General features: G+C 60.9%; 101 protein-coding genes, 4 tRNA genes and 1 other RNA gene (1 of these 106 running past the window's edge). 16 read left to right on the plus strand and 90 right to left on the minus strand.

The genetic code is table 11. The features are described 5' to 3' along the window. Positions 1-225: helix-turn-helix domain-containing protein (locus I1969_RS00005; RefSeq protein WP_195232013.1), on the plus strand; the 225-nt coding region annotated here is incomplete at its 5' end. A 233-nt stretch (positions 226-458) separates the two neighbouring features. On the opposite strand, the gene I1969_RS00010 is transcribed toward I1969_RS00005, so the two are convergent. The 29 genes from I1969_RS00010 to I1969_RS00150 all read right to left on the minus strand — a co-directional run bounded on the left by I1969_RS00010 (position 459) and on the right by I1969_RS00150 (position 36,945). Continuing rightward, the gene (locus tag I1969_RS00010; RefSeq protein WP_195232014.1) at positions 459-1,802 is read right to left on the minus strand and encodes a bifunctional folylpolyglutamate synthase/dihydrofolate synthase; all 1,344 of its coding nucleotides are present in this window, start codon (positions 1,800-1,802) and stop codon (positions 459-461) included. Between the two features lie 281 nt (positions 1,803-2,083). After that, entirely contained in the window at positions 2,084-4,780 is a 2,697-nt protein-coding gene (locus I1969_RS00015) for a valine--tRNA ligase (protein ID WP_195232015.1), read from the minus strand. Positions 4,781-5,066: 286 nt separating this feature from the next. After that, entirely contained in the window at positions 5,067-6,482 is a 1,416-nt protein-coding gene (gene clpX, locus I1969_RS00020; RefSeq protein WP_195232016.1) for an ATP-dependent Clp protease ATP-binding subunit ClpX, read from the minus strand. 1 nt (position 6,483) lies between these two features. Beyond that, entirely contained in the window at positions 6,484-7,104 is a 621-nt protein-coding gene (locus I1969_RS00025; protein WP_022095182.1) for an ATP-dependent Clp protease proteolytic subunit, read from the minus strand. 162 nt (positions 7,105-7,266) lie between these two features. After that, entirely contained in the window at positions 7,267-8,568 is a 1,302-nt protein-coding gene (gene tig, locus I1969_RS00030; RefSeq protein ID WP_233547269.1) for a trigger factor, read from the minus strand. An 88-nt stretch (positions 8,569-8,656) separates the two neighbouring features. Further along, positions 8,657-8,740 (minus strand) — tRNA-Leu (locus tag I1969_RS00035). A 140-nt stretch (positions 8,741-8,880) separates the two neighbouring features. Continuing rightward, a complete protein-coding gene (locus I1969_RS00040) occupies positions 8,881-11,712 on the minus strand; it encodes a molybdopterin-dependent oxidoreductase (RefSeq protein WP_195232017.1) in 2,832 nt (943 codons plus the stop codon). Continuing rightward, positions 11,712-12,626 (minus strand): FAD binding domain-containing protein, encoded by a 915-nt coding sequence (locus tag I1969_RS00045; RefSeq protein ID WP_195232018.1) that lies wholly within the window; start codon positions 12,624-12,626, stop codon positions 11,712-11,714. Before I1969_RS00045 ends, I1969_RS00040 begins: the two co-directional genes overlap by 1 nt. Positions 12,627-12,856: 230 nt before the next feature. Continuing rightward, positions 12,857-14,212 (minus strand): NADP-specific glutamate dehydrogenase, encoded by a 1,356-nt coding sequence (gene gdhA / locus I1969_RS00050; RefSeq protein ID WP_195232019.1) that lies wholly within the window; start codon positions 14,210-14,212, stop codon positions 12,857-12,859. A gap of 256 nt (positions 14,213-14,468) precedes the next feature. Continuing rightward, the gene (locus tag I1969_RS00055) at positions 14,469-14,864 is read right to left on the minus strand and encodes a DUF3343 domain-containing protein (protein WP_040358236.1); all 396 of its coding nucleotides are present in this window, start codon (positions 14,862-14,864) and stop codon (positions 14,469-14,471) included. Positions 14,865-14,879: 15 nt separating this feature from the next. Then, positions 14,880-15,512 (minus strand): molybdenum cofactor guanylyltransferase, encoded by a 633-nt coding sequence (mobA, locus tag I1969_RS00060; protein WP_195232020.1) that lies wholly within the window; start codon positions 15,510-15,512, stop codon positions 14,880-14,882. Between the two features lie 154 nt (positions 15,513-15,666). Then, positions 15,667-15,763 (minus strand) — tRNA-Sec (locus I1969_RS00065). 36 nt (positions 15,764-15,799) lie between these two features. Continuing rightward, positions 15,800-17,767, minus strand: coding sequence for a selenocysteine-specific translation elongation factor (selB, locus tag I1969_RS00070; protein WP_195232021.1), 1,968 nt, complete (start codon positions 17,765-17,767; stop codon positions 15,800-15,802). Then, a complete protein-coding gene (selA, locus tag I1969_RS00075) occupies positions 17,764-19,221 on the minus strand; it encodes an L-seryl-tRNA(Sec) selenium transferase (RefSeq protein WP_229028167.1) in 1,458 nt (485 codons plus the stop codon). The genes selB and selA overlap by 4 nt, the downstream gene beginning before the upstream one ends. A gap of 76 nt (positions 19,222-19,297) precedes the next feature. Next, the gene (locus tag I1969_RS00080) at positions 19,298-21,415 is read right to left on the minus strand and encodes a molybdopterin-containing oxidoreductase family protein (RefSeq protein ID WP_195232022.1); all 2,118 of its coding nucleotides are present in this window, start codon (positions 21,413-21,415) and stop codon (positions 19,298-19,300) included. Positions 21,416-21,537: 122 nt separating this feature from the next. Continuing rightward, positions 21,538-22,377 carry a formate/nitrite transporter family protein gene (locus tag I1969_RS00085; RefSeq protein ID WP_195232023.1) on the minus strand — a complete coding sequence of 280 codons (840 nt, stop codon included), beginning with the start codon at positions 22,375-22,377 and terminating at the stop codon, positions 21,538-21,540. 39 nt (positions 22,378-22,416) lie between these two features. Continuing rightward, a complete protein-coding gene (gene hycI, locus I1969_RS00090; RefSeq protein ID WP_195232024.1) occupies positions 22,417-22,920 on the minus strand; it encodes a hydrogenase maturation peptidase HycI in 504 nt (167 codons plus the stop codon). After that, entirely contained in the window at positions 22,920-23,501 is a 582-nt protein-coding gene (locus tag I1969_RS00095) for a formate hydrogenlyase maturation HycH family protein (protein WP_195232025.1), read from the minus strand. The genes hycI and I1969_RS00095 overlap by 1 nt, the downstream gene beginning before the upstream one ends. Continuing rightward, entirely contained in the window at positions 23,502-24,284 is a 783-nt protein-coding gene (locus I1969_RS00100; protein WP_006234107.1) for an NADH-quinone oxidoreductase subunit B family protein, read from the minus strand. A 2-nt stretch (positions 24,285-24,286) separates the two neighbouring features. Continuing rightward, entirely contained in the window at positions 24,287-25,003 is a 717-nt protein-coding gene (locus tag I1969_RS00105) for a formate hydrogenlyase complex iron-sulfur subunit (protein WP_195232026.1), read from the minus strand. A 1-nt stretch (position 25,004) separates the two neighbouring features. Beyond that, entirely contained in the window at positions 25,005-26,777 is a 1,773-nt protein-coding gene (locus tag I1969_RS00110) for a hydrogenase large subunit (protein WP_022095197.1), read from the minus strand. 3 nt (positions 26,778-26,780) lie between these two features. Continuing rightward, complete coding sequence (locus tag I1969_RS00115; RefSeq protein ID WP_195232027.1) at positions 26,781-28,340, minus strand: hydrogenase 4 subunit F; 1,560 nt, start codon at positions 28,338-28,340, stop codon at positions 26,781-26,783. Positions 28,341-28,343: 3 nt separating this feature from the next. After that, positions 28,344-28,997: a hydrogenase 4 membrane subunit gene (hyfE, locus tag I1969_RS00120; RefSeq protein WP_195232028.1), complete on the minus strand. Its 654-nt coding sequence runs from the start codon at positions 28,995-28,997 to the stop codon at positions 28,344-28,346. Between the two features lie 13 nt (positions 28,998-29,010). After that, entirely contained in the window at positions 29,011-30,468 is a 1,458-nt protein-coding gene (locus tag I1969_RS00125) for a hydrogenase 4 subunit D (RefSeq protein WP_195232029.1), read from the minus strand. Between the two features lie 15 nt (positions 30,469-30,483). Further along, a complete protein-coding gene (locus I1969_RS00130; protein ID WP_195232030.1) occupies positions 30,484-31,410 on the minus strand; it encodes a respiratory chain complex I subunit 1 family protein in 927 nt (308 codons plus the stop codon). 12 nt (positions 31,411-31,422) lie between these two features. Then, complete coding sequence (gene hyfB / locus I1969_RS00135; protein ID WP_195232031.1) at positions 31,423-33,441, minus strand: hydrogenase 4 subunit B; 2,019 nt, start codon at positions 33,439-33,441, stop codon at positions 31,423-31,425. Continuing rightward, on the minus strand, positions 33,434-34,051 hold the full coding sequence (locus I1969_RS00140; protein WP_022095203.1) for a 4Fe-4S dicluster domain-containing protein: 618 nt from the start codon (positions 34,049-34,051) through the stop codon (positions 33,434-33,436). The genes hyfB and I1969_RS00140 overlap by 8 nt, the downstream gene beginning before the upstream one ends. 78 nt (positions 34,052-34,129) lie before the next feature. Continuing rightward, positions 34,130-36,352 (minus strand): formate dehydrogenase subunit alpha, encoded by a 2,223-nt coding sequence (fdhF, locus tag I1969_RS00145; RefSeq protein WP_195232032.1) that lies wholly within the window; start codon positions 36,350-36,352, stop codon positions 34,130-34,132. Positions 36,353-36,426: 74 nt separating this feature from the next. Next, positions 36,427-36,945, minus strand: a complete 519-nt coding sequence (locus I1969_RS00150) for a 4Fe-4S dicluster domain-containing protein (protein ID WP_022095206.1) — start codon at positions 36,943-36,945, stop codon at positions 36,427-36,429. Positions 36,946-37,371: 426 nt separating this feature from the next. On the opposite strand from I1969_RS00150, the gene I1969_RS00155 reads away from it, so the two are divergent. Both I1969_RS00155 and I1969_RS00160 read left to right on the plus strand, forming a co-directional pair. Then, entirely contained in the window at positions 37,372-37,695 is a 324-nt protein-coding gene (locus I1969_RS00155) for a type II toxin-antitoxin system RelB/DinJ family antitoxin (RefSeq protein ID WP_117765829.1), read from the plus strand. Then, positions 37,688-38,140 (plus strand): PIN domain-containing protein, encoded by a 453-nt coding sequence (locus I1969_RS00160; protein WP_195232033.1) that lies wholly within the window; start codon positions 37,688-37,690, stop codon positions 38,138-38,140. The genes I1969_RS00155 and I1969_RS00160 overlap by 8 nt, the downstream gene beginning before the upstream one ends. Before the next feature lie 142 nt (positions 38,141-38,282). On the opposite strand, the gene I1969_RS00165 is transcribed toward I1969_RS00160, so the two are convergent. The 16 genes from I1969_RS00165 to I1969_RS00240 all read right to left on the minus strand — a co-directional run bounded on the left by I1969_RS00165 (position 38,283) and on the right by I1969_RS00240 (position 53,869). Continuing rightward, on the minus strand, positions 38,283-39,284 hold the full coding sequence (locus tag I1969_RS00165; protein WP_195232034.1) for a hypothetical protein: 1,002 nt from the start codon (positions 39,282-39,284) through the stop codon (positions 38,283-38,285). A 334-nt stretch (positions 39,285-39,618) separates the two neighbouring features. Beyond that, positions 39,619-39,692 (minus strand) — tRNA-Gly (locus I1969_RS00170). Positions 39,693-39,698: 6 nt separating this feature from the next. Then, positions 39,699-39,775, minus strand: a tRNA-Pro gene (locus I1969_RS00175). Positions 39,776-39,866: 91 nt separating this feature from the next. Further along, positions 39,867-41,225 (minus strand): branched-chain amino acid transport system II carrier protein, encoded by a 1,359-nt coding sequence (brnQ, locus tag I1969_RS00180; RefSeq protein ID WP_195232035.1) that lies wholly within the window; start codon positions 41,223-41,225, stop codon positions 39,867-39,869. A 67-nt stretch (positions 41,226-41,292) separates the two neighbouring features. Next, positions 41,293-42,432, minus strand: coding sequence for an aminotransferase class V-fold PLP-dependent enzyme (locus I1969_RS00185; protein WP_195232036.1), 1,140 nt, complete (start codon positions 42,430-42,432; stop codon positions 41,293-41,295). Continuing rightward, positions 42,429-42,680 carry a DUF3343 domain-containing protein gene (locus I1969_RS00190; RefSeq protein ID WP_117847551.1) on the minus strand — a complete coding sequence of 84 codons (252 nt, stop codon included), beginning with the start codon at positions 42,678-42,680 and terminating at the stop codon, positions 42,429-42,431. The genes I1969_RS00185 and I1969_RS00190 overlap by 4 nt, the downstream gene beginning before the upstream one ends. A gap of 19 nt (positions 42,681-42,699) precedes the next feature. Beyond that, positions 42,700-43,326 carry a sulfurtransferase-like selenium metabolism protein YedF gene (gene yedF, locus I1969_RS00195; RefSeq protein ID WP_195193037.1) on the minus strand — a complete coding sequence of 209 codons (627 nt, stop codon included), beginning with the start codon at positions 43,324-43,326 and terminating at the stop codon, positions 42,700-42,702. 57 nt (positions 43,327-43,383) lie between these two features. Then, positions 43,384-44,433: a selenide, water dikinase SelD gene (selD, locus tag I1969_RS00200; RefSeq protein WP_195232037.1), complete on the minus strand. Its 1,050-nt coding sequence runs from the start codon at positions 44,431-44,433 to the stop codon at positions 43,384-43,386. Between the two features lie 70 nt (positions 44,434-44,503). After that, positions 44,504-45,268, minus strand: a complete 765-nt coding sequence (locus I1969_RS00205) for an acyl-CoA dehydratase activase (protein WP_195232038.1) — start codon at positions 45,266-45,268, stop codon at positions 44,504-44,506. Positions 45,269-45,423: 155 nt separating this feature from the next. Beyond that, complete coding sequence (locus I1969_RS00210; RefSeq protein WP_055286141.1) at positions 45,424-46,587, minus strand: double-cubane-cluster-containing anaerobic reductase; 1,164 nt, start codon at positions 46,585-46,587, stop codon at positions 45,424-45,426. A gap of 154 nt (positions 46,588-46,741) precedes the next feature. Further along, the gene (locus I1969_RS00215) at positions 46,742-48,025 is read right to left on the minus strand and encodes a double-cubane-cluster-containing anaerobic reductase (RefSeq protein WP_055286139.1); all 1,284 of its coding nucleotides are present in this window, start codon (positions 48,023-48,025) and stop codon (positions 46,742-46,744) included. Positions 48,026-48,454: 429 nt separating this feature from the next. Then, positions 48,455-49,525, minus strand: coding sequence for a sulfate/molybdate ABC transporter ATP-binding protein (locus I1969_RS00220; protein WP_138112235.1), 1,071 nt, complete (start codon positions 49,523-49,525; stop codon positions 48,455-48,457). Between the two features lie 3 nt (positions 49,526-49,528). Then, positions 49,529-50,971, minus strand: coding sequence for a molybdate ABC transporter permease subunit (gene modB, locus I1969_RS00225; RefSeq protein ID WP_271747918.1), 1,443 nt, complete (start codon positions 50,969-50,971; stop codon positions 49,529-49,531). Positions 50,972-51,039: 68 nt separating this feature from the next. Further along, on the minus strand, positions 51,040-51,912 hold the full coding sequence (gene modA / locus I1969_RS00230; RefSeq protein WP_195232039.1) for a molybdate ABC transporter substrate-binding protein: 873 nt from the start codon (positions 51,910-51,912) through the stop codon (positions 51,040-51,042). A 204-nt stretch (positions 51,913-52,116) separates the two neighbouring features. Beyond that, positions 52,117-52,596, minus strand: coding sequence for a MogA/MoaB family molybdenum cofactor biosynthesis protein (locus tag I1969_RS00235; protein ID WP_195232040.1), 480 nt, complete (start codon positions 52,594-52,596; stop codon positions 52,117-52,119). Positions 52,597-52,606: 10 nt separating this feature from the next. Further along, positions 52,607-53,869, minus strand: coding sequence for a molybdopterin molybdotransferase MoeA (locus I1969_RS00240; protein WP_195232041.1), 1,263 nt, complete (start codon positions 53,867-53,869; stop codon positions 52,607-52,609). Positions 53,870-54,079: 210 nt separating this feature from the next. Between I1969_RS00240 and I1969_RS00245 the strand changes: the two genes are divergently transcribed. Both I1969_RS00245 and I1969_RS00250 read left to right on the plus strand, forming a co-directional pair. After that, on the plus strand, positions 54,080-55,501 hold the full coding sequence (locus tag I1969_RS00245) for a chloride channel protein (RefSeq protein ID WP_195232042.1): 1,422 nt from the start codon (positions 54,080-54,082) through the stop codon (positions 55,499-55,501). Between the two features lie 87 nt (positions 55,502-55,588). Further along, positions 55,589-56,551, plus strand: a complete 963-nt coding sequence (locus I1969_RS00250) for a diacylglycerol/lipid kinase family protein (protein ID WP_195232043.1) — start codon at positions 55,589-55,591, stop codon at positions 56,549-56,551. A gap of 87 nt (positions 56,552-56,638) precedes the next feature. On the opposite strand, the gene I1969_RS00255 is transcribed toward I1969_RS00250, so the two are convergent. The 4 genes from I1969_RS00255 to I1969_RS00270 all read right to left on the minus strand — a co-directional run bounded on the left by I1969_RS00255 (position 56,639) and on the right by I1969_RS00270 (position 60,570). Next, the gene (locus I1969_RS00255; RefSeq protein WP_195232044.1) at positions 56,639-57,019 is read right to left on the minus strand and encodes a peptide chain release factor family protein; all 381 of its coding nucleotides are present in this window, start codon (positions 57,017-57,019) and stop codon (positions 56,639-56,641) included. 83 nt (positions 57,020-57,102) lie between these two features. Next, positions 57,103-57,681, minus strand: coding sequence for a xanthine phosphoribosyltransferase (locus tag I1969_RS00260; RefSeq protein WP_089571612.1), 579 nt, complete (start codon positions 57,679-57,681; stop codon positions 57,103-57,105). Between the two features lie 159 nt (positions 57,682-57,840). Then, positions 57,841-59,145: an MFS transporter gene (locus I1969_RS00265; RefSeq protein WP_195232045.1), complete on the minus strand. Its 1,305-nt coding sequence runs from the start codon at positions 59,143-59,145 to the stop codon at positions 57,841-57,843. A gap of 141 nt (positions 59,146-59,286) precedes the next feature. Further along, a complete protein-coding gene (locus tag I1969_RS00270; RefSeq protein WP_195232046.1) occupies positions 59,287-60,570 on the minus strand; it encodes an O-acetylhomoserine aminocarboxypropyltransferase/cysteine synthase family protein in 1,284 nt (427 codons plus the stop codon). Positions 60,571-60,800: 230 nt separating this feature from the next. Between I1969_RS00270 and I1969_RS00275 the strand changes: the two genes are divergently transcribed. After that, positions 60,801-61,247, plus strand: a complete 447-nt coding sequence (locus I1969_RS00275; RefSeq protein WP_229028169.1) for a C-GCAxxG-C-C family protein — start codon at positions 60,801-60,803, stop codon at positions 61,245-61,247. 67 nt (positions 61,248-61,314) lie between these two features. Here I1969_RS00275 and I1969_RS00280 read toward each other — a convergent pair whose 3' ends face one another. From I1969_RS00280 to rpsA, 3 genes are all read right to left on the minus strand, one after another. Continuing rightward, entirely contained in the window at positions 61,315-61,953 is a 639-nt protein-coding gene (locus I1969_RS00280) for an IMPACT family protein (protein ID WP_195232048.1), read from the minus strand. 308 nt (positions 61,954-62,261) lie between these two features. Then, positions 62,262-62,623, minus strand: an RNA gene (rnpB, locus tag I1969_RS00285) — RNase P RNA component class A. Positions 62,624-62,966: 343 nt separating this feature from the next. Then, entirely contained in the window at positions 62,967-64,133 is a 1,167-nt protein-coding gene (gene rpsA, locus I1969_RS00290) for a 30S ribosomal protein S1 (RefSeq protein ID WP_022095232.1), read from the minus strand. A 316-nt stretch (positions 64,134-64,449) separates the two neighbouring features. Here rpsA and I1969_RS00295 point away from each other — a divergent pair, with 316 nt between their 5' ends. After that, a complete protein-coding gene (locus tag I1969_RS00295) occupies positions 64,450-65,208 on the plus strand; it encodes an HAD family hydrolase (protein WP_195232049.1) in 759 nt (252 codons plus the stop codon). Here the strand turns inward: I1969_RS00295 and I1969_RS00300 are convergent. Further along, positions 65,205-66,524, minus strand: coding sequence for an L-cysteine desulfidase family protein (locus tag I1969_RS00300; RefSeq protein WP_195232050.1), 1,320 nt, complete (start codon positions 66,522-66,524; stop codon positions 65,205-65,207). The two genes, I1969_RS00295 and I1969_RS00300, sit on opposite strands and share 4 nt — an antisense overlap. 270 nt (positions 66,525-66,794) lie before the next feature. Between I1969_RS00300 and rpiB the strand changes: the two genes are divergently transcribed. Next, positions 66,795-67,262 (plus strand): ribose 5-phosphate isomerase B, encoded by a 468-nt coding sequence (gene rpiB / locus I1969_RS00305; RefSeq protein ID WP_055251633.1) that lies wholly within the window; start codon positions 66,795-66,797, stop codon positions 67,260-67,262. A 153-nt stretch (positions 67,263-67,415) separates the two neighbouring features. Here rpiB and ndk read toward each other — a convergent pair whose 3' ends face one another. The 4 genes from ndk to I1969_RS00325 form a co-directional block, all read right to left on the minus strand. Then, positions 67,416-67,820: a nucleoside-diphosphate kinase gene (gene ndk, locus I1969_RS00310; protein WP_055251725.1), complete on the minus strand. Its 405-nt coding sequence runs from the start codon at positions 67,818-67,820 to the stop codon at positions 67,416-67,418. 377 nt (positions 67,821-68,197) lie between these two features. Then, positions 68,198-69,628, minus strand: coding sequence for an argininosuccinate lyase (argH, locus tag I1969_RS00315; RefSeq protein ID WP_195232051.1), 1,431 nt, complete (start codon positions 69,626-69,628; stop codon positions 68,198-68,200). 118 nt (positions 69,629-69,746) lie between these two features. Next, a complete protein-coding gene (locus I1969_RS00320) occupies positions 69,747-69,917 on the minus strand; it encodes a hypothetical protein (protein WP_161144721.1) in 171 nt (56 codons plus the stop codon). 233 nt (positions 69,918-70,150) lie between these two features. Further along, positions 70,151-71,377, minus strand: coding sequence for an argininosuccinate synthase (locus tag I1969_RS00325; protein ID WP_195232052.1), 1,227 nt, complete (start codon positions 71,375-71,377; stop codon positions 70,151-70,153). A gap of 554 nt (positions 71,378-71,931) precedes the next feature. On the opposite strand from I1969_RS00325, the gene I1969_RS00330 reads away from it, so the two are divergent. Continuing rightward, positions 71,932-72,759: a Cof-type HAD-IIB family hydrolase gene (locus I1969_RS00330; protein ID WP_117746767.1), complete on the plus strand. Its 828-nt coding sequence runs from the start codon at positions 71,932-71,934 to the stop codon at positions 72,757-72,759. Between the two features lie 275 nt (positions 72,760-73,034). On the opposite strand, the gene polA is transcribed toward I1969_RS00330, so the two are convergent. Further along, positions 73,035-75,785: a DNA polymerase I gene (polA, locus tag I1969_RS00335; protein ID WP_195232053.1), complete on the minus strand. Its 2,751-nt coding sequence runs from the start codon at positions 75,783-75,785 to the stop codon at positions 73,035-73,037. 166 nt (positions 75,786-75,951) lie between these two features. On the opposite strand from polA, the gene I1969_RS00340 reads away from it, so the two are divergent. Beyond that, positions 75,952-77,349 carry an aminopeptidase gene (locus tag I1969_RS00340; RefSeq protein WP_195232054.1) on the plus strand — a complete coding sequence of 466 codons (1,398 nt, stop codon included), beginning with the start codon at positions 75,952-75,954 and terminating at the stop codon, positions 77,347-77,349. A gap of 104 nt (positions 77,350-77,453) precedes the next feature. Further along, the gene (locus tag I1969_RS00345) at positions 77,454-78,263 is read left to right on the plus strand and encodes a YaaA family protein (RefSeq protein ID WP_195232055.1); all 810 of its coding nucleotides are present in this window, start codon (positions 77,454-77,456) and stop codon (positions 78,261-78,263) included. A 136-nt stretch (positions 78,264-78,399) separates the two neighbouring features. On the opposite strand, the gene I1969_RS00350 is transcribed toward I1969_RS00345, so the two are convergent. After that, positions 78,400-78,921, minus strand: coding sequence for a hypothetical protein (locus I1969_RS00350; RefSeq protein WP_195232056.1), 522 nt, complete (start codon positions 78,919-78,921; stop codon positions 78,400-78,402). A 171-nt stretch (positions 78,922-79,092) separates the two neighbouring features. Here I1969_RS00350 and thiC point away from each other — a divergent pair, with 171 nt between their 5' ends. Together thiC and thiD are read left to right on the plus strand one after the other, a co-directional pair. Next, on the plus strand, positions 79,093-80,427 hold the full coding sequence (gene thiC, locus I1969_RS00355) for a phosphomethylpyrimidine synthase ThiC (RefSeq protein ID WP_195232057.1): 1,335 nt from the start codon (positions 79,093-79,095) through the stop codon (positions 80,425-80,427). A gap of 181 nt (positions 80,428-80,608) precedes the next feature. After that, a complete protein-coding gene (gene thiD / locus I1969_RS00360) occupies positions 80,609-81,439 on the plus strand; it encodes a bifunctional hydroxymethylpyrimidine kinase/phosphomethylpyrimidine kinase (protein ID WP_195232058.1) in 831 nt (276 codons plus the stop codon). A 249-nt stretch (positions 81,440-81,688) separates the two neighbouring features. On the opposite strand, the gene I1969_RS00365 is transcribed toward thiD, so the two are convergent. The 4 genes from I1969_RS00365 to I1969_RS00380 all read right to left on the minus strand — a co-directional run bounded on the left by I1969_RS00365 (position 81,689) and on the right by I1969_RS00380 (position 84,836). Beyond that, a complete protein-coding gene (locus I1969_RS00365) occupies positions 81,689-82,348 on the minus strand; it encodes a GDSL-type esterase/lipase family protein (RefSeq protein WP_195232059.1) in 660 nt (219 codons plus the stop codon). Positions 82,349-82,427: 79 nt separating this feature from the next. After that, on the minus strand, positions 82,428-83,579 hold the full coding sequence (locus I1969_RS00370) for a TIGR02452 family protein (RefSeq protein ID WP_195232060.1): 1,152 nt from the start codon (positions 83,577-83,579) through the stop codon (positions 82,428-82,430). 138 nt (positions 83,580-83,717) lie between these two features. Continuing rightward, complete coding sequence (locus tag I1969_RS00375; protein ID WP_195232061.1) at positions 83,718-84,413, minus strand: Bax inhibitor-1 family protein; 696 nt, start codon at positions 84,411-84,413, stop codon at positions 83,718-83,720. A gap of 84 nt (positions 84,414-84,497) precedes the next feature. After that, positions 84,498-84,836 (minus strand): hypothetical protein, encoded by a 339-nt coding sequence (locus I1969_RS00380; RefSeq protein WP_195232062.1) that lies wholly within the window; start codon positions 84,834-84,836, stop codon positions 84,498-84,500. Positions 84,837-85,086: 250 nt separating this feature from the next. On the opposite strand from I1969_RS00380, the gene I1969_RS00385 reads away from it, so the two are divergent. Both I1969_RS00385 and I1969_RS00390 read left to right on the plus strand, forming a co-directional pair. Further along, positions 85,087-86,136, plus strand: coding sequence for an inorganic phosphate transporter (locus I1969_RS00385; RefSeq protein ID WP_195232063.1), 1,050 nt, complete (start codon positions 85,087-85,089; stop codon positions 86,134-86,136). A 67-nt stretch (positions 86,137-86,203) separates the two neighbouring features. Then, on the plus strand, positions 86,204-86,827 hold the full coding sequence (locus I1969_RS00390) for a DUF47 domain-containing protein (protein WP_138112201.1): 624 nt from the start codon (positions 86,204-86,206) through the stop codon (positions 86,825-86,827). 193 nt (positions 86,828-87,020) lie between these two features. Here I1969_RS00390 and I1969_RS00395 read toward each other — a convergent pair whose 3' ends face one another. Next, a complete protein-coding gene (locus tag I1969_RS00395; protein WP_195232064.1) occupies positions 87,021-87,359 on the minus strand; it encodes a GIY-YIG nuclease family protein in 339 nt (112 codons plus the stop codon). A gap of 207 nt (positions 87,360-87,566) precedes the next feature. Between I1969_RS00395 and I1969_RS00400 the strand changes: the two genes are divergently transcribed. Beyond that, positions 87,567-88,097, plus strand: a complete 531-nt coding sequence (locus tag I1969_RS00400; RefSeq protein ID WP_195232065.1) for a nitroreductase family protein — start codon at positions 87,567-87,569, stop codon at positions 88,095-88,097. 166 nt (positions 88,098-88,263) lie between these two features. On the opposite strand, the gene I1969_RS00405 is transcribed toward I1969_RS00400, so the two are convergent. The 26 genes from I1969_RS00405 to I1969_RS00530 form a co-directional block, all read right to left on the minus strand. Then, positions 88,264-88,938 carry a DivIVA domain-containing protein gene (locus tag I1969_RS00405; RefSeq protein WP_006234242.1) on the minus strand — a complete coding sequence of 225 codons (675 nt, stop codon included), beginning with the start codon at positions 88,936-88,938 and terminating at the stop codon, positions 88,264-88,266. Positions 88,939-88,999: 61 nt separating this feature from the next. Beyond that, positions 89,000-89,287: a YggT family protein gene (locus I1969_RS00410; RefSeq protein WP_324248644.1), complete on the minus strand. Its 288-nt coding sequence runs from the start codon at positions 89,285-89,287 to the stop codon at positions 89,000-89,002. Between the two features lie 15 nt (positions 89,288-89,302). Further along, complete coding sequence (locus I1969_RS00415; protein ID WP_022094497.1) at positions 89,303-90,025, minus strand: cell division protein SepF; 723 nt, start codon at positions 90,023-90,025, stop codon at positions 89,303-89,305. A 60-nt stretch (positions 90,026-90,085) separates the two neighbouring features. Next, the gene (locus tag I1969_RS00420) at positions 90,086-90,823 is read right to left on the minus strand and encodes a YggS family pyridoxal phosphate-dependent enzyme (protein WP_138112193.1); all 738 of its coding nucleotides are present in this window, start codon (positions 90,821-90,823) and stop codon (positions 90,086-90,088) included. Between the two features lie 119 nt (positions 90,824-90,942). Further along, a complete protein-coding gene (locus tag I1969_RS00425; RefSeq protein ID WP_161162099.1) occupies positions 90,943-91,800 on the minus strand; it encodes a phosphate signaling complex PhoU family protein in 858 nt (285 codons plus the stop codon). A gap of 92 nt (positions 91,801-91,892) precedes the next feature. Then, positions 91,893-92,696: a phosphate ABC transporter ATP-binding protein PstB gene (gene pstB / locus I1969_RS00430; protein ID WP_006234249.1), complete on the minus strand. Its 804-nt coding sequence runs from the start codon at positions 92,694-92,696 to the stop codon at positions 91,893-91,895. A gap of 12 nt (positions 92,697-92,708) precedes the next feature. After that, positions 92,709-93,614 carry a phosphate ABC transporter permease PstA gene (gene pstA / locus I1969_RS00435; RefSeq protein WP_006234250.1) on the minus strand — a complete coding sequence of 302 codons (906 nt, stop codon included), beginning with the start codon at positions 93,612-93,614 and terminating at the stop codon, positions 92,709-92,711. A 3-nt stretch (positions 93,615-93,617) separates the two neighbouring features. After that, positions 93,618-94,544 carry a phosphate ABC transporter permease subunit PstC gene (gene pstC, locus I1969_RS00440; RefSeq protein ID WP_006234251.1) on the minus strand — a complete coding sequence of 309 codons (927 nt, stop codon included), beginning with the start codon at positions 94,542-94,544 and terminating at the stop codon, positions 93,618-93,620. Between the two features lies 1 nt (position 94,545). Next, positions 94,546-95,382, minus strand: coding sequence for a phosphate ABC transporter substrate-binding protein (locus tag I1969_RS00445; RefSeq protein ID WP_195232066.1), 837 nt, complete (start codon positions 95,380-95,382; stop codon positions 94,546-94,548). Continuing rightward, positions 95,379-96,179 (minus strand): polyphenol oxidase family protein, encoded by an 801-nt coding sequence (locus tag I1969_RS00450; protein ID WP_138374476.1) that lies wholly within the window; start codon positions 96,177-96,179, stop codon positions 95,379-95,381. Before I1969_RS00450 ends, I1969_RS00445 begins: the two co-directional genes overlap by 4 nt. Positions 96,180-96,389: 210 nt before the next feature. Further along, the gene (gene ftsZ / locus I1969_RS00455; protein WP_022094491.1) at positions 96,390-97,544 is read right to left on the minus strand and encodes a cell division protein FtsZ; all 1,155 of its coding nucleotides are present in this window, start codon (positions 97,542-97,544) and stop codon (positions 96,390-96,392) included. Positions 97,545-97,743: 199 nt separating this feature from the next. Next, on the minus strand, positions 97,744-98,532 hold the full coding sequence (locus tag I1969_RS00460) for a cell division protein FtsQ/DivIB (RefSeq protein WP_271747921.1): 789 nt from the start codon (positions 98,530-98,532) through the stop codon (positions 97,744-97,746). 424 nt (positions 98,533-98,956) lie between these two features. After that, positions 98,957-99,868 (minus strand): UDP-N-acetylmuramate dehydrogenase, encoded by a 912-nt coding sequence (murB, locus tag I1969_RS00465; protein ID WP_006234257.1) that lies wholly within the window; start codon positions 99,866-99,868, stop codon positions 98,957-98,959. Between the two features lie 5 nt (positions 99,869-99,873). Further along, entirely contained in the window at positions 99,874-101,292 is a 1,419-nt protein-coding gene (gene murC / locus I1969_RS00470; RefSeq protein ID WP_055286074.1) for a UDP-N-acetylmuramate--L-alanine ligase, read from the minus strand. Positions 101,293-101,389: 97 nt separating this feature from the next. Beyond that, entirely contained in the window at positions 101,390-102,505 is a 1,116-nt protein-coding gene (gene murG / locus I1969_RS00475) for an undecaprenyldiphospho-muramoylpentapeptide beta-N-acetylglucosaminyltransferase (RefSeq protein ID WP_089571582.1), read from the minus strand. After that, positions 102,495-104,015 carry a putative lipid II flippase FtsW gene (gene ftsW, locus I1969_RS00480; protein WP_195232068.1) on the minus strand — a complete coding sequence of 507 codons (1,521 nt, stop codon included), beginning with the start codon at positions 104,013-104,015 and terminating at the stop codon, positions 102,495-102,497. The genes murG and ftsW overlap by 11 nt, the downstream gene beginning before the upstream one ends. 9 nt (positions 104,016-104,024) lie before the next feature. Then, on the minus strand, positions 104,025-105,431 hold the full coding sequence (gene murD, locus I1969_RS00485) for a UDP-N-acetylmuramoyl-L-alanine--D-glutamate ligase (protein ID WP_195232069.1): 1,407 nt from the start codon (positions 105,429-105,431) through the stop codon (positions 104,025-104,027). Between the two features lie 9 nt (positions 105,432-105,440). Then, entirely contained in the window at positions 105,441-106,460 is a 1,020-nt protein-coding gene (mraY, locus tag I1969_RS00490; protein ID WP_006234262.1) for a phospho-N-acetylmuramoyl-pentapeptide-transferase, read from the minus strand. Between the two features lie 3 nt (positions 106,461-106,463). Then, positions 106,464-107,888, minus strand: coding sequence for a UDP-N-acetylmuramoyl-tripeptide--D-alanyl-D-alanine ligase (locus tag I1969_RS00495; protein ID WP_195232070.1), 1,425 nt, complete (start codon positions 107,886-107,888; stop codon positions 106,464-106,466). Positions 107,889-108,015: 127 nt separating this feature from the next. Beyond that, a complete protein-coding gene (locus tag I1969_RS00500; RefSeq protein WP_324248640.1) occupies positions 108,016-109,716 on the minus strand; it encodes a peptidoglycan D,D-transpeptidase FtsI family protein in 1,701 nt (566 codons plus the stop codon). A 182-nt stretch (positions 109,717-109,898) separates the two neighbouring features. Then, the gene (locus I1969_RS00505) at positions 109,899-110,369 is read right to left on the minus strand and encodes a hypothetical protein (protein WP_195232071.1); all 471 of its coding nucleotides are present in this window, start codon (positions 110,367-110,369) and stop codon (positions 109,899-109,901) included. 90 nt (positions 110,370-110,459) lie between these two features. Further along, the gene (gene rsmH / locus I1969_RS00510) at positions 110,460-111,425 is read right to left on the minus strand and encodes a 16S rRNA (cytosine(1402)-N(4))-methyltransferase RsmH (protein WP_117584231.1); all 966 of its coding nucleotides are present in this window, start codon (positions 111,423-111,425) and stop codon (positions 110,460-110,462) included. Between the two features lie 20 nt (positions 111,426-111,445). Next, a complete protein-coding gene (locus I1969_RS00515) occupies positions 111,446-111,880 on the minus strand; it encodes a division/cell wall cluster transcriptional repressor MraZ (RefSeq protein ID WP_006234269.1) in 435 nt (144 codons plus the stop codon). Between the two features lie 462 nt (positions 111,881-112,342). Next, complete coding sequence (gene xerD / locus I1969_RS00520; RefSeq protein WP_195232072.1) at positions 112,343-113,284, minus strand: site-specific tyrosine recombinase XerD; 942 nt, start codon at positions 113,282-113,284, stop codon at positions 112,343-112,345. Between the two features lie 2 nt (positions 113,285-113,286). Next, entirely contained in the window at positions 113,287-114,948 is a 1,662-nt protein-coding gene (locus I1969_RS00525) for a CTP synthase (RefSeq protein WP_055286060.1), read from the minus strand. A gap of 178 nt (positions 114,949-115,126) precedes the next feature. Continuing rightward, a protein-coding gene (locus I1969_RS00530; protein ID WP_195232073.1) for a helix-turn-helix domain-containing protein crosses the window boundary here: on the minus strand, positions 115,127-115,343 show its 3' portion. It continues 122 nt past the right edge of the window; the window shows 217 of its 339 coding nt (coding positions 123-339); its start codon lies off the right edge, out of view — the gene reads right to left on this strand; its stop codon occupies positions 115,127-115,129.

Here is a 115,343-nt window from a genome sequence, read left to right on the forward strand (position 1 = left end):
CTCATGGACCCGAACCCCGACGGCGCCGCGCCGGAAGGCCCCGAGCTCGCGAAGATGCGCAAGGCGATGCGGGTGACTCAGAAGAAAGCCGCCGCGGAGCTCGGCCTGTCCGCAGCCACACTCGGGCACTTGGAACGGGGGAAACGGCGGTCGACGAAACTGGAGAGGAGGTATTACGAGCTCCTGTGCGAATTGGAGAGAGCGCTCCCGCAAACTGCCTCTTGACAACTTATAGGAGCGTCGGTTTCAATTTCGCAATGTTCCGTGTGGTCGAGGGTAACCGGTCAAACGTAGTAGATAGGCCAATTTCGTGGCAAGCGAGTCAACTCGGGGCACAGGGCAGCTAAAAAAGCCCCGTCCCAAATTGGCTGCTTTTGAGTTGCGGTGATATACGGACTGTTTGAGGCCTCTGGCTTGTAAAACAGTCCGTATTTCACCGCAACTGATGAGGGGATGGGTTAGCGGAGCAGACCGGCTACTTCGCCGGCTAGGGTGATGGTGCCGGCAGCTACGAAAGGCTCGTCTGCGGCATCGAAGGCCGCGAGGGCCTCGGACACGCTGGGGTACACGCCAACAAGCTTGTCAGCGTCCACAAGTGCGGCGAGCTCCTCCGCCGGCAGGGCGCGATCGGAATCGGTCTGGGTCACGACCACGCGCGGGAAAGCCGGGATCAGCACGTCGACGATGCCCGCCACGTCCTTGTCGGCCAGCGCGGCGCACAGCAGCGTGGGGCGATTCTCCACGCACGGATCAATCTCGTCCAGCGCGCTCACAAAGTTCTCGCAGCTCTGGGGGTTATGACAGGCGTCAATCAGCTTAAGCGGATCGGTCCCCAGCACGTCAAAACGACCCGGTGTGGGGCAACCCATAAGCGATGCATCCAGCGCATCGTGGTCGAGCTCGCGACCCAGATACCCCTCGCAAAGCATAATCGCGCACGCGGCATTCTGCGGCTGATAGGCCGGCTTGACCATGCTCGACGTATAGATCGCACGTGGCGTGGTGCAGCTAAACTCAACCGTGTCGCCCACATGCACCGGCACCTTAGTCGTGGCATGCCTCACCACGAGCGGCACAATGCCGCACTCTCGACAACGGGCATCCATCACGCGCTGAACGCTCGCCTCATGCGTGCCCTCGCCCAGCACAACCAGGCGTCCGGGCTTAATGACCGCAGCCTTCTCCCCCGCAATGGCCTCGAGCGTATCGCCCAAAATACGTGTGTGATCGAGCCCAATGCCTGTAATGGCCACGGCGACAGGATCGGTCGCACTCGTAGCATCCCAGCGTCCGCCCATGCCGACCTCAAGCACGGCCACGTCCACGCAAGCCTCGGCAAACACCACCAGTGCAGCAGCCGTCAGCAGGTCAAACGGCGTGATGGTATAGGCGCGCTCCCCCGCCGCCACACGACGGGCATTCACTCGATGCCCCGCCTCAACAGCGGCCGAAACGCCACGGGCAAACGCCTCATCGCTCACAACGCGCCCGTCAACCTCCATGCGCTCGGGATAGCGCACCAGCTGAGGCGACGTATACAGCGCGGTCTTGAGCCCCTCGCCGCGAAGAATAGCAGCCGAAAAACGCGTAGTCGAAGTCTTGCCATTGGTACCGGCAACCTGAATGCAATCGAAATACTCGTCCGGACGCCCCAACTCATCGAGCATATCGACAACCGTCTCGAGCAGAGGACCAGCATCCCCAGAAATCCGCCCCGTATCGGCAGCCAGCCCAACAGCCTCACCAAACGAAAGCAACTCAAACGAGAAAGGAACGACATACGACCCAGAACGCTTAGCCATAACCCAAAGTCCCCCAATAACAGAAAAAGAGGCCCACCAAAAAGAATGAGCCCCTCGCGTTGACAATATCAGACTTTATCCGCTTGCAGCAAGATCAAGGCCACAACCAGGTGGCCCTAACCTACCAGTTGCAAGCAGCCATGTAACCGCACTAGGAGCGGCCCGACGCTTTGCTCGATACAAGTTCCGCACGCAAAGGACAGCACTTAATGTGCTGTCCGTCTTGCGCAGGACTGTCCGCAGTAGCGAGCAAAGCGTCGGGACGCGCCCCTCAGTAAGAACTACGAGAAGTCTGCAACCTGAGCAGTCAGCGCCGCCAAGATCTCCTTGAGCTCAGCTGCACGGTCCCTCTTCTTCTGGACCACCGCGGGCGCGGCCTTAGCCACAAAGCCCTCGTTGGCGAGTGTCTTCTCGCAGCCGGCGAGCTCCTTCTGGGCCGCGGCGATCTCCTTCTCCAGGCGCGCCTTCTCGGCCGAAAGGTCAACCTTGCCCTCGAGCACCACAAAGACCTCGACGCCGCTGTCGACCACGGCAATGCTCGCAGCCGGCTTCTCGACGTCGGTACCCATGACCAGCGAGGCGGTGTTGGCCAGCGGCTCAATCGTGGAGCGCAGGCTCTCGAGCTTCTCGATGTCCTCGGCACCGGCGCGCACGACCACGTCGAGCTCGGCCTTGGGGCTCAAGCGATAACGCGAACGCGTGGCGCGGGCGGCGGAAACGACGGCGCGGCACAGCTCAAACGCGCGCTCGGCGTCCTCGTCAACATACTTAGCGTAGTCGGCGGGCTCGGGCCACTTGGCGATCATGAGCGCCTCGGCGCGGTTCACGTTGCCCTCGGCGTCCAGATCGAGCACACTCGCCGGCATGTTGTCCCAGATCTCCTCGGTGACAAACGGCATGAGCGGGTGCATCAGGCGAATGGAGGTGTCGAGTACAAAGATCAGGTTGCGCTGAGCCTGCAGACGGCCCTCGCCCTTCAGGCGGGCCTTGGTGACCTCGACGTACCAGTCGCAGACCTCGTTCCAGAAGAACTGCTGCGCGCCGCGGGCCATATCGCCAAAGGTATAGTTCTCAATCCCCTCGGTGACCATCTTCACGGCCTTGGCCAAGCGGCTGAACATCCAAGCGTCGGCCGGCGTCTCGACGACGGGCTCGCCGGGCGTGTAGCCCTCCATGTTCATGAGTAGGAAGCGGCTGGCGTTCCAGATCTTGGTCACAAACGACTTGGCCTGGTCGGTACGCGGGCTGTCGATGAGCTTCTTGGTCTTCTTATCGATGTTCGCATCGAACTTGACGTCCTGGTTGTTGGTGCACAGCGTGAGCAGGTTGTAGCGCATGGCATCGGCGCCGTACATGCCAATGAGGTCCATGGGGTCAACGCCGTTGCCCTTGGACTTGGACATGCGGCTGCCGTCCTTGGCCAGGATCGTCGGGTAGATGACGACGTCCTTAAACGGCACCTCGTCCAGGAAATACAGCGAGCTCATGACCATGCGGGCGACCCACAGCGCGATGATGTCGCGCGCGGTGACGAGCGCCGTCGTGGGATGATGTCCCTCGAGCAGCTCCGGCTTTTGCGGCCAGCCCTGCGTGGCGAAAGTCCACAGCTGAGAGCTGAACCAGGTGTCCAGCACGTTCTCGTCCTGATGCACATGATGGCCGCCGCACTTGGGGCACACGTCGGTGTCCTCGGTAAGGGCGTCCTCCCAGCCGCAGTCCTCACAGTAGAACACGGGGATGCGGTGGCCCCACCACAGCTGGCGGCTGATGCACCAGTCCTTGAGGTTCTCCATCCAGGTGGTGTAGGTCTGCGTCCAGCGCGCGGGGTGGAAGGTCACCTTGCCGGAGTTGACGGCGTCGAGCGCCGGCCCCTTGAGTTTGTCGACGGCGACGAACCACTGCTCGGACAGCCACGGCTCAAGCGCAGCGTCGCAGCGGTAGCAGTGCATGACGGAGTGGTCGTGATCCTCGACGTGATCGAGAAGGTCATGCTCCTCGAACCACTTAATGACGGCCTCGCGGCACTCCTCGCGGGTCATGCCGGTAAACTCGCCATAGCCCTCGACGACCACCGCGTGCTCGTCGAAAATGTTGATCTGCGGCAGGTCGTGGGCCTGACCCATGGCGTAATCGTTGGGGTCGTGAGCCGGGGTAACCTTGACGAAGCCGGAGCCAAAGTTGGCGTCGACATGCCAATCCTCAAAGATAGGAATCTCGCGGTCCACGATGGGGAGCTTGACGGTCTTACCCACAAAGGCAGCCTTCTCGGGGTCCTTCGGGGAGACGGCGACGCCCGTGTCGCCGAGCATGGTCTCGGGGCGCGTGGTGGCGACGACGATGTAGTCCTGGCCGTTAACCGGCTCGGTCAGCGGGTAGCGCAGGTGCCACAGGTGGCCCTTCTCGTCCTTGTACTCGGCCTCGTCGTCAGAAATGGCGGTGGTGCAGTTGGGGCACCAGTTGACGATGCGCTTGCCGCGGTAGATCAGGCCGTCGTGGTACCAGTCGCAAAAGACCTTACGCACAGCCTGCGCGTAGTCCTCGTCCATGGTAAAGCGCTCGTTATCGAAGTCGACGGAGCAGCCCATGCGCTTGATCTGCTCGACGATGATGCCGCCGTACTCGTGGGTCCAATCCCAGCAGGCGTCAACAAACTTGTCGCGACCGATCTCCAGGCGGCTGATGCCCTCGCTCTTGAGCTTCTTGTCGACCTTGGTCTGCGTGGCGATACCGGCGTGATCGGTTCCGAGCACCCAGCGCGTGGACTTGCCGCGCATGCGGGCCATACGAATGATGGCGTCCTGGATGGAGTCGTCGGTGGCGTGACCCATGTGAAGCTTGCCGGTAACGTTGGGAGGCGGAATGGTGACGGTGCAGTCGCCCACGCCCTCACGACGCTTGTAGTAGCCGCCGTCGAGCCACTTCTGCAGGATCGCCGGCTCGTTGGTCGACGGATCGTAATTCTTGGGCATTTCTTCCATATATCTCTCCCGTCCCGCCGGGGAGGAATGTAGGCCCGATTTTCGCTCGGTCAGGTCCTGGGCTCGCTCGAAGACCACATTAAGTGGTCTTCGGCTCGTGCGGAATCTACGAAAATCGGGCCTACATTCCTCCCCTTAGGTATCGATTACTTCAGTCTGATATGACTTCGCTGAGGCTTAAACAACCACACAGAATAACACAGGTAGTTGGGGTTATTGCGTATATATAAAATAGCCTCCGGCCGCGGGTGGTCGGAGGCTATTTGCAAACAGGTTTTAGGCAGGTCTAGCCGTAGATGCGTTGGGGCTGCTCTTCGCCCTTAACGGAGGCTTCGGTCACGATGACCTTGGCGACACCTTCCTCGCTGGGGAGGTCGAACATTGTCTGCTGCAGCACGTCCTCGCAAATGGATCGCAGGCCGCGGGCGCCGGTCTTGCGGGCAAGCGCCATGCGGGCGATCTCGTGCAGGGCGGCGTCCTCAAACTCAAGCTCAACGTCCTCGAGCTGGAACATCTTGCGGTACTGGCGCACCACGGCGTTCTTGGGCTCGGTCAGGATCGACACCAGGTCGTCCTCGTCGAGCGCCTGCGTCTGGGTGACGACAGGCGTACGGCCCACGAACTCGGGGATCATGCCAAAGGCGTTGAGGTCCTGCGGAAGCACCTGACGCAGCAGGTCGTTCTCGTCGACCGAGGTGGGGCCGGCGATCTCGGAGTTAAAGCCCACGCCCTTGTTGCCTACGCGGTCGGCAATGATCTTGTCCAGACCCACAAAGGCACCGCCGCAGATGAACAGGATGTTGGTCGTGTCGATCTGCAGCAGCTCCTGTTGGGGATGCTTGCGGCCGCCGGTGGGCGGAACGCTTGCCACCGTGCCCTCAAGGATCTTAAGCAGCGCCTGCTGAACTCCCTCGCCCGAAACGTCGCGGGTGATGGAGAGGTTCTCGGCCTTGCGGGCAATCTTGTCAATCTCATCGACATAGATGATGCCCACCTGCGCGCGCTCGATGTCGCCATCGGCGGCATTGATGAGCTTAAGCAGGATGTTCTCCACGTCCTCGCCCACGTAACCGGCCTCGGTGAGCGCGGTAGCGTCGGCAATGGCAAACGGCACCTCGAGGATGCGCGCGAGCGTCTGGGCCAGCAGGGTCTTACCGGTACCGGTGGGACCGAGCAGCAGAATATTGGACTTGGCGAGCTCCACCTCGTCCATATCATCGTCGAGCTGGCCGCCCATGCCGTCAGCCTCGTCAAAGGCAGACACCGCGGCGCCGCCCTCGATCACGCGACGATAGTGGTTGTACACGGCCACCGACATGGCGCGCTTGGCGTCCTCCTGGCCCATAACATAGGCCGAAAGCTCGTCATAGATCTCGTGCGGCGTCGGCACATGCGTAATGACCTGGCGGGCATCGTCCTCGAGCTCAAAGCCCTCGGCCTCGGGATCCACGGCAGGCTGCCCGGCAGCCTGGCCGTGGTCGTTGAGGAAGCCCGGCAGCTTGCCGTTGCGGGCAGCGTCCATAAAGTCCGAAGCCAGCGACTCCTCAAGGATCTCGGAGCAGGCGGCAACGCACTCGTCGCAGATAAAGATGTTGGTCGGACCCTTTACAAGGCGGCGAACCTGCCCCTGCTCTTTTCCGCAGAAGGAGCAGCGGATGGGGTTGCCATTCTCGTCAAAGTTGTCCTGCATGTTTCCTGCCATCCTAGGCGTCCTTCGCGGCGAGATCGCGCGAGGTGACGATACGGTCGATCAGGCCGTAGTCGAGGGCCTCGGCAGCGGTCAGGTAGTTGTCGCGCTCGGTGTCGGCCTGGACCTTCTCGATCGGCTGGCCCGAGGCATCGGACAGGATCTGGTTGAGCTCGCGGCGGGTCTTCTTGATCTCCTCGGCCACGATCTCGATCTCGGTCTGCTGACCCTGGGCACCGCCGCTGGGCTGGTGAATCATGACCTTGGAGTGCGGCAGGCAGAAGCGCTTGCCCTTGGCGCCGGCCGAAAGCAGCACGGCAGCCATAGACGCGGCCATACCGACGCAGATGGTGGAGACCTGCGGCTTGATGAAGTTCATGGTGTCAAGAATCGCCAGGCCGGAGTAAACCTCGCCACCGGGCGAATTGATGTAGAGCGAGATATCCTTCTCGGCATCCTGGCTCTCAAGATGCAGCAGCTGGGCAACGACCAGGTTGGCGCTGACGGAGTTGATCTCCTCGCCCAAGAAGATGATGCGGTCGTTGAGCAGGCGCGAATAGATATCGTAGCTGCGCTCGCCGCGCGGCGTCTGCTCGATAACGTATGGCACGAGGGCGGAATCGAACTTAGCGATCATACGCATCTCCATTTCTCTTACGGACCAATAGTGGCTCTAGACAAACGTACGGTGCCCGCATGCTATGCATTGGCTGGCACCGTACGAAGCAACCGGATAACCGGCTTATAACTTTACCCCATCACGGGCACATACATGCGCTCGCGTGCAAGGTGGCGAGAATTACTCGGCGTCCTTGGCGGTCTCGTCGACCTCAGTCACCTTGGCGTTCTCGACCAGGTGATCGACGGCCTTGGAGCGACGGATGGACTCGCGGACGGCAGGCATGCGGCCATCGGCGATGAACTCGGCCTTGGAAGCCTCGACGTCCTTGACGCCAGCCTTCTCGAACTCGGCGTTGATGTCGTCCTCGGTGACCTCAATCTTGAGCTCACGGGCGAGAGCGTCGAGCGCCAGGGACTCACGGGCAACGTCGTTGGCCTGCTTGTGCAGGTCGCCGATGAACTGCTCCATGGTCAGGCCGGAAGCGGGCAGCCAGGTGTCCAGCGTCATGCCGCGGGCAGCGAGGTTGGACAGGAAGTTCTGGCCAAGCTCCTCAAAGACGGACTGCTCGTAGTCGGCGTCCATCTCGTCGAGCTGCAGGCGCTCGGCGAGAGCGGAGACGCAACGGTTCTCCTTCTCGGCCGGGAGGCGGGAAGCCTTGTCCTGCTCGATCTCGATCTTGATGGCGTCGCGCATAGCGTCGATGCTGTCGAAGCCAAAGTCGGACTTGACGAGCTCGTCGGTGAGCTCGGGGGTGTTGCGGACCTTGATGCCCTTGACGGTGACCTCGACGGTGTGGGTCTCGGCCTCCTCGCCCTCCTCGGCCTCGTCGGTCCAGGTGACGGACTTGACGTCGTCAACGTTGGCGCCGATCAGAGCCTCGTTGAACTCGGCGGGGTTGCTGTCGCTACCGGCGATGAGCATACGGCCCTCGGCGGCAAAGTTGTCGGCGTTCTCGACGGCCTTGAGGTCGACGGTAACGTAGTCCTCGGCCTCGACGGCGCGGCCCTCGACGTCCTCGAAGGTGGCACGGTAGTTGAGGAGCATCTCGACCTGGTTGTTGATCTCGGACTCGGTGACCTCCGCAGGGGGCATCTCGATCTCGACGGCGTCGAAGGAGGAGAGCTCAGCGGCGGGACGCAGGGAGAACTCGACGGTGTAGGTGTAGTCCTCGTGATCCTTGGCGAGGTCGAGCTCCTTGTAGTCACCGCTCTTGGTGGGGACGATGTCCAGCTCGTTGAGGACGGCGGGCTCGTTGGCGGCGATCAGGTCGTTGGTGGCCTGAGCGAGGGTAGCCTCGGCGCCAAGAGCGGAGTCGATGACCGGACGGGGGGCCTTACCGGCGCGGAAGCCCGGGAAGCGGTACTTCTTGGCGGTGTCCTTGTAGGCCTTCTTGATCGCGGCGTCGACGTCGGCGGCCGGGATGGTGACCGTAGCGGTGAGCTTGGCGTCCTTGACGTCAGAAGCGGTGATGTTCAACACGTTCCTCCTCATACTGCCCAGCTTATCTGAGGTGCTGGTACCTTTATGCAACAAAGAGTCGCGAGGGCATAAGCCGACGCGGGTGCGTTGGTGCGGGCGAAAGGACTCGAACCTTCACGGGAATCCCACCAGAACCTAAATCTGGCGCGTCTACCAATTCCGCCACGCCCGCATGAGCGCACAGACTAGGAATGATAGCAGATACGAACGGCAAGCGCACGCACACCTTTTACAGGCTCACGACCTCACCACGAGTACAAAAGGCGGGGCGAGTTACCCCGCCCCGCCCATTACGACTTGTTCGCTGACCCGCTACTCCCCCAGCAGGGCCTTCTCGGGCGTGATCGGCAGCGAGCGAACCTGATGGCCGGTGGCGTGCGCCACGGCCGAGGCAACGGCGGCGAGCGGCGTGTTGATGACGACCTCGCCGATCGACTTGGCGCCAAACGGGCCCGTCGGCTCGTAGCTCGGCTCAAAGGCCACGCGGATGCTGCCGATATCCAGGCGCGTGGGCAGCTTGTAGCTCATAAAGTTGCCGGTGCGCAGGCGGCCGCGGTCGTCGTGCTCGACAATCTCGTAGAGCGCGTGACCGATGCCCTGGGCAATGCCGCCCTCGGCCTGGACGCGCGCGAGCGCCTCGTTGATCACAGTGCCGCAGTCGACGGCCGCCGCGTAGTCCACCACAGTCACCTTGCCGGTGGCCTTGTCGACCTCGACCTCGGCAATGCCGGCCATAAACGGCGGAGGCGAAACGGGCAGGCAGGCAGAGGCGTGCGAGGTCAGCGCGTCGCCGCCGGCGATGTTCTTGACACACAGGTTGGCAAAGTCGCGCAGCGTGAGGTAACGGTTCTGCTCGCGCGCGGCACGCTCGTCGGACAGGCGCACGTACTGGCCATCAAAGACCACATCGACGGCGTCAACGTCCCACATCCGGGCGGCCTTGGCGCAGATCTTCTCGCGCAGCTCAGTCGCGGCGTTCTTGGCGGCAAGGCCCGTCACATACGTGCCCGAGCTCGCGTACGAGCCGGCGTCGAACGGCGACACGTCGGTGTCCACGCCGCGCACCACGATCAGCGAGCTCTCCACGCCCAGCTCCTCGGCGGCAATCTGCGCCAGGATCGTGTCGACACCCATGCCGTTATCGGTGGCGCCGGTGCCGATGGTAATGAAGCCGTCCTCTTCCAGGCGCATGTCGATGCCGGCGATGTCCACGTTGGAGATGCCCGAGCCCTGCATGGTGAGCGCACAGCCCAGAGCACGCACGCGGTCGCCCAGGTCCACGGCCAGCGGCTTGTCGCGCCAGTCGATCATGTCCATCGCGCGCAGCAGGCAGCGGTCGAGCGCGCAGGCGTTGAGCTTCTCGTTGTAGTACTGCGGCATAATCTCGCCCTCGTGAACCATGTTCTTAAGACGCAGGTCGGCGGGATCCATGTGCAGCATGTCGGCGAGCTCGTTGACGGCACTCTCCACGGCAAACTGGCCCTGGGTGGCACCGTAGCCGCGATACGCACCGCCGCGATTGGTATTGGTGTAGACGGCGTCCCAGCTAAAGCGGCTCGCCTTCACGTGGTTGTAGATGGGCAGGCTCTTGTGGCCCGAAAGGCCGATCGTCGTGGTGGCATGCTCGCCATACGCACCAGCGTTGGACAGCGTATGCAGGTCGATGGCCGTGATGGTGCCGTCGTTCATGGCGCCCAGCTTAACAGTCATCTGCATCTGATGGCGCGAGTTGCCCGCGGTGATGGTCTCCTCGCGGGTATAGCAGCAGTAGCTCGGACGGCCGGTCTGCTGGGTGACGAACGCAACGAAGATTTCGCAGCAGCCCGTCTGCTTAGAGCCAAAGCCGCCACCGATGCGCGGCTTAATGACCTGCACCTGCGACTGCGGGATATCGAGCGACTGCGCGACCATGCGGCGCACGTGGAAGGGCACCTGCGTAGAGGTGGTCACCGAGATACGCCCGAACGCGTCGGTCGTCGCGAAGGCGCGGAAGGTTTCCATGGGTGCGGTCTGCGTGGCCTGGCTGGTGTAGGTGCGCTCAAAGACGATGTCGCTCTGGGCGAAGGCCTCGTCAAGGTCGCCAAAGTCGCTCGTGCCGCTGCACACCAGGTTGCGCGGAACGTCGCCGCCCTGCGGGAACATAAAGGTCACGTCGCCCTCGGGGTGAACCACGATGTCGTTATCGAGTGCCTTGGTAAAGTCGAGCAGCGGCTCGAGCACCTCATAGTCGACCTTAATGAGTTTGAGCGCCTTGTCGGCAGCCTCCTCAGTCTCGGCGGCGACGATCGCCACCTCCTCGTTTTGGTAACGGACGAGGTTCTCGAGAATCAGGCGGTCGTAGGGACTCGGCTGCGGATAGCTCTGGCCGGCGATGGTAAAGCGGCGCTTGGGCACGTCCTCGTAGGTGTAGACGCCCACGACGCCGGGCACCTTCAGCGCGCGCGACGTATCGATGGAGCGGATCTTGGCGCGGGCATAGGGGCTGCGCTTGAGTTTGACGATGAGCGCACCGGCGGGCACCATATCGCCCGTGTAGACGGGACGCCCCTCGAGCAGGGCCTTCGAGTCCTTCTTGGGCTGCTTGTGGGTGATCTGCTTGTAGGAAACACCGTCGCAGCTGGTGTCGTTGATGGGCAGCTCGGGCATCTCAAAGCCCACCTGCACGCCAGACTCGTTGAGGAAGCGGACGATGGCGCGCAGCTGGCTCTCATAGCCGCTGCAGCGGCAGAGGTTGCCGGCGAGCTGGCGCGAGAGCTCCTCGCGCGTGGCGACGAGGCTCGGGTCCTCCTTGGCGGCGCGGGCAAGCGCCAGCACGTTCATGATGAGGCCGGGGGCGCAAAAACCGCACTGCTCGGCGCCTTCGGCAGCCATCGCACGGGCCAGTGCCTCGGACTCGGCCTTGAGGCCCTCGAGCGTGGTGATGGTGTGGCCCTCAACACGGGCGGCGGGAACCGAACAGCTCAGCACCGGGTCGCCGTCAAGCCACACCGTGCACAGGCCGCAGTTGGTGGTTTCGCAAGCGCAGCGCACCGACGCGCAGCCCTGCTCGCGCAGCAGCGCAAAGAGCATGGTGTCGGGGGCAATCTGAACCTTGACCTTGCGACCGTTGAGCGTAAAGGAAAGAACGATGAGTTTGGCAGCCATTAGCGCACCTCGCTAGAATCGACGCCGGGCACGCGGCGGCAGGAATACTCGTCCGTGGCAAACTTAGGCACTTGCACGCCCTCGAGCTCGCGGGCAAGCGCGGCCGAAAGCTCGATGCCGGCGGAGCGGCGCACGGCCTGCACGGCAAGCGGGGCCGAGATGCGGCGGCGGTAGTCGGCCGAGCCCCACATGTTGGTGCCGTAGCTCAGCGCGCGCACGGACGCGGCCAGGGAGCGCAGCTCGTCCTCGGAAGGCCGCTCGTTCACCAGGCCGCATGCCTCGCCCTGCAGCAGGGTCGCACGCAGCGGGCGGGCGCCCACGGTGACATGCCAGCTGTTGTCCCACCAGGCGGCGGTGACATTGAGCGAGGGGAAGTCGGTCGCGGCCTTGCGCACAGCCTCATAGCTTGCGCGGTACTCGTGCTTAACGACCACCACGTGCTCGATCACGTCGCGCACGTAGCCCATGTCCACGAACTCGGCGAGCGGCACGCGACCGGCACCCGTCAGCTCAACATAGGAATCGAGCGCGAGAAAGGCGGAGAGAACGTCCGAGAAGCCAAAGCGGCCGTAGATGCTGCCGCCCACCGTGGCGGTATTGCGCAGCTGCACGCCCACGATGTCATGGACGGCGAACTCAAAGACATTGTTGACAAGCACGTTGAGCCCGGCATGACGCTCGAGCTGGCGCAGGGTGCACATGGCACCGATGCGAAACTCGGTCTCGGTCTCCTCGATCTGATCGAGTCCGCAGGCCGAAAGGTCAATCGCCGTCGCCACGCGACGCGAACCCAGGCGCATCCAGATGCCGCCGCCCACAATCTTGTTGTTGCGGTTCTTCTGTAAGAGCTCATAGGCTTCGGCCGCGTTTCCAACACGGACGTAGGTACCGAACTTGAGCACGTTCTCCCCCATCTCTTCACTTGTCCAGTACTTTTAAGTGTACCAAACGAGGAGCCGCACACCGTTTTAGGACAAAATCCACCCACCCATCCATAACTTGCGGTGATATACGGACTGATTAGCCGTTCTGGGACGCTAAACAGTCCGTATATCACCGCAAGTTATGAGGAGTCCTCCGGGATAGAAAAGGCTCCCAGCCAAGATGACTGGAAGCCTTCCTCGATGCTATGTCGAGCGAAGAATTAGCAGACGCCCTGAGCGAGCATGGCGTCGGCGACCTTCAGGAAGCCGGCGATGTTGGCGCCCATGACGAAGTTGCCCTCCTCGCCGTACTCCTTGGCGGTGTCGTCCACGTTGTGGAACATGCCGCGCATGAGCTGCTCGAGCTTGCCGTCGACCTCCTCGAAGGTCCAGGACAGGTGCTCGGCGTTCTGGCTCATCTCCAAGCCGGACACGAGCACGCCGCCGGCGTTGGCAGCCTTACCGGGCATAAAGGCGACGCCGTGCTCCTGGAAGTAGGTCGTGGCCTCGATGGTCGTGGGCATGTTCGCGCCCTCACCGACCACCTTGCAGCCGTTGGCGACGAGTGCCTGGGCGTCCTCGAGCAGCAGCGTGTTCTCGCGAGCGCAGGGCAGCGCGATATCGCAGGGAAGCTGCCACACGCCGCGGCCGTCGCCCTCGTGCCACGTGGCATTGGGCTTCTCGTCGACATACATAGCGAGCGTAACGCCCTTGTCGTGGCCGGAGCGCTTCTTGTTGTAGACATGCTCGAGCACGGTGTAGTCGATGCCGTCGGGATCCTCGACCCAGCCATGGGTGTCGGAGCAGGCCAGCACCTTGCCGCCGAGCTGGGAGACCTTCTGGACCGCGTAGATGGCGACGTTACCGGAGCCGTGAACGACGACGTTCTTGCCCTCGAAGGAGTCGCCGCGGCTCTTGAGGTACTCGTCCACAAAGTAGGCCAGGCCGTAGCCGGTGGCCTCGGTACGGGCGAGCGAGCCGCCAAAAGAGAGGCCCTTGCCGGTAAGGACGCCGGTCCACTCATTGGTCAGGCGCTTGTACTGACCGAACAGGTAGGCAACCTCGCGGCCGCCAACGCCCAGGTCGCCGGCGGGAACGTCGGTGTTGGGGCCGATGTGGCGATAGAGCTCGGTCATGAAGGACTGGCAGAAGTGCATGATCTCGTTGTTGGACTTGCCCTTGGGGTCAAAGTCGGAACCGCCCTTGCCGCCGCCCATGGGAAGGGTGGTCAGGCTGTTCTTGAGGATCTGCTCCAGGCCCAGGAACTTGAGCATGCCCAGGGTGACCGTCGGGTTAAAGCGCAGGCCGCCCTTGTAGGGTCCAATGGCAGAGTTGAACTCGACGCGGTAGCCGCGGTTGACCTGAACCTTGCCCTGGTCGTCGACCCAGGGAACACGGAACATGACGATGCGCTCGGGCTCGACGAGGCGCTCAAGCAGGGCGGCCTCCTCGTACTCGGGATGGGCGTCGAGCGCCGGCTGGATGGTGCCGAGAATCTCGGTCGCGGCCTGGATGAACTCAGGCTGCTCGGGATAGCGGGCCTTGAGCTCGTCGAGAACTTTCTGCGTGTAGCTCATGCTTCCTCCAATTGATGGAAAAGAAAAGTGTCGTTCGAGGCGCCCCATGCGCCGCGAGCTTTATCGAGTATGGATAATATCGCACTGTTGCAGCAAAGTTTCGCATAAGCCGACGAGCAGATGTTTCGTTTTGATTACGATGCAGGTAGAAGCGTTTTTGAGTGCCCAACGCGCAAATCGCGTGTTTCGAAGCTGTTTCGTCCACATGTTCCAAACCACCACATTGGGGACAGGCACCTTTGTGGTGGTGTGGTGGCTAGAGGACGAGCTGATGGTAGTCGGCAGGGGCTATGCGGCCCTCGGTGGCGGCTCGGAAGGCGGCGAGCGCATCGCCCGAGAATGGCATGGCCCAGCACAGCCCGCAGCCTGCGGTAATGGAGCCGGGCAGTGGCATGATGCGCCCGGGCACACCGGCGGCAAGACACAGCTGTTCGCATTCCATCACATCGAAGGTGCTATCGAACGACACGATAATCTTGCGCTCGTGGTCGAGGGCATCACCGGATGGGCCTTCGCGGTGTGCCTCACGATACGCCGCGGCGGCCGCTTCCTCTTCCGCAGTATGTCCACAGCCACCGCAGCCGCAGGTACAGGGCTCGGAACCATCGCAAGTGCAAGGCTCTCCCGTGTCGGGACAAATATCGTGAGACATGGTAACTCCAATCGTCTAGGCGAGTAACTCGGCCGCCGCAAACTCCTCGGGCGTATTGACGTTTTCGAAGCAGAGCGTCGAGCCCGCGGCCTTAACAATCTGCGGCTCATCCATATAACCGGCCTGAACGCGATTGATCAGGCAGCGAATGCGCTGGCGGTCGCAGGCAAGCAGCTCTTGGGCAACCGGCGCACAAGCGTCACGGCGCCAGACGGCGCAAAGCGGCTCAATCCCCCGCTCCTCGCGCGGCACGCACACGTCGAGCGCCTCGGCCTCAACACGATCGGCAAGCGCGCCGATGAGTTCCGGCGAGACAAACGGCATATCACAGGCGACGATCGCCACGAGCGGCAGCCGGGCCGCAGTCAGCGAACTCGCGATGCCGCGCATGGCACCCGCCGACCCCTCAAGGTCCGGCACTATTCGCGGCACCAGGCCGCCAAACGCGTGCTCCTCAAGATAGGCAAGCTCGCTGGGACGCGAAGTCGTCACGACCAACTCGCCGGCAACTGGCGCCAGCCGACCCAGCACGCGCTCGATGAGCGGTTCGCCGCAAAACGTCATGCGCGCCTTATCGCGGCCCATGCGTGAGGACAGCCCGCCCGCTTGGACGACGCAAGAAAGATCGATCCGTCTTACGGTAGTCATACGGCAAAACACCCCCATCGGCATGCTCGAAACCCGGTGCACGAAGCTAAATACCGCCGCCGAAATAGCGGCACTACGAAAAGCTCGTGCAAAAACAAAACAGCGCCTTTGCGGCACGCAGCAAGACCGCGAGCACAAAAGCGCTGGTAGCGTATGGCGGGAACGTATGTGAATCGAACACATCCAAGACGTTTTGCACGCCTCGCAACGGTTTTGAGGACCGCGGAGCCCACCGGAGCCCATCCGTTCCCAAGTGCGGCGGTATTTTACCAAACCGAGCAGCCAATCTAGCGCAGGGAGCGCAGGCCGCCGGCATCCTTGTCGAGCACCGTAAAGCGCACGGCATCTAGGTGCTCCAAGATGCTGATGGCGCGTTTGCGCGACACACCCAGGGCCTCGCGCAGCACGCTCGTGGTGGCAGCGCCGCCGGCTGCCTCTATGGCGGCGGCGACAAGCTCACGCGCATGGGACTCGGCGGCAGCGGACAGGGCAACGTCGCGCTCGACCTTAACGATCGAGCGGTTGAGCGAAAGCTCGCGCAGGGCACGCGTCATGGTGTCGCGACCGAGCTGCAGCTGTTCGCCCACCTCGGGAAGCGCCGGTGCATCCAGGCCAGCCTCGTCAAGCAGCGCGACGATGCGCTTGCAAGCCTCTCGCACCACGCGTGCCGCCGCGGCGGCCGAATGCGGATCGAATACCTCGGCGCCCTCGGCGGCGCACACGCCACGGGAGCAGCCCTCGGCAATCAGGGCCGCGGCAACGCCTTCATCAGCGGCAGGCCACGCAGCATGGGCAACGGCGCCGGGCGTAAAGCCCGTCTCCTTGGGAGCCGCCGCGTGCATGGCCGACAGGGTCGCCGCAAGGGCATCCATCGCGGCGTCGAGCACCGCGGCGTCCGCCAAGAGGTCCGCGTCACCCACGGCAAGCTTGCGAACGGAGCCCTGCGCCACCAATCCGCGCAGTGCGGCATCGACCTCGCCGACACCAAGATCCAAAGCCTCGGCAGCATTAACCGCCGTAACCGGCAGCGTCTGCAACGCCAGCCAAGCGCCCACACCGCCCGCGATATCGCCGGACTCGAGCGCCGCATACAGCGCACGCTCTCCTTCGGCAAGCTCGCGCGAGCGACGGCAGCGTGAAAGCAGCACGCGCCCGCCGCCAACAAGCATCACGGGCGAATAGGACAGCACCACGGCATGGTCCCCGGCACGTAGCGGCAGCGAGTTTTCCAAGCGCACCTGAACGATACGGGTCTCGCCCACCGCCATGGGGGCCTCACCCTCCATGAACATGATGCGACCGACAACCTCGGCCGTACCCGCCATCACGTGCACACGCGCACCCGACTCGAGCACACGCGGCTTGGCTCCCTCGCGACCCAAATACGTAAACGCCATCATAAAGCGCATCGTCTGGCCAAAGCGGCCCGTCACGCCGAGCATCTCACCGCGATCGAGCGCGGCGACACCATCGCCCACCAAGTTGAGCGCCACACGCTGACCGGGCAGTGCTCGCGGCGTATCGCCGTGCACCTGAATCCCGCGCACGCGACAGACCGTACGCGACGGCAAAGCCATCAACTCGTCGCCCACCGCAACCGGCGCATCGTGCAACGTTCCCGTCACGACAGTGCCGACGCCCTTGATCGTAAAGCAGCGGTCAATCGGCAGACGCGGCGCGGCATCAGTGAGCTCGGCACGGGCACGGCAGGCATCCCAGCAAGCGGCAACCTGCTCGTCGAGCACGGCGAGCAGCCTTTCAATCCCCTCGCCTGTCTTGGACGACACAGGCACGATCGGCGCGTCCGCAAACACGGTACCCGACAAAAAGTCATCGACATCGAGCTCGGCAAGCTCGGTCATCTCGGCATCGGCAAGGTCGCACATCGTCAGCGCGACCACCATATGCGTAACGCCCAGCAGCTCCAGCACGTGCACGTGCTCGCGCGTCTGCGGCATCACGCCCTCGACGGCAGAAACCACCAGCACGGCAACGTCGATGCCCGTGGCGCCCTGCACCATGGCGCGCAGGTAATGCGCGTGGCCCGGCACGTCGACCAGGCCGACGATCTTGCCACTCGGCAGCGCCAACTCGCCAAAGCCCAGCTCCACGGTCATACCGCGACGGCGCTCAACCTCCAGACGATCGGGATTCTTGCCGGTCAGTGCCTCGATCAATGCCGACTTACCATGGTCAACGTGACCCGCCGTGCCAACGATAACGGGACACTCCACCAGCGCCTGAACCTCACTCATCGAGCAATCGCCTTCTCAACGCACGCGACGAGCGTCGAAGCCGCCGTCTCGATATCGCGGTCGCCCACGAGTGTACGCATGTCAAACAGGACGCGATCGTGCGAGGCGCGTGTGACGACCGGCGTGTCGAAATCTTGGACGAGCGAGCGCTTGAGTGCGTCAACGGAAAGACGCTCATCGACGAGGCGCACGGCAACGCACATGGTAGGCAGCTCGACGGTAGGCAGCGAACCGCCGCCGGGAGTCGACGACTCCTCGACGATTTCCACCTGCACGGCGCGCGGGCAACCCACCTTATCGAGGCCCGCCACCATCAGCTCGCGCAGTTTGCGTGCGCGGCGCTCCAGATGAGCCTGCGGAAGCGTGAGCATGTTTAGCACCGGCACCTCGCGATGGGCCACATCCGCCCCATCCATGTAGATGCGCAGTGTAGCCTCGAGCGCCGCCAGTGCGAGCTTGCCCGGGCGTAGGGCACGCATAAGCGGATGCGACCCGCAGGCCTGGACCAGATCGCGACGGCCCATGATAATGCCCGCCTGTGCGGCACCGAGAAGCTTATCGCCCGAGCACGACACCAGATCGAGCCCTGCCGAAACCGAAGCCGGCGTGGTTTCTTCGCCGCCGCGCACCAAGATGTCGTCGGGCAACAGCGCGCCCGAACCCTGGTCCTCGTAGAACAGCAGACCATGCTTGTGGGCCAGGGCGGCAAGCTCCCGAGAGCCCACTTCCTCGTGAAAGCCCTCGATGCGATAGTTGGAAGGATGGACCTTGAGGATCATCGCCGTATCGGGCGTGATGGCTTGCTCATAATCAGCCAGGTGCGTGCGGTTGGTGGCGCCGACCTCGACGAGTTTGGCGCCCGAAGCCGCCATGACATCGGGGATGCGGAAGCTGCCGCCGATCTCGACAAGCTCGCCGCGGCTGACGATGACCTCCTTGCCTGCGGCATGGGTCGCCAGCACCAGCAGCACAGCGGCGGCGTTGTTGTTAACGACCAGCGCGTCCTCGGCACCGGTAAGCGAGCGGATGAGCTGCGCGGCGTGCTCCTTGCGCGACCCGCGCGAGCAGGTGTCCACGCTGTACTCGAGCGTGCTGTAGCCACGCGCGACCTCGGCCACGGCCTTTGCCGCCGACTCCGCGAGCGGGGCGCGACCCAAGTTGGTATGGATGACCACACCCGTGGCGTTGACGGCAGGGCGCAGGCTCGGCAGTGCGGATCGATGCGCACGCCACTCGATGGCCGAGGCCAGGTCGCGCTTGGAACGCGGGGCGGCACCGGCACGAATCGCGGCGCGCTCCTCGTCGAGCTCGGCCGTGACGGCGGCATGCACCACCGCGTCGCAGGTCTCCCCCGCCGCCTTCACAACCGGCCACTCTGCGAGCAGCTCGTTGACGGAAGGAATAGCGCGAAGGCGGGCGCGTACCTCATCGGACATGTTCTGGCTATCGCTCATGTGCGACCTTTCAAAACCAAAGGTGAATCAATCGTTCGAACGTCAAACTATCAGCCAATTCGATCGGCTGAGTCAATCAATCGCTATTATCCTCGCGTGCCGCGATCTTTTCCACGCGAACGGCGTTTTCCTGGGTGAGCGCAGCGCCCGTCAACGGGTCCCAACGCAACGGCGTATGGTCGAGCGGACCCACGCCCAAGGCTTGAGCGCCACCGACATCGGCGCCAAACGAACGCCCGCCGGGAGCGGCCGAGGTGAAGATGCACGCCGGATGCAGATACGGCGTCGTCTCCACGCGCACGCGATCGCGGCCCATATCGCTCACGAGTTCGACGACCTCGCCGTCGGCGATGCCCATGTGCGCAGCAGCATCGGCATTCATCTGCACGGCATCCAGATCCGAGCCCGCCTCGGCGGCACCCGCCGCAGCAAGTCTGCGCGAAGTGTGCGACTCAAAGGGTCGGTTGCCGCTAATGAGGCGAAACATCCCCGGCCCTGGCTCCACCATCGGGGCAATCCAGCCGGGCACACGACCCAGGCCGGCGCGCTCCCATACATCGCTTACCAGCGCAATCTTGCCGCCGTCGAGCGGAATCACAGGCTCGCCCGTACGCGGCGGCAGTTGCACGCCCGTGTCAGCCCAACCGCGCTCCTTGAGCGCAGTGAGGTCGATCCCAAACGGAGCCACCTGGGCAGCCGCCAGATCGTCAGACGTAAACTGGAAGTACTCGCCCACGCCGCAGGCCGCAGCCAACCCGGCAAAGATCTCCCGACCGGGACGCGTGTCGCCATGCAACACGGGCAGCACGGCGTTGCGGTAGAACACGCGCGCGTCGTTGCGGCCCACGACCGTTCCCACACCGCGGTCGGCCTCCAGATGCGTCACGTCGGGCAGCACGAAATCAGAAGCACGCGCCGTCTCGGACCAGCGAATATCAATCGTCACGAGCAAGTCGAGCTGCTGCAAAATACTCAACCAAGCCTGTGCATTGCCATAGCCCGCACCGGGGTTACTGGCATAGACGATGAGCCCACGCAAATCGCCGGCAAGAATCGACTGGCCGATGGTCGTGCACAGGCCGCGCACCGGATCGACCAGTGGATAGCGCTCGGACCCCAGCTTGGGTCCGCGAGGCACCGGCGGCGTCGCAAAGCGTGCGGGATCGAGGTCGCCCAACACAAGCGGCGTGGGCGGATTGAGGGCGCCGCCCGCGTGTCCGATGCAGCCCAGCAGCACATCGACCAAGCAGATAGCGCGCGCGGTCTGGGTGCTATTGGCATACGCGATACCGATGCCACCATGAAAACCCGCATCCACCACAGCGGCAGGCGCGGCGGCAGCGAGATCGCGCGCCGTGGCGACAATCTCTGCGGCCGGCACGTCGCACATCGACTCGGCCCACTCGGGCGTCCAAGCACTGGCCGCCTGCACCAGCTCGTCAAAACCCGTGGTATAGCGGGTCACGAACTCATGGTCATACAGGTCCTCGGCAATCAAGACATGCGCAATGCCCAGCAGCAAGGCCAAATCGCATCCGGGACGCACGCGCAGCCAGCGGTCGGCAATAGCAGCCGAACCGCTGCGCCGAGGGTCAACCACGATAATCTTCGTCCCACGGCGACGGGCATCGTTGAGCGCATCAACGGCCCCCATCGTCGATGAATCGACAATGGAACGCCCCAGATACATGATGCAATCGGTGTGCGCGAGGTCGGAGGCGGGACTATAGCCCAGGCTGTGCTCCCAACCGGTAAGACGGCTTACTTCGCAGGCACCGTCTGCACCGTATACGTTGGGCGAGCCCAGCGCATGCATAAAACGACACGCCCAGTAGCGGTCGAACGAGGGCACGCCGAGCGTCATGCCCAGCGCGCGCGGACCATGCCCGTCAACAATCCCCCCAAGGCGCGCAGCGATCTGCGCGAACGCCTCGTTCCACGAAATCACATCGAACCCCGAGCCATCAGCTCGTCGGCGCATAGGATGCAAAATCCGGTCGCGCTCGTCAAACGGCATTGCCAGGCGATGCCGTCCGCGGGCGCACAGGGCACGCGCCGCGCACGGATGCCCCGGCACCGGCAGCTCGGCCACCACGCGACCGTCCTCAACGCGTGCCGCAAAGGCGCAATCGGCATAGCATCCCCCGCATGTGGTCACCACGGCGCGACCGTCACGCTTCACAGCAGATGCCATCTCGATTACCCCTTTCATCAGCCAAACACAACAGGCCAAAAGCCCAGCAACGAGCCCCAGACCCAAAAAGCCTCCCGCACGGCAACGCCCCGCGGGAGGCCCAACGTCAAACAGACGGTACCTTACGCCTCGGACTTCTTGGCGTAGATAAACCAGTAGCCGAGCGCGATCAGAACCGCGCCGCCCACGATGTTGCCCAGCGTGGCGGCGGACAGGTTAAACGCAATGCCCGCAACGTTGAGCGCATCGGCGCCGGCGACCTTGGCACCGTAGCCGCATGCATGCATCACGGCGCCCATGGGCAAAAAGTACATGTTGGCGACGCAGTGCTCAAAACCGCAGGCCACAAAGGCGGCGATCGGCAGCAAAATGCCCACAACCTTATCGACCACGGTCTTGCCGGCGGTGCCGATCCACACGGCCAGGCACACAAAGATGTTGCACAGGATGCCGCGGAAGAAGATCGTCACCCAGTCGATCGTCACCTTGCCGGCGGCGACGCTCACCATGGAATTGGCGACCGCCTCGCCGTTGAGCTTGTAAATGCCGGCCATGTACACCAAAAAGACAATGAACAGGGCACCGACAAAGTTACCGACCCACACGACGACCCAAGCCTTGAGCATCTGGGCCAAGGTGATCTTTTTGCTCTTGAGCGCGCAGACCATAAGCGAATTGCCGGTGAACAGCTCGGCGCCACACACCAGCACCAGCACCAGGCCCAGGCAAAAGCACAGGCCGCCCACGACGCGCTGAGCGCCCCAGCCCAGCGTGCTATCGCTCAAAAACACCGTAAAGAACAGGCCGCCGAAGGCAATGAACGCGCCGGCGAACATTGCCAACAGAAAGGCCTTTGCGACCGGCAGGTTGGCCTTGGTCACGCCGGCGGCCTCGGTCTTGGCCTCGATCGCGGCGGGCGCCAGGCAATCGGGAGCGGGGTACTCCACCTTGGAATCTGCCATGTCAATCACTTCTTTCCTAATCAGCAGGGACAAGCGCCGCTATAGCTCCTGCCCCAAGCGGACAAAGTGGGAAAAGTCGTTGGCGACCACGGCGTCGTACACGGCGTCGACGGCGTCAAAGACTTCCGGGGACATGGGGTTGTAGAACTCCGTGTCGCCCGGCTGAATCCCAACGAAGACGATATCATCACACGATTGCTCGATTTCCTCGATCAGAATCGACAAAGGAAGCGAATGCGTGGTGAACATCGACTTGCGGGCCACATCGCGCTTGTCGAGCAAACGAATGGACCCGACGGGCAGCGCCATGTCTGCGGCATCAACCAAAACCAAACGCGGCGGACGCTCACGCTTGACCTCGATGATGTCATCCTCGGGCGTTTGGCCTCCGTCGATGGTGTACCAACCGGCGATGGGCGCGTCCTCCATCTTTTTGGAGAGCACGGGGCCGGCGGCATCGTCGGCGCGCAGCACGCATCCCGCCGTGAGCACGATACCCGCAAACGGGGCGCCGTTCACACGGCCATCCACAACGCGACCCATTACTGCAACCTCCCCGTCAGATACACGCCCGACACATCGCGCACGCGCTCAACCAGATCGCGAAACTTCATCAGAAACGCGACCTGCTGGGCATGCAGAGCAAAGTCGTCGTCGAACACCGAGATGCCGGCCTTGGCCGACCCGCGAAAACCGCGCTCGTCGAGCAACGCATCGCAAGCCTCGAGCAGCGACGGCACCGCCGCCTTGTCGAGCTGGCACTCGCCAAAGGAGCGAATGGCCTCAAACTTGGTCTTGGCCTCCCCCTCCGGCAGCGCGTCGACGAGCGAATAGAACACATCAACCGGCACCGACAGGCGCGGCTCAAAGCAGTCGAGCACGCCGGTGTGGTGGCCCACGGCGAGCGTGTAGTACAGCACGTCGCAGGCCTCCTGGGGAACGTCTTCCTCGGTCTCCACAAACTTACGCGTGAGCTCGTAGAAGACCACCTGGTCGGGCGCATGGCCCAGGCAAGGGTCGGCGACGCCCTCGGCGGCCTCGTCGCTTGCGCGCGAGGCATCGCCAAAAGAGCCGCCAAGCATGCCGGGGCCCGCAAAGTAACCAGAGCGGTCCGTGAGCTCCATCTAGCGACCTCCGGCCAGCACCAGATCCTGCAGCGCCGAGTAGACCTCAACGCGGCGAGGATCGTCCTGCTTGTCGATGAGCAGCGCCATGGCACCGCGGATATCGCCCTTGGGTGCGCCCTCGAGCGTATCCATAAACTCGTTGGCCAGGTCGCGGCCGTAACGGTAACCGCTCATGGCGCGAGCCTCGCGCTCGATGGCAACGCGAAGCTTGTAAGGCACGCCGGGGTGCAGGATATCGGCCTGCTCGCCGGCGGCCTCCACCGTGGTCTCGGCATGGAGCTTTTGGTCCAGCAGACCGAGCGCCATGGCAAAGCCGTAGACGGTCTGCGCGGGGCTGGGCGGGCAGCCGGGGATGTAGACGTCGACCGGCAGAATCTTATCCGTACCGCCCCAGACGCAGTAGTTGTCGTAGAAGATGCCACCGGTGCAGCCGCATGCGCCATAGGACACCACGATCTTGGGATCGGGTGCGGCCTCAAAGGCGCGCAGGGCCGGCATGCGCATGGCACGCGTCACGGCGCCGGTGTACAGCAGCACATCGGCGTGACGGGGCGAGGGCACGACCTTGATGCCAAAGCGCTCGACGTCAAAGACGGGCGTGATGGAACCGAAGATCTCGATCTCGCAGCCGTTGCAGCCGCCGCAGTCAACACGGTAGACGTACACCGAGCGCTTGATCTTCTTAAGAAGGGTCGCCTTGGCCTTCTCGATGCTCTCGTCGAGCTCGATCTTGGTCGGGCGGTACTGGAGCCGCTCGGGCAAAAGCGTGGGTTCGGCCATGGTTACTCCTCCTTCGTTTCAAAATCCATGATGATGCCCTCGACCGGCGCCGGGCCGGCGGGGATCTCGGGCGCATCGGGGTTGAGCTCGCGGTCGACATACTCCGGGTTCACGCCGTGGCCGCCCAGATACTTCATGCCGGGGCCTTGGGGCTCACCGGACGCAAGCGTCTCGTTGGCAGCCATGCCGCGCGCGTTGCCGGTCTTTACGGCCGAGGCGGCGCGCAGGGCGTCGAGCTCGCGCTTGCACTCCTGGCACATACCGACGGTACGGGCGGCCTGCTCGGCCTCCATGCCGCCAGCCTTTTGCAGCAGGCGCTTGGCGTAGTCGATCTCCTTGTGCGGGGCAAACGTCTTGCCGCAACGCGAGCAGTGCTCGAGCGTATAGACGCTCTTGCTGGTGAGGTCGTCCTTGCTCATGACGGCCAGCTCAAACTCCTCGGTGAGCTTGATGGCCTCCATGGGGCAGGCTTCCTCACAGCGGCCGCAAAAGATGCAGCGACCGTAGTCGATCGACCAGGTAATGGTATCGGCCGCAAGGTCGGTGTCCATGCGAATGGCATCGGCCGGACACGCCACGCCGCAGGCACCGCAGGCGATGCAGAGCTCGGCATTGTGCTCGGGCTTGCCGCGCATGTCCTTGTTGGTGGGGAACGGCGCAAACGGGTACTTGACCGTCGCGTCGCCGGCCTTGGCGTTAACCTTCCAAAGCTTCAGCATATTAGAGCGCCTCCTCATCGAGCGGAGCGGCCATGGTGCCCTCGCCCGCAAGCGGCGACTTGTCGCGCCAGACGTTCTCGAACTGCTCCTTGTCGAGCACGTGGTCGCGCTTGGCGGCGACATCGGTCACCGTCACGCGGTCGGTGCAGGAGTAGCACGGGTCGAGCGAGCCGACGATCAACGCAGCGTCACCCACGGTGTTGCCGCGGAACATGTAGCGCAGGACCGGCCAGTTGCTGTACGTGGCGGCCTTGGCGCGCCAGCGGTAGCACTTCTGGTTGTTGCCGAGCATGGCCCAGTGCACGTCCTCGCCGCGCGGCGCCTCGGTGGCGCCGATGGCGTACTTATGCGGGGTGTACTCCCAATCCGTGGTGAGGATGGGGCCCGACGGGCAGTTCTCGAGCATGGTCTCGATCATGTCGATCGAATCATAGACCTCCTGGATGCGAACGGCGGTACGGCCGAAGGCATCGCAGGTGTCGGCCGTGGCGGCGTGCATCTTTTGGACGTCCGGATCGGCGTAGCCGTCGAAGGGATGGTCAAAGCGCACGTCGCGGGCATAGCCCGAGCCACGCATGAGCGGGCCGACCGGCGAGAAGTCGCGTGCGATCTTGCGATCCAAGATGCCGATGCCACTCGTACGCTCAATAAAGTTGGGCGTCGAGAGCAAGACGTCGACGAGTTCCTGAACCTCGGAGCGCAGCTGGTGGATGGTCGTGAGCGTGGAAAGCTTCTGCTCGGCCAAAATGTCGCGACGCACGCCGCCGATCACGTTGAGGCCGTAGGTCTTGCGGTGACCGGAGAGCTTCTCGGCCAGATCCATGGACTTCTCGCGGACGCGGAAGAACTGCTGGAAGCCGGAGTCGAAGCCCGTGTAGTGCGACGCCAGGCCAATGTTGAGCAGATGCGAGTGCAGACGCTCGACCTCGAGCATGATGGCGCGGATGTACTGGGCGCGCGGCGGGACATGGATGCCCTGGGCGCGCTCGACGGCCTCGGCATAGGCCACCGAGTGGGCGCAGCCGCAGATGCCGCAGATGCGGTCGGCGAGGAACGTCACGGCGTCATAGTTCAGGCGCGTCTCGGCGACCTTCTCCATGCCGCGGTGCACGTAGAACAGACGGTAGTCGGCGTCGACGATCGTCTCGCCCTCGACAAACAGACGGAAGTGGCCAGGCTCGTCGGAGGTAATGTGCAACGGGCCCATGGGGACGAGTGTGGTCTCCTTGCCCTTGGTATCGGCCAAGAACTCGTAGTTTTCCATGTCGCTCGCGGGAGCGGGACGGAAGCGGTAGTCCATGGAGTCCTTGCGCAGCGGGTACAGGCCGCTGGGCCAATCGTCGGGCAGCACCAGGCGGCGACGATCGGGCAGGCCCTCGGGGATCAGGCCGAACATGTCGCGAAGCTCGCGCTCGCCCCACACACAGGCGGGGACGAACGGTGTCACGGACGGGAACGTCATCTTGGCGGGATCGACCTCGGTGCGCACGGTCACCCAACCGGGATCCTCCCCCTCCATGGAGATGACATAGTACACGGCGTAACGGCCGCACAGGCTGCGCTCATCGTTGCCGATGATCACGGGAATCCAGCCGTAGCGCTCGTAGTACAGGTAGTGGACGGCCTCGGGCAGCTTGTCCTGCTTGACGGTGATCGTCAGCTGGTCCTCGCACTGCCACTCGACCTTCTCGATGCAGCCCGGAACAGCGCGGCGCAGGGCCTCGACATGGCTCTCGCAGCGACGGGCATACACCTTGTTCTCAGTTTCAATCATTCGTTACTCCACCTCGCTCTGAGCGGTCTCGGTACCGAACACAGCGCGGTACATCGGCGTCGCGTGAAGCTCCTCGGTGCTCTGCTCGAGCACGATGCCGGTCGCGGTCTCCACACCGTGCACGAGAGGCAGCGGGGTGGCGATGCCAAACCACAAGATCATGACAGCCAGGATGATTTCGGGAATAAGCATGAGCGCCGGAGCCTCATGCTTGCCCATGCCCTGGGGCGCATGGCCGAACACCGACTTGAGTGCGATGCGGGTGAGCGCGGAGATGGCCACGGTAAGACCGAGGGCGACCACGACGACCAGCCACATGGGACCGGCGGTGACACCGGCGACAAAAGTCAGGAACTCGGAGATAAACATGCCAAAGGGCGGGAAGGCACCAAGACCGAGCAGTGCCAAGATGGCGAGCGCGGCGGTTGCGGGGGCAACCTCGACGACACCCTGGATCTTAGCCAGGCTACGCGTACCAAAGGCGTGCTGGATGTTGCCGGACACGCAGAAGGCAAGCGTCTTGGTAAAACCGTGGAACACGCAGTGCAGCAGGGCTGCGGCGATACCCAGCGGGCCACCGATACCCAGGCACAGGGCGATAACGCCCACGTTCTCCACAGACGAGTACGCAAAGCGGCGCTTGAGGTCGTCCTGGCGAAACATCGAAAGTGCCGCCACCAAAATGGACAGCGTGCCGACGATCAGCAGCAAAAGCTGCGGATACTCGGCGCCCACGGCCTGGATAGTAAAGCCGTAGAGGCGCATGATCACAAGCATGGCGCACTTAAGCAGCACGCCCGAGAGCAGGGCCGAGACAGGGCTCGGGGCCTGGGAGTGGGCATCGGGCAGCCAAGTGTGCATGGGGAACAGGCCGGCCTTGGTGCCAAAGCCGATCACGATAAACGCAAAGGCAAGGCGCATGAGCGTCGGGTCGAACTGGTCGGCATACGGCAGCACGCACGACAGGAACGCTGCCGCGTGGGCGTTGGGTATCACGTCGGCGGCGTTGGCGTAGATCAGCAGCGTGCCGAACAGGCCGAAGGCCACACCGGCGGTGCAGACCATCGCATACTTCCAAGAAGCCTCGAGGGCCGTCTTGTTCTTGTAGATACCCACGAGGAACACGGTGGAAAGCGTGGTTGCCTCCACGGCGGCCCACGTGAGGATCATGTTGTTGGACAGGCACGCGAGCAGCATGGTGAACACGAACAGGCTAAACAGCGCAAAATACTGCTTGGCGCGCTCGGCGGGCATGGAGCCCTCCTCGATATCGGCCTTTACATAGGGCAGCGAGAACAGCCCCGTAAGAAAACCGATAAAGCCGATGAGCAGCACAAAGATGGCGCCCAGCGAATCGAGGTGGAACCACAGGCCAAAAGCGCTCGCGGTGTTGCCGCTCATAAGGACGTCACCGGCCGTCATAATCGACAGCACCAGGACGGCTGCGACGGAGACCAGGTTGAGACCGGCAAACACGTTATAGGACGTGTTCTTGGGCAAAAATGCCATGACCAGCGAGAACACCAAAGGAGTCGCGAGCAGGGCGAGAATCAACGTTTCCATGGACTACCCCCTCAGCTCGGACAGGTCGCGCGCATCGAGCGAGTGGGAGTCGTCCCAAATGCGACGCACGACGATGGACATGATGATGACGGCAAAGATGGCGTCGGTGGCGATACCGATCTCGATGATCTCGGGAGCGGTGGGGGCCAAAAGCGCGAGCGTCACGTGGCTGCCGTTTTCCATAAGGCAGTATCCAAAGATCTGCTTCATGATGTTGCGCTGCGAGATGATACAGGTAAGCCCCACAAAGAAGTGAGCGAAGCTAATGGCGAGCGCAGGCATTGCGACCTCGGCCGTGGGCAGGCTGATCTGCGTCACGACGGCAAAGCAGATCGCGACCTCGACGGCGATGATGCAAATGGCCCACGCGGGCTTAAGGCCGGCCTTGAGCGATGCATCGCTCGGCTCGCCCATCTTCTTATATGCGCGGTTGAGGATGTAAGGGACCAGGACGACCTTAGTGATAAAGGCAGATCCAGCCCACATAAGCAGCTCCTGCGCACCGGTGGTGACACCGAGCGTGGCGAGCAGTCCCACGAGCACCAGCGACTGCACCGCATACCAGTGGATGGAATGTTTGATGTTCTTGGATACAACCACCATAGTGGACGTGACGATCAGAAGGCCGCCAAGGATGTTGACGATCGAATAACCCATGTCGTTCTACCTCCTAACCGATCCAGCTGGCCGAAAGCGGGCCGCTGACGATGACCATGATGATGAGCACGATGAACACGAACGCCATCGCGCGGGGAAGCGGGGCACCCGCAGCGACCTCTTCGCTCGGCTCGCCGGGCAGGCAATAGCCCATCCACTTAAGGAACCAGGCAAAGGTGGCAACGGTCTCGGCGACCATGATGCACACGAGCACCAGGATCGCAACGTTGCCGGCACCCACAGAGAAGCCGCCGGCGATGATCTGGAACTTCGAGAAGAACGTGTTCATGGGCGGCACGCCGGCAATGGCGAGTGCCGCGACACCAAAGCCCACGCCCGAGATCGGGTACTTCTTTACGATGCCGCGAAGCTTGGGCAGCATACGCGTGCCGAGCGTAAAGGAGAACGAACCGGCGATCAGGAAGAACAGCGTCTTGGCGAAAGCGTGGTTAAAGATGTGGCACACGGCGCCATCAAAGGCCAGCTGGCTGCCAAAGACCGAAAGGCCCAGACCAAAGAACACGTAGGAGAGCTGGGCGATCGTGGAGAAGGCCAGCAGGCGCTTCATGTCCTTTTGCGGCAGGTACATAAGGAAGCCAAAGAGCATGGTGACCATGGCGTCGATAATGGCGACCCAGCCCACGATCTCGGGAATCTCACCGGCAGAGACGAGTGCACGCGCGAACACGCACACGCCGACCTTAACCATCGAGGCACCATGCAGGTAGGCCGAAACAGGCGTCGGCGCCTCCATGGCCGAAGGCAGCCACATGTACATGGGAACCTGTGCGGACTTGGCCCAGGCCGCAAACAGCACGAGCAAAAGGACGATAGCCTTGAGCTTGGCGTCGAGGCCGGCAATCGCGGTAATGGCGAAGGTGCCGGTGTAGGCAAACACGATGGCGGCGCCCAGATACAGGCCGAGCGCACCGATATGCGTAATGATCAGGGCCTTCATGCCGGCCTTCTTGGCCGTAGGCGTCATGTAGTAGCTAATGAGGCCCCAAGAGCACGCACCCGTGATCTCAAAGAACACGAGCTGGCCCAAAAGGGTCGAGCTGTACACAAGGCCGGCCATGGCGCCGATGAAGGTCGCGAGGTACGCGTAGAAGCGACGACGCGGCGCATCGGGATGCTCACGGTTATTCTCGCTCATATAGGGAATCGAATAGATCACGACAAGCAGGCCGATGCCAACAAAGGCAGGCGCGAGCAGCGTGCTCATGCGATCGAAGGTGAATCCCATGACGAGGGTCTGCCCAAACGAGATCAGGGGGACCTGCGTGTCGGGCATGCCGGCGCCAGCGAAATTCGCGGCGAGGGCAATGGTGCAGGCCGTCGAGACGGCGGCACCCAAAACGCTGAACCACTTGGCGTACGGACGGGGGAACAGGGCGACGAGCACCGAGGCCACCATCGGGGCCGCGATAGCGACCAAGCCGAGAAGGGACAGACTGACTGCAAATGACATTGTTTCTCCCTTCTCCTACACGCCGACGACCACGAAGACAAACGCCAGAACGGCGATGCCCACGACAGCCCAGGTCTGATTGCCAAGCACCTTAAAACGCGAGCGCGAGCAGGAGTTCTCGATCACGCCGCACACGACAAAGTCGATCAGGCACTTCACCAGGAAGATGACGGCGCCCAGAACGGCGGCAGCGCCCATGGTCGCGGGCTCGCCCCAGGGGACGAAGATCGCGCAGAACCAGGCGACGACCAGGACCTGCTTCATGGACATGGCGAGCTTGGCCATGGCAAGCGACGGGCCGGAAAGCTCGGCGAGCGGACCTTCCTGAAGCTCCTGCTCGGCCTCGGCCTGGTCAAACGGCAGCTTGCCGAGTTCCATGTAGCAGGCGATCGCAAAGGCGATGCCGGCGAGGATCACGGCGACCGGCGCGTCGATGGCGCCCGTCATGATGTGCTGACCCATAGTGGCGATGTCGGTGGAGCCACACACCAGGGCGGCAGCAATCAGCGCCAGCAGCATGGACGGCTCGATGAGCACGCTCATGAGCAGCTCGCGGACGCCGCCGATACCGGCGTAGGCGTTGGACGAATCCACACCGCAGAGGGCGAAGAAGAAGCGGGCGAGCGCCAGGCTGTACATGATGGTGATGGCGTCACCAAAGACCGGGATGGGGCTTTGCGCCGTAAAGAGCGGCAGGCCCATCGCGAGCATAAAGGCGACGGCGAAGAACAGCGGCGGCATAAAGCGCAGCGCAAAGCTCGCGTCCTCGCTCTGGGACTCGGGGCGCGCAAAGAGCTTGGCCAGGTCGCGGTAGTCCTGCATGATGCTGGGGCCGCGACGGTTGTGCATCTTGGCGCGGATCACGCGGCCGAGACCGGAGAAGAACGGCGCGACGGCCATAACGACCACGCCCTGCAGAACGGCAAGTACGATGTTGTTCATGCTCTCCCCTCCTTAACCCATTTGCACGGCGAGCACGAGGAACACCACGAGTGCCGCGACGATGTAGCAGATATAGATGCTGTAGTTGCCGCCCTCGAGCTTAGTCGCGAGGTCGGCGAGCTTCTCGACACCCTTATGCGGGGCATCGACGAGAACCTTGTCGGGTACGGGCTCCACAGCCTCGGCCACACCGGTGAGCTTCTGGAAGAAGTGCGCGATGGACCAGCAGACGGCCGTGCAGCGGTCACGCAGCGTGTAGAGCGGTTGCATAAACCAGGACACCTCGGAGGCAAAGGTCGTGGCCACGACGGGCATATGCTCGTTGGGAGCATAGCCGCATGCCCACGGCTGAGACTTCTGCACCTTGCCGACGGTCTTGAGCTTGCGATAGCCGCAGGCAAGGCCGACAAGCACCACGAGCGCAATGGCGATCGCGGGCGTGGAGGTGGCAGCGCCGGAGTACTGGTTCATGAGCTCCATGCCCTCGGCGGCAAACACGCCACCGTACGGATGCAGCACGGATGCGGCGACATCGACCAGCACGGGCGCGATCACGGGAGCGCCAATGCCCAGCACGACGCAGATGGCCGCGAGCAGGCCCTGCGCAAACACCATGGGGGCGGGAACCTCCTTGGCATTAGCCGCGGCCTCGGAGCGGGGCGCGGAGGCAAAGGAGACGCCATAGGCCTTGACGAAGCACGTAACAGCCAGCGCGCCGGTAATGGCGAGCGCGACGGCAGCGAACACGGCCACGATCATGACGGCCTTGTCGCCCTGCATGGCGGCATTAAACAGCGACTGGTAGGTAAACCACTCGGACACAAAGCCGTTGAAGGGCGGGATGGCCGAGATGGCAAGCGCGCCAACGAGGAAACAGATGGCCGTTGCCGGCATACGACGGAACAGGCCGCCCATCTTCTCCATATTGCGCGTACCCGTGGAGTACAGCAGCGCACCGGCGCCCAAGAACAGCTCGCCCTTAAACATCGCGTGGTTAAACGTGTGGTAGAGGGCGGCCATCAGGGCCAGGACGGCGATGCCGACAGAGTTGAGCGCCATGGCGGCCATGGAGGCGCCGACGCCGAGCAGAATGATGCCGATGTTCTCGACGGAGTGATAGGCCAGCAGGCGCTTGATGTCATGCTCCTGCAGGGCGAAGGCCACGCCGAGGACCGACGAGATCGCGCCGAAGACCATGACCATAAGGCCCCACCAGACCTGAACGCCCGAAGCAGAAAGCAGTTCGAGACCAACCTTGAGGATACCGAAGATACCGATCTTGATCATGCCGCCGGACATGAGGGCCGACACGTTGGACGGCGCCTCGGGATGTGCCTTGGGCAGCCAGCCGTGCAGCGGGATGATACCGGCCTTGGCGCCAAAGCCAAAGAAGGCGAGCACGAAGCACACGGATGCGACCGCGGGGCTAAACTGCGTGGCACGGAAATCCGCAAAGGCAAACGAGCCGCCGGCGAAGTTGGTCATGGTGAGGAAGCTCGCCATGATGAGCACAAAGCCCACGTGCGCGATCACAAAGTAGAGCCAACCGCCATGGATGGAGTTCTCGTTCTCCTCGATTACGACCAGGAAGTACGAGGTCAGCGACATGAGCTCAAAGGCGACCAGGAACCAAAACACGTTGTCGGCGGTGATGACGAGCATCATGGACGCCACGAAGGTGTTAAAGAAGAAGCCGGCGCGGCCCTTTTTGCCCGGGTACTCATCAAAGTAGTTGAGACCGTAGATCGAACCGGCAAACGCGAGCACCGAGATGAGCGCCACGAACAGGCCGGACAGCTGATTGAGCAGCAGCTGGAAATGGGCAAACGGGAAGAACACGATGGTGTCGACCGACGTGACATCGCCCAGCACGGCCTGAATACCGGCCACAAACGAAAGCACCGCGGCGACGGCGCCGATTAGGCAGCCGGCGGTCTTGGCGGCGTTATCGGCCTTGATCAGCAGAACCGAGGCGAGCGCACCGATGCACGAGACGGCAAGCGATGCGATAAACAGCGTCATGCTATCCATTGTTTACGCTCCCTTCTGCTTTCTCGGACAGGCCCTGGGCCACAGCGGTAACGTCGACGACCGGACCGTTTTCGATCGAGCGCAGGCGCTTGGCTTCGTCAAGCTCGCGATCGGCCGCGCCGCCCATGACGGTCAGCGCCTTGGTGGGGCACGCCGCCACACAATGCGGGCCGTCCGGATCGAAGGCGCACAGGTCGCACTTGACAGCGCAGGTGTACTGACCAGGAGCCCACGTAAGCAGGCTGCTCAGGGACTTAGGATACGAAGGCGTCGGGTCGCACATGCCTGCGACACCGGCGATAGACGTGCCATCGGGATGGATGGCTCCGAAGGGGCACGCGATGGCGCACAGCCTGCACCCGATACACTCCTGCTCCTTGACGTGGATGCGATCGCCATCGTGCTCGATGGCATTCACCGGGCAGACCTCGGCGCAAGGGGCACCCTCGCAATGGTGGCAGGCAAGGGCGGCCGAAATACCGCCGGTCTTCACGAGCGCCAGACGCGGCGTATCCTGAAGACCCTGCATCCGGTGGGCGTCGGCACAGGCGGACTGGCATGTTCCGCAGCCGATGCACCTCTCCGGGTTGATGTCGATGAAGCGGTTCATCCCCACTTCCTTTCAAAATAACGGGCCGGGCTCCCGAACGTACGGGACGCCCGGCCCAAAAAGCCAACGAGAACGGGACTACACGATTTGGTTCACGTGCGTCTCGTCGTCGAACTTGGCGGCGCCGGGCTCAACGTCCTGGGGAGCGGCGGCGTCCACCAGAGCCTGCTTGAGCTCGGTGTACTGACGCTCGACCTCGCCCTCGGCCCAAACCTGGTCGGCGATAGCGTCGACCTGGCAGGCGGAGAACTTGTCCTCGGGCGTATGCGAGACCGGGTCGACCTTGTGAATGGTCAGCTCGTTGCACTTGCCGATCCACCACTGGTAGGTCATATAGACCGTGCCCTTGTTGATACGGTCGCTCACGTCGGCGCGGCTGTATACCTGGCCGCGGCGGCTGTGAATCGAGACGATGTCGCCGTTCTTGATGCCGCGCGCCTGGGCGTCCGCGGGATTCATGCGGACAAAACCGGGCTCGTCGGCGAGCAGCGCCAGCGTCTTGCAGTTGCCGGTCATCGAGCGGCAGCTGTAGTGGCCGACCTCGCGGACGGTGCACAGGATGAGCGGGTACTCATCGTCGGGAAGCTCGGAGGGCGCCTCCCAGTCGTGCGCCATCAGGTTGGCGCGGCCGTCCTTGGTGGTGAACTTGCCACCAGCGAACATGTCGGCCGTGCCGTGGTCGTTCACATCGGTGCTCTTGACGGGCCACTGGGCGTAACCGCCCTCGGGAGCCATCTTCTCGTAGGTCGCACCCACAAAGTTGGGGCACAGGCTAATGCACTCGTTCCAGATCTGCTCGGTGTTGTCGTAGTGCATGGGATAGCCCATGCGCGTGGACAGGTCCGCGAAGATCTCCCAGTCGTGACGGCACTCGCCCTTGGGCGGAACGGCCGCGTCAAAGTGCTGGAAGCTACGGTCGGATGCAGTAAAGACACCCTCGTGCTCACCCCAAGAGGTGGCAGGCAGGATGACGTCGGCGAGCATGGTCGTCTGCGTCATAAAGATGTCCTGGCAGATGAACAGATCCAGCTCGGAGAGCGTCTTGCGCATACCGGCCGAATCGGGCTCGGTCTGCACCGGGTCCTCGCCGTAGTTGTAGAAGCAGTGCACCTTGCCCTCGTCGACCAGGTGGCCCAGGTCGGTGAGCTTGTAGCCCTCCTCGAGCGGGAGCTTTTCCTCGGGCACGCCCCAAGCCTTGGCAAACTTGGCACGCACTGCCGGGTCGGTGACTTTCTGGTAGCCAGGGTACAGGTTGGGCAGCATGCCCATATCGCAGGAGCCCTGGACGTTATTCTGGCCGCGCACGGGCGCGAGGCCGGAGTTGGGTTTGCCGATCTGGCCGGCAACGCAGGCGATGGAGGCGATGGTGTGCACCGTCTTCAGGTTCTGCTTCTGCTGGCATACGCCCATGCCCCAGCCAATGATGGCAGAAGGCTTCGCCGTGGCGTACATCTCGGCAGCTTGGTGGATCAGCGCGGGCTCGACACCCGTGATGTCCTGTACGGATTCGGGAGTGTAGTTCTTGATGGTCTCCCACCACTCGTCAAAGCCGTTCGTGTGCTCGGCGACGAATTCCTTGTCGTAGAGGCCATCGTTGACCAAGCAGTTTGCAAAGGCGTTGAGGAACGCAACGTTGCAACCGTTCTTGATCGGAAGGTAGAGATCGGCGATACGCGCGGTTTCGATATGGCGCGGGTCGGCGACGATGATCTTGCAACCCTTTTCTTTGGCTCGCACGATACGCCTTGCGACGATGGGGTGCGAATCGGCAGGGTTATAGCCGAAGAGGAAAATGCAGCCCGCATCCTCCATACCGGGGATGGAGCATGACATGCAACCTGAACCAACCGTGTCCATCAGACCGAGGACAGTAGGGCCGTGTCAAGTACGGGCGCAGTTGTCCACGCTGTGGGTGCCGATGCACGCACGCGTAAACTTCTGCATGACGTAGTTCGCCTCATTGCCGCCGCCTCGCGAGGAGCCGGTGGTCATGACAGCGTTAGGACCATATTCGTCAATTATGGCCTGCATCTTAGATGCGGTGAAATCCAGTGCCTCGTCCCAGCTTACGCGCTCAAGATCCGCGCCCTTAGTGCGGCGGATCATCGGGTGCAGTACGCGAGGAGTCAAGATCTTGGTGTCGTTGATGAAGTCGTAGCCGCTCATGCCCTTAAGGCACAGCTCGCTCTGGTTGGTGATGCCGTTGAGCGGTTCGGTGCCCACGACCTGGCCGTTTTGGACCAGGAGGTTAAACTGGCAACCGGCGCCGCAGTACGGGCAAATCACTTTATGCTTCTCCATGACACCCTCCTTCCTTTCTCTGCTACCGAATACTCGGTACTTATTTGACAATCATTGGGCCTGTCGCCCGACGCTTACGCCTCGTTTTCGATGGTGGCGCGGGCACGCTCGGCAGTCAGTTCTGCCAGACGCTCCTCGTCCACCAGGGTGAGGCCCTTGGTCGGACACGCCTCGGCACACGCCGGACCGCCGGGACGGTCCACGCACAGGTCGCACTTGAGCACGAAGCTCTTAGTCTGCGAACCCACGCGAACGTCGCCCATCAAGACCGGAACCTGCGTGGTCGCCACGCTCACGGCGCCAAAGGGGCAGGCCATGACGCAGCTCTTGCAGCCGATGCAGTTGTCCTCGTTGACGCCGATGCGATGGTTCTTTGGATCAAAGAACAAGGCGCCCGTGGGGCAAGCCTTCGCGCACGGGGCATCCTCGCAGTGATGGCAAGCCACCGGTGCGGAGATCTCGTACGTACGCGTCACGCGCAGACGCGGCGCGGCGATGTTGCCGGGAATGTCGTGCGCCTCGATGCACGCCGCCATACAGGTTTGGCACCCAATGCAGCGCGAGGAATCGGCTACGACTCGTTTATTGCCCATGTTGTTCACTCCCTCCTGAATCCCTTGCCGGAGAGACCCTGCCGACGTTGTCCCAGATCGCCCGTGGTCTGGCATCGGCGTATCGAACGCCCGCGGCGAAACGGGCAATCGATGGAATCTCCCCAACGGTATACAGGTTGAATATACGCAGTTGCAGGCGGCAAACTTGAGCATAGACCCTGCAATACGAGTGTATTGCAGGGGTTTTGGCAGGTTGGGATTATTCTCAGTGAGCTATAAAGGCGAGTGTATTACACGCGTACGCCTCAGAGATTTTTACGCGCTCTCATTTTAGATGTACTACGCTTGTATTCAAGTTAATGGTTATTTACTTGAGCGAAATAAAGTAATCGTTATAAGATGCTCAAGTATCGGCACATGCCGCATTTGACCGACTATATTGCACGCTCATTAAGGGGGCCAGTGATGTCATCGACGCAAAAACGAGCCATCCTGCAGGTGCGCATTCGCGAAGAGGACAAACAGCATGCCGAGCGCCTCTACGACGCCATGGGCACATCACTCGCCGAGGCTGTCCGCCTTTTTGTCGCGCAGAGCATTTTGATGCGCAAGCTTCCCTTTCAGCCGGTCGCTGTGCGCTCAAAGGACGGCACCGCCGCCTATGGATCGCTCAAAGCATATGGGGACCCCAATCGCCGCTCCGAGGAGCGCAATGCCTGGATTGAGTACCTTGCTACAGAAAGCGACGATTCGATTTTGGGTCCCGAGGAAGTAGATATCCATGAGTAGCACCATCATCGACGAGACCGTCATCCTACGCTACCTGCTCGACGACGAGGTCCTGTCGCCGCGCGCCGCCAAGGTCATCGCCACGCGCACCGCTCGCGTCTACCCCGAAATCATCACGCGCGTCGTGGTCACGCTGCGCGACGTCTATAAGGTTCCCCGCGTTGAGATTGCTGCGGCCATGAAAAGGCTGCTCGATGACGTCATGGTCGACGAGCCCACCGTTGTCGCCCTTGCCGTCAAACTCTTTGGCAAGACCCATATGGACTTTACCGATTGTCTCCTCGCAGCCCGAACCGCCATCTACAACGATGATGTCGTGAGCTTTGGCAAGCCCATCATCCAAGGCATGATCGATTACCGCCACAAGCGCCAAACCGCAGCCGAAGCCCGCAGCCGCAGCACCGACTCCACCATCGACAAGCTCCGCCACCGCCCCCGCAGCTAATCGACAAACAGCGGCACCGCCCCGCCCCTCAACCCCATCCCCTCCTAAGTTGCGGTGAAATACGGACTGTTTCATGCCTTTAAAGGCCTCAACAGTCCGTATTTCACCGCAACTTATTGAAGGTTGGCTGCGAACGATTTCGCTATCGGGAGTCGGCGTAGGGTTTTGTTGTCGGAATGCCGTAACCGCGCATCATGGCACCGAACGATTCTACGTCGTAGGTGTCCGAAAGTTTGAAGTGAATGACGTTGTGGCCCATGGCACGAAGGTTCGCGTCGCGCATGAGGGCCGCTCGATAGGTTTTTGCCGCCGCTTGCTCTAGATCATCTTGAGCTTCGTCTTCAAACTTACCCAGCCCATGCAGCTCTGCCAGCGTCCATGAGCCGTCTGGCATCTGCCAGCCATAATCTGCTAGATAATAACCAGCGTTTCCCGGTCGCGTTATCTCAACTTGAAGCTCGGGCGCGGCAACCCCAGCGAGAATCATCGCTGCTCTCGCCTCGGACTCGCCACCATTGTCTGACCTGCCGTCCATATGCTCAAAAACGTCAAAAGCACGCGCGATGCCATGCAACCCTCGGCAATTTGCCTGCGCATATGCTCGCAGCTCTTCACGTTCGACATCGTACTCACGGGCCAAGCCATCGACATAGCCCAGCGCATAGCGAAAGGCGCTCGTTCGGACGATATCAACAACCGTTCGATACGGATCCGTCAGCGTAAACAGACCGAGCCGCCACACTTCGCCCGCCCGCCAGCGCTTATATTCAACGAACTCATACGTATCACGCCTTGTAGACCGTGGCAGCAGCACTTGCACTTTATCCAGAAGCGAATAAGCCGAGCCGATGCCATAGAGCAGCGCTGCCGTCGATCCGCAAAACACAGCATCCGGTTCAACGACCGCAATAGCGGATGTCAGCTGAAAGATGCGATCTTCAACCCCAAGATTATTCCAATAGACCGGATCCGCATACACGTGGTTGTAAAGACGAAGCATGAGCTCTTCCTGCATAAGCTCGCGCGCACGGCGTTCTTCCCAAGGATCAATTGTTATAAGCAGCTGTCCATCTTGATGAATTCCAAGGGCCGAGAATAGCATCCTTGCATATGACTGCGGAAAATGTTTGCCTTTATCGAGCATGGCCAACCCCATAACCATCACGGCGGAGAGAATACCATTACGCTATCGCATGCTTCCGTCCGCAGGCCTTGCCAAAAGCTGACCAAAAGCTTGACGTCGCAGGTCAAGGCTTCAAAAAATATTTCCACTCTCGGTAGACGGTCGCTACGACCCTCCCAACGGCATCAAAATCCAACCTTACAAATAGTTGCGGTGAAATACGGACTACATAGGCCATAAAAGCCGAAAAACAGTCCGTATTTCACCGCAACTTAGGAGGGGATGTGGGGTCCCCGGCACGCTTATGAAAACGGCTCTGGCACCAAATGGAGCCAAAGCCGTTAAAACTATCCTATGGAGCGGGCGACGGGAATCGAACCCGCGTCATCAGCTTGGAAGGCTGGGGTTCTACCATTGAACTACGCCCGCAAGATATGGTCGGGACGACAGGATTTGAACCTGCGACATCCTGCTCCCAAAGCAGGCGCGCTACCAAACTGCGCCACGTCCCGAAGGTGTTGAGCAGCTAAGGCATAAACCTTGCGTGTCCCAAAGCGAAGGAAATTATAGGGGAGACTCCCCGCCTGTGCAAGCGCAGAAACCCTAGCTCCTCGAATGTGAGACAAACTGGCTATGAACCAGACCGATCACAAACGCCACCACAGCAACCGGCGCCCACGCAGCACCGATATCTGCCAGCGGCAACGCATCGAACGGCAGCCACGCGCCCGCAAAGAACGCATCGCGGACCGAGGTGATCACACTCTGCACCGCGACAACACTGCCGACCCAGACCCACACCTGCGGATGCGCGTCGCAAAAGCCGTGCATCAGGCCCATAAGTACCAGCACAATGGCAACGGGATACAGGGCATTAAGCATGGGCACCGAGAACATAAGGATCACGTCGAGGCCCACGTTGGAGAGCACGCACGAAAACGCCGCGAACACAAAGGCGAGAACCGCAAAGGGACGGCGCATGACCTCCTCGGAAGCCTCTGCTCCCCCTTCGACCACATACGTCTCGCAAAAGTAGCGCGAGCAGCAGCTGATAAGGCCAATGCACACGTTCATGCAGGCGAGGAAGAAGATCGCAAAGACCACGACCGTGCCGGCAAGCCCAAAATGCATGGAGGCCGAACGGGCGAGGATGGCGGCGCCGTTGGTAGCGTCAGGCATCACGGTGCCGAGCTGCATACCGGCAAGGCCCAAGCCGCAGTAGATGATGGCCATAAGCACGCCGGCGATCACACCGGAACGCGAAATCTCAAAGGCCACGCGCTTGTCATCGGTAACACCCAACTCGTGGATGGTCTCGGCGATGATGATGCCGAAGGCGAGCGACGCGAGCAGGTCCATGGTCTGATAGCCAGTCAGAAAGCCCTGCACGGCGGCGCCTGCATCGTAGGGAGCCTGAGGCGCGGCAGCCGGTCCCAGCGGCGAGATCACGGCAGCACCCACGACCAGCACGATGAGCGCAATGAGCGCGGGGCCCGTAATGCGGCCGAGCACGCGCGTGATGACACCTGGGCGCAGCGTGAGCACAAACGCGACGACGAAGAACCCGATGGCAAACACCAGACGTGCTGCGGCGAGCGAAACGCCCTCGGGCAGCAGCGGCACCAGCATTTCGAACGCTGTAGAGCTTGTACGCGGAATGGCCAGGCACGGACCGATGGCCAGGTAGACCGCCGCAACGAAGAATTCGCCAAACTTAGGATGCACGCGGCCGGCAAGCTCGCGCGCCGTTCCGGCAAGCGCCACGGCGATAAAGCCCATAACGGGCAGACCGATAGCGGCAATCAAAAAGCCGATCATGGCAAGCGGCGTGGCTGTGCCGGCCTGAAGTGCCAGCAACGGCGGAATGATGAGGTTACCAGCGCCAAAGAGCATCGAGAACAGCGCAATGCCGACGGTAACGACATGGTCGGAGCGCAGGCCGCGCGGGGCGGATGAAGCCATGGGTCCACCTTTCGGGTCGAAACAAAAACGGGACGGGCAAAAGACCCGTCCCGCAAGTATATACGCTCTAGCAGGCTAAATCGCGCAAAGCGTCGATTGCGGTGTCGACTTCCTCGTCCGTGTTGAAATACCCAAACGAGAAGCGGACGACGCCCTGGCGCTCGGTCCCCAGCGCACGGTGCATGAGCGGGGCGCAATGGGCGCCGGGGCGCGTCGAAATCCCCCACCCTTGCATGAGCGCGTCCGAGATCTCGGCAGAGTCGATATCGCCCACGTTGAGCGACACGATCGCCGAGCGCGTTAGCTGGTCAAAGGCGCCGTAGAGCTTAATACCCGGAATCTCGCGCACACCGGCAAGGAAGCGATCAGCGAGCGCACGCTCACGCGCCGCAATCGCCTCGACCCCGCCTTGTGCCTCGATAAAGTCGAGGCCGGCAGAAAGTCCCGCGATGCCGTGACCGTTGAGCGTGCCCGCCTCAAGGCGCGTGGGCCACTCGAGCGGCTGCAGTGCATCGAAGCTGTGCACGCCCGTGCCGCCCATGGCCCACGGAGCCACGTCAACGCCCTCCACCACGGCCAAGCCGCCGGTGCCCTGTGGACCCATGAGCCCCTTGTGGCCGGTAAAGCACACGACGTCGAGGCCCATGGCATCCATGTCAATCTTCGCCGTGCCGGCAGACTGAGAGGCATCGACGATCACCAGTGCACCGGCCGCATGGGCCATGGCGGCCACGCGCGCAATGTCGACCTCATTGCCGGTCACATTGGAGGCGTGCGTCACCACCACGGCACGCGTGCCCGGCGTGACCAGCTGCTCGAGCTCGTCGTAGTCGAGCACGCCGTTCGCGTCACAGTCCGCATGTTCAACAGTCACGCCCTGCTCTGCTGCCAGGCGGTTGAGCGGACGCAGCACGGAGTTATGCTCGAGCACCGTCGTGACCACACGATCGTCGGGGCGCACCACGCCATTAATGACGGTATTGAGCGCCGCGGTGGAGTTGGGCGTAAAACAAACATGATCGGCCCGCGGGCAGCCCAGCAGGCGCGCAAGCTTGGCGCGACAGCCGTGGATGGTACGGGCCGCATCGAGCGCACCAGACGTCGCGCCGCGCCCGGCATTGCCGAGCGAACACATCGCCTGCGTCACGGCGCCGATGACCGTCTGCGGCTTGTGCATGGTCGTCGCCGCGTTATCCAGGTAGATCACCGCACGACCTCCCACATATCGATCACGGTAAAGCCCTCGGTGGGAACGCCTGCCGCGGCAAGCTCGCCGCGTAGCAGCTCCTCATCTGCAGGCAGGGCTTTCCACGCCAGACCGCAGCCAGCGGCGACCTCCCCGGGCACGGGAATCGTTCGCCCGGGAAGGCCGCGCTCGATACACAGGGACTCGCAGCCCATGGCGGCCGCCGTGGTGGGAAACGTGATGACAAGCGCCGGGCGCTTCTCCCTCATGGCAACTCCAACCAATACGCTACGGGCGCACGACGCGCACGGCCTGCTCCATCTTCTCCACGATCACGTACATGTTGGTGACCTCGCCCACCGCAAGCTGGTCTTTAATGCCGTAGTGGTCCAGGCAGGTACCGCAGGTGAGAATCTCGACACCCTGCTCGGCCAGGCCCTTCAGGTCATCGAGCACCGGCGAGCCCTCGACGGTGAGCTTGGCGCCGCCGTTGTAGAACAGCATAGTCGCGGGCAACTCCTCCTGCTGCGTCACGGCAAAGATAAACGCCTTCATGAGCTTGTGGCCCAACTCGTCGTCGCCACGGCCCATGCAATCGGTGTAGACGGAAATGACGAGTTTGCCCTTGCCGGCGCTGGCGTCGCAAAAAGCAACACCGTCCTGCTCGGGGTCCGCAACGGCCACGGCACCGGCGGTCACGACAGTCACGTGCCACTCGGCGTCCGAGATCTTCTCGACCGAGGCCGTGCAGCCCTTCTCCTGCGCCATCTTGGAGATGTTCTTGACGGCGGTCTCGTTATCGACCGCAGTCACGACGGCGCCCTCGCCATTAAGCTGTTTGAGTGCCTTAAGCGTCTTGACGACGGGCAGCGGGCAGGCATCGCCCATGGCATTGACTTCAATTTTGGTAGACATAGTTTTTCCTTTCGAATAAATCGGTTTAGAACGGTACAGAGCTCAATAAACGTGTCGCTAACGGACAACGCGAACGGCAGGACCACCTGGCACCGGCACGCACACGCGCCCGACAACGGCGGCAACGCGCCCCTCGGCATGCAAACGGCGCGCAAGCTCATCCACATCGGCAGCAGGTGCCGCGATAAGCAGGCCACCAGACGTCTGAGGATCGTACAGCGCGTCGAGCATGCCCGGCTCCAGGTCTTCGTCGGCAGCTACACGCGGGCCAAAGAAGTCCTGGTTGCGGTAGGAGCCCGCGGGGATAATGCCAAGGCGTGCCATGTCGAGCACTTGGTCAAAGAGCGGCACCACTCCCGACGCAAGCTCAATCTGCACGCCCGAGCCCTCGGCCATCTCGCATGCATGCCCGATCAGGCCAAAGCCCGTGACATCGGTGCAGCCGTGAAGCTCGAGTCCTTCGGCCAGGCGAATCGGCGCCTCGTTGAGGGTGCGCATAGAATCAAACATCCGGCTGGCCTCGTCCTGCTCGATGAGCTCGCCCTTAATGGCCGTGGTAATGATGCCCGAGCCGATCGCCTTGGTCAGCAGCAGAACATCGCCCACGCGTGCGCCGCTATTGGCGAGCATGCGATCGAGCGGCACAAAACCGCTCACGGACAGACCGTACTTGGGCTCGTCGTCGTTGATGGTGTGGCCGCCCGCGATGGAGCAGCCGGCCTCGACGCACTTGTCGGCGCCGCCCGCCAAAATCTGCCCGGCAACCTCAACGCCCAGACAACTGGGTATGCAGAGTAGGTTCATGGCATGGCTCGGCCGCCCGCCCATGGCGTAGATGTCCGACAGCGAGTTGGCCGCGGCAATCTGGCCAAACAGAAACGGGTCGTCGACCATCGGCGGGAAGAAGTCGATGGACTGCACAAGCCCCAGGTTCTCCCCTACGCGGAAGACGCTCGCATCGTCAGAAGTATCGAACCCCACGAGCAAGTTGTCGTTATGCACATTTGGCAAGTCGCCCAGGACCTGGGCGAGGGCTCCAGGAGCCAACTTAGCGGCTCAACCGCTCGCGGCCGTCATAGACGTGAGCCTAATCTGATCGTCAGCCATCGATACCTCCTCTCATCGGTCAATCATTTTCTCCCAGTATACGCATGAATGCGAGCCTGCGGCGGATGCATTAATTGAGCGCCTGTGCGCGAATCGCCGCGCCAATCGCTCCGGCAAAGCGAGCCTGGGGCGAGGTGGTGACCGGAGACCCCAGCAGCGCGGCCAGCCGCTCCACAACGTAGACGTTCTCGCACAGGCCACCGGTCAGGTAGTACGGAGCGCCCGCGGCCTGCCCGGCCATAGTCGCCACGCGCGAGACCACGCTGTCGATCACGCCACGCGCAATGTTCTCGCGCGGCTCGCCACGACCGATCAGGCTGATGACCTCGCTTTCGGCAAACACCGTGCACATGCTGCTGATCTTGGTGGGCTCGCCGGAACGCGCCAGATCGGCCATCTGCTGCTGGGAAATACCCAGACGGTCGGCCATGATCTCCAAAAAGCGCCCCGTGCCGGCGGCGCACTTGTCGTTCATGGCAAACTTGGCCACGCGCCCGCCCTTGAGCTGGATCACCTTGGTGTCCTGTCCGCCCACGTCGATCACGGCACCGTGATCGCCAAACAGACGCACGGCACCGGTACCGTGGCAGGTGATCTCGGTCACGACCTTGTGCGCATAGGGCACGGCGACACGACCGTAGCCGGTCGCGACCACACGCACATCGTCGGCTGCCACGTCATAGCCGGCCGCTGCCAGCGCCTCGCGCAGCCGCTCGGAAGCATCGACCGAGGAGAACCCGGTTGGCTGCACGCACGTCCACGCCACCGAACCCTCCCCGTCGACCACAGCAGCCTTAGCCGCCGTAGACCCGATATCGATCCCGATCCCTATCATGGCTCTCTCCCAATCTAAACATCAAAGACAGCTGCGCGTTCAGGCGCCTTAGCTCTAGGTTTCTCAGGTGCCGGAGATTGCCCCGAAAGAGGAGCGCAGCGTACTTTGGGTACGCAAGCGACGGTTTGAGGAGCAAGATCCGGTGCCTGAGGAAGCTAGAGGGTCTCGATAAAGGCGGCGATGCGAGTCTCGATCTGGCCCATGTCACCGTTGCTGTAGTCGGTCTCGATCTTCATATACGGAATACCCACACCCTCGACAGCCCCCTGCATGCGCGCGCTCTCAACGTTGAAGGTGTGGCAGGCCTGTAGCACGCTCTCTACCACGCCATCGACATGGTACTTCTCGCACATGGCCAGCGTATTTTCCATACGGCCGTCGTTGGGCGTCATGACCGAGCAGTTGATGTCCAGGTAACGGTCGGCGATGGCGCGCAGGATATCGGGAGCCTCCGGGTCGATCATCATGGCCGCCGTGCGCTCACCCGAGCAGTCGTCCATGCACACGACCACACCGCCGTTGGACTCGATGGTGCGACCGATCTTGTTGATTACGCCACCCACTGGGCAGCCGGTGATCAGAATGCGCTTGGCATCCGCCGCGACCGGGCGCTCGCCCGCGTCGTAGGCCTCGCGCAGCTTGACAATCTTTTGCTCCAGCTGCTGCGCATAGGCCTCGATATCAAAGCTGAACGTGCCGGCAAACATGGTGCTCATCAGGTCGACGCCGCTCATGGCCGCCGGCTGGTTGGCCTGCAGCGCAAACATCTCGAGCTGGGCCGCACGCAAGCGGTTGCGACGACGGACGGCAGCGCGCAGGTCATCGTCGGTAATCGTGATGCCGTAGAAGTTCTCGAGCTCCTCCTTGAGCAGGCAGCACTCCTCGTACCAGCCTTCACGCTCGTAGGCGCGATCGCGACCCTGCGGAAGATGCAGAATGTGCGTGCGCTTGAGCTCGTTGAGTAGCTCGTACATCTTCTTCTTGCCGTCGCAGGTGGTCTCACCGATGATCATGTCGCTAAAGTACGTAAACGGGCACTTTTGCGAATAGGCAAAACCATACGTCGACTTGATGAGCGGACACAGATTTGCCGGCAGCACCTTCTCGGCCTCGGGAATCACCTCATCGGACGTACCGCAAAGGGCCACGCTCGAGGCGCCCGCGGCATCGATAATCTCGAGCGGCGTATAGCTGCACAAAAAGCCGACCAGACGATTGCCCGCCTGCTTGTAATCCTTGACACGAATAAACGCCGCCTTGCGCTGCTCGTTGAACTCCTCAAACGTGGATGGCAACGGCTGCTCCATATTTTCCGACATATAACTCCTTAACAAACCTTTTGACCAACCAAGGAAACGGCTTTCCCAGGTGCCCGAGGTTGCCGTGAAAGAGAAGCGCCGCGTACTTTGGTACGCAAACGATGGTTTGAACAGCAAGATCGGGTGCCTGGGGAAGCCGCCGGGACGGATACCCCTAAATGGTTTCCAAGAAAGCCTCAATCCTGGTTTGCAGTTGGCCTGCATCCTCGCCGGCGTAGTCGGTCGTGATGTGCATAAACGGAATGCCGGCCTCCTCGGCAGCCTTCTCCACGGCAAACGACTCCATCTCGTAGAGCGTGCAGAACTGCAGGGCCACGTCGACGATGCCGTCGGCATGCAAGTCCTTGGCCATCTGGACAATGTCCTTCATACGCTGATCGTTGGGCGTAAAGACGGCGCAGTTAATCTTAAAGTAGCGCTCGGCGATGGCGTCGAGCATCTCGTCGACCGTCTCACCGGACTCGTCGACCAGGTCCTTGTAGTAGCGCGAGCCCGTGCAGGACTCCTCGCCCACCACGACGCCGCCGGCCTTCTCGATGAGGTTGAACAGCTTCCAGTTGGGCACGGCCATGGGCGTGCCGGTGTACAGGATGCGCTTGGTCCCCTTGGGCGCCACGCCCTCGCCGGCCTCAACGCGCTGCTCGCACTCGGCGGCCATCTCGTTGATGGCTCCGGTCAGACGCGGCGTGTCGTCCATAAAGGCGGCCTGAACGGTCAGCAGGCTGTCGAGACCGCTGATGGGCGCCGGATCGGCAGCGCGCGTGGCAGCCAGACGCTGCAGGGCGCGACGCTTCTCGTTGACGGCGTGGATGGCAGCCTTCAGGCGCTCGGGCGTAATCTTGACGCCGCACTCTTCCTCGATCTTGGCGGCAAGCTTTTTAACCTCGGCCTTCCAGGTCACGAGCGTCGACTCGTCGTGCACGTTGGGGATATCCATGACGTACATGTTCTTTTGCGTGGCAAAGAACTCGTAGGCCTTCTTCTTGCCATCGCAGGTGTTCTCGCCCACCACCAGATCACTCGACTCAATGTAGGGGCAGACCTCGCCCAGCTTAAAGCCGGCAAAGCTCTTGATGAGCGGGCAGGTGTTGCGCGGCAGATGCTCCTCGACCTTGTCGGTTGCCCAGTCGGCACCCGAGCACAGGCCAACGGGGATGCCATCGCAGGCAAGCACGATCTCCTCGGGCACGTACACACAGAACGAACCGACGATCTTGGTGGCCTCGCCGGCCTCCTTCTTGTCGAGCATCTCCTTAATACGGCCGCTGTGGATGTTGGTGGCGACAAAATCCAGGTAGGACGTGGACTTGGGGCGATTGTTCTGCGTCAGGAACATATCGCCGTACATCTGGCCCACAGCGCCCAGCAGCATGTCGTGATCGGCAAGATTCATGCCGAGGCTCTCCCACATCGGATGGAAATCGAATTCTTCAGCCATGACGGTTCCCCTCTCGAACCAAATACGGATAACTACGGTATTGCTGCACGGTGGGCGGCGAAAACCCAGCCGTGCCTAAACCCGGAATTTTGGGGAACCTGCTTTGCGGTCGATTATTTAGTTGTGCGTCGTCTCTCCCGGAGCCGTGAACATACCTGCTCATATGCGACTCCGAGCCATATACAGGGCGCGCGCGGCAACGCGGCGAATGTATGTCGTCTGCGGCATGTGCGCGTCCTCCTTTACAAGTTAAGGTCAACTATATCAACGGTCGTCGACCATGCGAACATCGTTGACATTCGTACGACAGCGTCGTGTGCCGCCGTTTAATAAATAATTATCTGTGTTGATAAGAGTTTGTCATTCCCCATTAGGCGAACGGCAAGACAAAGCCGCCGAGACTTATATCCCCGACGGCATTACCCGGCGCTACCGACAAACCAGATGGATCCTGCTGGCATCAAAATGCATACGCAGGGTCTCGCCTTCTTGCGGTAACCCATCCGCTGGTACGCTCAATTTGTTGACCTTCCACTGCAGACGCGTTGGCGCATCGGCCCGCGGCGCATCCAACAGCACCAGGCGCTCAAAACGCGAATCGCTCACGCGCGCCACGTGCAGGTCGTAGCTGTTGCGACCCCGCTCGGCACGGTTGTCCACATGGAAGTAGCTCGCGCGAATGCCCAGGTACGCCACATTATCGGGAACCTCGCGACCCACGTTAAAGGTCATGCCCCAATCGAGCGCCTCAACTTCTTCGTCGCCGATCTTGCGCGCCCGGCTTGTGTTCTTGCAGCCCGTCAGGCGCAGCGCCGCCAGCGTCTGCGGACGGCGGACCACGTCCTCGACGGAGCCGATCTCCTCAACATGCCCGTCGTGCATCACGCAGATGCGCTGGCACAGGCGGCACGCTTCGTCGATGTCGTGGCTCACATAGAGCACGGTGCGGTTGCATACATCGAACAGGTCGAGCATGTTCTGTTCGAGGGCGCTCTTAAGATAGGAATCGAGTGCGCTCATGGGCTCGTCGAACATAAAGATGCCCGGGTGAGCCGCCACCATACGGGCAAGCGCCACACGTTGCTGCTGACCGCCCGAGAGTCGCGCGGGATAGCGGTCGGCAAAATCGGCTAGGCCAAAGATGCCCAGGTAGCGCTCGGCAAGTTTTTTACGCGCCGCGGCGTCGCCCGCGTCCTTTACGCCGGCACATACGTTATCGGCCACCGTCATGTTGGGAAACAGCTGATAGTTTTGGAACAGCAGGGCGCATTTGCGCTCCTGGGGCGACAGGTTGATGCCCGCCGCCGAGTCAAAAAAGGTCACGCCGTTGACGACGATCTTGCCCTCGTCGGGCGTCTCCACACCGGCAATGCAGCGCAAGGTGCAGCTCTTGCCGCAACCCGAGGCACCGAGCAGCGCCACACGCTCCTCGCCGGCCTCAAGCTGCATGTCGAGCATAAACCCGGGATAGCGCTTTTTGATATCCAGAACGAGCGACATGGCCTATCGACCTCCCTGCAAAGCGGCATCATCGCGCATGAGCTCGGCCAGCGCCTCGCGATCGATACGCAAGGCATCGCCGCCCGCCGGGTCGAGCGAATCGCCCTGTCCGGCAAGATCTTTGATCCGCTTGCGCTCCGCACGGGAAAGGCCCCGCTTGCGATACTTTTGCGAATGCGCCGTGTACATGTTGATGAACAGAATGACCAGGAAGCTGAACGCAATTACGACAACGACCCAAAAGAGCGCCACCGACGTATTGCCACCCATCCACTCAAAGTAAATCGCAATGGGAATGGTCTGCGTAATGCCGGCGTAGTTGCCCGCAAAGAACAAGGTGCAACCAAACTCGCCCATGGCACGCGCGAAGGCGAGCACCGTGCCGGCGGCGATGGAGGGCCAGCCGAGCGGCATCATAAGCTTGGCAAAGATGCGACGTTCGGACCATCCCAGGGTTCGCGCCGCATCGAGCATCTGCGTGTCGAGGCTCTCGAAGGCTCCGAGCGCCGTGCGGTAGACCAGCGGAAACGACACAACGACGGCCGAAATGACCGCCGCGGGCCAGGTAAAGACGATCGAGATGCCGTGTGCGATCAGCCACTGGCCCACCCCGGTCGAGCGGCCAAACAGCATGAGGAGCAAAAAGCCGCAGACCGTGGGCGGCAGCACCATAGGGATGGTAAAGACCGAATCGAGCAAACCCTTCACGCGGCTCGTGGTACCCATGGTCTTCCACGCGGCAAACAGGCCCAGCGCAAACGCGATCACCAGGGCAAGGCCGCTCGTTTTTATGGACACCCAAAACGGGCGATAGTCGATGCCGCCCAATAAGGAGGCCAGAGAGGCCAAGGGGCCCTGCTCATCCCGCAACACGACAGACGATGCCTCTACCATTTGAGCGCTATCAAGCCAACGCGCGCCGCCCTTGGCATCACCCGAGGCTGATGCAATCACCACATAGCGGTCCCCATCCGCACCGCGCTCGTCAAAGCCATAGGTATACCCGCCGGCATCAAACGTTGTTTCCGCCGTGACATACCAAGGGAGATCCACGTCCCCTAGCTGCGCGCCTCCCATGCAGTTTGCGCTGTCGAGCTCACAGACGAGGGCCTTGAGACCCGATACGGACTCGTTATCCTGCGGATCCAATCCATACTTCTCGACCGCCTTGGGCGATATCCACACCACAACGCGGTCGGCAGCGAGCGCCGCTACAAGGTCCACGTCCTCGTCAACGGGAAACCGGTAGCCCTCAGGCTGGCCCTCCATGTCACGAGCGGTCCCCTTGGCCAACCGCTCAAAACCCTCGATCCCATAGGAAAGCCCATGAGCGGTCGCAGCAACCTGGGCCCCGTCCTCAGCGTTCCCAGCAAACGCAAATCCCGGCACCCAGCAAAGCGCGAAGGTCAAAGCGCAGGCGACAAGCATGCGGAATCTATTAAGCACGAAAAGCTCCAAGCGAATACAAGGACGGAGTGAAACACAAAACGATGGAATTATCGCGCCAAGCCGCACTACGCGGAAAGCTCAAAGCCGTACTTAGCCCAAATCTTCTGAACCTTCTTGTTGGACAGGCAAAAGTCGATAAACGCCTTGGCCTCGTCGGCATGCTCGGAGCTTTCGGCAACGGCGCCCGGGTACACGATGGGCTTGTGCGAATCCTCGGGGCACACGAAGGCCTCCTCGATGCCGTCGTAGCGGAAGATGTCGGAGCTGTAGACAAAACCGGCCACGCAGTCGCCTGTGGACACATAAGCGGCGGCGGTGCCCACCTTATCGGCCAGTGCGACCTTGTCGGCGATCTCGGGAGCATACTCGCCGTCGTCGCCCTCGGTGCCGGTGTAGAGGCCCACGGAAGCCAGGGCCTGGTTGGCGTACTTGCCGGCGGGGACGGTCTTGGCGTCGCCAATGGCGATCTTGCCGTCCAGATTCGCGACGTCGGCGATGGCCTCGACCTTGGTGTCAGAGCCCTCGGCGCGGATGATCACGAGGTCGTTGACGAACATATCCTCACGGGTGTCGGCGTCGACGAGCTCGGCGGCCTCGGCGTCATCCATGGTGCCCTTGGAGGCCGTGATAAGCACGTCGACAGCGGCACCGGCGCGCATTTGCTCGACAAGGTCGCCGGACGCCTTAAACTGCGTGTCGGCAAACGTGGTACCGGTCTGGTCGGTGTAGAGCTCCTGAACCTCGGGCAGAGCCTTCTCGAGCGAGTTGGCAGCAAAGACCTGCAGCTCGACAACCTTCTTGGAAGATGCCTTAGCAGAACCGGCATCGGATCCGGCCGGCTCGGACGTCTTGTTGCCCGAGCAGCCGGCAAGGCCAAGGCCGGCGGCAGCGGCAGCAGAAAGCGAGACGAAACCGCGGCGAGAAACCATATCGAACATGTTCAACCCTTTCGAACGCGACGCCCGGGCACCCCGCCGCAGGCTTTATTCTGTTACTAGATTATACTTCTGCGCGAATAATGTTTGTGATAATAATTTCTCGTCTAATAAGCTTCTTTCACCGATAACCCCGAGATGGCCGCACTGTCGCTGCATAAAAAAGGCGGAGCAGCCCGTAAGGTCGCTCCGCCGCAGGTAGCGCGCTTATTTGGTATGTCCGCCGCCCGCTGTCATCTGAGCCGCATGCTCCAGCTGGTCTGCTATGGCCTCCCAGCTTTCGCGGGCGGCCTTCGTAGAACCGGGAAAGTTTACGACAAGTGTATGACCTCGTTGCATGCAAATAGCGCGCGAGAGCATGGCGCGGCGCGTCTTGGTCATGGAGTAGGCACGAATTGCCTCGGCAATACCCGGCACATCGCGGTCGCAGACGGAACGCGTCGCCTCGGGCGTTACATCGCGCATCGAAAGACCCGTGCCGCCGCAGGTGAGCACGACATTGGCGTGACACTCATCGGCGGCTTCCACAATGGCATCACCGATCTCGCTGACGTCGTCGCGCACGACCACATGCGAGGCGACCGTCCAGCCCTGCGCCACGATGAGCTCCTCGAGGGCAGCGCCCGCCTCGTCCTGGACAAGGTCGCGCGTATCCGAGCACGTCACGATCGATATCTTCAGCTCCATAGCATTCCTCCTACAACACGGCGCCCTCGGGCAGGTCGACGCGAACAACGTCCACGACATCGCCCGCCGCAAGGTCGCACGGACCCTCGTCAATACGCAACAGGCAGTTCGCACGCTGCATAGTTCCAAGCAGCGCCGAATTCTGCGTCTTGGCCTCGGTCACCAACAGCTCACCGGTCTCGGGGTCGCGCAAAACCGTGGCGCGATCGAAGAAGCGTCGGTCCTGGCGCTTTTTCACGCCGTGCGTGAGCGTCGCCTGCTGCACGGGACGCGCACCCTCGGAAAAACCGCGCATCTTGCGAATCGCCGGACGGGCAAGCATCTCAAAGCCCACATACGCCGCGGCCGGATTGCCTGAAAGCCCCAGGTAGGGCTTACCCCCGAGCAAGCCAAACGTGATGGCCTTGCCCGGACGCATCGAGATGCGATCGAACAGCACCTCGCCCTCGCGCCGGACGAGCGCCGTCACGTAGTCGTAATCGCCCGCCGAGGCGCCACCACTTGTAATGACAAAATCGCACTCTCGCGTGGCGCGATGCACCAGCTCGGCAATCGCCTGCTCATCGTCGGGCGCAATACCGTAGAACACCGGATCTGCCCCGGCATCGAGCGCCTCGGCCATCAGCGCCGAGGAGTTGGAATCGCGAATCTGACCGCGCGCCGGTACCTTACTCGGTGCGACCAGTTCCGTGCCCAGCGAGATAATGCCCACGCGCGGGGCGGCATGTACCTTCACGCTCGCGTATCCGGCGCTTGCCAGCAAGCCGGCGCCCGCCGGGGCCACGACCTCGCCGGCATGCATCACAACATCGCCGGCATGGGCCTCCTCGGCGGCAGAGCGAACGTTCTCCCCTACCTTGGCAGGCGCCGAGAAGCGAACGTGCGAGCCCTCGTTGCCATCGCCGTCGAGCACGTCGACGATCTCGTACTTCACCACGGCATCGGCACCTTCGGGCACCGGCGCGCCCGTCATGATGCGGACGGTCTCGCCCGTGCCGATTGCGCCGTCAAACACATGGCCCGCGGCCTCGTGTCCGATAACGTCGAGCGTCACCGGCGCCTCGCCAGATGCCTGCGCCAAGTCCGCCGAGCGCACGGCATATCCGTCCATAGCGCTGTTGGCAAACGGCGAGATGTCGATATCAGCCACCGCGTCCTCGGCCAAGGGAAGACCGGCGGCCTGCCACACGGGAATCTCGACGAGATCGGTCGGAGCAACGTGCGACAGAACAATCGACTGCGCGTCCTCCAGCGGAATGAGTTTCTCTGCCATATGCACCTCTTAATGCCACGGCGCACAACAGGGGCGCCGATTCTTTATGCTTGTCTCAGTATAATCCCCCGACGCACGACCGCGACTCGGCCTGTACCCGCAAATACACCTGTCGGTTGCAGGCCGCGAAACAGAATGGAAACCAACCCACCGGCTCGTCGCGTTTACCGCGTTTTATAATGCTTGCGTTGCAACCTAAAAGAGGAACGTATGGCTCATAACGACAAACCCGAAAGCGCAAACGAAGCGCAGGATCATTCCCAGCCGCTCGACGAAGGCGGTTTTTTCTCCCTGAACGACGTCATCACGGCAGGCAGGCATCAGCTCACCCGCTCTGAGCATCTCTTGGCTGCCGACACGCGCCGCAACGCCCGCAACCTACTCGCGAGCACCAAGTTGCTCGCACTCGTCGTCATCGTCTCGCTCGCCATGGGCGTTGCCGCTTGGGCGTTTTTGGCCTCGCTGAATATCGCGACCGACTATCGGGAGCACCATGCGTGGGTCTACGCCTTGCTTCCCGTTGTGGGCATGGCCACCGCATGGGTCTACAAGAACCACGGTCTCGCCGCAAAGCGTGGCAACAACCTGGTCATCGACTCCGCTCTGGGCACACGCCTCATCCATATGCGCATGGCCGTCCTCACGTTTGTGTGCTCCACGCTCACGCACCTAACGGGCGGATCGGCCGGTCGCGAGGGGGCCGCGGTGCAGATCGGCGGCACCATCGCCAGCAACATCTCGAGCCTCGCCCACCTCAAAAAGCATGACCACCACGACCTCATGCTCGCCGGCATCTCGTCGGCCTTTGGTGCCGTATTCGGTTCGCCCCTTGCCGGAGCTTTCTTTGGCATGGAGATGTGCTTTATCGGCAAGATTGACTACACCGCGGGCATTTACTGCCTGGTCGCCTCGTTTACCGGCTACTTTACATCAATCGCCCTGGGTACCGAGTACGAAGCGAATGTCATCGCCAGCGTTCCCGCCATGACGCCCAAAACGGTCGTCATCGTTGTTATCAGCGCCATCATCTTCGGTCTGACGGCACGCCTCTTTGCGTGGTCGGTTCGAACCGTCAAGAGCCTGTACGGTCACTTTATCACCAATTACCTCGTTCGCGCACTTATAGGCGCACTCGTGGTTTTGGCCGCGTATGCCCTCCTCGACGCCTGGGACTACGCCGGCCTTTCCACATGGCTTTCCGGCGCCGGATTTGCCGGCAACACCACCCTGGCGGACGCAGCCATCAAGTTGGTCGTCACAGCGCTTACCCTGGGCGCGGGCTTCCAAGGCGGCGAGGTCACGCCCCTGTTTGGCATCGGTGCGGCGCTCGGCGGCTGGATCGGTTGCCTCGTCGGAATCGACCCCAGCTTTCTGGCGGCGCTGGGCATGCTCGGCGTGTTCTGTGCCGGCCTCAACGTGCCCATCACCACCTGCATGATGGCCATCGACCTGTTCCACGGCACGGCCGCCGGGTTCTTTGTCATCGTGGCCTTTATCAGCTACCTAACCGGCGGGCACCGCGGCGTGTACCCCGCCCAGCGCATCATCTCACCCAAGCGCCGTTCGCTTATTGTGGATGAGGGCGGTACGGTAGCGGATGCTATCGAGCGCCACAACGACCTGATAGAGTAGACGTAAGTATTCGCCGTGCAGCCACAATCGGGGGCAATTCGACCTGAGCGCGACCGCACCGTCACGTCATACGCCGGGAGTCGCCCCATGCACGCAACTGATTTTGGTCGCACGCTCATCATCGCCAACCCAGCCGCCCAGTCGGGTGCGGCGCACGAAGTTGCCGAGCGCCTGCAGCGCTTTTTGGACATGACTGCACGCGCATCCCAGTTTGACCTGGTGCTGACCGAGCGCATGGGGCACGCCAAGGAGCTAGCCGCCCAGGCAACGGGCTATCGCACCGTTATCGCGCTCGGCGGCGACGGCGTGATCCACGAGGTCGTCAACGGGCTTATGAAGCAAGAGGAAGACGCCCGCCCCGCCCTCGCCGTCCTGCCCGTGGGCTCCGGCAACGATTTTGCCCAGACGCTCGGCATCGACGATTTCTCCGGCAAGGATTTTGGCGCGTTGCTCACCTGCAAGCTGCAGCGTCAGGACATCGGGCGCATTCGCTCGTGGAGCCCTGCGAGCGGCAACGGCGAGGCTACCGTTGAGTACTACGACCAGACGCTTTCGGTCGGCATCGATGCCGCCATCGGCCTGGGCACCACCGAGCTGCGCAAAAAGACGGGCTTGACGGGCGCGCCACTCTACACCCTCTCGGGACTTGAGCAGTTTGGCCTACGCTATCGCAACTACCCCATGACAGTCAGCTTTGACGGGGTGCCCGCCGAGCGCGTGAGGGCGATCATCATGGCGATTCAGCTGGGTCCTACCTATGGCTCGGGCTATCGCATCTGTCCCGACGCCGACCCCTGTGACGGTATATTCGACGTCTGCTACGCCTGCGGCCCCGTTCCGCGCGCGGTCGCGCTTCCCATGTTCCTTTCGGCCAAAGACGGCCACCATACCAAGCTGCCACCGGTTCGTATGCGTCGCTGTCGCCATGCCGAGCTTATCTTTGAGGAGCCCGACTACCCCATCCAGGCCGACGGTGAGCCCATCGTCGCCTCGCGCATCGAGGTCGACGTCCTCGGCGGCGCCCTCCACGTCTGGCGCCCCACCCGCTAACCCCACCTAAGTTGCGGTGAAATAGGGACTGTTTATGCAGTTAAAGCCGCGAAACAGTCCCTATTTCACCGCAACTTATTGAAAAGATCATTCCTCCCCGCCTGGTTTGCGACGGTTGGCCTTTTTAATCGCGTTGAAGTGCTTGTCGTTGAGCCTGCGCTGGCGCGATCGCTGTGGCACCTTGGTCTTTACACGTCGGCGCGGCGGACGCCCGCGACGCTCAAGCTCAGCGCGCAGCTTACGCAGGCAGCTGCTACGGTTTTGGAACTGACTGCGGCTCTCGCGCGCTGTCACGGTAATCCCCGAAGGGATATGTTTCATGCGTACCGCCGAGTCCGTCGTGTTCACGCCCTGTCCGCCCGGACCTGTCGCGCGAAACACCTGCACCTCGCAATCGCGCGCCAACTCCTCGACCGACATCTCGGCATAGCGCGCATACTCGCGCCATCCCATCTTGTTCTCGTCCATATCAACACCTCCCCTCATACAAAAAATGTGACAAAGGGACAGTCCCTTTGTCACATCACATACCAATCGCTTGTGTTGCGCGCCTAGGCGAACGTGATTTCGCCGTTCTCGCAGTCCATATCGGCGATACGGGCCAGGCTCTCAACGCGGAAGCCGCGCTCGCGGAGCTTATCGCCACCGCCCTGGAAGCCCTTCTCAACGGCGATGCCAATGCCGGCAACCTCGGCACCCGCAGCCTCGCAGATCTTAATAAGGCCCTCGAGCGCACAGCCGTTGGCCAAAAAGTCGTCGATGATCAGGACCTTGTCGCCCTCGGACAGGAAGCGCTTGCCAACGATGACCGGGTACTCCTTTTGCTTGGTAAAGGAGTAGATGGTCGTGGCATACTGCTCGCCGTCGAGGTTGATGGACTGCGCCTTCTTGGCAAAGACCACCGGCACGCCGCCAAAATGCTGAGCCGCGATGCAAGCCATGCCAATACCCGAAGCCTCGATCGTCAGGATCTTGTTGATCTCGACACCCTCGAACAGACGGGCCCACTCGGCACCCATGTGGTCGAACAGCTCAACGTCGCACTGGTGGTTGAGGAAGGCATCAACCTTAAGGACGTTACCGGCCTTTACGATGCCGTCATGGCGAATACGATCCTCAAGCTCCTGCATGGCGCAACCCCTTCTCGCGGCAACGATACCGCGCGATTAATAAACGTTGTTCGATAGTCTACCACGGACCGACCCCCGCCCGCCCCACAAGCCACATCGCACCATAAAGCTGCAAGACCAGTAGATAGGCCCGATTCGTGGCAAACCTGCCACCACAAGCTAATGGCGGGCGCGCATCCTCGCCAAACGCACCAATGTGAGCGCAAAGCCCACGGTAGCAACGGCCATCAGCACGTAGAATACCAAACGGAAGCCAAAGAGGAACACGTCCGGACGACCCGCCACATAGCTCGTGACCGTCTTGCCCATCGCCGCGCTCGTCTGTCCATACAGGATGCGCGACGCCGCCGTAATACCCAGCGCTATGCCCGCATAGCGCGCCAAGCTGCTCAAGCTGCCCGCAAAGCCAAGCGCCTCACGCGGAGCCGAACCCATATACAGCGAATTATTGGGACTCTGGAAAATCGACGTGCCGCACGACATAAACGCGACGCAGCACACAATCATCAAGATGGAAGAGTGCTCGTCAAGCGTGCTCACCGCAAAGAGACCGCACACGTACACGCCCAGGCCAACGGCCGTGGGCGCTTCACAACCAACACGGTCGGACACCGAGCCCGAAAGCGGGCCCACAAAGGCATTCACGACCGGCATCGCCAAAAACAACAGGCCGGAGATATCGGAGCTAAAGCCGTGGGCATCCTGGAAGTAGAACGGCAGCACAAACTCGGAGGCACCGATACCCACGAACACGATAAGCATGCAAGCCAGGTTAATCGTGAAAGCCGAGCTCGCAAAGCAGCGACGCGCCGCCTCTGTCAACGGCATAGGGCGTTCGCCAGCCTCCGGCTTCACATGCGGCAGCGTATAGAGTCCCACGATAAACGAGATTACGCCAATGGGCAGATTGATAAGGAAGATGCTCTCCCAGGTAAAGCTCGCCACCAGCACGCCGCCGAGCACGGGGCCGCACATCATGCCAAGAGCCACAAAGGTCGCCAGAATGCCCATGGCACGGCCGCGCTCACGCGCCGGAAACGACTCGGTGATGATGCCCATATTGTTGGCCATCGCGGCGGCACAGCCAATGCCCTGCACGAAACGCGCCAAGATAAGCACCTCGAGCGAAGCCGAAAGCCCGCAAAGCAACGAGCCGCCCGTAAAGACGATTACACCAAGCTGGAACACATTCACCTTGCCGCGCACATCGCCCAAGCGGCCAAACGGCAGCATGGCGACGCACGTCGCGAGCAGATACACCGAGCTCACGAGCTGAATGCGGTCGAGACCCACCCCCAGCTCCTTTTGCATCACTGGGAGCGCCACCGTCACGATGCTCGCATCCAGACACGCCATAAAGGTCATGACGAGCACGGTGAACAGAATCGCCCATTTATTCTTACCGTGGGTGTCGCCCTCTAGGGCAATGTGTTCGCGGCGCAGCTGCTCGGCAGTTTTCTCCATCTATATCCTTTCTATCGTGCAACGCAAAAACGGGACCCCAATCGCCTACAAACGGACACGATCGGGGTCCCGCCTACGGAATCGGAACTATGAGGACGTCGTCAGCCGAAAAGCCGTCCCACGCCCCGCACGCACGCTAGCCTAGCACTGCTCGAGCGCCTGCTCAAGGTCGGCAATCAGATCGGCCGTGTCCTCAAGGCCGCACGACAGGCGCACCATGTCGGCGGAGATGCCGCAGGCGATGAGCTCCTCGTCGTTCATCTGGCGATGGGTGGCGTTTGCCGGGTGCAGGCAGCAGGTGCGGGCATCGGCCACGTGCGTGGCAATCTGGGCGAGCTTAAGACTCTTCATAAAGGTCTCGGCCGCCGCACGACCACCGGTAAAGCCAAAGCTCACGACGCCGCAGGTACCGTTGGGCATGTACTTCTGAGCCATGTCGTAGTACTTGTCGCCCTCCAGGCCCGGATAGCTCACGAAGCGCACTTTGGGGTGGCCCTGAAGGAACTTGGCGACCGCCAGACCGTTCTCGCAATGGCGCGGCATACGCACGTGCAGGCTCTCGAGCGAGCTGTTCAGGAAGAACGCCGCCTGCGGGTTCTGCATGGGGCCGAGGTCGCGCATGAGCTGCGCGGTTGCCTTGGTAATGAAGGCACCCTCGCGACCGAACTTCTCGGCATAGGTCACGCCGTGATAGCTCTCGTCGGGCGTGGTGAGACCCGGGAACTTGTCCGCATGGGCCATCCAGTCAAACTGGCCGTGATCGACGATCACGCCACCCAGGTAGGCCGCATGGCCATCCATGTACTTAGTGGTGGAGTGCGTGACGATGTCGGCGCCCCACTCAAAGGGACGGCACATCACGGGCGTCGGGAAGGTGTTGTCGACCATCAGCGGTACGCCGTGGTCGTGCGCGGCCTTGGCAAAGCGCTCAATATCGAGCACGGCAAGGGCGGGGTTGGCAATCGTCTCGCCAAAGACGAGCTTAGTATTGGGCTCAAAGGCTGCCTCGAGCTCCTCGTCGGAGCAGTCGGGGGCAACGAACGTGCAGGTCAGACCCATGCGCTCCATAGTATGGGCGAGCAGGTTGTAGGTACCGCCGTAGATGGCAGAGCTCGCGACCACGTGATCGCCGGCACCGGCTACGTTAAAGATCGCGAGGAAATTCGCCGCCATGCCCGAGCTCGTGAGCATCGCTGCGGTGCCGCCCTCCATCTCGCAGATCTTGGCGGCAACCAAATCGCACGTGGGGTTCTGCAGACGGCTGTAGAAATAGCCCGACTCCTCCAGGTCAAACAGCTTGCCCATGTGCTCGGACGTGTCGTACTTCCACGTGGTTGACTGGTAGATGGGCACCTGGCGCGGCTCGGCATCTCCCGGGTGATAGCCGCCCTGAACACATGTAGTACCGATGGTCTGCTCGCTCATATCTAGCTCCCTTGCCTGGCTTTTAGTTTTATTCGGTTCACGATACCGCTACCCTGCACCCCTCTCAACCCATCCCAAAGGTAGGTTATGGGACTAATTAATCAAGGGTTTTATCTCAAGCCTTGGGCATTTGTTCGATAGATAAAAATGAGGCATAGATGGAGCTCTCGATGATTACATGCACCGTCACGGGTACCATAGGCGGGTACACCGTAACCAAGGAGACAACGATGAAGCAAATCGATACGGCCCAGCTCGACATCACCGCCTGTCAGGCTCAGGCTGCCGAATACCACGCCCGTGGCTTTAACTGCGCGCAGGCCGTCGTCTGCACGCTCGCACCTGCCGTCGGACTCGACCCTCAGGTCGCCTTTACCCTCACCGAGGGCTTTGGCGCCGGCATGGGCGGCATGACCGAAACCTGCGGCGCCATCTCGGGCGCCGTGGCCATCATGGGCTTCGTGATGAGCGACGGCATGGAAAACCCCAAGACCAAGGGCCAGACCTACAAGCTGTCGCGCGAAATCGCCAAGCGTTTTGGCGAGAAGAACACGACGACCGTCTGCGGCACGCTCAAGGGCATCGGATCGGATAAGGGTCCGCTCCGCAGCTGCCCCGGTTGCATCGACGATGCCATCGAGATCGCCTGCGATATGCTAAAGCAGCTCGCCGAGTAAACACCAGCGGCATAAAACGACGGCCGGCGCGCTTGGGATCCATCCAAAAGCACGCCGGCCGTCGCCGTCAGAACTCGGCAAATTCGGGAGCGCCGACCTCGATCTCCTCGCGTCCCGCCATAAGCTCGCGCATCTTGGCGCAAAATGGCTCCTGCTCCCCCGCCTTAAACACCAAGTGAAGTGTAACGGTATCCGCGTAATCGGTATCCGAAACCTTGGCACCCAAATCCTGCGCCAAGCGAAGCACCTGCTCATACTGTGGATAGGCCACATACACGTCAACCGGCACGACGCTTGTCATCTCGACGATCTGCCCGGCCTCCTGAGCCGCGGCCACCGCCGCCTGCGTCGCCGCGGTATAGGCGCGCACCAAGCCACCAGGTCCCAACAGCGTGCCACCAAAATAGCGCGTCACTACGCAGCAAACATTTTTGAGCCCCGCGCCACGCAGCACCTCGAGCGTCGGCATACCGCTCGTGCGGCTCGGCTCACCATCATCGCTCTGGCGCTCGCGTCCACCGACCAAAATCCACGCGGGAACATTGTGTCGAGCGTCGTAATGACGCTTGCGAACCATCTCAATAAAGGCATTCGCCTCATCCTCGGACTCAATATGGATCAGCTGGGCAATAAACCGACTCTTGCGGTCCACAAACTCGCCCGAAGCCTCAATATTCGATTGCAGAGTAAAATAGCTGTCCAACAAAGCCCCTCAAACACAAGCAAAGCAACAAACAGCCTCAATAATACGGCAAAGACAGCACCGTTGCCCTCGCCAACAAGAGCGGAAACGCCAATGATGCCGTCACCAACAGCGAGAATCCGTCAGCGCGAGCAAGGTGCCTTGAAAAACGAGATTGCAACAGAAATGAGGCTGCCGATGACCAGGCAAAAACAGCGAGACGGCGTCAGCTGAGTCGATTTGGCCCGAAAAAGGAGGGAGCACGCCTTATGGCGGCGACCGACGAATGAGCGCCAAATCGGCCAGCTGACGCCGTCGCAGCGTCAACATAGTTGCCGAGTGGGCCTATAAGCCGGGTTCTGTCGTGAACGGTCATTTATCTTGTCTGCACGTTACCATGCAGCTCCACGCACGCTACCCGAACGCGGACCGGGCCGGCCCATAGCGTTCCTATTCGCGCTTGCTCCGGATGGGGCTTGCCAAGCCGCCGTGTTACCACGACGCTGGTGGTCTCTTACACCACCGTTTCAGCTTTTCCCTTTACGCCTTGCGGCGCAGGTGGGAGTCTTCTTTTCTGCGGCGCTTTCCGTCGGATCACTCCGCCCGGCCGTTAGCCGGCATCCCGCCCTCTGGAGCCCGGACTTTCCTCACGCGTGCTGCAAGCAGCACATCGCGCAACCGTCTGGCCCACTCAGCAGTGCAAGAGTGTAGCACACCGTTGCCGCAGGCAATGGCACAACACAAGCGTTCGACACGATAAACCAAGAACCGCGCTATGCAGTACAATAGGGTCGTCGATGGGCAACGTCGTCAGTCGAGACGCGACCGCGCTCCGCACCCCTCCGTCTACTCGGTGCGTTCCCGCCTCCTCCCCGAGGCGGGATGTCGGCATTTTTTCATGCACCGACAACCCAATAGCCCGTGGACAGCCCGGGCAGCATTTCACACGGGCAGCATCGCGTACCTCAGCAACAAATGCAAAAAGGGACCCGTCCATTGCGGACGGATCCCTTAAAACAAGTGATCGTCAAACCGATTTACTCGGCGTCGGTCTCCTCGTCCTTCTTCTCGGAAGGCAGCGGGGTAACCTCGATCTCGACGCCCAGAGTCTCAGCAGCGGACTTCATGGACAGGGAGATACGACGACGGTCGAGGTCGATCTCCATGACCTTGACCTGAACCTTGTCGCCCACGTGGGTGACCTGAGAAGGCTGATCGACGTGCTTGTTGGCCATCTCGGAGATGTGCACCAGGCCCTCGATGCCCTCGCCCAGGTCGACGAAAGCGCCGAACGGGACAAGCTTGGTCACAGTGCCCTCGACGATAGCGCCGACGGGGTACTTCTTGACCAGTGCGCGCCACGGATCCTCGGTGGTCTGCTTGAGACCCAGGGAGATGCGCTCGCGGTTGAGATCGACGTCGAGAACCTCGACCTCGACCTCCTGGCCGACCTTGACAACCTCGGAAGGATGGTTGACGTGGTTCCAGGAGAGCTCGGAGATGTGGATGAGGCCGTCGATACCGCCGAGGTCGACGAAAGCGCCGAAGTCGACGATGGAGGAAACGGTGCCCTGGAGACGCATGCCGGACTTGAGCTTGGACAGGATCTCGGAGCGCTCGGCCTTACGGGACTCCTCGAGCACGACGCGACGGGAGAGGACGACGTTGTTGCGGTTACGGTCCATCTCGATGACGCGAGCCTCGATGCGGGTGCCCATGTAGGAGGTGAGGTCCTTGACGCGACGGAGGTCGACGAGGGAAGCGGGCAGGAAGCCACGCAGGCCGATGTCGAGGATCAGGCCGCCCTTGACAACCTCGATAACCTCGCCCTCGACGTTCTCGCCGGAGTTGAACTTCTCCTCGATGCGGTTCCAAGCACGCTCGTACTCGGCACGCTTCTTGGACAGGACCAGACGACCGTCCTTGTCCTCCTTCTGAAGGACCAGAGCCTCGATGGGATCACCAAGTGCAACGATGTCTGCAGGGTTAGCGTCCTTACGGATGGACAGCTCGCGGACCGGGATAACGCCCTCGGACTTGAATCCGATGTCAACGAGCACCTCGTCATGCTCGATCTTAACGACAGTGCCGTTAACGAGATCGCCCTCATCAAAGTCGGTAATCGTACCGTCGATGAGGTTGTTCATCTCCTCCTCGTTGACATCGTCAAGAGAGAAAATGGACGAGTTCTGAATCTCACTCAAAGGTGGACCCCTTTCGAACTACGGGGCCCCGATTGCTAGGACCTACAGAAGGGTGCGACAAGCACACAACGTTTAGGAACACTCGGGAGCCGACAGATACTAATGTGACGCTTATGCAATCACGTTCGTATAGGTTACGGGGAAATGGGTTCGATTTCAAGCGTGAACTGCGTTTTTTTACTCGTATGGAGACTTTTTCGTAATCTTATGGACAGCCGTCTCCACAACTTGACGATAAGCAGTTTGCCCATACGCCTTTGAGGTAAAGTATCCGGAGCCAACGATTCTGGAACGATTTATCGAGAAAGGTGCCCGCGTGCTCAAAGCAGTCGTTTTCGATATGGACGAGACGCTTCTTAGCATTAACCTCAACGCATTCATCCTTCGGTATTTTAAGGATGTCTCGTCGATGCTCGCGGACATCGGGCGACGCAGCCGCGGTGGCACGATGGCACGCCTCGGCACCATCTTGGTCGACCTCAACGCCAACCGCCGCAGTGGCACGGACAATCGCACCAATCTTGAGTTTTACCAAGAAGAGGTTGAGCGCCGGTGCGGCATCTGCCTCTCCGATCCCCTCATCTACGAGGCGTTTACCTACTATGACCGCGAAGTTCTTCCGCACAAGAACGACGATGTCATTAACGCCCACGCCATGCCGGGCGCGCACGCCGCGCTCCAGGCTGTACAGGACGCAGGACTGCGTTGCGCGCTCTTCACCAACCCCAGCTTTCCGCAGGGGGCCATCGAGTGCCGCATGGGTTGGGGCGACCTGGCCGACGCCCCCTTTGAGCTCGTCACGCACATGGGAAACACCACCCGCTGCAAGCCCGATGCCACCTACTATCTAGAGCAGCTTCAGGTGATGGGGCTCGAGCCGCACGAGGTCCTCATGGTGGGCAACGACCCCAAGCGCGACTTCCCCAGCCCCGCCTGCGGCATTCAGACTGCCTATGTGGGCCAAGGCAAGCCCAGCCGAGCCACCTGGCGCGGAACCATGGAAGACTTCGCCCACGACTTCAACGCCGTAGTAGAAGCCTTCTACGAACACCAAGTAGCCAACGAACTGTCCTAACAGACTCGAGTTTTGCCGATCATGATGTTTAGGATCTCGATGTCGGTGTCTTTCATGCCCACGCGGCCCACGTAGCCCATGCTGGCGATTGTCTGCTCGACGGTATCCTGGATCAGGCCCTCACCGGCGCGGAAGCCGCGGCCCTGCATGGCCATATCGTGGCCCAGAATCGCAGCGTCAACGGCAGCGGAAATCTTGGCGGCACAGCTTGCCTTGGCGCCATCGCACACGATGCCGCCCACGTTACCGAGCGTGTTCGAAACCGTCGCGCCAATCTGCTCGCGCGTGCCACCACACAGCCAGGTAATCGCGGCACCGGCACCGCATGCGGCGCAAATAGCACCGCAAAACGCCGAGAGCGCACCAATATAGCTCTTGATATGCACGGCGATCAGATCAGACAGCATCACGGCGCGCACCAGGCGATCATGGTCGCAGCGCAAATACTCGGCATACTCCATAACGGGCAAGGCGCAGGTAATGCCCTGATTGCCCGAGCCGCACACGATGGCGACCGGCAGCGCGCAGCCGTTCATGCGGGCATCGGACCCGGCGGCCGCACGGGCACGGGCACGGCAGGCGACGTCATCGGCGCGGGCGCCCAGCAGCGTACGGCCCACCTCGGCACCCCAAGCGTGCGCAAGACCCTCGGCGCTAATCGCACCGTTCAGCTCGATCTGACGCTCAACGGCAGCGCGGGCGTCCTCAATGTCGCCGTCCTCGATAAAGTCAATGATGGACTCAATCGACATGGGCGTGTCGGCGCTATCTGCCGCACGCTCGGCCACGACGCGCTCGGCGCAGGCGGCACACTCCCCCGCCGACTTGCCGCATACCGGAATACCGTCGAGCGTATGGCACGTGACATTGGTGTGGTGGTCGGTAATCTCGACGACCGCGGTATGGCCCCCGGCCGTGGCAGTCACCTTGATGTAGAGGTTGGGCACACCCTCGACAAGCGACACATCACAGTAACCGGCATCGGCGAGGAGCTCGGCCACGCGAGCACGATCTTCGTCGTTAACGCTCTCGAGCACCTCGAGCGCGCTCTTGGCGTCACCGCCCACGGCACCCAGCACGGCCGCCGCCTCAATACCATGCATTCCGCCCGAGTTGGGCACGGTCACGCTCTTGACGTTCTTGATGATGTTGCCCGAGCAGGCAACATCCATATGATCGGGCTCGCAACCGAGCGTCTGGCTCGCCAGCGCCGCTGCATAGGCAACGGCAATGGGCTCGGTGCAGCCGAGTGCACAGACAAGTTCGCGGTTCAAAACATCGCAAAACGCGGCATCACGGATGGAATCGGTAGGCATAGGTATCTCCTGCTTGCATAACGGGCTGGGCTCTCAAAAAAGTTACCTCCTTTATTTGATAACAATGCATCAAAAACCGCAACCATGGTTCCGGCGGACGGCGCTCGAGCACAAATTGGTGGCATTATTCATGAGAAGCCAATCTTGTTGCACGCTAAAGCGTTTGACCAAAAAACGCCCGAGCGTTTACGCAAGAGTCGCGTTATCATGCAGTCGAAAGCGGTAAACACCTTTAGCATTTGCGCCGCACAGACCAGAGAGGAACCATCCATGAAGATCGGTATCGGTAACGACCACGCCGCCGTCGAGCTCAAGAACATCATCTCCGAGCACCTGAAGGAGCGCGGCTGCGAGGTCGTGAACTTTGGCACCGACACCTCCGAGAGCTTTGACTACCCCATCGCCGGCTACAAGGTGGGCAAGGCAGTTGCTAACGGTGACGTCGACCTGGGCATCCTGATCTGCGGCACTGGCGTCGGCATCAGCCTGGCCGCCAACAAGGTCGAGGGCGTGCGCGCCGTCGTGTGCTCCGAGCCCTTCAGCGCCAAGCTCTCGCGCATGCACAACAACACCAATGTGCTTGCCTTTGGCGCCCGCGTCGTGGGCTCCGAGCTCGCCAAGATGATCGTCGACGAGTGGCTTGACGCCGAGTTTGAGGGCGGCCGTCACGAGCGTCGCGTCAACCTCCTCAATGAGATCGATCAGACTCGCGGCCTTAAGGTCGTCGACGAGGCCTAAGGCACCCAACGCCACAAGATAACGGTAAGGGGCCCGCCCGGAACACACATCCGGGCGGGCCCCTTTGTAGTTTTAGACATAAAAAGAGCGCCGCGGATGGAGTCCCGCGGCGCTCAAGCCACACGCTAACAGCTTTAAGGAGTCAAAGCTGGTTTAGCCAAAGAAGCGCTTGATCTCGATCTCGGCGTTCTCCAGGCAGTCGGAGCCGTGAATCACGTTGGCGTTGACATCGACGGCGAAGTCACCGCGGATGGTGCCGGGGGCAGCATCAAGCGGGTTGGTGGCGCCCATAAGGGTGCGCATCTTGGAGACGGCGGAAAGACCGGAAACAACCATCTTGACGACCGGACCGCTCGTCATAAAGTCGCACAGACCGCCAAAGAAGGGTTTGTCGGCCAGATGGGCGTAGTGCTCCTCGACGGTAGCGCGCTCGAGCGTGGTCATCTCCATGCGCTCGATGACAAGGCCGCTGCGCTCGATACGAGCAACGATCTCGCCGATCTTGCGATCGCGCACAGCGTCGGGCTTAATCATGATGAAGGTCTTCTCGATAGCCATAAGGTAGCCTTTCAAGTAGGTTCGCGCGTGCCCAAGTCCCATTCCGGCACCCGCCTGAACTGCATCGTAACAGAGTTTTAGCTGCAGTTAAACAAAAAGCTGTTTATTGAAGCGCTGTAATTTATTGAAGCGTTCCATATGTGTCACCTCTGTTTCGAAGCCCGATTAGAGTACCATCCGCTCCGCCACCAACTGCACCGAACCGAGCAGACGGTCGGTTGCCGCCCGTGAACGCACCCCCTTCACAAGCTGCCCAAAGGTCCTACAGAAGTTCTCGACAAGCTCCTCCCTTCCCTATAACAAAACGGGCGCCCACCGTAGCGAGCACCCGTAAAGGCAAGATATGATGAACGCACCAGACAGACGCATCCTATAAGCTAATTAGCTCCGTGGCCCATCTCGACGACCTTGGTCAACGAGCCAAACACACCTTCGTCGGCAACGAGTTGTGCCTCGGCACGCTGCAGCTGCACGGCAACAGCGGCAGGGGCGGTACCGCCCTCGGTCGTGCGCGCGGCGACAATCGACGGGATGTCGAGCGCCTCGGTAATATCGCGCTCAAAGAGCGGGCTTGCCTCCTGGAACACCTCAAACGGCAGGTCCTCAAGATTGCAGCCGCGCTTCTCACACATCAGGACCAGATGGCCCACCACGGCATGCGCCTCACGGAACGGCAGGCCGCGCTTGGCCAGGTAATCGGCAACATCGGTAGCGGCAAGGTGCCCCACGCCGCACTCGCGCGCCATGGCATCCTCGTTGACGGTCCAGGTCGAAATCATACCGGCCATAACCGACAGACACTGCATGAGCGTGTGGGCGGTATCGAGCGCGCCCTCCTTGTCCTCCTGCAAGTCCTTGTTATAGGCCAGCGGCAGGCCCTTCATGGTCACAAGCAGCTGCACCAGGTTGCCATAGACTCGGCCGCTCTTGCCGCGGATAAGCTCGGCAAAGTCGGGATTCTTCTTCTGCGGCATGATGGACGAGCCGGTGGAGTACGAGTCGGAAAGCGTGATGAAGCCAAATTCGGAGCTCGACCACAGCACGATCTCCTCGGAAAGACGCGACAGGTGCATGGCCATGACGGAGCCGGCGTAATGCAGATCGAGCAGGAAATCACGGTCGGAAACCGCATCGAGCGAGTTGGGAATCACACCCGCAAAGCCAAGCTCGGCAGCCGTCATCTGACGATCGAGTGGATAGCTCGTACCGGCAAGCGCGGCAGCACCCAGCGGGCAGTTGTCGGCGGCATCAAAGGCGGCCTTCAGGCGTGTAAAGTCGCGCGCGAACATCCAGGAATACGCCAGCAGATGATGTGACAGCAGCACGGGCTGAGCATGCTGCATGTGCGTGTAGCCCGGCAGAATCACCTTGTCGTACTTCTTGGCCGCATCCACCAGCACATGGCGCAACTCAAGATTGGCCTCCATGAGCTCCTTGGCCAACGCCTTGACGCCCAGGCGCGTATCGGTCGCCACCTGGTCGTTGCGCGAACGCCCGGTATGCAAGCGCTTACCGGCCTCGCCGATACGGCGCGTCAGCTCGCTCTCGATGGACATATGAATGTCCTCATCGTTGATATCGAAGGTGAAGTTGCCGGCATCGATATCCTGTTCGATTCCGGTCAGGCCCTCGGCAATCGCCTGCTCGTCCTCTGCGCTGATGATGCCCTGTGCGGCCAGCATCTTGGCATGTGCCTTGGAACCGGCGATATCCTGCTTATAGAGATGCTTATCGACCGGCAGCGATGCGCCAAACTCCTGCGTGACCTCGGCCACGCCCGCCTCAAAACGACCGCCCCAAAGAGCCATGGAACCGTCTCCTTTCTCCAAATACCAAAACAAGCGTCCAAAGCAATGTGCCCTGTCGCTAAAGCGATTTATCAACCGCTAGTTTTACACACTCCCTGCCGCGCGCGGGGCCATGTGGCTAATTTGCAAAGAAGTGACGCACCATGCACTTGGCGCCCAACGTCTCCCTCCGGATGTTGCCCTGCGAACCATCGATCCAGGCCTTCAGGCTCATAGGAACGTCCTCGACCCTTACAGCATCGAACTCGGGCGCGAGGGCAAGCAAAGCATGCGCGATAGCATTGAACATAATGGATACTCCTCATATATATAGGCACAGAGCCGCCAAATTGATAGAAGGAGCCCCGCCGGACAACCCCGGCGGGGCTCGGACTCAGCCGCAGACGCGGCATCATATATGCGGGCGGAACGTAGGGGCCACCGATGTTAAGAAGTGTCAGCAAGCATAACGAAAGGTAGGGACCCCGTGCGCCCGTTATGTATCACGCGGATGGGCCGCGCGGATACCAAGGGAAGGAGGCGCTAGGCCTGGGCAGCAGCAGAGCTGGGGCCCTGGACCTTTGCCCACGTCTTGAGCGACAGCGTATCGATCTCGATAAAGCCGGCGCTGGCCTTCTCGTCAAACGTGGTGTCGCGGTCGTAGGTAGCCAGGCCGTAGTCGTAGAGGCTGAAGGGACTCTTGCGGCCGACGACATGGCAGTTGCCCTTAAAGAACTTCAGACGGACAGTGCCGGTCACGAACTTCTGGGTATCGGCCATAAAGGCGTCGAGCGCGTTCTTGAGCGGGCTGTACCACTGGCCGTTGTACACGGCGGTGGCCCAATCCTGCTCGAGCTTGATCTTGGTCTTGAGCAGGTCGCCCTCGACGCAGATGTCCTCGAGCGCCTTGTGGGCGGTGATGAGCGTCAGGGCGCCGGGAACCTCATAGCACTCGCGGCTCTTGAGGCCCACCAGACGATCCTCGACCAGGTCAAGACGGCCAAAGCCGTTGTCGCCCGAAATCTTGTTGAGGGCGATGACGATCTCGGAGAGCTTCATCTTCTTGCCGTCGACGGCGACAGGCTTGCCGGCCTCAAACTCGATCTCGGTATAGGTCGGGGTGTCAGGCGTGTCCTCGGGGTTCTTGGTCATAACCCAAGCGTCATCGAGCGGCTCATTCCAAGGGTCCTCCAGGTGACCGCACTCGATGGCGCGACCCCACAGGTTGTCGTCGATGGAGTAGGGGTTGTCGTTGGCACCCTCGGGAACCGGCACGTTGTGGGCGTGGGCATAGGCGACCTCGTCGGGACGGCACTTCAGGTCCCACTCGCGAACCGGGGCGATAACCTTGAGCTCGGGGTCGAGGGCCTTGACGGCGGCCTCAAAACGGACCTGATCGTTACCTTTGCCAGTGCAGCCGTGGGCGACGTAGGTCGCGCCAAACTCGTGGGCGACCTCAACAAGCTTCTTGGCAAGCAGCGGGCGAGACAGGGCGGAGAGCAGCGGATACTTATTCTCGTACATGGAGTTTGCGGCGATGGCTTTGGTCAGGAACTCATCGGAGAACTCGTCGCGCAGGTCGAGCACCTGGCAATCGAGAACGCCCAGGTCGAACGCCTTCTGCTTCTTGGCATCCAGTCCGGTCTCTTCCTGGCCCACGTTGCCGCAGACGCAAACGACATCGAGATTCTTCTCGTCCTGGAGCCACTTGACACATACGGATGTATCAAGACCACCGGAATATGCGAGAACGACTTTTTCCTTGCTCATGGCTGTTTCCTTTCGCCCTTGGTAGCTAGTTAGAACATCGGTCAGTTGCAAGTCATTTCAAGGTCATATACCGTGCAATATCAGGTTAAATAGCAAAAATCAGCACATACATGCCCTAGAAACATGCAGCAATGTCGTGCTAAAACCCAACGACCTCAAAATGACTCTGTTGAGGCAATTCGCCCCATGCGGACAGAGACGATTGTTATCGTCGTCGGGAAATTGCGCGCTGGCGTCGGATGGCATTGTCTGCAGTGGTGATGATCTTTACGAACTGCATCTGCCTCTCCTTTCACGTATCGCCGGGCGCAATTCAAATATCGTAAACGGTACCTTTTACTCGGTAAGCGGTTGTTTTTCCGTCTCCGTTTTCGATGGTCGCTATATTACGCTAAAGTGCCCGCAGCACAAGCGACAAATTCAAATTTCTGAAAAGTTTTTTCATTACTTTGTGAAGCGTGGTGCAAATACGCACCATTCCTGCGAAAATACGCTCGACTACTAGTTGATGGTTATAACGTCTGAAACAATCTCGAAACGAAAGGCGCATTTTTATGCAAACTTACGAATCGGACGCCAACATCGGCAACATTAAGATTCTCGCCGTCGATATGGACAAGACGCTGCTGACCGACGAGCGTGTGCTGCCCCAGGGTCTTGATGAGCGCCTGGACAAGCTCGCCGACGCCGGCATCGTATTCTGCCCCGCCAGCGGACGTCCCGCCCCCAAGCTCGAGGAGATGTTCGAGGGCATCAAGAACCGCCTCGCCTTTTGTCCCGACAACGGAGCTTGCGTGATCTATCGCGGCAGCTATATCTATAAAAGCAATATTGACGTGGAGCTGTATCAGCAGGTCTTGAACCGTGCCTCGGAGGATCCTCGCGCTGTCCCCGTCCTGTGCTGCTTCGACGAGTTCTACGTGCTTGCCCGCGACCATCAATACCACGACGAGATCAGCGTCTACTACAACACAATCAACTACGTAGACAGCTTTGAGGGCATTGATTTCGAGTCCAACAAGATTTCGGTCTTCTTCCCCGGCTACGACGCCGAGCCCGCTTTCCGCGAGACCTATAGCCCCGAGTTCTCGGACAAACTCTACGTCACCAACGCTGGGCGCGAGTGGATCGACTTTATGAACCTGGGCGTCGACAAGGGCGCCGGCGTCGCTCACCTGTGCGAGCACCTGGGCATCGATATTGCCGATGCTGCCGCCGTGGGCGATACCTACAACGACATCCCCATGCTGGAGCGCGTCGGGCATAGCTTTATCGTGGACAATGCCGAGGAGCACATGAACGCGCACGCCAAGTGGCGCATTCCGAGCAACAACGACGGGGGCGTACTGACGCTCATCGACGCTATCTTGGCGGCCCGGTAGCCGTCCCATCGGGCCTGGCCGGGCGGCACAGGATAACTTTTCGCTCGGTCAGGTCCTGCGCAAGACGAAAGCCACATTAAGTGGCTTTCTTTGCGTGCGGAATCTACGAAAAGTTAACCTGTGCCGCCCGGCCAGGCCCTAGGTTTACTTGTTTGCCGCCTAGATGGCGTCTTGAGTGTCTAGATACTTGGCTGATTTTTTTGGAATGAAGGGGGCTCCTTGTTGGCAAGGAGCCCCCTTCTGGTTTTGGTTACTTTGGAATTGTGGATGCTTCCCTATTTAGCGTCGGCCCAGGTTATGCCGGTGCTGGCTTCGGCGATTAGGGGGACGCGGAGGTCTACTACGTGTTCCATGACGTCGCGGACCATGGTGGTTAGGCGCTCGACTTCGTCGACGGGGCACTCAAAGTCCAGTTCGTCGTGTACCTGCAAGATCATGTGGGCGGCAAAGCCTTCTTCTTCCAGGCGACGACTTACGCGGACCATGGCGATCTTGATGATGTCTGCTGCGGTGCCCTGCATGGGATGGTTCATGGCCGTGCGCTCGCCAAAGCCGCGGAGTTGCGGGTTTTTGGCCTTGAGCTCCGGAATATGACGACGGCGGCCGTACATGGTCTCGGCGTAGCCCGTCTGCTTGGCGCGTGCCACCACGTTGTCGAGGAACGTGCGCACGCCCGGGTAGGCCTCGTAGTAGCGGTCGATCATGTCGCGTGCCTCGGCCATCGAGATATGCAGCGACTGCGACAGGCCGTAGGCCTGCTGGCCATACACGATGCCAAAGTTCACGGCCTTGGCGCGACTGCGCAGGTCGGGCGTTACCTCGGACACCGGCACACCGAACACGCGCGCCGCCGTCTCGGCATGGAAGTCCTCGCCCTCGTTAAAGGCGCGCACCAAGTGCTCGTCACCTGAGAGATGCGCCAGCAGACGCAGCTCGATCTGCGAGTAGTCCACCGCCAAAAAGACGCTTCCCTCGCCTGCCGAAAACGCCGTCTTGACGGTACGACCCAGCTCCGAGCGCGTCGGGATGTTCTGCAGGTTCGGGTCGCTCGAGGACAGACGCCCCGTTGCCGTGATGGTCTGGTTGTACGTAGTGTGTACGCGACCGTCACCACGGCGTAGCGGGCCCAGCGTGTCCAGATAGGTGGACTTGATCTTAGACTTCTCACGCCAGTCCAAGATCAGACGCACGATTTCGTGGTCACGCGCAAGGTCGCTCAGCACCTTGGCGTTGGTCGAATAATAGCCGCGCTTAGTCTTCTTGAGGCCCTTGGTCGGAAGCCCCATCACATCAAAGAGCACGTGCGACAGCTGCATGGGACTGCCGATGTTAAAGGTCTCGTCACCCGCCAGGTCGCGAATACTGCGCTCGACCTCGGTAATCTGGGTCGCCAGACCCTCGGACAGACTGTGCAGACGGTCGGGGTCCACGAGCATGCCCGCGCGCTCCATCTTGGCAAGTACCGGAACGAGCGGCATCTCGATGCCATCGAACACGTTGGCGGCATTCTCACGGGCCATGCACTCGCGCAACGGTGCCACGAGCGCCAGCGTCAGAGCCGCAGTACGGGCGGCAGGCGCCGGAGCGTCCTCACCGGCACCCTCTGCGCCGCGCGCCGCAGGCAGCGCCATCTGCAGATACGTATCGGCAAGATATGCCTCATCGAACTCGGAGCGATCGGAATCCAGCAGATAGGCAGCGACCACGGTATCGAAGATACGCGTGGAATCGGTAGCGAGCGGATCCATGAGCTCGGGCTCAGAAGAATCGACGGGCGAAAGCTCGTGCAACAGCGCCTTCATATCCGGGCTCGCCACGCGACCCTCCATAAACAGACGCGCGAGCACGCCGGCAATCACGCCGTGAACGAAGTTGAAGCCCTCAACCTCAGCCGCCGCACAGCTGTCGCCCTCCTCGAGCGCGAACAGGCCCTTGGACGTCGCCAACCACAGCGTGCGCGTCAGTCCAAAGAGCGCGCCCTCTTCCTTGTCGTCGTCCACCACGGCGGCGACCCACTCGCCGGCATCAATCGCGCGGGAGACCTCAGCCGCAACGGCACCAAGCGCGTCGGCATCGCCGGCGGCTGCGCGAACCATAGCAGGTATCTCAACCACACTGGAGGCAGCAGCAGCCCCGCCCTCGCCGCCGACCAGCGCCAAGAAACGGTTCTGCATGGCGGTGATACCAAGTGTGCCCAGCGCCGCGGACACTTCGTCGGCAGAAAACGCCGGGAAGGACGTTTCGTCAAAGTCGAGCTCGACGGGCGCATCGGTGCGAATGGTTGCGACCTTGCGGCTCAGCAGCGCATCGTCGATGTGCGCACGCAGGTTCTCGCCCATCTTGCCCTTGACCTCGTCGGCATGCGCGATGACCTCGTCCAAGCTGCCGTACTGTGCGATGAGCGCGCTCGCCTTTTTGGGGCCGATGCCCGGTACGCCGGGAATGTTGTCCGACGTATCGCCCTTTAGACCGTAAAAATCGGGCACGAGCGCCGGCGTAATGCCGTGATACAGGTCGTCCACGCTCTCGGGCGTCATGATCGCCACGTCGGACAGGCCCTTGCGGGTCGAGACCACGTTGACGTGCTCGGTCACGAGTTGATACATGTCGCGGTCGCCGGTCACCAGCAGCATGTCGCAGCCGGCCTCTTCACCCAGGCGCGCCATGGTTCCCAGGATATCGTCGCCTTCCCAGCCCTCGGACTGCAGAATCGGCACGTTGAGCGCGGTGAGCAGCTCCTTGATCATCGGAAACTGCGCATGCAGATCGGGGTCCATGGGCGGGCGTTGCGCCTTATACTGCGGCAGCATCTCCATGCGCACGCGCGGTTTGCCCTTGTCAAACGCCACGACCACACCGTCGGGGTTAAAGGCATCGATCATCTTGAGAAACATGTTCAGAAAGCCGAAGATCGCGTTGGTGGGGCGGCCGTCCGGCGCATTCATGGTGGGCGGCACGGCGTGGAAGGCGCGGTGCATGAGCGAGTTGCCGTCGATAACGGCAAAGGTGCGGCGCTTGTCAGACATATTGAATACCTCGCTTTGGGCTGGGCACGGTTTGCTCACACCAGTTTACACGCTCCCCGCCCCGCGGCCACCGCACATCAGGCTTCCCTGCCGCCGCGGGCCCGCGCGTGATACGATGGCTCACGGTACATCAACCAGCACGATCGATCCGAAAGGAGCCTGCGTCATGGAGCGTCCCTGCGCATGGAAAAAGTACACGCCACAGCAAGTCGAGGAGCTCGAGGAGCTTTGCCGCGGCTATAGGCAGTTTTTGAGCGAGAACAAGACCGAGCGCCTGTGCGTCAAGACCGGCATCAAGATGGCCGAGGAGGCGGGATACGTCGACCTGGAGACCGTGATCGCCGAGGGCCGCGAGCTCAAGGCAGGCGACAAGGTGTACGCCGCCAACCACGGCAAGGACCTTATGCTCGTCAACCTGGGCACCGCCCCGCTCGAGCAGGGCTTTAACATCCTGGGCGCCCACGTGGACTCGCCGCGCCTGGACCTTAAGCAGAATCCCGCCTTCGAGGCCGGCGACATGGCCTACCTCGACACGCACTACTACGGCGGCGTCAAGAGCTACCACTGGGTAGCCTCCCCGCTCGCACTCGTGGGCGTCATCTGCAAAAAGGACGGTACCACCGTCGACATCAATATCGGCGACAAGGCGGACGACCCGGTCTTTACCATCTCCGACCTGCTGATCCACCTCTCGAGCGAGCAGATGTCCAAGCCTGCCAAGGACGCCGTCGATGCCGAGATCCTCGACGTGATCGTGGGCGGTCGTCCCGTCAAGTTCGATGGGGACGACAAGGACGCCCCCAAGGAGCCCGTCAAGCAGATGTTCCTGGACATCCTCAAGGAGCAGTACGACGTCGAGGAGGAGGACTTCCTCTCCGCCGAGATCGAGGTCGTGCCCGCCGGCCCCGCCCGCGACATGGGCCTCGACCGCTCCATGATTTTGGGCTATGGCCACGACGATCGCGTCTGCGCCTACCCCTCCATGCTCGCCCAGATCGACGTCGCCACCGTGGAGCGCACGAGCATCACGCTCATCGTCGACAAGGAGGAGATCGGCTCCGTGGGTGCCACCGGTATGACGAGCCGCTTCTTCGAGAACACCGTCGCCGAGATCATGACGCTCGCCGGCGAGGATAGCCCGCTGGCCCTGCGCCGCGCACTCGCCCGCAGCCGCATGCTCTCCTCCGACGTGTCCGCCGGCTTCGACCCGGGCTATGCCGGCAAGTTCGAGACCAAGAACGCGGCCTTTATGGGTCGCGGCCTGTGCTTTAACAAGTACACGGGCAGCCGCGGCAAGGGCGGCTCCAACGACGCCGATGCCGAGTACGTGGCCCTCGTCCGCGACATCATGGACGAGGCCGGCGTGGACTTCCAGACCTGTGAGCTCGGTCGCGTCAACGCGGGCGGCGGCGGCACCATTGCCTACATCATGGCCAAGTATGGCATGAACGTCATCGACTCCGGCATTGCCGTCCTGTCCATGCACGCCCTGTGGGAGGTCGCCAACAAGGCCGATATCTACGAGGCCTATCGCGGGTACAAAGCCTTCCTCGAGCGCGCCTAACCAACCCTTCATCAGTTGCGGTGAAATACGGACTAAACTGGCCCATACACGGCCAAAACAGACCGTATTCCACCGCAACTTCCTTTTTTGGCAGAGGAGAGTCCATGCTGCAGGTCATCATTTCGCCCGCCAAACAGATGCGCGCGGCCCAAGATGCTTTTGAAGTCCTGGGCATTCCGCCTTTTGCGCACGAGACGGCTCGCCTCCACCGCGCACTGCTAGATATCGAACGGGATGAAGGCAGCGGCGGCCTGCAGACACTATGGAACGTGAGCGACAGGCTGCTTACAACGTGCCTGGATACGCTTCACGAATTTATGCCCGTCCTGAGCGATGCCGACCTCGCCGATCCCGATATCGCGCGTCGAATCTCCCCCGCCGTCATGTCCTACCACGGCATCCAATACCAAAGCATGGCGCCCGAGGTCATGGATGCCGCACAGCTCGACTGGCTGCAAAACCATCTCTGGATCCTCTCGGGCCTTTACGGATGCGTACGCCCCTTCCATGCCGTTGAACCGTATCGGCTGGAGATGGGCGCGAAGCTTGCCGTCGACGGCGCCCGAGACCTCTACGCGTTTTGGGGCGACAGGCTCGCACGGGCTATCGCTCCGGCAGACTCCAACGCTACGATCGTCAACCTTGCCAGCGTGGAATACGCCAAAGCCGTTCTGCCCCACCTCGCGAGCGACGCCACGGCCGTCACATGCCTCTTTGGCGAGGGTATCCGCAACGGCAAGCCCATCCAGCGCTCGACCGCCAGCAAAAAGGCGCGCGGCTCCATGGTGCGCTGGATGGCAGAAAACAAGCTCGAGGACGCCGCCGGTCTTACCGAGTTCAACATCGGCTATCGCCACGCCCCCGAGATCTCATACCCAGGCACCCTCGTGTTCATCAACGAACAGATGCTCTAGACCCGCCACCCAAAACTGACCCGCTCAGCCTTCTCTATATAACTTGCGGTGGAATAGTTCCTATTTGAGCCTTTTATCGCACAATCAGGAACTATTCCACCGCAACTTTTATGAATTGGCTGGCTAGGCTCGACACCTATTCTGCTAGACCGTCGGCCTTTGCAATCCCGTTTGTCGAACCGTCCTGATAGACAATCTTGACGTGCTCAACCTCGGAAACCGCAACACCCGTCGGAGGCTCCAGGCGCCATTCCGTCAGGGCGATATCCATGGTCGTGGGCACATCTCCTTGATCTTTGAGCTTCACCGTCAGCGTTTTGAGCGCCGCGTCAAACGTCACGCGTTCGATTTCTTCACCTGGAATGGACCCACCACTCAGCTGCAACTGCACAAACTCATCGCGCGGGTACCAATAATCGCCCGGAATGGCGAGCGTATTGGCATTACCGCCGGTACTCCTCACCGTCATAATCGGTAGGCCATCATCAGCCTCGAACTCCCATACAGCGCCGCCACGACCACCAAACGTCCAGATACAACAGGCAATCACCATCACGACAAGGATCGCAAAACCGATTGCGACCAGCCCATGATGGGCACGGCCCTCCTCGGCCGACACGTCCCACTGTGTCTCTCGATATAGATGCTTGTCTTCCATGTTCGCCTCCCCACGGGCATGCTCATCGCGTCAATCGTACCCATTCGAGCTATACTTGAGCCCACCACATAAACGGGGAGCTTGCAGGACAAGACGGCAGGCTGAGACTGGGCGCGCCCGCCCTGACCCGCAAACCTGATATGGGTAATGCCAACGAAGGGAGCCGTGCCAATGAGCACACAGACCGAGCCCAAGCTCGTCACGCAAATCGACTTCGCCCGCGCTGGGCAGATCACACCTCAGATGAAAGAGGTCGCCGAGCGCGAGCATCGCGACCCCGAGTACATCCGCGAGCGCGTGGCAGACGGCCGCATCGCCATTCCCGCCAACATCGTGCATATCAAAAAGGGGATGCGCGCCTTTGGTGTCGGCGAGGGCCTGTCCACCAAGGTCAACGTGAACTTGGGCATCTCGGGCGACAAGGCCGATGCCGCCGAGGAATGGAAGAAGGTCAAGATTGCCGAGGACTTTGGCGCCGACGCCATCATGGACCTCTCCAACTCGGGCAAGACGCGCCAGTTCCGCCAGCAGCTCATCGACGAGACGCCGCTCATGGTAGGTACCGTCCCCATGTACGACGCCATCGGCTACATGGAAAAGCCGCTGGTCAAGCTCACCAAGGACGACCTGTTCGAAGTCGTGCGCGCGCACGCCGAGGACGGCGTTGACTTTATGACTATCCACTGCGGCATCAACAAGTCGGTCACCAAGATCTTTAAGGAGACCGGCCGCCTGATGAACATCGTGAGCCGCGGCGGCTCACTGCTGTTTGGCTGGATGGAAGTCACCGGTAACGAGAACCCGTTCTATGAGTTCTACGACGAGTTGCTCGAGATTTGCCACGAGTACGACGTGACGATTTCGCTCGGCGACTCCTGCCGCCCGGGCTGCCTCTACGACTCCAACGACGCCACCGAGACCGCCGAGATGATCGAGCTGGGCAAGCTGTGCAAGCGCGCTTGGGCCGCCGGCGTCCAGGTCATGGTCGAGGGCCCGGGTCACATGGCGCTCGACGAGATCGCCGCCAACATGAAACTGCAGAAGCGCCTGTGCCACAACGCCCCGTTCTATGTGCTGGGGCCGCTGGTGACCGATATCGGCGTGGGTTACGACCACATCACCGCCGCCATCGGTGGCGCCATCTCCGCGAGCTCCGGCGCCGACTTCCTGTGCTATGTGACGCCCGCCGAGCACCTGTGCCTGCCCAATGCCCAGGACGTGCTCGATGGTCTCATGGCCACCAAGATCGCCGCGCACGCCGCCGACATCGCCAAGAAGGTGCCGCACGCCCGCGATCTGGATGACAAAATGGGGCAGGCACGCCGCAAGCTCGATTGGGACGCCATGTGGAAATGCGCTCTCGATCCGGTCACCGGCAAGAAGCGCTACGAGGAGTCCCCCGCTGCCACCGAAGGCACCTGCACCATGTGCGGCAAGATGTGCGCCGTCCGCACTGTCAACAAGGTGTTCGAGGGCACGACGATCGATCTCGGTATGGAGGACTAGGTCCCTCGCTGCGATCGCTTTAGAAGCGAGTTGGCGCCCGTCAATTGTTGACGTGTGAACATTTGCTTTCATTTGCGTAAAGATTGCATCGCCCGCCCGGGTTCGACATAGAGTCGGCCCGGGCATCTTTATAATGCTGGCTTAAAGACCCATTTGAATCCGACCGAACAAGGGAGCGAACATGGATCGTAGTAGGGTACCTGCCGTTCTGTCCATCGCAGGATCTGATTCCAGCGGTGGCGCCGGCATTCAGGCCGACATCAAGACCATCACGGCACATCGCCTGTATGCCGAGACGGCCATTACCGCTATCACGGCGCAAAACACGCTGGGCGTCACCGCCGTACAGAACATCTCCCCGGATATTGTCGCGGCGCAGATCGATGCCGTTTTTGACGATATCCGCCCCAACGCCGTCAAGATTGGCATGGTTTCCTCTGCCGAGATTATCGATGTTATCGCCGACCGCCTGAGCGCTTGGAACGCGACAAACGTGGTAGTCGACCCCGTCATGGTAGCCACCGCGGGCGCACGGCTGATTGCCGAAGATGCCGCCGAGGCGCTCACCCGCCGCCTGTTCCCGCTAGCGACGGTTATCACGCCCAATATTCCCGAGGCCATGGCCCTGCTCGACTACGAGGTCGACTCCGAGCGCACGCAGCAAAATGCTGCCATGCTCCTCACCCGCCGCTTTGGTTGCGCATCCCTCGTTAAGGGTGGGCATCTTGTCAACGAGGCCAACGATGTGCTCGCAGAGCCCGCGCCGCTCGATGACGAGGGCAACCACCTGGGCGATCCGCTCACCACGTGGTTCCGCCACAAGCGCATCGAGACCGACAACACGCACGGCACCGGATGCACGCTCTCGTCCGCCATCGCCTGCGCTCTGGCTCAGGGCATGGATCTTGCCGATGCCGTCAACGCCGGCAAGGCCTACCTAACCGGCGCTCTGGCCGCCGGCCTGAACATGGGCAAAGGTTCCGGCCCCGTCAACCACATGTGGCAGCACTAAAGCCATCAATCCCAAACCACCACAAAGGTGCCTGTCCCCTTCGTGGTGGTTCCCGCAAATATCTCAATCTGTAACAGTTAGAGTCCATTTCTAGGTCTACCTGTTACAGATCGAGATTTTTAATTCGCACCCTTTTATTTATCTCAATCTGTAACAATTACTCGGCAAAATCAACCCCAGATGTTACAGATCGAGACAAACAAACGCCCCAAACCACCGCAAAGATGGCTGTGGTGGTTTGGGGTCGGACTACTCACCGAGCATCTCTTGGAGCTTGGCTGCCACGGCGTGACCCAGGCTCTCATGGCTTTCGGGCATCATATGCAGATAGTCGATATCGCCCGGCTCGGCAAAGTCGGCGGCATTCAAAAAGTCGCAGCCAAACTGCTCAGCCACATGCGCGTAGTACTCACCAAAATGTTCCGAGGCTTCTACGGAATGCTCGTCAAAATCGGTCATATATACGTCGGCGATCTGCGGCTTAATCTTGATAGGCGCCATCAGCAGAATGCGCGGACAAGGCGCAGCGTCGGTCCACGGAAACGCGCGGACGGCGCGAATCAGCGCCATGGCGCCACGAGTGATATCGGCAGCCGTCACGTTAAAGACCGTCTTGCAGTCGTTGGTGCCCAGCATGATCACAATGGCGTCCAGCGGCTTATGGGCCTCGAGCATCATCGGAAGCGCGCGAATGCCGTTAAGATTGGTGTCCAGATGGCACATGTCGTCGCGTACCGTCGTGCGGCCGTTGAGGCCTTCTTCAATTACATGCCAGCCCTCGCCTAAGTCACGTTGGGCCACGCCACACCAGCGCACATCCCGCGCATAGCGCACCGCGGTGCCGTCGCGCATGCCCGCCGGATCGTAACCATAGGTGTTGCTGTCGCCAAAGCATAGAACGTTTTTCATCGTAAGCCCTTCCTTTTAGTAAAAAGCCGGCGGGAGCAGCCTCTCCCGCCGGCTCGACCTATCTGTCAACACGTACCGGTTACAGGTACTTGCGCCAATCGTCCTCGTCCTCATCATCCTCGGTAGCAGCCTGGGCCTGCTCGGCGGCGCGAGCTGCCGCAGCGCGAGCGGCAACCTGAGCATAGGACTCCTCGTTGCGCTCGGGGAAGTTTGCCAGCACGTGCTCGAACTTGGCAAAATCCTCATCCCAGCGCGTAGAAGGCACGGCAAAGAAGACTTGCTTGACCTTAAAGTCGCCCGACGCGAGCTCCTTGCGGAAGAGCTCGGCCACGGCCTCTGCGTCAAAGCCGTTGTTGTCGCAGCCCCAAGCACCCAGCACGAGCTTCTCGCGACCCAGCTCGTCGCAGATGGCAAGCACAAAGCGAATGCGGTCGCGCAGGGCATCCAGCAGAGCATCGTCGCTCACGCGATACTCCTGGCGGGCGCGCTTAACGTTGGGCGCGGCGGCCACGATCACGTCGGCGTATGCATGCACGTGGTTGCGGTCGAAGCGCACCGCAGGCACCACTAGGGCGCGGTTACGATAGAGCTCGCAGTTGATGTTGCGGCGACGGTTCTCGCCGTACCATTTGCGCTGCTTATCGAGAACGTTGTACAGATACGAATCGGCGCACAGTGTGGCCTCCTGGCCCAGATAACCCTGAATATAGCCACCGCCCGGGTTGGTGAACGAGGCAAAGGCGAGCACGGCCATGTCGCAGAACTGCGCATAGCCACGACCGTTGTCCAGGATGGCCTGCGTGGCGGAGGCATCGAGCACGGTGACCTCAGGCAGAACCGGAGCAGGCTCCTCAGCAGGCGCGGACTCAGCTTCGGCGATTTCCTCGGCAGGCTCCTCGACGGGCTCAGGAGCTGCCTCGGTCTCGGGCGCTGCCTCGCTCTCGGGTGCTGCCTCGACCTCGGCAGCCTCCGCGCCCTCGACGTCCTCGGCAATCTGTTCTTCGGTGGTCACAGCACTCTGAACCTTGGCCTTCATCGCCGAGACAAAGCCGGCAGGCATACCGTCAAACTCGCGAACACCGGCAAGCGAACGCTCGATATCCTTGGCGCACGCTTCGGACACAGTTGCCACGTGACGCTCGGCGGCCTTGGCACGGCCCTCGCGCTTGGGATTGGGCTGACCCGCTCGGTTGGACCTGCGGTTACGGTTCCTGTTGTCGACGTCTGCCATAAGTGGTCACCTTTCTCGGTCTCTGCCGCTATCGGCTTTTCCCATCCATGATACCCCGCCGCGTACAAAAAAGACGGCCCCGAAGGACCGCCTTTCGCATCGATTTACACGCACGGCAAGCACCGCCGCAATTCGCCACTAGTCGCGACGGCCAAGGATGTTCAGGATGCGCAAGAACACGTTGATAATGTCCACGAACAGATTGGACGCCATGAGCACGGCGTTGGGCAGCGTAGGCGGCACCGTCGTGGCAACATAGGTGTCGTAGCCAATAAAGCCGGCGAACACCACGATCACGATCAGGTCGGTGATGGTCTGCGAGACGCCCATGAACATCAGCACGATCTCAACCAGAATAGTGGCGAGCAGAATGCCAAAACCGATGCCATATACGCGCTGGAAAAACTTGGGGAACGTCACGCCCAAGGCGCCAAAGACAAAGGTGATGGCGGCCGTGGCGATAAAGGCAGTGTTGATGGTGGGCAGGTCGTAGTTGGCAAGGCCAAACGACGCGGTCAGGCCAAAGGTGCTCGCAAAGATTACGTAGCCCACAAGGGATAGGCCCACGGACTGCTTGCTGGCGGCGGCCGACATCATGACCATGCCGACGATGGTCAAAATAAATGAGCCAAAGACCAGCGGCAAAGCGGCGCCGCTCATCATCATGCGGGCAAACGCCATGGTGCTCGTAAAGTAAGCACCAGCGCCCATGGCACAAAAGCCCAAGAAGATGAGGGCAGACATGGCAAGATTGTACGCACGCGGCGACATCTCCTTGGCACGGCTTGCGCCGGCCTCGATGGGGCCGTTCTGATAGCCCTGGATATCGTTCATAATTTCGTCCTTTCAAAAAGTGCCGTGAAAGACGGCGCAGCAGGTGACAAGATTCCTGTCATTGTACCCGAATGCCGTACGTCCTTACCCACGGCGCTCGCCCTCGAGCGTACGATCAAAGGCCCAGACCCACCAACGCATCACGTGCGCCTGCGAGCCGTCCGCCCGCTCGCGCGTCTGGTCCTCCAGATACAACTCGGTCGCGTGCCCGCCAAAACGCACCTTATAGGTCGCCGTACGGATGCCGTGGACCGTCAGGCCAAACCCGGTGGTCGAGATAATTTCATCGATTGTAAAACAACGTCCGTCGACCCAGCAGACGGCGACTGGCACGACTTGTCCGCCCGCGAGGATGCGAGCCACGACGTCCACATACTGCTTGTGTACGCGCCGAGTTTTGCCGTCTGTCTGTCGATATTCCATGCCTCCTATTATCGAACGCATGTTTGCATGTTGTAAAGCGAACAGACTGTGGTTTTGGAGTGTCGTAGTAATCGCACGTGTCCGCATGGCGTGTTAGCAAAAAGAACACCCGCGGTCAACAGGGCTAATATTCAATTATAGTGCCAAAAAGTTCACTTCTCCCATCAGAACTCGGTAAAGAAACCCGCAGGAGGTGATACGATTTATCATGTTTTTGTAACGTGCCTGCAAACTTCGAGAAAGCCCATATATGGACGTAACGTTCTCAACCTTCCTCGGCCAAATTGTGTCGAACCCAGTCCTTGCCGTCACCGTGATCCTCGCGTTGGGCGCCATCTTCGTCAATGGATGGACCGACGCGCCCAACGCCATCGCGACCTGCGTCACTACGCGTTGCATGCCCGCCCGCGCCGCCATTCTCATGAGCGCCGCATTCAACTTCCTCGGCGTGCTCATCATGACGCACTTTAACGCGAGCGTCGCCAACACCATCTCACATATCGTCGACTTTGGCGGAAACAGCACCATGGCGCTCGCCTGCCTGTGCGCGGCGCTGTTCTCCATCGTCGTCTACGGCGCCACAGCGTCGCGTTTTGGCATCCCCACCTCGCAAAGCCACAGCCTTATCGCCGGCCTGACCGGTGCCGCCATCGCCCTCGGCGGCGCGAGCAGCGTCAACGTCCACGAGTGGATGAAGGTCATCTACGGCCTGGCGCTCTCCATCGGCCTGGGCTTTGTTATGGGCTGGGTCCTGTGCAAGCTCGTCTCGATTCTTTTCGCCGCCGCCAACAGGCGACGTGCCAATGTCTTCTTTAAATACGCTCAGATCGCGAGCGCCGCGGCCATGAGCTTTATGCACGGCGCGCAGGATGGACAGAAGTTCATCGGCGTGCTCTTTTTAGGCGTGGCCTTCGCCAACGGCCAGACGAGCATCGGCGATGCCGGCATCCCCATCTGGATTATGCTGCTGTGCTCGGCCACTATGGGTATCGGCACCAGCGTGGGCGGCGAGCGCATCATCAAGTCCGTCGGCCAGAGCATGGTCAAGCTCGAGAAGTATCAGGGCTTCTCTGCCGACCTCGCAGGCGCCGCGAACTTGCTGCTTGCCACCCTTACCGGCATCCCCGTGTCCTCCACGCACATCAAAACCTGCGCCATCATGGGCGTCGGCGCCGTCAAGCGCCTTTCGGCCATCAACTTCGGCGTGGTCAAGGACATGATGTTCACCTGGTTCTTCACCTTCCCCGCCTGCGGACTCATCAGCTTTGTCATGGCCAAGCTGTTCATGATGTTCCTCTAATCAAACCGAACGTCCATCCGGACCGCAACACTTCGCCCACCCGTCTTCGCCTCGAAAGGACCCACCCATGGCAAAGAAACCCGATTCGTTCTACTTTGACAACTACGTTGCCTGCGCCGACCTCGCCGTCCAGGCCGCAGAGCTGCTCACCAAGATTTTCGAGAACTTCGATCCCGCGCAGATTCACGACATGCTCAATAAGATGCATGCGATTGAGCATGCGGCAGACAAGAAGCACCACGAGCTCGAAGACGCCCTGCTCACCGCCTTTATCACCCCGCTCGAGCGCGAGGACCTGGACCTGATGAGCTGCGCGCTCGACACCGTGCTCGACCGCATCGAGGGCGTCGTGCAGCGCGTCTACTTCACCAACATCCAGAGCATCCATCCCGACGCCATCGTCATCGCCCACAAGGTGACTGACGCCTGCCGCGCCATGAAAGACCTGATGGTCGAGCTGCCCAACTACCGCAAGTCCAAGACCCTGCGCGAACTCGTCATCCAGATCAACACCATCGAGTCCGAAGCCGACGAGCTCTATATCAACGCCATGCGCAACCTGCACGTTAACGGCAAGGACCCGCTCGAGGTCATCGCCTGGCGTGACGTGTACGCCTTCCTGGAGTACTGCGCTGACTGCTGCGAGAATGTGGCCGATGTCGTGGATTCGATTGTCATGAAGAACAGTTAATTGGGGGATACGCGTCCCATCGGCGAAGGCCCAGCACCTATTTGCTTTCTCACTCCGGCTGCACGGCAGAGTCGTTCGAAAGTAAATAGGTGTCGGGCCTTCGCCTTACGTATCACCATTGGAACTTTGGCTGATAGGTTGGGCGCGCTGTAGACGCTGCTGACAGGGCCGTTAATACCCTATTGGTCACTTCTTACAATTTTCTTGCTGATGGATTTTCAAGGAAACACAGCTCCAGTAAATCCTTTAAATCGCTCGCTTTTACATCCGACATATTCTCGTATTCCAGTTCACAGACAGTGAAAAATTCGAACTCTTTTTCACCATAGGTATTCCAAAGTTCTTGCAATCTCTTATTTCTATGATTGCCGCTTTTTAACTCAAAGCCATGACGGTTAAACCATGTACTGCCATCACGAGAGCTATCAAAGAATTGCTCTCCAGTTGCAATGCACTTAACACAAAATACGCCCATCACTGGATGACGTTCTTTCCATTCGGACACGAGTTCTTTCTTTTTTGATTTATCCATTATTCTTTCTCCTCATACTTCTATTCAACGAGTCAACATATCAATCGCTTCATCCTGTCTGACTCATTACCATTTACAACGACACATACAATACCGTTTTTCTCAATCTTAGATAATTACATTTTCGTTCTACAATGGGCATTAGGCTGAATGGGGCTTTGGGTACCCTTGTGTTTGGCTTGGTTTTATTAACTTTGGAGGGCTCGTATGTCTTATTTGGATTTGGCACGTTGTCGGTATTCTTGTCGTGAGTATGAGGCACGTTCTGTTGAGCAGTCGGTAGTGGATGCCATTGTTGAGGCAGGTAGGATTGCTCCTTCTGCTTGCAATAAACATCCCTCGCGCGTCATGGTGCTTGATACGCCCGAGTTGTTGGAGAAGGCTGCTGCTTGTCAGCCTCGGTTCGCCCGTGATGGGTCCATCTTTGGCGCTCCGCTTATCTTCCTTATTTGCAGCGTTACCGATGATGCCTGGGTGCGCCCGTATGATCAGATGAACTCGAGTGCCATCGATACTTCGATCGTCTGCGATCAGATGATGATGGAGGCCACCGAGCAGGGCCTGGGAACGTGCTGGGTATGCCATTTTAAGCCTGGGGTGGCACAGGAGCAGTTCAATCTGCCCAAGGGCGTCTATCCCTATCACATGCTCGTCTGTGGATATCCTGCCGACCACATCGCCGATCCCGAGCATCGCGAGGCCCGTACCATTCCCCTCTCCGACTTCCTCCTCAAGTAGGTTTTGGGACATGCCTTAAAACCTACCCTTGACCGCTCACCCGTTCGCCGAGTTCTGCGCCATTATGTGCAGGGCTCGGTTTTTTATGTTGCGCGCCCCTGCACAGTCATAAAAAAGGACCCGCAAGCTGCGGGTCCTTTCTAGGCACTAAATTGTAGGCCGAATGTTAGTCCAGGTCGTCGGCAGCAAAGTTGTCGATCGGGGCGAAGGGATCGGCCACGGGGACAACCGGGTCAGCGACGGGCAGCGGCTCGGCGGGAACAGTCACTGCAGGAGAAGCGGCAGAACCGACCGGCGTGGAAGCCATCAGATCGGCCGGGAAGGAATTCTGGGCATCGTCCATGAAGTGCTGGATGAGCTTGAGATACTCTGCCTTGAACTCCTCACGGGAAGCCTTGAGACGATCGATCTCCTCGAGCTCGGCCTGCTTCTCGGTCAGAGCCTGGCGGATAACCTCGCGGGCCTTGGCGTCAGCCTCGTTGCGGATACGCTCAGCGTTCTCGTTGGCATCGTTGACGATGGTCTCAGCGGTCTGCTGGGCAGCGATCAGGGCAGCGGAAATCTGGCGCTCCTGAGCGGAGAAGTCAGGGGCGGGAGCAGCCACGGGGGCGGCAGGAACGGCCTGGGCGGTGGCATCCTGAGCCTGGGCAAGCTGAGCCTGCGCATCGGCAAGCTGCTGCTCGGTGGCGGTCAGGCGACCCTTAAGGTCGACAATCTTGGCGAGCATAGCGTCAACCTCGGAGGACAGCGTCTCCAAGAAGACGTCGACCTCGGCGGGGTCGTAGCCGCGCTTGGCCTCAGAGAAAGTCTGAGCCTGGATGTCAGCAGGGGTAATAGCCATAACAAGTCTCCTTTATCATCGCCTTGGCGCCATACGCCCGACGTAAGTTACTGAGTCAGTTCTATACGAGTATACCTATAAGAAGCTGCAGAACCAGCCTCTGCACCAACTGCAACGCAATAATCGCAATGACCGGCGAAAAATCGACGCCACCCATCGGAGGAATGAACCGACGGAATAGGTTGAGCCACGGACCGCAAACGCTATCGAGCACCGCAGCGATATCCTGGAGCAAGCCGCCTTGCTTCATGGGAATCCACGTCATAAGGCAGTAGACCACAATAAGCGTGGAATAGAAGTTGAACAGCGTGTTGACCAGCTGGACGATAGTGTAGATGTTGATGAGAATCTCCTCGTCTTGTCTTTACTTAAGGTAGCCGTCGGCACGGAGCTTCTTCAGGTCTGAATCCTTGACCTCGCAGCCAGCGGGCAGCACCATGAACACGCGATCGCCCACTTCTTTGACCGTGGCGCCCAGGCCACAGGCGAAGCCGTAAGAGAAGTCCAGGACGCGTTTGGCAACCTCGGTGCGGACGCCTACGAAGATCAGCGCAACAGGCTGCTTGGTGCGAACGCGGCGCACCACGGTCTCCACGTCGTCATAGCTCTCGGGGCGCAGGACATAGGCCGGCAGCTGCGGTGTGGCGTTGATGATATTGCTCGCATAGGCCGAGGCATCGCTCGGTGCAGGCGCAGGCGCAGCGGCGGCACGGGCGCGGGTGTTCTCGGCGTAGCTCGACGGCGTGTCATAGGCACCAGGACGATAACCGCTCGCAACACTGTCCTGCGAGCGCGAAGGCGGGTTATACGTCGTGGCATGGCGGGAGTCATCGCCGACCAGCTGCCCGGAGCGTGTATACACGGCAACCGACTCAGCTTCACCACGGCGCGTCTGACCAAGCAGGCCGTTGCTCGGCTCGTCTTGGGTGTAGAAGCCCTCGCCCGAAGCACCGCTGTAGCCGTTGCCCTGATAGCCATCGTCATAGCCATCATCGTAGCCGTAGTCGTCGTCCTGGCCATAACCCTGGTCGTAACCCTGTTGGCCGCCCAGGTGCATCTTATTTTTAATCTCGTCAAGGAAGCCCATGGTTGTGTCCTCTCGCGGTTTAGTGCAGGCGCCCCGATAATCAGTGCGCACTTCAGAGCCTTATTTTACTGCAAACTCCGGGCTAAATACTACCCTGCCCAGGCGAACGAGCGTAGAGCCCTCCTCAAGGGCAGGCTCAAAGTCTTCGCTCATGCCGCAGGAAAGCTCAGGCAGGTTCAAATCGGGATGCGCCGCCTCCAGCTCATCCCTCAGCTCGCGAAGCCCCGCAAAGGTGCGGCGTGCCACATCCTTATTCCCCCGGGGCGCCATAGTCATAAGCCCCTGTACGCAAATTCCCTCAAGTTCCGCAAGCTCACCCGCGGCGGCGCGAATCTCATCGGGCGAAAAGCCTCCCTTCGACTCCTCACCGCTCACATTGACCTCAATGAGCACACGCTGGGGGCCGGCGAGCTCGCCTGCCTCAATCTTGCGGGCAGCACGGCTCGAGATCGCCTGCGCCAGATGCAGCGAACCCACCGAGTGAATCAGCTCGGCTGAGCCCAGCACCGCATTAATCTTATTGGTCTGCAGGTTCCCGATCATATCGAAGCGCACCTCGGGCAGCTCCGGATGCTCCGCCAGACCCGTGAGCTTGCGAACCAGCTCCTGCGGGCGGTTCTCGGCAAAATGGCGATACCCCGCCTGGATGGCGGCAACGGTCTCATCGACACCAACGGTCTTGGACACGGCAATGAGGCGCGCGGCGTCGTGGGGACGGCCTGCGCGATCGAGCGCCGCATAAAAACGTTCCAGAATCTGCTCGCGGCGAGCGCGCATCAAGTCCAAATAGTTATCCATTGCCAATCGCCTCCGCTGACAGCCAAACAAGTAGTCCCATGCTATCGCAAGAGCGCGGCCCCGCATGTGCAAGGCCGCGCTCACTTAGGTATTTACAATCTTTCGACGAACGGAATTACTTACTCCTCGTCGTCCTCGCCATCGTCCTCGTCCTCAAGATGATCGAGCAGGTAGCGAAGACCCTCGCTGACCTCGTTAGTGGGCACCTTGGCAACGTAGCGAGCGTCGACGGCGGGCCTCATGATAACACCCTCGCCCGAAGGCACGCGCATGCTCTCGAGCTCATCCTCATCAGTGCAGGCGATATCACCGGCAGTCATACGCTGTCCGGTCAACAGGAAGGTCAGACGGCAGGCGGCATCGATGGAAATCGAGGCGATGCGATCGAGATAGCGCGATACCATGATGGCGCGGCGCAGGTCGTCATAGTTGCTGTCGTCGTCCATAAAATCGCCCGTGTCCATGCGGTTAAAGGTGCGGAAGAACTTCTCGTAGGCGGCGTGCACTGGCTCGTCCTCGACGGCCAAGTTGCAGATGATGGACATGTCGTTGGTGACGAGCGCAGAAAGCGAAGAGCCCAGCACCTGGTAGACGGCCTCAGCCTCGGCCTCGACCGTGCCGACAAGCTCCTTGGGCAGCGAGATGTCGGCCTTGATCATATGACGCGTGGCGCGGCAAATCTGGCGAACCTTATCGGTCATGCGCTGCAGGTTAAAGTCGACGTAGATGATCGTCTGCAGCAAGCGGAAGTCGGAGGCGACCGGTGACTGCGTGGCAATCAGGTTGTAGCAGACGGCCTCCAGGTTGGCGCAGCGTGCGTCAATCGAAAGCGTACGCTTCTTGGTCTTGGTGGCGAGCTTGCGGTCGTCGGTCACATAGGCCTTCACGGCATCGTGGAGGGCCAGATCGACGGCCTCGTAGATGCTCAGCATCTCGTGACGGGCCTCGATGAGCTGACGGGAAAACAGTTTGCGCATGGTTCACTCCAATCAGTTGGGTGCGGTCATGCCGCCCGCACAGTGAATACGCACCGGACCAGATCCGATCGGCTTGGGACTAGTCGCACCGATCAGCCAAAGCGGCCGGTGATATAGTCTTCCGTCCGCGAGTCCACCGGGCTGGTGAAGATCGCGTCGGTTTGACCATACTCGATGAGCGTAGCGGGCTCGCCGGCAACTTCCTGCAAGAAGAACGCGGTGTAGTCACTGATACGAGCTGCCTGCTGCATTGAATGCGTGACGATGATAATCGTCATCTCGGGCGCCAGCTCGGCCATCAGATCCTCGACCTTAGAGACGGACGTGGGGTCGATGGCGGAGCAGGGCTCGTCCATCAGGAGGACATCGGGTTGCACCGCAAGCACGCGCGCGATGCACAGACGCTGCTGCTGACCGCCCGAGAGCGCCAAACCATCCTTGTTGAGCTGATTGGATACCTCTTTCCAGAGGTTGGCGCGCTTGAGCGATTCTTCCACGATGTCATCGAGGTCGCTTTTGCTAGTCACGCCCTGCAGACGAGGGCCAAAGGCGACATTCTCGTAGATGGATTTGGGAAACGGGTTGGGCTGCTGAAAGATCATGCCCACGCGACGACGGAGATCGACCGGATCGACACCCTCGGCATAGATATCGTTGCCGTCGAGCGTCATGGTGCCCTCGACGCGCGTGCCCTCAATCAGGTCATTCATGCGGTTGATGCAGCGCAAAAACGTCGACTTGCCGCAGCCCGAAGGGCCAATGAAGGAGGTGATGGCGTTTTTGGCGATGTTGAGGTCAAGCCCCGTCAGCGCATGAAAGTCACCGTACCAAAAGTTGAAATCCTTGGCCGTAATGGCCGCTTGCTCCAACGCGGGAGCGGACTGATAAACGGACATGGGACTCCTTAACTAGCGACGCTTGCGCGACAGGAAGCGCGCAAACAGGTTGAAGGCCAAAATGATCACCATCAGCAAGAGCGCGGTGCCGTAGGCTGCGTTCATGTTGATGCCGTCGTTGGCAAGCAGGTACAGGTGAACCGTCATGGGGCGGCCGGAATCGAGCGGCGAAATAGGTAGATTGATGGCCTGGCCCATGGTGTAGAGCACCACGGCGGTCTCGCCGATGGCACGGCCGATGGCAAGGACGATGCCCGTGGCAATGCGGCCAAAGGCCGAAGGAAGCACGATCTTGGAGACGACCTGCCACTTGGTAGCGCCCAGGCCGTACGCGCCCCAACGGATATAGCGCGGAACGGCGCGAATGGCTTCTTCGGTGGTGCGCATGACGATGGGAAGCATCAAGAGCGCGAGCGCCAGAGCGGCCGAGACCATCGAAAGGCCCAGGCCCATAGCCTCGACAAACAAGGCGTAGCCAAACAGGCCCATAACGATGGAGGGCACCGAGGCCAAAGCGTCAGCAGCGTAGCGAATGAGCTCGACGACCTTGCCCTGCTTGGCGTACTCGGCCAGATAGACGGCTGCCAGCACAGCGATCGGCGTGCAGATAAGCATGGCGAGCGCCGTCACGTAGACGGTCGAGACGATCGTGGGCCAAATTCCGCCCTCGGCGTTGACGCCCTGGGGCCAACCGAAGATAAAGTCGAGCGAGATGTGTGGCAGGCCGTTGATGACCACGTAGGCGATGATAGCGACCAGCACCAGCGTGGTGATGTAGGCAGCGGCACGAAACACGCCAAGCATGATCTTGTTGGACAGGTCCTTGTTGATGCGGCCCTTCTTGCCGTGGGAAAGGGCACGCTTGATGCGCTCGCGCGACGAGGTCGTATCGACCGTCGTGTCAACGGAATCGGACATAGCCTACCCCCTCTTCTTCTTGGAAATCAGACGAACGATACCCACCAGCGTGGCGGAGATGATAAACAGGACCACACCCATGCCGAACAGCGCCGAGCGGTGCAGACCCGAGGAATAGCTCATGTCGAGCGCAATCTGGCTCGTGAGCGTCGAGATGGGGCTCGCAATGCTGTCGGGAATAACCGGGGCGTTACCTACGACCATGAGCACGGCCATGGTCTCGCCGATGGCACGGCCCATACCCAGCACGATGGCATCAACGATACCCAGCTTCGCGGCAGGTAGCACGACCTTATAGATGGTCTGCCACTTTGTGGCGCCCATGGCATACGATGCCTCGCGAATGCCCATGGGAATGGAATTGAGAGCATCGATGGTGAGCGTGGTGATGGTAGGGACGATCATGATGGCGAGCACAAACCACGCCGTCAGCGCACCAAAACCAAGGCCGCCGGTCAGTTGTGCGATAAACGGGCGGATGATGATCATGCCAAAGAAGCCGTAGATGATGGAGGGTATGCCCGCCAGCAGGTCAACGGCGGGGCTGATGAGCTTGCGCACGCGCTTGCTGGCAATCTCGACCAGGTAAACGGCCGTACCCACGCCCAGCGGCACGCCCATGGCGAGCGCACCGACGGTCACCAGACCCGAGCCAGCAAGCAGCGACAAGATGCCGTAGTGGCCCTCGGAAGGCGCCCACGTAAAGCTAAAGAAGTCAGCCAGACCGATGTCAGTAAAGACGGGCAGCGCCGAGTACGTGGTAAAGACAAAAATCAGGATGACGGTAACGACCGCCAAGAACGCGCAGGCAAAGAAGATCCACTGCAGCGCCTTCTCCTTGATATAGGTACTGCGCGATACGAGCGCCAGCTCGCGCTTCTTGGGCGTCTGAACATTCTGCTCAGTCTGGGAGTTTTCCTGTGCTTCCATGCTACTCACTCCCCTTCTCGTCGTTGGTGACGGGAATAAAGCCCGCCTCGCGAATCTGCTTGTCCATCTTTTCGGACGTCACATAGTCGATGTAATCCTGCGCCTGCTGCGAAGGCACACCCTTCACAAAGAAGTAAAGGTCGCGCGAGATGGGATAGCCGCCACTCGCGACCGTCTTCTCGGACGCCTCAACATGATTGACCGAGACGGCCTTGACCGAGGTCTTGGCGTTGAGGCTATCGACGAAGCCCAGCGAAATGTAGCCGATGGCCCCACGCGAACGAGATACCACGTCGCGCACCTGGCCCGTACCCGAAAGAACGGCCGAGCGGCGATCGAACGGCGTGCCATCCATCACGATGGTACGGAAGGCCTCGCGCGTACCGGACGCCTCGTCTCGGTTGATGACCTGAATCCTCAGGTCCTCGCCACCGACCTCTTTCCAATTGGTAATCTTGCCGGCGTAGATATCGCGGAGCTGCTCGGTCGAGAGGTTATCGACGGGGTTGTCGTCGTTCACGATGACCGCAATACCGTCGTGGGCAATGACAATGGGAGTCAGGCCCAGATCCTGTTCGTCGGCATTGAGTCCACGGGAGGAGCTGGCGATATCGGCCGTGCCGGCGCTGACGGCCTCGATCCCAGCGGAAGAACCCAAACCGGAAACGAGCACGTCGATGCCGGTCTCCTCCTTAAAGCCCTCGGCCGCAATCTCGGCGATAGGAAGGCAGGTCGTGGAGCCGGCCACGGTAATGGAAGAGCTAGAAGATCCCGAAGAACAGGCGCACAGCGTAAGCGTAAGCACAGCGGCGCTCAGGACCGATACGATCTTTCTCATAGCATCACGCCGATCGCAGCATGGCGCCCACAGGTGCCGTCCTCGTTACGGTAGGAATAAAAGCGGTCGTTCTGACGCACGGTCGAAAGCTGGGTATCCACGATATTATCCGCGTCGACACCGACATCTACCAGCGCCTCGCGAATGGCAGCGGAAAGATCGAGCATGCGAGAGGTATTCGCATCGATGCAAGAGAACTCGGCGGCAAAGCGATCCATGAGTTCCTGGGATACCTCATATTCGTCACCCAAGATATGGGGGCCGATATAGGCGGAAACGTCGCTCGCATCGCAACCGGCAGCATCGCAAAGCGCCTGGCACGCCTTGGCAGAAATACGTGCAATCGTGCCCTTCCAACCGGAGTGCACCACGGCAAATCCGCCGGGGGCCACCAGCACCACGGGAACGCAGTCGGCAAAGCAGAGCAGCACGGGTACGTTATGCGCCGTACAGACGATGGCATCGCAGCCCTCGGCAATCTGCTCGCGGACGTCCTCAAGGTCATCGGCGCCGTTCGAGGTCACCGCAACGATATGGTCACCATGGACCTGATTGGGAACGAGCAAGTTGTGCTCGCACTCGGCGGCACCCATAGCCTCGAGCGCACGACGACGATTTTCTTGAACAGCAAAGGGGTCATCGCCAACATGCGAGCCCAAGTTGAGTGAGGAGTACGCATCTTCGGAAACGCCACCGGCGCGCTCGGTGAAGGCAAAGCGAACATCGGATGTCGCGCCCTCCACCAACGTAACTCCATCATGGTCGACACGCGAAACTTTGTCCGCACGTGCTGCCATACTAAAGCCTCCTAATAACACAAGTACCGCGGCATCGCCGCTACAGCCCGCGTTTATACGGCTGTCATACTTCTCTAAAAGGATACCTGCTGCGCTGGAGGCAATCGTAAAGGGAACGTAAAGAGATTGGAGGTTCTAGTTTACAAAGTCGAAATAAAAAGGGCGCGTCCATACGGACACGCCCCTGTGCACAACAATGCAAAGAACGACTTAGAAGCTACCGCGCTTCAGGAAGTCGGGAAGCTCGAACTGATCGTTGCCGAAGTTAGGAAGCTCGGTGCCACCGACGTTGCGGGTCGGAGCGGCCTGAGCCGGGCTCGTGGCAGGAGCGGTGCGCTGCGGCTCAGCGGAGGCAGCGGCCTTGCTCTGAGACTGCTGAGCAGCAAAGAGCTCGTCCTGACGGTTGACGTTGGAGTCGGAGAAGCCCGTAGCGATGACGGTGATACGCACCTGATCGCCCAAGGACTCGTCGACAACGGTACCGAAGATGATGTTGGCCTCGGGGTCGACGGCGTTGGCGACAACGTCGGCGGCGTCGCTGATCTCCTGGATGCCCAGGTCCTTGGAACCGGCGATGGAGAGCAGCACGCGCGTGGCACCATCGATGGAGCTCTCGAGCAGCGGGCTGGAGATGGCCTGCTGGGCAGCGTCGACGGCACGGGTGTCCCCAGAAGAGGTACCGATACCCATCATGGCGGTACCGGCCTGCTTCATGATGGTCTTAACATCGGCGAAGTCCAGGTTGATGATACCGGGGACGGTGATGAGGTCGGTGATGCCCTGGGTGCCCTGGGAAAGGACGCCATCGGCAATCGCGAAGGCCTCGAGCATGGTGGTCTTCTTCTCGGCGATGTCGAGCAGCTTATCGTTAGGGATGACGATCATGGTGTCGACGCAATCGGAGAGGGTCTTAATGCCCTCCTCGGCGCTCTTCTTGCGCTTGCGGCCCTCGAAGGTGAAGGGCTTGGTCACGACGGCGACGGTCAGCGCACCGACCTCGTTCATCGCGATATCGGCAACGATGGGAGCAGCGCCGGTACCGGTGCCACCGCCCTCGCCGCAGGTGATGAACACCATGTCGGCACCAGCGAGCGCCTCGGCAATGTCGTCGCGGGACTCATCGGCAGCCTTGCGGCCAACCTCGGGGTTGGCGCCGGCGCCCAGGCCGCGGGTAAGGTCGGTGCCGATGTGCACCTTGATATCGGCATCAGAGATCGCGAGTGCCTGAGCATCGGTGTTGATGGCAACAAACTCGACGCCGCGGATGCCCTCTTCGATCATTCGATTGACCGCGTTGGTACCGCCGCCGCCGACGCCGACCACCTTAATGACGGCAAGGTAGTTGTTGATCTCTGTCTCGTGCATGTCGGTCCTCCGAACAAAGGTTATAGCCATAGCATGGGTCGACCCCTGCGCACATTAACCTTCAGGTTGAAAGTAAATGCAAAGGTAAACCGTATTATGTTTGCACATTATGAACGTATCAGTCAAATAATTGACCGTGAAAACCAAACAAACCAGATAAACGGCGTGGTATGGCCCCTCAACAAAGCATCAACCAGCGCTACGAGGTCGGAGCGTTCCTAAATGTATAGTTACCCGGAGAGCGCACATTGATATACGTTACGCCCTCTACCTGCGAAAGCAGCTTGGTGACTACGCGCTCCTTCTTGACGATATCGTTCGAATCGCCCAGCGACACCTCAATGCCGTTATTGAGGTTTGCCGAGATGGCTTCGACCGAAGGCGTGGAAATATCCTTGACTTGTCCCAAGAACTCGCTCGAAAAACCACGCACATAATCCAAGCCAGCCTTAACGGCCTTGGAGCTCACTGCCTGGCCGGGAACCGGAGCGACATCCGCCGAGACATCAGTCAACAACACCGCGCCATAGTGCTTAGCGAGCGCCAGCGCGGCATCAATGCCGGTCAGGGTATTTGAGCCCTGCCCCGTCGTGATGACGTTGCCCTGGTCATCCACTTCGACCGACGTCGACAGCGGGGCGATCCAGGTGTCATCATCCCCGATGGCCCAGGCAAGGTCATCGGAGCTGATATAGGCAATTGCAATGACCTTGCGCTCCATCGGCGTAATGATGAGCGTATGTGGGAACTGACGCTGGACATCCACGCCCGAGACCCACGGGTTCTGCTTGAGGTCCTCGGTAATCTGGTCGGGATCGACGTTAAAAAGCGACGTTCCCTCGGGCAAATCGATCAGCTGGATAGCATCGTGCTTCGTCACATGCTCGCTGCCTTGAATCTGAATATCAGTGGCGGTAAACAATCCAGAGTTAATCACCACGATAGCAACGACGACGAGCACGGCCAAGACGGCCAAAACGCCGCCCACGATTTTGCCTTTGCCTGTAACGACAGAAGCGGCGTCTGATGTTTTATTTGCCATCGCCCTAAGTAAAGACAACGGGTTGACGCCTTTTTTACCCGAAGGCTTCTTGGCGGTAGCCGGCACCGATGTCAGCGAGCGCGGTTTCGATGCGCCCAGCGTGCGACTCGGACGCGCCGCCTTAGTTCCTGTCGAGGGCTTAGGAGTTGCCATAGGACGGGCAGGCTTGGCGCCCATAACAGGCTTTGACGTCACCGAGGGACGCGAGGACTTTTTTGCGGCCGGACGATTACCGAGCTGCGAGCCGACAACCGGACGACTGGTCTGTCGAGCATGCCCGACAGGCTTAGAGTGCGCGACGATATTGCGTTGAGGTTTGGCAGGCGCGCCGGAACGCCCTCCGGCGCGGCGGAAGGTGGGTTTCGATGCTCTAGAAGCCGAGGAATTTAACTTCCGGTCTGAGCTCGATGCCATACGCCTCCCTCACCTTTCCGTGCACATGTCTGATAACCGCGGCAACGTCATCGGCCGAGGCAGTTCCGTTATTAACGATAAAATTAGCGTGAACGGGCGAAACTTCCGCGCCGCCAATCGAAAAACCCTTTAATCCACAATCCTCGATAAGCTTGCCCACGCTCGCATCGGGCGGGTTGCGAAAGACCGACCCGCAGGATGCGCGACCCATGGGCTGTGTACGCTTGCGCCTCGTCAGGTACCGCTCCATGCGCTCGCGAATGTCGGCCTTGGGCGCCGGTTTAAGCTTGAGCACGCACTCGAGGATGATCTCATTGCGGGGAAGGCTACATTCGCGGTAGCCCCAAGTGATCTCGGACCCCGCATAATGTTTGATACCGGATGCCGGGTCAAACGTTACGACATCCTCAACCAGCGAGCCAATCCACTCGGTCCGTGTGCCGGCATTCATAGATATCGCACCGCCAACCGAACCAGGGATGCCAACGGCAAACTCAAGGCCCGAGAGGCTACGCGACAGGGCATCGTTGACCAGGCGCGCAAACATCACGCCCGCACCGACCGTCAGCGTACAACCGTCATCGGCAACAACCGTGCGCTGAAACTCACGTCCGAGCGAAATGACGGCGCCGCGATAACCGCCATCGGCAACCAGCAGATTGGAGCCCTTGCCGATGATGACCCACGGCACCTGCTCGCGATCGAGCACCGCCACGGCGCGGCGGAGGGCATGATAGCTATGGCACGTCACAAAGAGGTCGGCCTTGCCGCCGATACGATAGCTCGTATGACGCGCAAGGCGCTCGTCCTCGATCACATCCGTGTCGATCATGCCCGAGAGCGCCATGACGGCGTTAAACAGACCCATTAGACTTAAGCGTCTTTCTTGGCAGTCAGATACTCAATGAACTCGGGACCGACGGTCGTAACGTCACCGGCACCCATAGTGAGCAGCAGGTCGCCCTCGCCCACCATCTGCTCGAGCTCCTGATTGAGCTCAAGACGGCTGGAGCAGTACACGACCTCCTTGCCAGGATGCTTGGCGCGCACGGTATCGGCGAGCATCTTAGAGGTGACACCCGGAATGGGCATCTCGCCAGCCGAGAACACATCAATCAGCAGCAGTTTATCGGCATTGGCAAATGCATCGGCAAAGTCGTCGCACAGGGCCTGCAGGCGCGAATAGCGGTGCGGCTGGAACACGACGTCGACGTGCTTGTAGCCCAGCGACGAAGCAGCAGCAAGCGTCGCCTTGATCTCGGTGGGGTGATGGCCGTAATCATCGACCACGGTGATGCCATCGATATCGCCCACGTGGGTAAAGCGACGGCGGACGCCCTCAAAGCTCGAGAGCGCCTTGGCGGCGGCGTCGATGTCAAGGCCCAGGACATGGGCGACGGTGAGCACCGCCGTGGCGTTGAGCATGTTGTGGCGACCGGGATTGCTCTTGATCTCCACAGCGTGCTCAGTGCCGTCCTCAAAGCGAACGATAAAATCGCTCTGGATGCCCTTGACATCCGGGTGCATGCAGACGATGTCGTTGCTCTCGGCAAAGCCGTAGGAAAGCACGTGACGACCCGTCGACTTGGCGAGCTCGACCAGATGCGGGTCCTCACCGCAGACGATGACGGTGCCGTCCTCGCCCACCAGGCTCATGAATTTGGCGAAAGTTGCCTCGATCTCCTCGATACCCGAGTAGTGATCGAGGTGGTCGGCCTCGACGTTGGTCACGATGACCACGTTGGGGTTCAGGAACAGGAAGGAGCTGTCGGACTCGTCGGCCTCAGCGACAAAGTAGTCGCCCGAGCCGTTCTTGCCGTTCGTGTCATAGCCCTCGACGATGCCACCGATCAAGAAGCTCGGATCCAGACCCATGCGGTCGAGCATGGTGGCGCACATCGAAGACGTGGTGGTCTTGCCATGCGTGCCGGCAACAGCGACGGTGGTGTAGCCGTGGCCCAAAGCAGAGAGCATCTTGGCACGGGGCCACACGGGAATACCAAGCTCGCGAGCGCGCACGAGTTCAGGGTTGGACTCCGGAATAGCGGTGGAGACAACAACCACGTCGGGCTTGACCTCGTCGATCGTGGCGGCCTCATGGCCCACATGCACCTTCACACCAGCGCGGGTAAGCTGGCGGATATAACGTGACGTCTTAAGGTCGGAGCCGGTAACGGCATAACCGCGCTCGTGAAGAACGAGGGCGATGCCGCTCATGCCGGCGCCGCCGATACCGATAAAGTGGGCGCTCTTAAACTCGGGCGCGGAGGTTGCAGTCTGGGAATCAGCCATGTGCTCGTGTACTCCTTGCGTAAACACTGCCTGTAACCCGTTAACTGTACCGCACCTACCGCATCAGCGCGAGGGCGACCGACGATATCCCGTCTAACTAACGCAAACCCTCTACCGCATCCGCCAGAAGAGCGGCGGCCCTATCCTGAGCCAGACCACGCGCCGCCTGACGCATGGCGTCGCGCGCCGCCGCGTCATCGACCAGGTGCAGCAGTTCATCGGCAAAGGCAGAACCGTCGATATCGGCATCGGCGCAGAGCACGCCGGCCCCAGCGTCGACCAGATAACGGGCATTGGTGGTTTGGTGGTCGGCCGTCGCATGCGGGTACGGCACGAGCACCGAAGGCACGGCGAGTGCAGCGATCTCGGCCACGCTCGATGCGCCCGAACGCGAGAGCACCAAATCGGCAGCAGCCAGCATATCGCCCATGTTGTCGATGTAAGGCTGGACGCGGTAACGCTTCGCCTCCTCGGGCGTCAGCGCCAAAGCGCGCTCGGTCTCCTCAAAGCCGTCGGCACCCGTCGAATGCAACACATAGAGGTTCTTGCGCGAAAGCAGCTCGTTTTTGAGCGAAGCCACACGCTCGTTGAGGTGCTGGGCGCCAAGTGAACCGCCAAAGACGAGCAGCAGCGTAGCGTCCTCGGGAACGCCAAGTGCCTTGCGGCCGCGAGCGCGATCGCCCTCGATCACCGAGCGACGTACGGGGTTGCCGGTCATGAGCACGTGGTCAGGGTCACCTTCGCGCTCAAAGACCGAACGCGCTGCCGGCACCGAGATGCACACGCGGGCGGCGTGGGAGTTCATCATCTTGTTGGCCAGGCCCGGAACAGAGTTCTGCTCATGCAGCAGATACGGAACGCCCGCGCCCTTGCACCACCCCAGCAGCGGAACCTCGACATAGGCACCAAAACCAATGGCGGCATCGGGCTTGCCGACCTTTGAGAAATGACTGGCGAGCGCACGCTTGGCTTTGTTGACACGCCACAGCGAGGTCAGCGCCGTCCAAGGACGGGAGCGGTCGAAGCCCGTGACCGTAATGGGCACAAAATCAAACCCAGCCTCGGGGACCAGACGACCCTCGAGCTTGCGCGACTGGCCCACGAACACAACGTGGTGGCCACGGTCACGCAGCTCTTCGGCCAAGGCGAGCGCGGGGTTGATGTGCCCGGCCGTGCCGCCGGCTGCAATAGCAACGGTCATTTTATCGGTCATGGTAGTCCCTTCGTACACGCGGTCCCTGGTCGTCGGTACGCAGACGCGCCGACGGGTCCGAGTTCAAATCGATTCGATTATATCCGCCGCCCGCGTTGCGAGGGCTGGGGCGCTGAGGACGACCTTGCGGCGCCGTTCGCTGACGCGGGCGGGCTGCCGGCTCGGTCGCAGAGCCATCCAGGACGGTAAAACCGTTACGCGAAGATCGCTCGCCGCGCACGTGGGGCACGCCGGCGGTACTCTCATCCATAACGGCAAAGCTCTCGCGGCGGCGGTCATACTCATCGCGGCGGGCGCTCTCGTACGAAACGCGCAGGATCAACCCGGCAAGCATGAGCGACACAATAATCGACGAACCGCCGTAGCTAATAAACGGCAACGGTTTGCCCGTCATGGGAAACACGTTGAGGATGCCCAGCGCGTTAATCAAAAACTGCACTGCGAGAATGACCGCGGAGCCAGACGCCATAAGCGCGCCCCGGCGATCGGTCGCCTGCTCGGCAATGCGAAACGCCGAGTAGATCAGCATCGCAAACACCAAGAAGAACAGCACGGTTCCGACAAAACCGACTTCCTCGCCAATGATGGCCAGGATGTAGTCATTGTGCGCCTCGGGCAGATACGAGTACTTCATGGTTGAGTTGCCGATGCCACGGCCGAACAGACCGCCCGAGGCAAAGGCCATAATGGCAAGCGTGGCCTGATAGCCGTCACCATACTCGTCGGCCCAAGGGTTCAAGGCAACCTGAATACGCACCATACGGTACGGCTCTGCGACAAGCGCAATCACGATCACGAGAATGCCGAAGATTAGCACGCCGATGATAAATCTGGGGTCGAGACCCGCAAACAACGCCATGCACATGAGGGTCAACAGGATGATCAGGACAGTACCGAAATCGGGCTGGATAAAGATCAGAAAGAGCGAAATGCCCAGGTAGATGCCCATCTTGCGAAGGAATTCGTTGATGTTGCCACCGGGCGAAAAGAAGCGATCAAGCATGATGGCCGAATACGCAATGGCAAATGGCTTTAAAAACTCGGAAGGCTGGAACTGAATACCGGCGATGTTAAGCCAGCGCGTGGCGCCACGGCTGCCGCTGCCCACCAAGAACACCAGAAACAGTAGCCCTATCATGCCTATGAGGAAGATCCTGAGCACATCCTCCCCAAACCAGCTGTCCGGCAAAACGCGCACGATGGCAATCAGCGCCAGAACACCGACCACGGCAAACGCGGCCTGTCGACCCAGAAAAAACGTCGCCGAGCCATTCTCGTGCAGCGCCTCGACCGAAGACGCCGAGTACACCATCAGCAGGCCAAAGCATACCAAGGTAAACAAGCAGGCCATGAATATCAAACGGGGGCGCATGATACGGGCGGGAACGCCGGCAATATAGCGTTCGCTAAACGACTGCCCGCCGCGACCGGAACGCGGTGTGCTGCGCCGCGAGGAAGCACGGTCCGAGTCGGGCCTCCTCATACCTTGTCGGGGGCTCTCCTCTCTCACCGGCAACCCCTATTCCATTTGCGATTTCGCCGCAGCGGCAAGCTGGGCCACATAGTCCTTAAACACGCGGCCGCGCTCCTCATAGCCCGAGAACTCATCGAACGAAGAGCAGGCAGGAGAAAGTAAGATCACGTCGCCACGGCTCGACAGCGAACGGGCGACGTCCACGGCATCGCGAAGGTCATCCGCCTGGGCGATATCCACATCGCCGTCGACATCGGCCTCGTCCATAGCGGCGGTGAAACGCTCGCGCGCATCGCCAAAGCAGACGACCGAGCGTACGTTATCCATAACAACGCGCGCGAAGTCCGTGAGCGGCGTGCCCTTATCGTGGCCGCCGAGCAGCAAGATCACGTCGTCATCGGGAAATGCCGTCAGTGCCTTCTCGACCGCATCGGTGTTGGTCGCCTTGGAATCGTTGACGTAGCGCACGCCGTCAATCTCGCCACACGGCTCCACGCGGTGCTCGAGCGGCTGGAACGAGGCAAGACCGCGGCAGACACCATCGACATCGGCACCGACCGCCAAGGCAGCCGTGGCGGCGCACAGGGCATTGATAACATTGTGATGGCCCGAGATCTTGAGCTCGGATGTAGCGATGAGCGGGGTCTCGACGCCCTTCAGGCGCACGACCATCTTGCCGTCGCGCACAAAGGCGGCATCCTCGCCCTCAGGCTCGTCAAAGGCAACCTTGCAGATGCGACGACCCGGCGTGTAGATGTACTCATCGAACTCGTGAATGCCGGCGTCTTCGACGTCGACAACCGCCAGATCGTCATCGACCATATTGTCAAACAGTTTGATCTTGGCAAGCGCGTAGTTCTTATGGCTCTTATGCCAGCCCAAGTGGTCGGGAGTGATGTTGAGCAGCACCGCCACGCGGGGGTGGAGCTCGGTTGTCGTAGCAATCTGATAGCTCGAGAGCTCAGCCACAAACCACTCGTTGTGGGCTCGGCCGTCAATCTCGTTGACCGGCGGCTCGCCGATGTTGCCGACAGCAACGCTGGCCTCGCCGGCAGCCTTAAGCAGATAATCAGTCAGCGACGTGGTGGTCGTCTTGCCGTTGGTGCCCGTGATGGCAATCCAGTTATCGGGCGACAGGCGATAGGCAAACTCGGGCTCACCCATAATCTGGGCGGCATGCTCGCGCCCGGCCTTAAAGAAGCCCGAGAACTCCGAGATGCCCGGGCACGTCACGCATACGTCATAGGCGCCCTCGACCTGTTCGGTCCCATAGACAAACGACGCACCAGCGGCCTCGAGCGCACGCGTGGCGTCATTGGGCTCAGAGGTGCCACCGCCATACACGGTAACGGCACTTACGCGCTCGGGATGTGCCAACGCCCAGCGGGCGACATCGAGACCGGATTTGCCCTGACCCAAAACGAGCAGGCTAAAGACATCAGCAAGAGACATGAAAGACCACTATCCCAACTGGAAGAACAGAGCAAGGCCAACGGCACCAAAGGCAGCAGCGATAATCCAAAAACGGATGACGACCTTGGTCTCGGCCCAGCCCTTCTTTTCGAAATGATGATGGATGGGCGCCATAAGGAAGACGCGCTTGTGCGTAAAGTGGAAGTAGACAACCTGAATCATGACCGACAGGGTCTCAACGATAAACAGGCCACCGATGATGAGGGAGACGACCTCGGTGTTGGTCATGATGGACGTGCAGGCAAACGCGGCACCCAGGGCAAGCGAGCCGGTATCGCCCATAAAGATGCTCGCCGGATAGCAGTTGAACCACAGAAAGCCCAAGCAGGCACCGGCACACGCGGTGCAGAAGATGGACAGGTTCACGTCTCCGTGCAAAAACGCCATGGCGGCCATGGCGAGCATAGCGATCATGGAGGTGCCGCCAGCAAGACCGTCAAGGCCATCGGTCAGGTTCACGGCATTAGAAAGACCGGCGATCATCAGCCAGCAAAAGACAATATAGAGCCACGGGAACGAAAGGCCGCAGATGGTGGTCGAAAGCACGCCAAGGTCGATCGTCAGGCCGCCGGGAAAACGAATCTCGGGGGCGACGCCGCACCAGTTAACGGCAAGTACCGTAAAGGTGACACAGATAATGGTTAGACCGATCATCTTGGCATGAGGCGTCAGACCGAGCGAGCGCCCATGCGTAACGGAGGTCAGGTCGTCAATCAGGCCCAGAACGCCGGTCGCCAGCGTGGCGAGCAGCACGAGCACGAGCTCGGTGGTGAGCTTGCCCATCAGCAGGCAGGTCAGCGAGATCGCGACGAGGATGACAACGCCACCCATGGTGGGCGTTCCCTGCTTAACCAAATGACGCTTGGGGCCGTCGGCACGAACCTGCTGGCCGATACCCTCGACCTTGAGTAGCTTGATCCACCACGGCATGAGCAGCAGCGCAATGGCGGCGGCGATGCCAAGCCCCAAAAAAGCCTGATACGTTGGATACGAGGGATTGCCGAACATGGGCTAGCACACACCTTCCACAAAGCGGTCGAGCTCAACAAAGCGGGAACCCTTGACCAGTACAACATCATGTTTTTCAAGCGCGCCGCCCATGCGGTCGAGCACCTGCTGATAATCGGAGAACACCTGGATGCGGTCCTCGTCCATACCCATCATGCGCGCGGCATCGGCCATAAGCTGGGCCAGCTCACCACCCACGCACGCCAGCATGTCGAGCTTCTTGGCGGCGGCATAGGCGCCCACGAGCTCATGCATGCGAGGAGCCTCATCGCCCATCTCGCCCATCTCGCCCAGGATCGCCATGCGAGACCCCGTGCACGAAAGCGAGCACAGTAGATCGAGACCAGCAGCCATGGATTCGGCGCTGGCGTTATAGGAATCGTCAATGACGCGGGCACCGCTCTTGGCGCGCTTGATCTCCTGGCGGTGACCGGTAATCGTGAGGCCCCTAAAGGCAGCATCGATCTGCTCGGGCGTCACGCCCAGGCGATAGGCAACCGCGGCGGCCTTAACGGCATTTGGAACGGACTGCACGCCGGGGATAGCAAGCATGGTATCGATTGTCTCGCCCTGACCAAAATCGAGCGTAAAGACCGGACGGCCCTCGTCATCAACACGAACTTCGCGGGCGCGGACCTCATCATCGTCCGAGACGCCGGCCAGCATCACATCGATACCAGCAGGCTGGGCGAACGTATCGCGAATGAACGGCGTAAAGTCGTCCTCGCCGCCCAAAACCAGTAGCGGCAAATAGTCGCCGGCGGCGCACATACCCTGGACAATCTCGGCCTTAGCGCGGGCGATGTTCTCGCGGCTGCCCAAAATGCCGATGTGAGAGGTACCGATCTTGCTCACGATGGCAAGGTTGGGATTGGCGGACTGGGACAGGCGCTCAATCTCGTGGAAATGGTTCATGCCCATCTCGAGCACCAGGACCTCGGTATCGGCCGGAGCGGAAAGCACCGTGAGCGGCATGCCGATCAGGTTATTGAAATTGCCCTTGGTGGCCCAGACACGATAGCGCTTGGCGAGCACAGCGGCGAGCACGTCCTTGGTCGTCGTCTTGCCGATGGAACCGGTAATGCCAACGACCAGGCAGCCAAGCTCCAGACGGTACGCGTGCGCCAAACGCAGCAGAAACTCCTCGGGATCATCGGTCAGCAAGATGGCACAGCCCTTGTCCTGCGCCAGCGAGACCAGCTCAGCCTCGGGCTCACGCGTCATCACGACGGCGCCGGCACCCGACTGGACGGCACGGGAAGCAAAATCATTGCCGTCGACGTTTTCACCGGGAAAGGCGACGAAAATCGTCCCTTCCTCGACCTGACGCGAGTCGATAACGCACCCGCGGCATACCCGATCGGCTTCTCCCGTCACGGTTCGGGCCCCTGTTGCGGCCGCGAGGTTGTTGACGGCGATCTCTATCATTGCAGCTCCCCTGTAAACCTAATAATGCTATCGGCGTATTGTATCCCAGCGCCGCGCATGCGTGGTGCAGGGCATGTGAACACCCCTCATATGGGACAACAAACCACGCCCCAAAGATTGTAACCCCCTACCTCGTGCGCGGGATACCCAGCACGTCGAGCGCGTTGGCCATAATGGACTGGAACGGCACCGCAGCGGCATCTGAGCCGCTCGGCGTTCCGTCGAGCGTGATATAGCACAGCACCTTGGGCGATTGTGCCGGTGCAAAGCCCATAAAGGACGACATGTAGTTCTCCTTGAGGTAGCCGCCGTTCTCGTCGGCACGTTCGGCCGTACCGGTCTTACCCGCCACGTCATAGCCGTCAACCGCGCCGCCAACGCCCGTTCCCTCGGACACGACCGTCTGCATGCACGATGTCACCTGGGATGCAGCATCCTCAGAAATCGCGCGCTCGCCTTCGCCCCAGTCCTTCTCGTCGCCTTTGCTGGACTTATAGAAGTGCGGTGTCATCATCACGCCGCCGTTGGCGATGCCGCCCACGGCACGTGCGATCTCAATCGGCGAGACGGACAGTGCCTGTCCAAAGCTCATCGAGCCCAGTGTGGCGCCGTCATACTGGTCACGCTCCTTGACGATACCCAGGCTCTCGCCCGGAAAATCTACACCAGAGCTGTGACCGATGCTCCACTTGTCCACATAGGCGGCAAAGTCGTCGGCACCGATCTTGCGCCCCACCAGGACAAAGCCCACGTTGGACGAACGGCGCATCATCTCGCGCACATCCATGGTCATGGCGTAGTCGCGCTTGTCGGCATCGGTGACGGTATCGTCGCCCACCTTGATGCTCGCCGGCACCTCAAACGACGTACTCGATCGCACGACACCCAAGTCGAAGCCGGCGCCCGCCACGAGCGTCTTAAAGACCGAGCCGGGCTCGTAGGCGTCGGTGACCAGGCGCAAGTTCATATCCTCGGTTTTGGCGTTTTCCAGATCGGTCTGGTCGTAAGTCGGATACGAGCAGGCTGCCAAGATCTCGCCTGTCGTAGGATCGGTGACCAGCGCCGAGCCGTTCTTGGCCTTTGTCTTCTCGACAGCCTCTGCCAGGGCATCCTCGGCCGCACGCTGGATATTGACGTCGAGCGTCGTCACGATATCAACGCCGTCGACCGCGGCCACCTTTTTATAGGCACCGCCCGCGATATAGCTGCCGTCCCTCGCGCGCTCGCGTACGAGAGAACCGTTCGTGCCAGTCAGAAGCTTGTTGTATTGCTTTTCGAGACCCGTCAAGCCGTCGTTGTCCACATTCACTACACCCAGCACCTGCGATGCCAGGTTGCCGTATGGATATACGCGCTTCATGGCCTGCTCAAAAAGCACGCCGGGCAGGTTCTTCTTCTCCAGCGCCGCAACATCGTCTTCGTCCACCTGGCGCTTGATATACACCCAGGTTCCATCGGACTCAACGAGCTTGCGGCAGGTCTTTTTATCGATTCCAGTTGCCTTGACCAGCGCCGACACCGTCTTGCCAACATCCTCGACAAGCTGCGGGTTCACGGCGATGTTGCGACATTCGACTGACGACGCCAGCACGTTGCCGTTGCGGTCGTAGATGGTGCCACGTTTGGCATAGAGGGTCTGCGCAAGCAGGCGACGCGCGTCGGCACGCTCGCGCAGTTTATCGGCTTCGACAATTTGATAGTCGGCAAGGCGAAAGACGCCCAAGCCCAAGCCAAGCCCGATGAAGCCCATGACGGCTTTGCGGCGAGGCAGAGGCGCGCCTGTGAGCCATTCGGTCGACGAACTCTTGCGCGACCTGGTGTTATGCACTTGAGGGCCGCCCGAGCCGCGAAGTCGCGACGCCGGGTCGTTGCCACGGGACTGCCCGGCGTTGTAAGATTGCCGACCCGTTCCTTGATAACCAGAACGTCCCCGCGACGAGGGACGTCCAGAACCGCGGCCCCCATCGGAACCGCGGCGATAGTCATTTGTCATACTCAGCTACCGTCTTGCTACTGAGCGGTCGCGGTCGCGTTGGCGCCCGCGGCTGCATCCTGCGAAAAGTCAAGTGTAACGCTCTCGCTGGGCTCCACCATGCCATAAGCGCCCGCAAGGTCGCGAATGCGCGTGTCGGCGCCATAGACCGAATGCATGACCTCCAGGTCGGAGCTCTCATCGGTCGCCTTTTCGAGCGTGTTGGTAAGCTCGGCGTTGCTGTTGAGCACCTGGGCCGTAACGCCGGCGAGCGCCACGCGGGCGACGCCGATCGTCATGAAGATAGCCGCAATGATGCAAAACGTTTTAAGAACGCTCATGAAAACCGGGCTGACCGCCTGGTTTGCCTGACGGCCCGCGCCCGTGTAGACATCAAAGCGCGGCGTGCGCTGCTCACGGGGAGCAACGGGGGCCTGCAGCGTCTCACGATAGGCGGGCATGGCGTTCATATCATAGGCGAGTGCTGCGCTTGAAGTGTTGTAGCCCATGATATGCCGCCTCCCATCCCGAGTACGTTGGTAGTGTGTTTAAGCTTCGTTTATGGTGCGAGCGGGAGGTCCAATATCGCGCGGTCGCGCCTACAGACGCTGCGCCACGCGGATTTTGGCTGATCTCGCCCGAGGGTTGCGCTCAACCTCATCAGGCTGGGCAACCAAGGGTTTGCGGGTGATGACCTTGAGTATCGGCACGTTGCCGCACACGCACACCGGAATCTCCGGCGGACACGTGCACCCCTGGCTCATCTCCTTAAAGTGGTTCTTTACGATACGGTCCTCGAGCGAGTGATACGAGATGACGCAGATACGTCCGCCCGGGTTGAGCCACCTGGTGGCGGCATCAAGCCCTCGTTCGAGCACATCGAGCTCGTGATTGACCTCGATGCGAATGGCCTGGAAACTTTTCTTGGCCGGGTGTCCGCCATGCCGACGAGCGGCAGCCGGGATACCCGCCTTGATAATCTCGACAAATTGGCCGGTGGTTTCGATCGGTTCTTGCTCGCGGCGGCGCACGATCTCGCGCGCAATCTGCGAGGCGAACTTCTCTTCGCCGTAGACGCGTAGAATCCGGGCGAGGTCGTGTTCGTTATAGGTGTTGATGACCTCAGCTGCGTTTAAGGTGTTATTACCCGGATCCATCCGCATGTCCAATGGGGCGTCCTCGTTATACGAAAAGCCCCTGCCAGGGATATCGAGTTGCGGTGACGAAACGCCCAAATCGAACAGGAAGCCATCGACCCCGGGCACCTCGGCCGAGCAAAGCAGCTCGTCCAAGTCGCCGAAGTTGCCCTTCAGCAGCTGGTGCGGAACGCCGGGAACCTCGCGGTCCAGACGGGCGCCAGCGGCCTCGAGGGCCATGTCGTCCTGATCGACGCCGAGCAAAAGGCCGGTTTCCCCCACCTGCGCGGCCATCTTTACCGAATGGCCGGCACCGCCAAGGGTGCAGTCGCAGACGACGGAGCCGCTCTTTAGCTGCAGCGACTCAAGCACTTCGCCGAGCATGACAGGTTCATGCCGATATTCTTGTGTCAAGATCCCACGCTCCATCCGTTACTCGTGCCTTGCCCTTACGAGAAGAAGAGGTCCAGCAGGGCCTCGTCATCATCGTCCTCATCGGCCGCGGCGCGATCCCAAACCTCAAGGTGGTCGTAGTTGCCCACAACCGTGACCTCGCGGTCGAGGTTCGCCTGCTTACGGAGAGACTCGGAAAGACCGATACGACCGGCGCTGTCCACGTCCATCGACGTGGTGCGCTTGTTGATCGCCCTCATGAGCTTCTGGTCGTTAATGTCACGCGGGTTAAAACCCTCGTGGCCCTCACGACCCGCGAAGAGTCCTTCGACCCACTTATCGAAGGCCTCGGCAGAGAACACGTACAGAGCATCGACATCCAGGGCTTTGAACACGCGAACGTGCTCTCCAAGCTCCTCGCGAAGGGGTGCAGGCAGGGACAGACGACCTTTTGCATCGAGATTGCGCTCGTATGCACCAGTCATTCCCATGTGCGCCCTCCCCTCGGTTACTCAGATGGCACGTACGCGGGGAACCACCCCGCCTGTCGACGTCATTAATAATATGGGGAACCGCCCCATTTTTCAACACCTTTCCCCACCCCTTCCCCCACCCCGCCCCACCACTCCACTCACCATATATCGCAAAACACCCCCAAGCATATGTTCGAAAACACAATATGTTGTGTTTACAGCAACGGCGGGATGCCACCTGTGGCACCCCGCCTTTCAACCTCAACCTTCAAGTTGACCTTGAGGCGATTTTTGCGTCCCTTTACATGCCGTTCACATCGCCCCCAAACTCCCCCACCCAAGGCACATTCGGTCCACCACCGCGACGACAAGTGACGAAAAATGGGACGGGCCCCAGATCGCCCCTGCGCGCGCAAAAGCACGCCGCGGCAATCTGGGGCCCGTCCCCAAATACCTATAAATATGCAGGTCAGCAAGGTGCTAGCGATGTGCTAGCGGATGCGCCGCCAGATAGACCTCGGTCAGTTGTGTTCGGTCGACATGCGTGTAGACCTGCGTGGTCGAAATATCGGCATGGCCCAAAATCTCCTGCAGCACACGCAGGTCGGCACCGCCCGCGAGCATGTGGGTGGCAAAGGAGTGGCGCAAGGTATGGGGATGGAGCCCCACCAACCCCACCTGACGCCCATACCGCTCGCATATCGCATGCACGGCCTGGCGCGACAGGCGACGTCCGTTCTTATTTAAAAAGACCGCCGAGGTCTCGGTTCCGCGGGCATGGGCCGCCAAGCGAGAACGTCCCTCAGTTACATAGAGCGTCAGAGCTCGCGCCGCGCTTCCCACCAGTGGGGACAGGCGTTCCTTTGAGCCCTTACCGCGAACGAGTACAAAGCCATCGTCAATATGGATATCGCCCACATCGAGCCCAACCAGCTCACTCACACGCAAACCGCATCCGTAGAGCACTTCCAAGATGGCATGGTCGCGCAGTCCCATCTCGCCCTCGGGAAAGTCTTGATCGAGCAGCGCCGAGACATCCTCCACCGATAGATACTCCGGCAAACGCTCAGCCTTTTTAGGCAGGCGCAACGCCGCCGTCGGGTTTTGGGCCACGGCCCCATCGCGCACCAAAAAGGCATGCAGGCCCTTCACGGCAGCAAGCGCGCGCTCCACCGAGGCGTCGGAATAGCCTCCGTCGCGGCGATCGGCGACAAAGCCCTCCACGACCTGACGGGTCACCTCTTCAAAAGACACAATACCCGCCCGCTCCAGATAGGCGCAGTACGTCGTCAGGTCACGACGATAGGCCACAATCGTGTTGCGCGCCAAGCCCCGCTCGACCGCGAGGTAATCGAGATACTCCCCCGCCGCCACGGCGAGCGACGAGGGAGTAGCTTCGGTATGTTCCTTATTCGCCGGCACCCTTAGTCCGTAGCGAGGTTCATGGGTGTCACCTGCAGACGGTCGACACCCTCGTGCTGGCCGATCGAAGCGCGCACGAACTCGCGGAACAGCGGCTGCGGGTTGGTCGGGCGGCTCTTGAACTCGGGATGAGCCTGGGTTGCCACATACCACGGATGCACGTCGCGCGGCAGCTCGACCATCTCGACCAGGCGCTCGTCGGGCGACAGACCCGAGATAACCAAACCGGCGTCCTCGAGCTGGTCACGGAAGGCGTTGTTGAACTCAAAGCGGTGACGGTGACGCTCGTAGACGAGTTCCTCGCCATATGCCTCGCGAGCAAGGGTATCGGCGGCGAGCTTGCACGGATAGGCGCCCAGGCGCATGGTGCCGCCCTTCTCGGTCACGTCCTCCTGCGAGCTCATCAGATCGATGACGCTAAACGGGCCGTCCGGATCGAACTCGGAGGAGCTGGCGCCGGCAAGGCCGACGACATTGCGCGCAAATTCGCACACGGCCACCTGCATACCCAGGCAAATGCCCAGATACGGAATCTTGTGCTCACGGGCAAACTCGGCCGCGAGGATCTTGCCCTCCAGGGCGCGCTTGCCAAAGCCGCCGGGGACCAGGATGCCCGAGGCGTCGCCCAGAACCTCGGAGACATTCTGCTCGTCGAGGCTCTCGCCGTCGACCAGCTGGACGTCCACATGGCGATCGTAGAAGACGCCCGCATGGTGCAGGGCCTCGATAACCGACAGGTAAGCATCGGGCAGCTGCGTGTACTTGCCCACGACGGCGATCTTCACCTTGTCGGCGTGATGGTTGGCGTGATTCTGTTTGCGCAGGAACTCGTTCCACTCGCTCATGTCGCGCTCACGCGGGTCCAGACCCAGGCGCTCGCAAATGCGCAGGTCAAAGTCCTGCTCGGCAAGCAGCTGCGGAACATCGTAAATGCTCGCGCAGTCCTCGTTGGTAAAGACGCAATCGGTGTCGACGTCGCAGAAGCTTGCGATCTTTCCGCGGATAGCGTCATCGATATGGTGGTCGGAGCGCAGCACGATAATATCGGGCTGGATGCCAAAGCTGCGGAGCTCCTTGACGGAATGCTGTGTGGGCTTGGTCTTGACCTCGTGGGCGGCGGCGATATAGGGAACGAGCGACACGTGGATGTAGCAGACGTTCTCGGGGCCGGCCTCCTTGCGGTACTGGCGAATAGCCTCGACAAACGGCTGCGACTCGATGTCGCCGATCGTGCCGCCCAGCTCGGTGATGACCACATCGGAGCCGGTCTGCTCCTCAATGCGGCGGAACTTGTCCTTAATGGCATTGGTGACGTGCGGAATCACCTGTACGGTGCCGCCCAAAAAGTCGCCGCGACGCTCGCGGGCGATTAGGCTTTTGTAGATGGCACCGGTCGTAAAGTTGGAATCGCGGGTCAGGTTCTCATCAATAAAGCGCTCGTAATGACCCAGGTCCAGGTCGGACTCGTAACCATCCTCGGTAACGAAGACCTCACCATGCTGGAACGGGCTCATGGTACCGGGGTCGACGTTCAGATACGGGTCGGCCTTCTGCATCGTTACTTTGTAGCCACGCGACTTGAGCAGACGGCCCAGCGAGGCCGCGGTGATACCCTTGCCCAGGGACGAAACCACGCCACCGGTTACGAACACATGCTTGGTCATATTGAGTTACCTGCGCTTCCCGTAGAAGTTGTTTATCCACATCTTACGGGTCTTCATTGTAATACTCGCGCCGCGGACCGTTCGCAATTTTTCTCGCGTGCGATTGCATTTCTCAATCTTGAAACAAAACGCCGCCCGGTTTCCCAGGCGGCGTCGCTATGGCAAGGGTTATATGCTGCTATCGATTAGCAACCGCGTCCTCAAGCATTTCTTGAACGAGCATGCCGGTACGGACGCCCTCAAGATACCATTCGCCACGTTCGGTGAGGCAAATGCCATTTGCAAGCTGACCGCCGTCGTCGCTATAACGCGAGACGACATCAATCATGCCCTCGGAATCCAAGCGATCGATTGCGGCGCGGGCACGATACGGCGAAACCCCCACGCGCTCGGCA

This window comes from Collinsella aerofaciens (assembly GCF_015548375.1).
In the GTDB taxonomy this organism is placed as follows: domain Bacteria; phylum Actinomycetota; class Coriobacteriia; order Coriobacteriales; family Coriobacteriaceae; genus Collinsella; species Collinsella aerofaciens_AB.

Bases quoted from the DNA above. Each gene is read 5' to 3' on its own strand.
- I1969_RS00140 (WP_022095203.1), bottom strand. From the start codon at position 34,051: ATGAACCGCTTCATCGACATCAACCCGGAGAGGTGCATCGGCTGCGGA.
- murC (WP_055286074.1), bottom strand. From the start codon at position 101,292: ATGGCTGATTCCCAGACTGCAACCTCCGCGCCCGAGTTTAAGAGCGCC.
- rpiB (WP_055251633.1), top strand. From the start codon at position 66,795: ATGAAGATCGGTATCGGTAACGACCACGCCGCCGTCGAGCTCAAGAAC.
- I1969_RS00445 (WP_195232066.1), bottom strand. From the start codon at position 95,382: ATGAGAAAGATCGTATCGGTCCTGAGCGCCGCTGTGCTTACGCTTACG.
- I1969_RS00525 (WP_055286060.1), bottom strand. From the start codon at position 114,948: ATGACCAAGCATGTGTTCGTAACCGGTGGCGTGGTTTCGTCCCTGGGC.
- I1969_RS00125 (WP_195232029.1), bottom strand. From the start codon at position 30,468: ATGTCATTTGCAGTCAGTCTGTCCCTTCTCGGCTTGGTCGCTATCGCG.
- I1969_RS00365 (WP_195232059.1), bottom strand. From the start codon at position 82,348: ATGAAAAACGTTCTATGCTTTGGCGACAGCAACACCTATGGTTACGAT.
- I1969_RS00270 (WP_195232046.1), bottom strand. From the start codon at position 60,570: ATGAGCGAGCAGACCATCGGTACTACATGTGTTCAGGGCGGCTATCAC.
- murG (WP_089571582.1), bottom strand. From the start codon at position 102,505: ATGACCGATAAAATGACCGTTGCTATTGCAGCCGGCGGCACGGCCGGG.
- selA (WP_229028167.1), bottom strand. From the start codon at position 19,221: ATGAGCGATAGCCAGAACATGTCCGATGAGGTACGCGCCCGCCTTCGC.
- I1969_RS00385 (WP_195232063.1), top strand. From the start codon at position 85,087: ATGGACGTAACGTTCTCAACCTTCCTCGGCCAAATTGTGTCGAACCCA.
- pstC (WP_006234251.1), bottom strand. From the start codon at position 94,544: ATGGAAGCACAGGAAAACTCCCAGACTGAGCAGAATGTTCAGACGCCC.
- I1969_RS00025 (WP_022095182.1), bottom strand. From the start codon at position 7,104: ATGATCGCTAAGTTCGATTCCGCCCTCGTGCCATACGTTATCGAGCAG.
- I1969_RS00400 (WP_195232065.1), top strand. From the start codon at position 87,567: ATGTCTTATTTGGATTTGGCACGTTGTCGGTATTCTTGTCGTGAGTAT.
- I1969_RS00130 (WP_195232030.1), bottom strand. From the start codon at position 31,410: ATGAACAACATCGTACTTGCCGTTCTGCAGGGCGTGGTCGTTATGGCC.
- I1969_RS00395 (WP_195232064.1), bottom strand. From the start codon at position 87,359: ATGGATAAATCAAAAAAGAAAGAACTCGTGTCCGAATGGAAAGAACGT.
- mobA (WP_195232020.1), bottom strand. From the start codon at position 15,512: ATGACTACCGTAAGACGGATCGATCTTTCTTGCGTCGTCCAAGCGGGC.
- modA (WP_195232039.1), bottom strand. From the start codon at position 51,912: ATGTTCGATATGGTTTCTCGCCGCGGTTTCGTCTCGCTTTCTGCTGCC.
- I1969_RS00415 (WP_022094497.1), bottom strand. From the start codon at position 90,025: ATGGGCTTCCTTGACGAGATTAAAAATAAGATGCACCTGGGCGGCCAA.
- I1969_RS00390 (WP_138112201.1), top strand. From the start codon at position 86,204: ATGGCAAAGAAACCCGATTCGTTCTACTTTGACAACTACGTTGCCTGC.
- thiD (WP_195232058.1), top strand. From the start codon at position 80,609: ATGGATCGTAGTAGGGTACCTGCCGTTCTGTCCATCGCAGGATCTGAT.
- I1969_RS00495 (WP_195232070.1), bottom strand. From the start codon at position 107,888: ATGATAGAGATCGCCGTCAACAACCTCGCGGCCGCAACAGGGGCCCGA.
- pstB (WP_006234249.1), bottom strand. From the start codon at position 92,696: ATGTCCGTTTATCAGTCCGCTCCCGCGTTGGAGCAAGCGGCCATTACG.
- I1969_RS00150 (WP_022095206.1), bottom strand. From the start codon at position 36,945: ATGGGCAATAAACGAGTCGTAGCCGATTCCTCGCGCTGCATTGGGTGC.
- ftsZ (WP_022094491.1), bottom strand. From the start codon at position 97,544: ATGCACGAGACAGAGATCAACAACTACCTTGCCGTCATTAAGGTGGTC.
- I1969_RS00115 (WP_195232027.1), bottom strand. From the start codon at position 28,340: ATGGAAACGTTGATTCTCGCCCTGCTCGCGACTCCTTTGGTGTTCTCG.
- selB (WP_195232021.1), bottom strand. From the start codon at position 17,767: ATGAGTGAGGTTCAGGCGCTGGTGGAGTGTCCCGTTATCGTTGGCACG.
- hyfE (WP_195232028.1), bottom strand. From the start codon at position 28,997: ATGGGTTATTCGATCGTCAACATCCTTGGCGGCCTTCTGATCGTCACG.
- I1969_RS00105 (WP_195232026.1), bottom strand. From the start codon at position 25,003: ATGCTGAAGCTTTGGAAGGTTAACGCCAAGGCCGGCGACGCGACGGTC.
- hycI (WP_195232024.1), bottom strand. From the start codon at position 22,920: ATGGGTCGCGTTGTGGATGGCCGTGTGAACGGCGCCCCGTTTGCGGGT.
- brnQ (WP_195232035.1), bottom strand. From the start codon at position 41,225: ATGGCTTCATCCGCCCCGCGCGGCCTGCGCTCCGACCATGTCGTTACC.
- I1969_RS00160 (WP_195232033.1), top strand. From the start codon at position 37,688: ATGAGTAGCACCATCATCGACGAGACCGTCATCCTACGCTACCTGCTC.
- I1969_RS00325 (WP_195232052.1), bottom strand. From the start codon at position 71,377: ATGAGCAAGGAAAAAGTCGTTCTCGCATATTCCGGTGGTCTTGATACA.
- I1969_RS00240 (WP_195232041.1), bottom strand. From the start codon at position 53,869: ATGGCAGAGAAACTCATTCCGCTGGAGGACGCGCAGTCGATTGTTCTG.
- I1969_RS00010 (WP_195232014.1), bottom strand. From the start codon at position 1,802: ATGGCTAAGCGTTCTGGGTCGTATGTCGTTCCTTTCTCGTTTGAGTTG.
- hyfB (WP_195232031.1), bottom strand. From the start codon at position 33,441: ATGGATAGCATGACGCTGTTTATCGCATCGCTTGCCGTCTCGTGCATC.
- I1969_RS00155 (WP_117765829.1), top strand. From the start codon at position 37,372: ATGTCATCGACGCAAAAACGAGCCATCCTGCAGGTGCGCATTCGCGAA.
- I1969_RS00210 (WP_055286141.1), bottom strand. From the start codon at position 46,587: ATGTCGGAAAATATGGAGCAGCCGTTGCCATCCACGTTTGAGGAGTTC.
- I1969_RS00205 (WP_195232038.1), bottom strand. From the start codon at position 45,268: ATGATAGGGATCGGGATCGATATCGGGTCTACGGCGGCTAAGGCTGCT.
- I1969_RS00250 (WP_195232043.1), top strand. From the start codon at position 55,589: ATGCACGCAACTGATTTTGGTCGCACGCTCATCATCGCCAACCCAGCC.
- I1969_RS00080 (WP_195232022.1), bottom strand. From the start codon at position 21,415: ATGGCATCTGCTGTGAAGCGTGACGGTCGCGCCGTGGTGACCACATGC.
- I1969_RS00110 (WP_022095197.1), bottom strand. From the start codon at position 26,777: ATGATTGAAACTGAGAACAAGGTGTATGCCCGTCGCTGCGAGAGCCAT.
- I1969_RS00300 (WP_195232050.1), bottom strand. From the start codon at position 66,524: ATGCCTACCGATTCCATCCGTGATGCCGCGTTTTGCGATGTTTTGAAC.
- I1969_RS00045 (WP_195232018.1), bottom strand. From the start codon at position 12,626: ATGGGGGAGAACGTGCTCAAGTTCGGTACCTACGTCCGTGTTGGAAAC.
- I1969_RS00330 (WP_117746767.1), top strand. From the start codon at position 71,932: ATGCAAACTTACGAATCGGACGCCAACATCGGCAACATTAAGATTCTC.
- argH (WP_195232051.1), bottom strand. From the start codon at position 69,628: ATGGCTCTTTGGGGCGGTCGTTTTGAGGCGGGCGTGGCCGAGGTCACG.
- I1969_RS00350 (WP_195232056.1), bottom strand. From the start codon at position 78,921: ATGGAAGACAAGCATCTATATCGAGAGACACAGTGGGACGTGTCGGCC.
- I1969_RS00345 (WP_195232055.1), top strand. From the start codon at position 77,454: ATGCTGCAGGTCATCATTTCGCCCGCCAAACAGATGCGCGCGGCCCAA.
- I1969_RS00420 (WP_138112193.1), bottom strand. From the start codon at position 90,823: ATGGATAACTATTTGGACTTGATGCGCGCTCGCCGCGAGCAGATTCTG.
- I1969_RS00255 (WP_195232044.1), bottom strand. From the start codon at position 57,019: ATGGACGAGAACAAGATGGGATGGCGCGAGTATGCGCGCTATGCCGAG.
- I1969_RS00375 (WP_195232061.1), bottom strand. From the start codon at position 84,413: ATGAACGATATCCAGGGCTATCAGAACGGCCCCATCGAGGCCGGCGCA.
- pstA (WP_006234250.1), bottom strand. From the start codon at position 93,614: ATGTCCGATTCCGTTGACACGACGGTCGATACGACCTCGTCGCGCGAG.
- I1969_RS00190 (WP_117847551.1), bottom strand. From the start codon at position 42,680: ATGAGGGAGAAGCGCCCGGCGCTTGTCATCACGTTTCCCACCACGGCG.
- I1969_RS00085 (WP_195232023.1), bottom strand. From the start codon at position 22,377: ATGGCAGATTCCAAGGTGGAGTACCCCGCTCCCGATTGCCTGGCGCCC.
- murD (WP_195232069.1), bottom strand. From the start codon at position 105,431: ATGTCTCTTGCTGATGTCTTTAGCCTGCTCGTTTTGGGTCAGGGCAAA.
- I1969_RS00320 (WP_161144721.1), bottom strand. From the start codon at position 69,917: ATGTTCAATGCTATCGCGCATGCTTTGCTTGCCCTCGCGCCCGAGTTC.
- thiC (WP_195232057.1), top strand. From the start codon at position 79,093: ATGAGCACACAGACCGAGCCCAAGCTCGTCACGCAAATCGACTTCGCC.
- I1969_RS00015 (WP_195232015.1), bottom strand. From the start codon at position 4,780: ATGGAAGAAATGCCCAAGAATTACGATCCGTCGACCAACGAGCCGGCG.
- I1969_RS00515 (WP_006234269.1), bottom strand. From the start codon at position 111,880: ATGGGAATGACTGGTGCATACGAGCGCAATCTCGATGCAAAAGGTCGT.
- I1969_RS00055 (WP_040358236.1), bottom strand. From the start codon at position 14,864: ATGTCTCACGATATTTGTCCCGACACGGGAGAGCCTTGCACTTGCGAT.
- I1969_RS00245 (WP_195232042.1), top strand. From the start codon at position 54,080: ATGGCTCATAACGACAAACCCGAAAGCGCAAACGAAGCGCAGGATCAT.
- I1969_RS00165 (WP_195232034.1), bottom strand. From the start codon at position 39,284: ATGCTCGATAAAGGCAAACATTTTCCGCAGTCATATGCAAGGATGCTA.
- yedF (WP_195193037.1), bottom strand. From the start codon at position 43,326: ATGTCTACCAAAATTGAAGTCAATGCCATGGGCGATGCCTGCCCGCTG.
- I1969_RS00505 (WP_195232071.1), bottom strand. From the start codon at position 110,369: ATGGGCTACAACACTTCAAGCGCAGCACTCGCCTATGATATGAACGCC.
- I1969_RS00235 (WP_195232040.1), bottom strand. From the start codon at position 52,596: ATGGAGCTGAAGATATCGATCGTGACGTGCTCGGATACGCGCGACCTT.
- murB (WP_006234257.1), bottom strand. From the start codon at position 99,868: ATGGGTCTGTTTAACGCCGTCATGGCGCTCTCGGGCATGATCGACACG.
- I1969_RS00220 (WP_138112235.1), bottom strand. From the start codon at position 49,525: ATGTCGCTCGTTCTGGATATCAAAAAGCGCTATCCCGGGTTTATGCTC.
- I1969_RS00265 (WP_195232045.1), bottom strand. From the start codon at position 59,145: ATGGAGAAAACTGCCGAGCAGCTGCGCCGCGAACACATTGCCCTAGAG.
- I1969_RS00260 (WP_089571612.1), bottom strand. From the start codon at position 57,681: ATGCAGGAGCTTGAGGATCGTATTCGCCATGACGGCATCGTAAAGGCC.
- mraY (WP_006234262.1), bottom strand. From the start codon at position 106,460: ATGTTCGGCAATCCCTCGTATCCAACGTATCAGGCTTTTTTGGGGCTT.
- I1969_RS00405 (WP_006234242.1), bottom strand. From the start codon at position 88,938: ATGGCTATTACCCCTGCTGACATCCAGGCTCAGACTTTCTCTGAGGCC.
- I1969_RS00380 (WP_195232062.1), bottom strand. From the start codon at position 84,836: ATGGAATATCGACAGACAGACGGCAAAACTCGGCGCGTACACAAGCAG.
- I1969_RS00425 (WP_161162099.1), bottom strand. From the start codon at position 91,800: ATGCGCAAACTGTTTTCCCGTCAGCTCATCGAGGCCCGTCACGAGATG.
- I1969_RS00275 (WP_229028169.1), top strand. From the start codon at position 60,801: ATGAAGCAAATCGATACGGCCCAGCTCGACATCACCGCCTGTCAGGCT.
- I1969_RS00450 (WP_138374476.1), bottom strand. From the start codon at position 96,179: ATGGCAGCACGTGCGGACAAAGTTTCGCGTGTCGACCATGATGGAGTT.
- I1969_RS00095 (WP_195232025.1), bottom strand. From the start codon at position 23,501: ATGGAGCTCACGGACCGCTCTGGTTACTTTGCGGGCCCCGGCATGCTT.
- clpX (WP_195232016.1), bottom strand. From the start codon at position 6,482: ATGGCAGGAAACATGCAGGACAACTTTGACGAGAATGGCAACCCCATC.
- ndk (WP_055251725.1), bottom strand. From the start codon at position 67,820: ATGGCTATCGAGAAGACCTTCATCATGATTAAGCCCGACGCTGTGCGC.
- I1969_RS00215 (WP_055286139.1), bottom strand. From the start codon at position 48,025: ATGGCTGAAGAATTCGATTTCCATCCGATGTGGGAGAGCCTCGGCATG.
- I1969_RS00100 (WP_006234107.1), bottom strand. From the start codon at position 24,284: ATGGCCGAACCCACGCTTTTGCCCGAGCGGCTCCAGTACCGCCCGACC.
- gdhA (WP_195232019.1), bottom strand. From the start codon at position 14,212: ATGAGCTACACGCAGAAAGTTCTCGACGAGCTCAAGGCCCGCTATCCC.
- I1969_RS00370 (WP_195232060.1), bottom strand. From the start codon at position 83,579: ATGGCAGACGTCGACAACAGGAACCGTAACCGCAGGTCCAACCGAGCG.
- I1969_RS00340 (WP_195232054.1), top strand. From the start codon at position 75,952: ATGGAGCGTCCCTGCGCATGGAAAAAGTACACGCCACAGCAAGTCGAG.
- rsmH (WP_117584231.1), bottom strand. From the start codon at position 111,425: ATGGAGCGTGGGATCTTGACACAAGAATATCGGCATGAACCTGTCATG.
- I1969_RS00040 (WP_195232017.1), bottom strand. From the start codon at position 11,712: ATGGCTGCCAAACTCATCGTTCTTTCCTTTACGCTCAACGGTCGCAAG.
- polA (WP_195232053.1), bottom strand. From the start codon at position 75,785: ATGTCTGACAAGCGCCGCACCTTTGCCGTTATCGACGGCAACTCGCTC.